A 91,867-nucleotide genomic window follows, 5' to 3' on the forward strand; every position below is an offset into this window, starting at 1 on the left:
TATCACCCGCAAAGGCGGACATAATTGGGCTACCTGGCGTGAACAAATGCCAGAACTTTATCGCTGGTGGCAAGAGATACGCACCAGTGCTACTCCTAAGGCTGCCCAGATTAAAGGCGTGGATTCGACGCTGACTCCAGATGCCGGGCCGGGAATATTTTCCCTCATGGGGTCGGGAACTATTGCGTTTGCAGCTGTGCTGGCGATCTTGGGGTTGGCGGCGTTGATTTACCGGGTACCGAAAGTCATGAAAACTGGCACTCGCTCCGCCTATTTACTCTCCCTCGGGGGATCGATAGCAGCGATGCTTATGGTGATAATCGCAGTGCTACTCCCGATAAACCGCTTGGGGGAGTTCTATACTTCGTTGGCAGAGATCGTGCAGACCCTTACCGGGGTAGGATAACGGGAGTCGCTTCGAGGCAAGCCTAGCGAGGGTGTACTCGGGAACCGCCTATTTTCACGGCCAGATTTCCTGCCGCTTTCGCCCTTCGATAGGGTAGAGACGTGGCTTTAACAATTGGGATTGCAGGATTACCGAACGTAGGTAAATCAACTTTGTTCAATGCGCTCACCCGCGCAACCGTACTCGCCGCGAATTATCCGTTCGCCACTATCGACCCTAACGTGGGGGTAGTGCCGCTGCCGGATCCGCGATTGAAAAAACTGGCGGAAATGTTCCAATCTGCGAAAACTGTGCCCGCCACGGTTTCTTTCGTAGATATTGCGGGAATCGTGAAAGGCGCTTCCCAAGGGGAAGGGCTCGGTAACCAATTCCTAGCCAATATTCGGGAAGCCGACGCGATCTGCCAAGTTACCCGGGTGTTCAGCGACCCCGATGTGGTGCACGTAGATGGCAAGATTGATCCCGCCTCCGATATTGAAACTATCTCTACCGAGCTAATCCTGGCCGACCTGCAGACTCTAGAAAAAGCCGTTCCGCGGCTAGAGAAGGAAATTCGCGGGCGTAAAACCCCGCCGGAAGTGTTAGCGGAAGTAAAGAAAGCGCAGGCAATATTAGAGGACGGCCAGCTGCTATCAGCGCATAAAGAGCTGGATAAAGAGTTGCTAAAAGAATTCCAGTTGATGACCGCGAAACCGTTTATCTATGTGTTCAATATGGATGCCGAGCAGGTGCTGGATCAAGACCAGCGCCGCGAACTCGAAAAGCTGGTAGCGCCGGCGAAAGCCATCTTCTTAGATGCCCAGTTCGAGGCCGATCTAGTGGAACTAGACGAAGAGGACGCCCGGGAAATGCTGGAAGAATCCGGGCAAAGCGAATCCGGCCTCGACCAGTTAGCCCGGGTAGGTTTCGATACTTTAGGGCTGCAAACCTATCTGACTGCCGGGGAAAAAGAATCCCGTGCCTGGACGATTCATAAAGGTTGGACTGCCCCCCAAGCTGCCGGGGTAATCCACAGTGATTTCGAACGCGGATTTATTAAAGCCGAGATTATTGGTTTTGACGAGTTAGTGGAACTCGGGTCGATCCACGCTGCCCGCGAGGCCGGAAAACTGCGTCAAGAAGGCAAAGAATATGTGATGCAAGACGGAGACGTAGTCGAATTCAAATTTAACGTCTAGCGTTAATAACGGAATGCGTTATACTATTTAGATGATTCGATCGTTCGGCGACAAAGAAACGGAGCGGCTGTGGAATCGACAGCCGGTGCGTTCTCTTGACCCGCGAATCCAGCGGACTGCGCTGCGTAAACTACGTCAAGTCGGTGCTGCAGCTTGCCTAGAAGATTTGCGGGTTCCACCGGGAAACCGGCTAGAAGCGCTCAAGGGCGACCGGTCAGGACAATTTAGCATCAGGATTAACGACCAGTGGAGGATATGTTTCGTGTGGACGTCCTCCGGTCCTGAGGAGGTGGAGATTGTTGACTACCACTGAAAAGTTAGCTCCTATTCACCCCGGTGAAGTACTCAGTGAAGACTTTCTTACTGAAATGGGGCTTAGCCAGAATAAACTAGCTGTCTCAATTGGAGTGCCGCCACGGCGCATAAATGAAATTGTGCACGGCAAAAGAGGGATGAGCGCGGACACCGCCCTGCGTCTTTCGCGCTTCTTTGGAACTTCTGCTGAGTTTTGGTTGAATCTACAAACTCGCTACGAACTTGATCTTGCCAGTGACCGCTCAGCGGCTGAACTTGACCAGATAAAACCCCTGCAAGTGGCGTAGAGGGACGGTTAGAGGGCGTACGCTCTGCCCCTGATAAATCCAGGTATTACAGATCAAATGGTGATGCTCATATCCGCTGGTTAACTTTGTTCAAGTCGCGCCAGATTAATTCTTGCTGTCGTACGGTGTTTCGGATAAGCAAATCACCGGGTGAATTAGCGGTTCAATAAGAGCAATCTCTGAAAAGTGCTTAGTAAATTGTCTGAAAAGTGCTCAATGAATTGCTTGAAAAGTGCTAAATTCTTGTTTCCTGTTGCTCTGGAAACGGGAACTGGCTAGGCGATTTCTCCGATGATTACATTCCACTGATGTACTTTGCGATCAGTAATGAAACCGGCCAAGAAGAAGGGATCTTCCGCTAAAGAGCCCAGGGCGTCCTCGGCGGATTCGGCTGCTACCGCGATGAGCGCGCCCGGATGGGGATCATTAACCCAGGAGCCCACCAGTTTCACAATGCCTTGATCGTGCAGGGCGCGCAGATGGGCGCGATGGTCAGGGCGCACCTCATCCATTTTTGCGGCTGCGGCGGGATCATAAAAATATTCAATAGCGAATAAAGCCATAAAAGATCACTCCTAAAAATAAACTGTGCTTCTATTATCACCCTGACGTATCCCGCCGAGGGAAATAACTTTCCTGCAGGTGGCAGTCAGGTAAAAACGCATGCGCCCTCTAAAATAAAAGCATGGATGAAATCGAGCAGGCGAGCAGGGCATATCTAGATCACCTGGCGATTGAACGCGGATTGTCGAACAACACTGTCGGTTCCTACCGGCGCGACCTGGCGCGTTACCACGAATATTTAGCCGGTGCCAGTGTTCATACTTTAACTGAAATCACCCCAGACCTTTTGCGCGCGTTTTTGCAGGCAGCCGCAGCCGGAGAAGACGGTAAAAACCCCTTAGCAGCCTCTTCTATCGCCCGGATGATGGCTTCCCTACGCGGATTCCATGGGTTTACGGTAAACGAGCGCTTAAGCGGCACTGACCCTACCGAAAGCCTAGAAAATCCTCGCTTGGCGCGACCGCTACCCAAAGCACTCACGATTCCACAAACTCGTGCCCTACTCGAAGCCTTCAGTGGGGAAGACCCAGCTTCTTTACGCTCGCGGGCGCTGCTAGAAACCCTGTATGCTTCGGGAGCTAGGGTGAGCGAAGTGTGCTCCCTGGACGTGGATGATTTAGGGGTTTTGCCTGGTAGCGAGGCAGAAGATTTAGGAGAGAATCCGATTACCCTGGTGACTGTAAGCGGCAAAGGCAGTAAGCAGCGCCTGGTGCCGTTAGGAGAATACGCGGTCAAGGCCTTAGACGCCTATCTGGTGCGCTCTCGCCCTGGGCTCGCGCAAAAAGGCCAGGGCAGCTCGGCACTGTTTTTAAATTTGCGGGGAGGGCGGCTATCGCGGCAAAGCGCCTGGAATATTATTCGCGAGGCCGCAGAAAAAGCGGGGATAAAAACCCCGATCTCCCCCCACAGCCTGCGACATTCCTTCGCCACCCACATGTTAGAGGGCGGAGCGGACGTCAGGGTAGTGCAAGAGCTACTCGGTCACGTGAATGTAACTACCACCCAGATATATACCAAGGTCACCGCGACTTTGTTGCGCGAGGTTTACCAAGAGACCCATCCGCGTGCTCGGTAGTGGTTGGTAGCTGTGCCGGGGTTGTGCGTTGCGTGGGGCTCAGATTTTTCCTCCTGCCCAAAGTCTGGAAAATACTGACGTATTTTCCAGACTTTATGCCCACCGCACCTACTCGGATAAAATCTGAGCCCCATTCACTAGAGCCCCGCACCAACTAAGAAAAAATAATTTCCTTATTGTGTGCCGCTGCTCGAATCAGGTCGTAGTGCCACATCTCCAAAAGTTAGTTAGGATACCTGGAAGATTGTGGCTGTATTCAAATCTCTATCTACGTGGTTATTGTCGCTTGTATTTTTTATGCGCGTAGCCAGGTGTACATTTCTCATGCTATTGGGCAGGGGATAAAAGGCTACGAGAATGCCGCTTGGTAACATTTTTTCTCAGGTTGTCATATCGTTATAAGGGTGAGCGATATTCAACCCGGTTTGATACCCCTGCCAACTCCGAAAGACGCGGAGTTCCCCGCGCCCGCGTGCTTACAGTCCCACGGGCCTGCGCGGATCATTGCCATGTGCAACCAAAAAGGTGGGGTCGGAAAGACTACCACCACCATTAACTTGGCTGCTTCTTTGGCAGAGTATGGGCGCAAAGTACTGATCGTTGATTTCGATCCCCAAGGCGCTGCCACCGCTGGGCTGGGGGTAAATGGTAACGATCTAGACGCCACTATCTACAATGTGCTCCTTGACCGCAATGTCTCCCTAGAGCAGGTAATCCACCCTACCGCCATTGAAGGTATGGATCTGGTGCCAGCCAATATCGATCTTTCCGCTGCCGAGATTCAGATGGTTAACGAGGTCGCCCGGGAAATGGCGCTTGCTCGCGCCCTCCATTCGGTAGCCGATAAGTATGATGTAATTTTGATTGACTGTCAGCCCTCCCTGGGGCTGCTGACAGTTAACGCCCTGACTGCGGCGCACGGGGTGATGATCCCCATGGAAACCGAGTTCTTTGCCTTGCGAGGGGTGGCGCTGTTGGTAGAAACCATTGAGAAAGTACGCGACCGCCTAAATCCGAAACTAAAGATAGATGGGATTTTGGCAACTATGGTTGATACCCGCACCCTGCATTCGCGTGAAGTCATGGAACGCCTACAAGAAGCTTTCGGAGATCGGGTCTATCAGACGGTGATTCGCCGTACTGTAAAGTTTCCTGATGCCTCGGTAGCCACTGAACCGATAACTACTTTTGCGCCTTCCCATCCGGGAGCCGCAGCTTATCGCCAGTTGGCGCGTGAGGTTATTGCCCGTGGTGACGCCGCCTAACTCGCCGGCAGTTTCGGATAACCCGCAAGCGGCAGGAGGGGAGGACACTGGGCTGTTTCCTCCCGAGTTAGTCGGAAATGCGGAGCCGGGGAAAGCGCCCCCCTTTGAACTGGAATTAGAAGTATTTTCCGGGCCGCTAGATTTACTGCTCACCTTGATTATCAAGAATAAACTGGATATTACCGAGGTGGCATTAGCGCAGGTAACTGATGATTTTATTGCCTATATGCAGGCGTTTCCGGACTTGTCTCAAGCCTCCCAGTTCCTAGAAATTGCGGCTACTTTGCTAAATATTAAAGCCAGTCAGCTATTGCCTGGAGAAGAAACTGAGGAACTAGATCCAGAATATTTAGAGGCGCGCGACCTGCTGTTTTCTCGACTTTTGCAATACCGTGCTTATAAGGAAGTGGCAGAGTTTTTGCGTGAGCGCATCGGGGAAGGGCAGGCCTACTATCCGCGGGAAGTTCCCCTGCCCGCCAAGTTTGCTCGCCTTTTGCCGCCGCTGCGGGTGGATTTCACCCCCGAAGATTTAGCCCGCGCGGCAGCCGAAGCCTTTACCCGCCGCCCTCCTCAAGTATCTCTTTCCCATCTGCACTTGCCGCAAGCCTCCCTGGCAGAGCAAGCCCAAATCGTGGTTGCCGAGCTAAAACGGCACGGCAAAGCTAGTTTTAGCGAGCTTACCCGTTCCGCCAAAAACCCCACCGAAATAGTCACCCGTTTCTTAGCTTTACTGGAGCTTTATCGGCGCCGTTGCGTGGAATTTACCCAAGAAAACGCGCTGGAAGAACTTTATGTGACCCTAGAAACCAGCGAAATTCCCGACTTTACCAACTTTATTTTTGATGAATATGGAGCCGCAGATGACTAACTCCTCCGATGAACAGCTATTGGCCGCCCTTGAAGCCATCTTGATCGTAGCCAGCGAGCCACTAAGCCCCGAGGAACTCGCGCCGCGCCTACAAAGCACTCCTCAGCAAGTAAAGGTGGCTTTAGAGCAACTGCGCGCCGAATATGCGGGCGAAACTGCTCGTCCTCACGGATTTGTTTTACGTAACGTGGCCGGAGGCTGGCGTCTATATTCCGCCCCCGCCCAAGAAGAAATCGTTGCCAACTTCCTCACCCAAGGGGGAACCTCCCATCTCTCAAATCCCGCTTTAGAAACCCTGGCCGTAATCGCTTATCGACAGCCAGTTTCTCGTTCAGTGATTGCCGGCATTAGGGGAGTGAGCGTAGATGGAGTGGTACGTACCCTGTTGGCACACGATTTAATTCAAGAAGTTGAAAAAGCAGAGTCTGGGGCGATTCTCTACGGCACCACCACCAGTTTCTTAGAACGCATGGGGCTAGCTAGCCTAGATGAACTCCCACCGCTGGCTCCCCATCTACCCGGAAGTGAAGAACTAGACGAGTTAGAAGCCCGGCTCAAAGAATAATTTGTCGCCGCGATAGGATGAGGGCAGTTAAGAAATAAAACCCAATAGGAGAAGCCAAGTTGACTGATCTTAGTTCCTATCAGGAAAGCGATGAGGGAACCGACCGCCAGGGGCGCCGGGCAGATAAGATTCCTCTAGCTCCAATGCCTCCGCGGCGCAAAGACCCCCAGGTTCCCGTGCTAAAACCACAAACCATCACAGAAAGTGGTAAAGAAGAACGGCTGCAAAAAGTCTTGGCAGCCGCTGGGGTGGCATCTCGGCGTGCCTGCGAAAAACTGATCGTTTCCGGGCGGGTAAAAGTCAACGGGAAAGTAGTGCGTGAACTAGGCACCAAAGTTGATCCCGATCAGGTGATGCTGCATGTAGACGGGCAGCTAGTGATGATCGATGATTCTCGAGTCACCATCGCCCTAAATAAACCCACTGGGGTGGAATCTTCTCTTCGCGGTGCCCCTCACGACCTCACCCAATTTTTAACCGACTACCGGGAAAGGCTGTTCCATGTGGGTCGGTTGGATGTGGATACTTCCGGGCTCTTACTGCTAACTAACGATGGGGAACTGGCCAATCGCCTTACCCATCCCTCATGGGAAGTATCAAAAACCTATTTAGCCACCGTGAAAGGTAAGTTTACTGGGAAAACAGCGCAACAATTGCGGTCTGGGATCATGCTTGAGGATGGGTTTGCCCAGGCTGACCGGGTTTCTATCCGAGGTAACCACGGGGGATTAACTCTGGTGGAAATTGAGCTACATCTGGGACGTAACCGGATTGTGCGCCGGATGTTTGCAGAAGTAGGAGCCCCGGTGATGGAACTATCCCGCATTGCGCATGGCACTGTGAAACTGGGGACTCTGCCCCTAGGGGCAACCCGTCGGCTTTCAAAACCGGAGCTAAGCGTATTGATGCAGAGCGTAGATCTTTAGGTTGGAAAACATGGATAACACCAAAACAAATACCGGGAAAACACAGGTAGGAACTACTGGACCAGTGTTGATTATCGGTGCCGGATTGTTGGGGGCATCGTTGGGGATGCGTCTGAGCAAACTGGGAGTGCCAGTATTTTTACGAGATATTTATCCGGTAGTTAGTGCGCTAGCTTGCGATATGGGTGCAGGTCAAAAATGGGAGGAGGGCGGCTCCGACCCTGCACTGGTAATCGTAGCCACTCCGCCAGATGTGGCTGCTGATCAGGTAATTGCCGCGCTAAAAGAGTTTCCCTCCGCCCTCGTTACCGATGTGGCCTCGGTAAAAAGCGTAATTTTAGAGGAAGTTGCGGCGGCGGGTGCTGATCTTTCGCGCTATATCGGTTCACATCCGATGGCGGGGCGGGAACGCTCTGGGACGGCTTTTGCCCGTGAAGACCTGTTTGAATCTCGCCCCTGGGTGGTGGTACCCAACCAGGAAACCGACCCAGGTGCGGTTTTGGCGATGCGCAGTCTCGCTTTAGATGTCGGTTCCCTACCGCTGCAATTAGATGCGCAAACCCATGACCAATCGGTGGCGTTAGTTTCCCATGTTCCCCAATTGGTATCTTCTCTGTTGGCCGCACAGTTAGCGAAGGCGCTACCAGAATCTTTAGGGCTTTCAGGGCAAGGGCTGCGGGATACTACCCGAATTGCGTCCTCCGATCCTGCTCTTTGGGCGGCAATCATCGCCGGTAATGCGGAATATGTGGGAAAAGTATTGCGGGGATTTGCCGATGATATGCAACAAGTTTTGCACGCCCTCGAGCATCCCGGAGTGGATATTCCTTCCCCTAGCTTGGTGGGAGCGGTAACTTTGGCGATGCGGCAAGGTAACCTAGGTGCGGCGCGTATCCCAGGTAAACACGGGGGAGCACCCCGGCGCTACCAGGAAGTAATGGTTAAGGTTCCCGATAAGCCAGGAACTCTAGGCCAGCTTTTCCTTGCTGTCGGGGAAACCGGTACCAATATCGAAGATTTAGAACTGGAACACTCCCCGGGGGCCGCTTTCGGGGTAGCGAGGCTAGCGATTGACCCTAACTCCGCAGCTTCGCTGGCAGAAAAACTTCAGGTAAAAGGCTGGGAAATTGTATCGGTCTAGGAAGAAAACAATAATTAATAGTAGGGAAGCTGTCCAAAATCTTAACAGATAGCATATTATCGACAGGTGTAGGCTGCTTTTAGGCAACCAAAATTAATGCTTTCGGAAGGGTGCAAACGCTATGTCAGGTGACGGTTCACAATATATCGGTCAGCAAATACTAGGAGCTGGCCTGGTAATCGCCATTGATGGCCCCAGCGGGGCAGGCAAATCGACTATTGCCCGCTTATCCGCGGCAGAATTGGGGACTAACTTTTTAGATACCGGTGCTATGTATCGCGCCTTAACCTGGTATGCCCTCCAGCAAGGCACGGATCTTAATGATCCAGCGGCGCTGGCTATGCTCGCCTATTCGATTCCCATGCAGGTAGAAGCAGTAGCGCATGCCCCGCGTATTCTCATCGAGGGACGGGATGTATCCCGTTTGCTTCGCGGGGAAGAAATAAATCGGGCAGTAAGCCAGGTTAGTGCGGTTCCGGGGGTGCGTGAACAGATGATTGCTCGTCAGCGCCAAATTATTCAAGCTGCCAAAGCCTCTGGAAGAGGGATTGTGGCTGAAGGGCGCGATATCACTACCGTGGTTGCTCCGGATGCAGATGTCAAGATTCTCTTGACTGCCTCTCCGCAAGTGCGTGAGCAACGCCGCGCCCAGCAGCAGGGGGCAGGCAGCGATTCGGTGATACAGCGGGATCTGGCAGACTCGCAAGTAAATAACTTCACTACTCCCGCACCCGGAGTTGAGTTACTGGATTCCTCCGATCTTAATCAAGAAGAGACCATGGAAGCCGTAGTTGCGATTGTGGGGCGGGCTTTCCATGCTCGTCAGGGCTAAGGTTTCGCCAAAGCCCCCTGCTCTCACCTAAACTTGAGGGCGTGAGTGAAGATTTAAAGCCCGCAGATTCGGCCAATAGCCTTAACGAAATTCAGCTACAAGACGATGACTACGAATTGTTGGAGGCTGAAAACCCCACCGAACAGCACCCTGATTTAGGTTCTTTACCGGTAGTGGCCGTCATTGGGCGTCCTAATGTTGGTAAGTCAACCCTGGTTAACCGGATTTTGGGGCGGCGTGCGGCGGTAGTGCAAGATCAACCGGGAGTGACCCGTGATCGCGTGCGTTACCCGGCTCAATGGGCGGGAACAGATTTTCAATTACTAGATACCGGCGGTTGGGAACTGGGGGTTAAAGGGCTGGATCAGATGGTAGCTGCCCAAGCCGAAGCCTCAATCCAACTAGCTGATGTGGTGCTATTTGTCGCCGATGCGCAAGTGGGCGCTACCGACACCGATATGCAGATAGCGCGCATACTGCAACGCTGTGATAAACCGGTCGTTTTAGTCGCGAATAAAGTTGATTCCGAGCGCGGAGAGGCGGATGCAACCGCCCTGTGGTCACTAGGTTTAGGGGAACCCTTCCCCCTATCGGCCTTGCATGGCCTCGGTAGCGGCGATTTACTAGACAAACTGGTGGCGCTGTTACCGGAAAAATCCCAGTATTCAAAGGAGCTTATGCCGGGAAGTCCCGGAAGGGTGGCACTGATTGGGCGCCCGAATGTTGGCAAATCTTCCTTGCTTAATGCCTTGGCAGGTTCGCAGCGGGTGGTGGTAAATGATTTGGCGGGTACTACTCGCGATCCGGTAGACGAGGTAATCGAGATCGCCGGGGTGCCCTGGACCTTTGTGGATACCGCCGGGATTCGCCGCCGGATGCTAAAGAGTAGGGGCGCCGACTTTTATGCCTCGCTACGTACTCAGGCAGCGATTGAGGAAGCGGATGTGGCCATGGTCTTGCTAGATGCTTCTCAAGAACTCGCTAGTGCTGATATCAGAATCATCGAGCAAGTAATTTCCGCTGGTAGAGCCTTAGTGTTGGTAAACAATAAATGGGATTTACTGGACGAGGAACGTCGTCATGACTTAGAACGCGAATGGGAAATACAACTTTCCCACTTGGATTGGGCTCCCCGAATTAATCTTTCTGCTAAAACTGCTTGGCATACTAATCGAATTCAAGGGGCTCTAGCGCAAGCGCTTGCTGGTTGGCGAACCCGGATTTCTACCAGTGAACTAAATAGTTTTCTGGGGAGACTGGTGGCTGAGCATCCCCATCCGGTGCGGGGTGGAAAACAGCCGCGGATTATGTTCGCCACCCAGGTCTCGGCGGCTCCACCCCGGTTCGTGTTCTTCACTACCGGATTCTTAGATCCCTCTTATCGCCGCTTTATCGAACATCGTTTGCGGGAACAATATGGTTTTACCGGCAGCCCCATTCAGATTTCAGTACGGGTACGCGAGCGCCGCAAGCGTTCCTAACTTTCAGAAAACAGCCCCTGGAAAACTTTCTGGCGTCCGCTAACGGGTATTCCTAGCTGCTAGAGATAGAGAGGACGTATCCTGGTTCTTCAACCCTTCGTCTGGGAAGGATAAATCCTATTTATAAGCTATTAGTGTGGAGTTTCATAAATAAATTTTCTCGGGAAGTTCCAGGGCGAGAAGCTAATAATACTTGAGATTAGTCCGGGCTTGCGGGGGATTAAAAATAACGGGTAAACCCCTGGTAGCGTGGAGGGATAATCCCTTATCGGTACCTCGAGTGGGACTCGAACCCACATGTCCGGTGAAGGACGGCGGATTTTGAATCCGCTGCGTCTACCAATTCCGCCATCGAGGCTTTCTCGTAACACTGTAAAGCGTGACGGGTTTCAGTCTAATATAGATATGTGGCAACTTCGAAATCTAATGCAAAGAAAGAACAGAGCGCGGCGCGTAAAGTGCTGGTAGCTGAGGATGAAACCCTGATTCGACTGGATATTGTGGAAACCCTCACTGAAGCTGGCTATGAGGTAGTAGCGGAAGCCGGGGACGGGGAAGCTGCCTATCAGGCGGCACTTGAATACCAACCTGACCTGTGTGTTATGGATGTGAAAATGCCGAAGATGGACGGGATTACCGCCGCGGAGAAGATTTTGAAAGAGATCTCTTGTGCAGTAGTGATGCTTACCGCATTTTCGCAAAAAGAGTTGGTGGAGCGGGCGCGCGACGCTGGCGCCATGGCCTATGTGGTCAAGCCTTTCACCCCTGCAGAGCTTTTGCCCGCGGTAGAAATTGCGGTTTCCCGTCACCACGAGATCCAATCTCTGGAAAATGAAGTGGCAGACTTGCAGGATCGGTTTGAAACCCGCAAATTGGTTGACCGTGCTAAAGGGCTGTTGATGGAGAATATGGAAATGAGCGAACCGGAAGCCTTCCGCTGGATTCAAACTACCTCCATGAATCGGCGCTTAAGTATGCGCGAGGTAGCCGAGGCAGTTATCGATCAGGTGGGCTAAGTCTCCCAGCAACGAGTAAATCTCCCTGGTAAGTCAGGGGTGGCTCTATCGCTTAGGATCATTCCGGGGAGGATTAGATGGTCGAAAAGAAAACTCTGCTAGTAATCGACGGGCATTCCGCGGCTTTTCGCGCGTTCTACGCTCTAGAACCCGAAAATTTCCGTACTGAAGAGGGACAATACACCAATGCGGTGTTCGGGTTCTTGCGGATGCTAGTGAAAATGCTACAAGAGGAACGACCAGATTATTTGGCAGTGGCGTTTGATGTTTCCCGTCATTCTTTTCGCACCGATGAATACCCGGAATATAAGGCAGGACGCAAACCGACTCCACCAGAGTTTTTAGGGCAAGTTGAGCTGATTAAAGAAGCTCTGCGTCACCTGGGGGTCACTACTTTAGAACAAGAGAATATCGAGGCCGATGATATCTTAGCCACTCTCGCCACCCGGGGGCAGGCTGCAGGAATGCAAGTACTGGTAGCCAGTGGAGATCGCGATACTTTCCAGCTATCTAGCGATAACGTAACGGTACTATATCCTTCGCGTTCGATCACCGATCTAAAAAGAATGACTCCCCAGGCTGTCCAAGAAAAATACGGAGTGCCTCCATGCCGCTACCCGGAGATTGCCGCCTTGGTGGGGGAAAAAGCAGATAATCTGCCTGGTGTTCCCGGGGTAGGGGAGAAAACTGCGGCTGCCTGGATAAATAAATATGATGGTTTGGCGGGAGTAATTGCCCGTGCCGCTGATATTGGCGGCAAGCGCGGGGAAGATTTGCGTGCCCATCTAGACGATGTTAAACGTAACCGGAGACTGAATGCCCTGCTGACTGACCTGGATTTAGGGGTAGAAGTTAAGGAACTTACCTTTGGGAAAGCCGATGCTGAGCAGTTGGAGAGGCTGCTAGACAAGTTGCAAATTGGGCAAGGAACTCGCGAGGCTCTAGCTAGCATTCCTGCCTTTGAACTGGGGGCAGTGGAAAGCGTGAAACCCCTGGAAGTTAAACTTATTGCCCAAAATAAGGTTGCTAACTGGATAGAGGGTCTTTCCAACTCTGTAGGAATCATAGTCGAGGGGGTCTATACTCCTGGGGCGGGCGAAGCGGAGCAAATTACTTTAGCCAGTGGCGATGAAGCAGCCAGTATTAATTTGATTGATGGTACCGCGGATGAAATATCGGCTTTGGAACGTCTATTAGAAAAACCTGATAAAGCCGTGTTTCACAATTGGAAGAGTGCCTGGCATGCCTTAAAAGGAGCTGGTTTCCAGCTAGGGATGCCCGCCTGGGATACCGAAATTGGGGGATATCTGATTGATCCTTCTGCCCGCTCCTACGATATTGAACTTTTGAGTGGAAAAATGTTGGGACGTCCTCTGGCAGTGGAGGAAACCGCAGTTAGCGGACAGACTACCCTAGATTTTTCTGGTAACTCTCACACAAAAACTGCACAGGTGGCGGTGGCACTACCGGAGATTGCCGGGGCTGAGCAGAATAAATTAGCCGCGGGTAGTGCTGAACACCTCTGGTTAGAGATGGAACGGCCGATTGCCGAGATTCTAGCTCGAATGGAAGACACCGGAATTGCGGTTTCGGATCAGGTGTTAGGGGATTTAGGGAACGATTTAAGACGTCAAACCGAGGACGCTATGCAGGCGGCCAGGAACGAGGTAGATCGACCAGAGTTGAATCTATCTAGCCCGAAACAGCTGCAAGAAGTCTTATTTGAGCAGTTAGGGATGCCCAAGACTAAGAAAACTCGTACCGGTTTCACTACGAACGCGGATGCCTTGGAATGGCTTTTTAGTAAAACCCACCATCCTTTCCTGCAATACTTGTTGGCGCACCGGGATTCCATAAAACTCTTACAAACTGTGGAGGGGCTACAAAAGGCGGTGCAAGCCGATGGCCGGATTCACACCACTTTTAAACAAACTGTAACTGCCACAGGCAGGCTTTCCTCTGCCGATCCCAATCTACAAAATATTCCGGTACGTTCGGATGCTGGGCAACGTATCCGGGAGGCTTTTGTTAGCGGATCCGGTTTTGAGAATTTGATGAGCGTGGACTATTCCCAAATTGAGATGCGGGTGATGGCGCACATGTCGGGCGATAAAGATCTGATTGCCGCCATTAGCACCGGTGAAGATCTGCACCGCACTATGGCTGCCATGATTTTCGGGATTCCATCTGAACAGGTTGATGACCAGATGCGCTCAAAGGTTAAGGCTACTTCCTACGGTTTGGCTTACGGTTTATCGGCCTATGGATTGGCGAATCAGCTGCGTATCCCGCAACCGGAAGCCGAAAAGCTGATGGAAAGTTATTTTCAGCGTTTCGGGAAAGTACGCAGCTATTTGCGCGAAATTGTGGAGCAGGCGCGTGAGCGCGGCTACACCGAAACTATGCAGGGGAGACGGCGACGCCTACCTGATTTGAAGAGCCGAAATCACACCTTGCGACGGATGGCTGAACGCGCTGCCCTTAATGCTCCGATCCAGGGTACGGCTGCCGATTTGATGAAACAAGCAATGATTCGAGTAGATGAGCAGCTAAGAGCACACAAACTTAGTTCTCGGGTACTGTTGCAGATTCATGACGAGTTAATTTTAGAGGTTGCAGCCGGGGAAGAAACCCAGCTGCGCGCGCTAGTCGAGGATGCTATGTGTCATGCTGCAGAGTTAGCAGTTCCCCTGGTGGTCGGTATTGGGGTGGGTGAAAATTGGCGCAGTGCTGCCCACTAGTGGAATACCTGTTGCGGTAAAAGTAAGAGCGTTAGGAAGGTAGCTGCTCGCCCACACGGTCTAAAAACACTGTGTAATCGGATACAATTTGCGTAAATCTGCGCTGCAAGGGCTTTTGAGTTGGAGCTAAAAGGGTTTTTGCTGATAGGCTCAACAAGGCTGCTTAAAACAGTAGCCAAATTGTCCATATTGTCTATTAAGTCCGTTTTGGAGAAATTATCTCTATGACCACCTCTAATGAGCAACTAGAGCAAGTTGCCGTAAATGATATCGGTTCACAAGAAGAACTACTTGCTGCAATCGATAAAACTATTAAGTACTTTGGCGATGGTGACATTGTCACCGGTACTGTCGTGCGGGTCGACCGCGATGAAGTCCTTTTAGATATCGGTTACAAGACCGAGGGCGTCATCCTTTCCCGTGAACTATCCATCAAACATGATGTGAGCCCCGAAGACGTTGTCCAGGTGGGCGACGAAATTGAAGCCCTGGTATTGCAGAAAGAAGATAAAGAAGGTCGCTTACTGCTTTCCAAGAAGCGTGCTCAATACGAGCGCGCCTGGGGCGATGTCCAAAAGGTTAAAGAAGCTGACGGCGTGGTTACCGGTAAGGTGATCGAGGTGGTCAAGGGCGGTCTAATCTTGGATATCGGTCTGCGTGGGTTCTTGCCAGCATCGCTGGTGGAGATGCGTCGCGTGCGTGACCTCGCCCCCTATATTGGGCGGGAACTGGAAGCCAAGATTATTGAACTGGATGAAAACCGCAATAACGTGGTGCTGTCGCGTCGAGCCTGGTTGGAGCAAACTCAGGCAGAAGTACGTACCCAGTTCCTGGATACTCTGCAAAAGGGACAGATCCGTTCCGGCGTGGTTTCTTCGATTGTCAACTTCGGTGCTTTCGTAGATCTGGGCGGGGTAGACGGCCTGGTACACGTATCCGAACTGTCCTGGAAGCATATCGATCACCCCTCCGAAGTGGTGGAAGTTGGTCAGGAAGTCTCGGTAGAGGTTCTGGATGTAGATATGGATCGCGAGCGGGTTTCGCTGTCCTTGAAGGCCACCCAGGAAGATCCTTGGCAGACCTTCGCTCGTACCCACGCCATTGGGCAGGTTGTGCCGGGCAAAGTTACCAAACTGGTTCCCTTCGGCGCCTTCATTCGGGTCGAGGACGGTATCGAAGGCTTGGTGCATATCTCTGAACTGGCACAGCGTCACGTAGAGGTGCCGGAACAGGTCGTTAAAGTTGGCTCTGAAGTATTTGTCAAGGTTATTGACATTGATTTGGATCGCCGCCGGATTTCCCTTTCGCTCAAGCAGGCGAATGAGGGCGTTGACCCCAACACCACCGAGTTTGATCCTTCGCTGTATGGTATGATTGCCGAATACGATGAGGAGGGCAACTACAAGTACCCCGAAGGCTTCGATCCAGAAACCAACGAATGGATGGAAGGCTACGAGGCACAGCGTGAAGCTTGGGAAGAAGAATACGCTCAGGCAGAAGCCCGTTGGAAGGCGCACAAGGAACAGGTAGCGAAGGCTCTAGAAGCCGACAATGAAGCTGCCAATACCCGTCCCGATCCCGCGGAGAATGCTAGCTACTCGACCGAGAGTGAAGATTCCGAAGGTACTTTAGCTTCTGATGAGGCTCTTGCTGCTCTTCGCGAGAAACTAACCGGCGAATAGAGGCTGGTTGCAGCTCTACTTAAGAGTTGTGACGCTTAACTTTTAGGGCGGGCAGAAGCTATATGCTTCTGCCCGCCCTTTTTACTTCTCCGTTAAACTCCTGCAATTTTTCTATCTTCAAATTTTCTGATCAAACCATTGATAGCGTGAAATCATGAATAATTCGCCAGATAAGGATGTCGCGGACAGTAAAAAGAGCTTTGTGCGCCAGAAGACGCAACGTTCAACTCCCTACGGGCCGCCAGGACGGGTACTGCCTAGGGAACAGGTGCCGACGCAAAACCGGTTGCTGCCTTCCCCGCCCCAGTTGGCGGGACAACCTGCCCTCCTACAACCTGCAGCACTGCCACCCACTGCTATATCAGGGGAGGTTTCTCCGTTATCTCCTCAGGTAAATCCGGTTTACTCCGCTAGTTACTACGCAGCTGGTGATAGCCCGACTCTCGCTAGCGAAGAATCTTTCTCGCCCCACAATATCGTGGTTATTTTATTAGTAATCGGAATTGTAATTGCGGGCTCATACTTAGGGTTTCTCCTTTTCATGCTGTTAAAAACCCATTTCATGGCGCTACCATCTTCGCTTTCCTTGCCGCTTTCAATAAACGCGTTAGGGCAGCAGGTGGTAAATGTCAGCCTAGGTTTTTGTTGAATAGGTTTGATGGGAGGTAAATGGTGATGAAAACCAGCCAAGTTTCTGCAGTAGCCACTGCCAGGGGACGTATGTTGATGCGTTTGCTAGCGGTGTTGCTAACCCTTGTGTTGATAGATTTAGCGTTAACGGTCTACGTCTTTGTACTTTCTGGAGAGAACAGTAATCCGCGAGTGGCGATGAATAAGAGGAAAGAGCCCGCGGTTTCTACTGTGGTTAAGGTGCCTGAGCAGTTAAAAGAGGATTCTTTCACCCCTTATATAGCTAATGAATCTAGTCCGGCAGTGATAGCTAAGGGAAACGTGGATATCTGGCTAATTTTCATCACTAGTGAAGGTGCTCGGGCTCAAGCGTTATCTTTAGATGGCAAAGTTAAAGGGGAACCGCTAACCTTACCTGCCTGTGATAACGGTCTGGCGCAACCCTATGAGGTATTCGGCGGGCAGATAGTTTGTAAGGGTGCATTAGGAGAGAAGGACTATTCCTCGGTCTCTGCCGCTAAAAGCGGGAAATGCGCGGGCGAGATAATCTACCGCGACAGTCAAGTTACGGTCTGTGCGTCCCCTAGTGCCAAGCAGAGTAGAACCGTTAGTTACCTGCAGAAAGGCAAGACTATCTGGCAAACTAGTCTACCGGGGAAACCATCCTTGGCCGCCAATAGTAAATTCATTTGGGCCACCCGTACTACCGACAGCAAGGGGAAGATTAGTTATCAAAGGTTTGATATTCCCGGGGTGCCGGATCTGGGGACTCAAAAGCCTGCTGGTTGGGATGCTATCAAAAAAGTAGATTTCCAGAATATTGATATTGCTTCTGCTGAGGGCGAGTCACGCAAGCTTACGGATGGCAGGTTTAAGGCATCTTTAGATCCGAGTCGGGATGTAGGCCTAGCCGTCGGCGTTAGGCAAAACGATAAGGTTTATGCCGATATTAATGGTGACGGTTACTTAGATTTTGCCCAGGTTCTTTACTATCAAGATGTTAGTGGGCAAGTTCCCGAGGGCGATCAGGGTGAATACACCTATCAAGGAACAGTCCAACAGGTACTGGTGTGGATTTGGGATCCACAGAGCAATAAACCTCAGCTAATGGATTCCAAACTGTTATCGCCCAAAGCTAGTCCCCTCTGTGGGAGCGGTTCTATAGCTCAGGTTTTATTTGCCGCAGATCTTTCTGTAGCTCAAGGATACGGACTTAGTGTCAAGTATTTGTACAGTGACACTAGCTGGGATGATGTGGTAGTTGCTGGTGCTAGTCATGATCTTTTAACTCAAGCCACCGAAACCGAGCAGGCGCAATATAGGGTAATCGGAAATAATCTAGTGAGATTTAACGACGGTACCTATTCGGCGGTAATGCCCGCGGAAGCCTGTATAAATCCTACTGATTCCGATTCGAAACTAGAAAATGTTCCCGATCTGCTTCCCTTGCGTGATGTAGATTCTTCACTTTCTTTTTCCCCCAGAGATGTAAAATATCAGGGGTATTACTGGTTTCCCACCTGGAAGGATCCTCAGGGAAACATTCTTTGGTATGGAATTAATTTCGAAACGAATGAAAATGTACTCGGCTGGGGAAAATAGATAAAGTCACTTCCCCAAGAGAAAATGCGCCATTCTGTATACGCGAATCACTCCCGCAGAAGTAAATGTACTTGGGTGGAAGGGGAATCGCTCGGTAGGCTGGCATCGTGAGTGAACTATTGATTTACCATAACCCGGATCGAGGAGCGCGCTGGACGGCGGCTTCGCCGGCGAACGCCCTCTCGGTGGCGGTAACCGGCGGTATCGGTTCGGGTAAATCTACCACTGTACATACCTTAAAGGCGCTAGGAGCCAAAACTTGTAGTGCCGATGAATTAGCAGGACAGGCTTTAGTGGATTTAGCTCCCGATATCGCCCGTGCTTTTGAGCATCCAGAATGGGAAACTGGCGTTGATCGCGCAGCTTTAGCAGCGATTGTGTTTAATAATCCCGATGCCCGTCGCCTCCTTGAATCCATAACCCACCCTTATATCTCGTTTCTATCCGATCGTTTCTTCGCATCCCTAACCCCTGGTGATATCGGCATTTACGACATTCCGCTATTGGTCGAGAATCCGAATGCCCGTGCTTTTGATGTGATCGTGGCGGTAACTGCTCCTATTAAGCAACGTTATCTACGCTTACAGCAACGTTCCGGCTTGGAACCGGAGCAAGTAGATGCCCGAATAGCAGCCCAAGCCAGTGAGGAACAGCGCCGCGCGATTGCCAACTATGAACTGGTCAATGACACTACGCGGGAAGATTTGCGGCGGACTATCGCCTCGGAGCTATGGCCACAGCTACGACGCCTAGCCGATGGCAACAGCTAATAGAATCGGTTCGTGAAAGTAAGCGAGCCTTCTGTTCCATTTACTTAAGCGGGGGCAGAGGTTTTTCCTCCTGCCCAAAAACTCGAAAAAGCCACCGGCATTTTTCGAGTTTTACGCCCGCCTAGCTGACTCGGATAAAACCTCTGCCCGCGCCGAAAAAGTAACGGATCATACCCTGGGGTTAACTGGACGAGCACCCCGGGGAGGCTGCTAGATTAGGCGGGTGACAACTTTAGAAAAATCTGAAAAATATGTTCCCTCTTCGGCTCCCGTCCTCGACCGAGAAAACCCTTCGCTAGCCCGCGGTGCTGCAATCTTTGCCCGCTCCCCACGTGGACTTTTCGATATTTGTGTGATTTTCTTTGTAGCGTTCCTGCTAATCGCTAATATTTGCGCCACTAAAGCGATTCAGTTGGGGCCAGTAGTGTTCGACGGGGGAGCCATCACTTTTCCTCTCACCTACGTCCTCGGGGATGTAATCAGCGAAGTTTGGGGGCTTAGGGCGGCTAAACGCGCTATCTTGATGGGGTTTGTGATTTCTGTAATGGCCTCCCTGACGTTTTGGGTAGTGGGCATGCTCCCTCCCGAAGCCTCCTATGAAAATAACGAAGCATTCCAAAGCGTCCTTGGCTTTGTGCCCCGCATCGTGATCGCTTCCATGGCCGGATATGTGTTTGGTAACTGGCTGAATGCCTATGTACTGGTGAAAATCAAAGAACGGTGGGGTGAGAACAATATGTGGGTGCGCCTTGTTACCTCCACCCTGGCGGGCGAACTGGTCGATTCCATCGTTTTTTGCACGATTGCGTTTGGGGGAATCATGAGTTTCTCTCAGCTGCTCATTTATATTTTCTTGGGCGGATACCTGTATAAATGCGCGGTAGAAATCCTTTGTTTGCCTTTTACTTACCTGGTGATTTCCAGGGTAAAAAAGCATGAAAGGTATGGCCTTGACCTTCACTAAAGTAGCAGGGCTGCCTGGCAAGCGGGGGCGAGCTGGTATTATTCACACTCCGCACGGCGATATTCCCACCCCCGCCTTTATTCCGGTGGGTACCAAGGCGACGGTAAAAACGGTGCTTCCCGAGACTATGAAACAGCTAGGGGCAGCAGCGATCCTATCTAATGCCTATCACCTCTACCTGCAGCCCGGACCGGAAATCATCGACCAGGCAGGAGGGCTCGCCCGCTTTATGAACTGGAATGGCCCCACTTTTACTGACTCCGGGGGATTCCAAGTGCTTTCCCTAGGGTCGGGATACAAGAAAGTGCTCTCTGGGGAGTTCACCGGCTCAGGGCGCGCCGATCATACAGTGGCGGCAAAGAAAGAACGCCACGCCCATGTAGATGACGAGGGGGTGACCTTCCGATCCCACTTGGATGGTTCCCGACACCGGTTCACTCCCGAAGTGTCCATGCAGATTCAGCACCAATTGGGCGCTGATATCATGATGGCTTTTGATGAGCTCACCACTTTGCTGAACTCCCGCGAATACCAGGTGGAATCCCTGGAACGTACCCGGCGCTGGGCGGAGCGCTGTTTAACGGAGCATGACCGCCTTACCCTCGAGCGCGCCGATAAACCCTACCAAATGCTTTACGGAGTCATCCAAGGGGCGCAATACGAAGATTTACGTCGTAAAGCCTCCCAGGATTTGTCTGCGATGGAAATCGCCGGGCGAAAATTTGATGGTTTTGGCATTGGGGGAGCCTTCGAAAAAGAAAACCTGGCCACCATTGTTAATTGGGTTTGCGAAGAACTTCCGGAAGATAAGCCGCGTCATCTACTGGGACTTAGCGAACCGGACGATATTTTCGCCGGGGTAGAGGCCGGGGCAGACACCTTTGACTGTGTAAATCCTTCCCGGATAGGACGCAACGGTGGACTTTACGGGCGCTATGGGCGTTTCAACCTTACCCGCTCCGAATTTAAAGGCGATTTTGAGGCTCCGGTGGCGGGCTGTAACTGTTACACCTGCCAGAACTTTTCCAGTGCCTACCTGCATCACCTGTTTAAAGCTAAGGAAATGTTGGGCTTTACTCTGGCCACCATCCACAACGAGTACTTTACGGTACAGTTGGTACACGGGATTAGAAAAGCCATTATTGAGGGTGACTATCCGGAATATAAGCAGCGCGTCCTCGGCGATTTTTATGGGGGAGAGCCGCTGCGTTCCCACTGGGGATAAGCCAATAAAGGATTAAGTCTATGAGTTAGGTTGCACTTATCCGCCAGGGGGTGTTAAATCCGTTTAGATTTGAGAAAATAAGACTGTAACATAAGGTAACCTACCTGGCGGTAATCCTGCCGGAGGAGCTAAAAAATAATGTCTACTACCGTAGAAACTTCAACAGATAACGCTTGGCGTAGTTTTGTCGAAGGGAAATGGAATAAAGAAATCGATGTTCGCGATTTCATTCAAAAAAACTACACCCCTTACCAGGGTGATGCTGCTTTCTTAAGTGGGCCGACCTCCAAAACCCTCAAACTCTGGCAAGCATTAGAGGATAATTACCTTTCGATAGAACGCCAAAAACGAGTGTTCGACGTCGACACCGACACTCCGGCTGATATTGATGCTTTTGGTCCTGGTTATATTAGCGAAGAAGATGACGTAATCGTCGGTCTGCAAACGGATACCCCCTTAAAGCGGGCAATGATGCCTAACGGTGGGTGGAGAATGGTGGAAACCGCGATTAAAGAAGCCGGAAAAGAAATCAATCCGAAGGTAAAGGAAATTTTCACTCGCTACCGTAAAACCCATAATGACGCGGTATTCGACATTTATACTCCCCGGATTCGTGCGGCTCGTTCTTCTCACATCATTACTGGCCTGCCCGATGCCTATGGGCGCGGCCGGATTATCGGTGACTATCGGCGAGTTGCCCTTTACGGGGTAGACCAGCTAATCGCCTGGAAACAAGCAGACAAAGACAAAGTCGCCGACAAACCTTTTAGTGAACACTGGGCGCGCTACCGGGAAGAACATGCCGAGCAGATTAAGGCACTGAAGAAACTCAAAGCCATGGCTGCCAGCTACGGCTTCGATATTTCTGGTCCAGCGAAGAACGCTAAAGAGGCCGTGCAATGGACCTATTTTGGATACTTGGGAGCAGTTAAAAGCCAGGACGGTGCCGCCATGTCTATTGGGCGCCTTTCGGCTTTCTTCGACTGCTATTTTGAGCGCGATTTCGCAGAAGGCACTTTAGATGAACAGGGTGCCCAAGAAATCATTGATGCCCTAGTGGTTAAACTGCGGATTGTACGGTTCTTGCGTACCGAAGCCTATGACCAAATTTTTTCCGGTGACCCCTACTGGGCTACCTGGTCCGATGCAGGTTTCGGGGAGGACGGACGTACCCTCGTCACCAAGACCTCCTTCCGACTTTTGCAAACGCTAATTAACCTGGGGCCGGCTCCCGAACCTAATATCACCATTTTCTGGTCTCCCCGCTTACCGCAAGGCTACAAAGAATTTTGCGCCAAGATTTCTATTGAAACCTCCTCCATCCAGTATGAGGCGGATGATCAGATTCGTGGCCAATGGGGCGATGACGCAGCGATTGCCTGCTGCGTTTCCCCCATGAGAGTCGGCAAACAGATGCAGTTCTTCGGCGCACGGGTAAACGCAGCTAAATCCCTGCTTTACGCGATTAATGGTGGACGCGATGAAGTTACCGGTAAACAGGTAGTCCCCGGATATGAGGGGATTGTCGGTGACGGTCCCCTGGATTTTGATGACGTGTGGGAACGTTACGAGAAAATGTTGGACTGGGTAGTGGGCACCTACGTGGAAGCTCTCAACATTATTCACTACTGCCATGATCGTTACGCCTACGAGTGCCTAGAGATGGCTCTGCATGACAGCGATATTGTGCGTACCATGGGCTGCGGAATCGCGGGACTGTCGATTGTGGCGGACTCTCTATCGGCTATCAAATACGCCAAGGTCACCCCGGTACGTGACGAAACTGGTTTGGTGGTTGACTACCACACCGAAGGAGACTTCCCCTGCTATGGGAATGACGATGACCGCGTAGATGACATTGCGGCTACTATCGTGCATACGGTAATGGACAAGATCAAAGAGATTAAACTCTATCGGGATGCCATTCCTACCCAGTCAGTGCTTACCATCACCTCCAATGTGGTTTACGGTAAAGCTACCGGGGCTTTCCCCTCGGGACATGAGGCTGGAACCCCCTTTGCTCCCGGCGCTAACCCGGAAAACGGAATGGATTCGCATGGCATGCTGGCCTCGATGCTCTCGGTGGGCAAGTTGGATTACCACGACGCCTTGGACGGCATTTCGCTGACGAACACTATCGTTCCCTCCTCATTGGGGCGGACCAAAGAGGAACAAATCCAGAACTTGGTAGGGATTATGGATGCCGGTTTCATTCCCAAAGGGCATTCTTGCTGAAACCTAGATCTGCTTCGCAGAAGATCTTTGACGCTATTTTCTTAGCGCAGACACTGAACTGAGGGGCAGTCAGGTTTAGGATTAGATTAAGAACTAGAAATATTTACGAAATAAATAAAATAGGAGAAACCATGAGTGTAAAAACTTTTGATGAGCGGCTCGCTTCCATGAAAGCAAATCGCGAAGCTCGCGGGGGAGTACAGGGTCTGTACCACGCGAATATCAACGTGTTAAATCGAGATACTTTAGAAGATGCGATGCAAAATCCGGAAAAATATCCCCAGTTAACGGTACGGGTTTCCGGCTATGCAGTTAACTTTGTGAAACTAACTCGCGAACAACAGCTAGATGTTATTTCCCGTACTTTCCATAACAAGCTCTAGTTTTTAAATCTCAGTGCAGGGCGGGTATCTTCCTTTTAAAAGGGGATATCCGCCCTCACCATTGATAAGATCTGGTAATTGCTGATGGGAACAGACAGGGCGAGGCGGAGTTAATGGAGATAACTGGCGGTACCGAAAAATTTAGTGTCGGTGCTGATGGGATTACCGGGGAGTACGCGCCCGAGCCATTAGAAGACCAGGTTCCTCGTACGCGGCACTCCGGATTAGGGGCGTTGAAAGAAGCTCCGCAGATGAGTCACCTCCAGCATAACCAGGCTGTCCGCGAAGGACAGCTAGCATCGGTACATTCCTGGGAACTGGTAACTGCCGTCGATGGCCCCGGTACCCGGATGACCCTATTCTTATCTGGTTGTCCGTTGCGTTGCCAGTACTGTCACAACCCGGATACTTTCCAAATGCGTTCAGGACATGCCATCACCCTTACCGACGTTTTCAATCTGGTTAAACGCTATCGCACAATTTTTAAGGTCACTGGAGGGGGGCTCACTATTTCTGGGGGCGAAGCGTTGATGCAAGTAAATTTCGTGCGAAATTTGCTGCGTTTGTGTCACCAGGAAGGTATCCACACTTGCCTCGACACTTCGGGATTCTTAGGTGCTAACCTGACTGATGCTGATCTTGAGAATCTAGATTTAGTGCTTCTGGATGTTAAAAGTGGAGATGAATCCACCTATCACCAAGTGACCGGACGTGCCCTTGCCCCTACGATCACTTTTGGAGATCGTCTCGCTGAAGCCAATGTTCCGGTGTGGGTGCGTTTCGTGTTGGTTCCTGGCCTAACTGATAACCCGAGAAATATTGCGAAAGTTGCGCAGATTGCCCGACGCTGGCCGAATCTGGAACGGCTAGAGATTTTACCGTTCCATCAGATGGCTCGGGACAAATGGGAAAATCTAGGGTTGGACTACCGGCTAGAGGATACCCCCGTGCCCACTAAAGAGCAGGTGGAGGCAGCGAAACAGATCATGCGCGAGCAAGGCATCCAGCAGGTTTTCTCTTCCTGAATCATTTCCTTGCTAACGCGGAGGCAGGTAACGCCAATCTTCTCGGCTCATTTTCGATAGGTCAAACTGCTGGCAGAACTCGCTAGCCGTTTCCACCGGGGGAAATCCTAGGGAGCTAGAAAGAAGCCCCAAGATCTCAGCGTTAGTCACCCCGCTTTGGCCAAGTTTAGCCAAAGTAACCACCCCATCGCGTTTAGCCAAGCGCTCACCCCTCTGATTAAGCACTAAAGGAACATGCACCCAAGAGGGCGGGGTAGACCCCAATAGCTGATGCAAGTAGTTTTGCCGGGCAACCGACGATAGAAGGTCCCGGCCGCGGCACACCTGGGTTACCCCTTGATAAGCATCATCAACGACACAAACAAAATTATAAGAAAAAACCCCATCGGAGCGGCGCAGCACAAAATCATCAACCACGCCAGTTTGCGTCCCGTAAACCGCATCTATGAAGGTCAAAGTTTGCTGGTCAGTGCGCAGGCGAAAAGCGGGGCCACGCCCTTTTGCCGCTAATTCTTCCCGCTTTCTCGCGCGCTCAGCCGGAGTGAGATCGCGGCAATAACCCGGATATGCCCCCGGAGGAGTATGCGGAGCCGAAGCGATTTGCGATAGCTCCCGACGCGAACAGTAACATTCATAAACTAGACCCGCCGCTTTAAGCTGGGCGAACGCCTCCTCGTAGCGGCTACGGCAGTTAGACTGCACCAAAGGATCTCCATCCCAATCAATCCCAAGGGCGGTTAAATCTGCCAGCTGCAGGTCGCGGAAAGGCGCACGGGAACGGGCATCTAAATCCTCAAAACGCAGTACGAAACGACCGGCGCTTTGCCGAGCTAGTGTCCACCCAATCAAGGCAGTACGGAGATTTCCCAAATGCAAAGCGCCAGTGGGACTGGGCGCATATCGACCAACGAGCGTAAAACTGCCCTCCGCTAGTAGGGTAAGTAGAAACGGCTTCATTTTAATCGCAATGAGCTCACAGGTAGAATAGCCAGGTAACAACTTAATCCGTAACTAGGAGGATCAAACGTGGCAGCACAGGCAGCAGGGCTAATCAATGTCCAGATTGCAGGAGAAACTAAAGAGGTAGCTGCCACATGCACCGGCCTTGATCTATGGGGCAAAGATCGCACTATCGTGGCGATGAACGTAGATGGGCAGCCTTGGGATTTAGCGCGTACCTTGCCCGAGGGTGCGCAGGTAGAACCGATTACTGCTGATAGCGAAGCCGGGCTAGAGATTATTCGTCACTCCGCCACTCATGTGCTAGCCCAAGCGGTGCAGCAGGTTTACCCCGATGCCAACCTGGGGGTAGGGCCCTATATTACTGACGGTTTTTACTATGATTTCGGCAATATAGATCCGGTTACTCCCGAGCTTTTAAAAGACCTGGAAAAACGGATGAAGAAAATCGTGAAAAGCGGGCAACGTTTTGTGCGGCGAGAAGTAAGTGATGATGAAGCCCGGCGTGAACTCGCCGATCAGCCCTACAAATTGGAACTGATCGAATCCAAAGGTCACGGCCCAGACGAAGCCGAAGGTGCCAGCGTAGAAGTGGGAGCGGGAACCCTAACCATTTATGACAATGTTGAGCGTTCCGGCGAGTGTGCCTGGAAGGATCTGTGCCGCGGCCCGCATGTGCCTAATACTCGCTATATTGGTAACGGTTTCGCCCTGACCAAGTCTTCAGCTGCCTATTGGAAGGGTGATCAAGCTAATGATCACCTCCAACGCATCTACGGTACTGCTTGGGCCAGCAAAGATGATTTAGTTGCCTATCAAACCCGTATGCGTGAGGCTGAGCGGCGCGATCATCGCAAACTAGGTCGCGAACTTGATTTGTTCTCCTTCCCGGACGAGATCGGCTCCGGCCTGCCGGTATTTCACCCCAAAGGGGCAATTATCCGCAACGAAATGGAAGAATACTCCCGCAAGCGGCATATTGAATCCGGATATTCCTTTGTTTACAGTCCACACATCACCAAAGCTGACCTATTCAAAACTTCTGGTCACCTGGATTGGTATGCAGACGGTATGTATCCGCCTATGCACTTGGACGAAGAGCGTGACCAGGCCGGAAATATCACCAAGCAGGGGCAAGACTATTACCTGAAACCCATGAACTGCCCCATGCACAACTTAATTTTTGCTTCCAAAGGACGCTCCTACCGCGAATTGCCACTGCGTCTTTTCGAATTCGGTACCGTGTATCGTTACGAAAAATCCGGAGTAGTACATGGACTCACCCGCGCCCGCGGATTCACTCAAGATGATTCCCACATCTACTGCACCCGGGAACAGATGCGCGATGAGCTGGCCAGTCTGCTAACTTTCGTTCTCGATCTGTTAAAAGATTTCGGGCTCGAGGATTTCTACCTAGAGCTCTCCACCAAGAATCCCGCTAAGTTCGTAGGCGACGATGACACCTGGGAAGAAGCTACCCGTACTCTAGAGGAAGTAGCTACTGCTTCCGGACTAAAACTGGTACCAGATCCGGGCGGAGCCGCCTTCTACGGGCCAAAAATCTCGGTTCAGGCCAAGGATGCGATTGGGCGCACCTGGCAAATGTCTACGATCCAGTTGGACTTTAATCTGCCAGAACGTTTCGACCTTACCTATACGGCTGCCGATGGTTCCCACCAGCGTCCCGTCATGATTCACCGCGCCCTTTTTGGTTCTATTGAGCGTTTCTTCGGGGTGCTGCTGGAACACTACGCAGGAGCTTTCCCTGCGTGGCTGGCACCTGTTCAGGTACGTTGCGTACCGGTAGCCGAAGCCTTTAATGACTACCTGTTCGAGGTTGCCTCCCAACTGCGCAAGCAAGGGGTGCGGGTAGAAGTCGATACCTCCGATGATCGGTTTGGCAAGAAAATCCGTAACGCCTCCAAAGATAAAATTCCCTTTACCCTGATTGCCGGGGGAGAGGACGCCGAGGCGGGGGCAGTCTCGTTCCGTTACCGGGATGGTAGTCAAGAAAACGGGGTGCCGATAAAAGAGGCTATCGCCAAGGTCGTTGCGGCGATCGCAGAACGGAAATAGCTGATGACCTCGCCGGATTCTAACGCGCTACCGACCGAAGATTCTCGCTGCTTCGGGGGAGTTCCCGACGCCTTCCAGCGCCTGTGGACTCCCCACCGTCAGGTCTATATTTCTGGCGAGGCCCGTCCAGCCACCAAGAAAAGCGAAGACTGTCCATTTTGTGCTGCCCCTGCCCGTAGCGACGAGGACGCCCTGATTGTTTATCGGGGAGAAAAAGTTTTCGCCCTCATGAACCTCTTCCCCTATAACTCGGGGCATATGTTGATCTGTCCCTACCGGCACGTATCCGAATACATTGACCTGGACGAGGATGAGCGCGCCGAATTTGGGGAAGTAACCGCGAAGGCAATTAGAACCCTCAAGCAGGTGGCTAGCCCTGCGGGATTCAACCTGGGGATGAACCAAGGCGAAGTTGCCGGAGCAGGTATCGCAGGTCACTTGCACCAACATATTGTTCCCCGTTGGGCAGGGGATGCGAATTTCTTTCCGCTGATCGCCCGCTGTAAAGCGGTGCCGCAACTTTTGGGACAGGCTCGCGAGCAACTAGCAACTGGTTGGCAAGGATAAATAATGCTAGGAAACCATGGACGGGGGTTAGCCCGCGCTGTTTTTACTCTCCCCGCGAAGCTACTGGCTAAAGCGGGGGTAACCCCTAATATGGTCACTGTTGCTGGCACCATTATCAATATGGCACTCGCTATCGGTTTGTTGGCGCGTGGTTACTTGGCTCTTGGCGCGGTTTTGATTGGGGTCACTGCCTTTGCAGATTCTTTAGATGGGGTGCTTGCGCGCTTTACCAATCAAACTAGCGAGTTTGGAGCCTTTTTAGATTCTTCTCTTGATCGCTTGGCTGATGGCGCGATTTTTGGTTCCTTGCTTTATTGGGCAATCACCGGCCTTGTACCGGGAGGGATTCGCACCGCTACCATTATCGCTGCTATTTGCGCTCTAGTGGGAGCGGCAGCGGTTCCCTATGTGCGTGCTCGTGGTGAAGCCTTCGGGGTAGTCGCTAAAGTAGGGATTGGGGAGCGGACCGATCGTCTGGTGGTAGCCCTGGTGGGGGCAGGTATAACCGATCTGGGAGCGCCGCTTATTTGTTTTTCAGTGGCTCTGTCCTGGGTGGCGTTCGCTAGTTTCGTGACTGTGGTGCAAAGAATTATTTATGTCAGAAAGCACCTTAAATAAGTGAATATTGAGTTATTTTCTAGCACTAGTCTGGCACGAACTGGATTAAAATTAGTTTCCTATCTACCGCTGGCCTTGGCTCAAGGCATGGGAAGTCTGCTTGGGGAAGTGCTCTACTGGATAGATACTTCGGGAGCGAAGCAATATCGGAAAAATCTGCGATATTTAGGGATTCCGGAACGCCGTATCGAAAAAACGGTGCGTAGCGGTCTCAAGGGCTATATGCGGTTATTTTCAGAGACTGCCCTTTTGGGGAGATTTTCCAACTCTCAGATTTTGGCTCGAGTGCGGATTAAGGGTGATCGGAATACCTTTATGCAAGATTGCGCGCGTGGGAATGTGTGCTTAGCGCTTACCCATTCGGGAAACTGGGATCTTGCTGGTTACTTTGCCAGTAAAGAAGCCTTACCGGTACTTACCGTGGCGGAAAGAGTTAAACCCGAAGCCTTGTTCCAGGCGTTTAGCCAGGTACGGCAACAAGCAAATATGCGGATAATCGCAGTAGAAAAGGGTGAAAAACCTTTCGCTAACCTGGTAGCAGCTGCAAAGGAAGAACGCTATCTGATTCCGCTACTCGCTGACCGCGATATTACTGGCAGCGGGATAGAAGTTACCCTGGGCAATTCAAAAGCGCTGGTAGCAGCGGGACCAGTTGCTCTCGCCCAGAGAATCAATGCTCCCCTTTATTGTGGGCATATCGCTTTAGAGAAGCTAGGAGATGCTCGGCGGAGGGCGGCGCGCTCTCGCTGGGGGATAGTGATTAACCTTGCTGGCCCGGTAAAGCCCGATAAGGTAGAAACTATGACCAGGGATTGGGCGCAGAAAGTCGGGGAGATAATTTTGGAATCACCTCAATCTTGGTTTATGCTGCAAAAATTATTTCTTGCTGATCTTGATCCAGAGCGCTTAGCGCGGGCACGCCGGCGTAGTCGAAAGGAGGGGCAGCGGTGAGAATTGGGATTGTCTGCCCCTACGCCTACGATGTACCGGGCGGGGTTCAGTTTCACGTACGGGATCAGGCGGAGGAACTGCGGCGGCGCGGCCACGAAGTTTCAGTATTTGCCCCGGTAGAAACGGACTATAGTGAGGAGGGATTTATAAATGCGGGGAAAACTTTCGCCATTCCCTATAACGGTTCTGTTGCCCGCCTGGCGTTTGGGCCTCGGGTAGCAGCCCGCACGCGTCAATGGGTGACCAGCAGTGATTTTGATATTTTGCATGTGCATGAACCAGTCACTCCTTCGGTGTCTCTAATTGCCCTGCAACATGCGCGTTGCCCGGTGGTGGGTACTTTTCACGCGGCTGTCGAAAGGTCTCTGCTCTACACTTTGGGCAAACCGGTGGTGCAGTCGGTAAAAGAAAGACTCAGCGCACAAATCGCAGTCTCTGAGGAAGCGCGGCGTACCTTGCAACGTTACCAGGGAGGGGATGCTACCGTTATCCCTAACGGAGTGGATTATCAGACTTTCGCGCAGGCGACTCCCAGTCCTAAATGGCAACAGAGCGAAGAGTCGCCAGTTTTCTGTTTTTTAGGGCGCCTCGATGAACCCCGCAAAGGATTAGCACTCCTGGTTGAAGCAATTCCTCTGGTTTTATCGGCCTATCCCCAGGCACGGTTTTTAATCGCAGGGCCAGGAAGTGCCAGTCGCGCACGGGCTAACTTAGCATCTTACGGGAAAAACGTAGAGTTTTTAGGCGCTCTCAGTGAAGCAGAGAAAATTGCGTTGTTTAGTTCTGCAACCGCCTATATTGCGCCCCAAACTGGAGGGGAATCCTTTGGGATTGTGCTGGTAGAGGCGATGGCAGCTAACTGTCTGGTAGTCGCGTCCTCTATCCCTGCCTTTTCTGCGGTACTAGAGCAAGGCCGGCTCGGTAAAATTTTTACTTCCGAGGATGTGAACTCACTGGCTGAAAACCTGATTGCAGTTTGTGAGAATCGGGAAGCAGCCGCCCATCTGGCTCGGCAGGGACATCAGGGAGCAAAACGTTATGACTGGCCGGTGATCACTGACCAAGTTTTAGCGGTTTATGAACGTTGCCGGGAACAAAAACAGGAGAACAAGCTATAACGGCAGTTATTTTGTTTTGCTTATGTCAATAAGAAAAAAATTACTTCCCCGGTTAAACTGGAGTCAGCCCAGCAAAGGAGAAATAGGTGAGCCAGATGAATCCGGCATATTCGCCCGCGGAGCTCGCCCAACCTAATCCTGTGCCCAACTTTCAGCAGCTTCCCCAACAACTAGTGCAGGATTACAGTTTTGATGCTCTTAGCTTGCCGGTAGATCCGCTGATCCCGCATCCGGCAATTTCTCAGCGGGTATCTTCGCAGCCACTGCTGGTAGATCCGGGAGCAGAAAAAACTTCGCGCCGTTCCCGGATGAGATCGTTCCCCTGGCTAGAGGTATTGTGTCTGGTAGCAGCGGGGGGCGGTCTTAGCTATTTCGCGCTGTTTATTTCTGCGGAAGAATCAGTTACCACCACGATTGGGGCGGTGATGGCGGCGCTGTTGCCCATGGCGATCGTGGTAATCGTGATGGTTTGGTTAGATCGTTGGGCACCAAAACCGTGGTGGCTGCTGGTAGCGGCCTTTCTTTGGGGAGCGGGGATTGCTTCAGCTTGTGCCTTGGCGTTAAATACTTTTTCTGGGAAAGCACTGCAATCAGTAGATTTTGGCCCCACTCCCTTCCAGTCTTTCGGCGTTTTGGCCACCATAGTGGCTCCTATAGTTGAGGAATCTCTCAAGGGCAGCGGAGTGCTAATCCTGATGTTGGCACGGCGGCGTTCGGTGAAAAGTCCCCTAGACGGGGTGGTGATTGCGGGAATCTTGGCCGCGGGCTTTGCTTTCACGGAAAATGTGCTTTACTTTGCACGTTTTTATGAACAGCTTCCGGTAGTTTTCTTTATGCGGGCGATGCTCGGTCCCTTTGGGCATACCGTCTACACTTCGGTTTTTGGTCTGGCTTTAGGGATGGCGCTTACTCGGGTGGCTTCCCCCAAAATGCGCATCGTGCTTCCAGTTTCCGGACTGATTTCCGCCATTTGCCTACACGCCGCCTGGAACGGACTTGCCACCTATTCTGCCTTGCTTTTCCTGGTATCCTACCTGTTTTTTTGGGGGCCGATGTTCATTACTTGGCTAGCCATTAACCTGGTGGTTTCAGTGCGGCAACGCAATGCGATAGAAAATGGACTCCAAGCTTATATTGCGGCTGGTTGGATTGACGTACGAGAAGCGCAAATGCTGTGTTCTCTTTCCGGGCGGCGACGTGCCCGTAAATCGGCACGCACTATTTCCCCTGCTGCTCGCCGGGCGTTATCAGCTTTCCAACAGGCTTGTACCGTCCTGGCATTGAACTATGTATCCAGTTCTCATCGGGGGTTATCCGCCAGTGTGCAAAAAGAAAACCAGGAGGCGGTTAAGAAGTTACTACAATCCCGAACGGATTTTGCTCGGGCTAGTGCTCCGGTGGGTGCCTATCGAATGGGGCGAGCCTAAATTGAATTCCGGTTTTCAGGTGCCGCGACCGCTCCCGAACCCTTTTCCACCTGCCGGAGAAAATCTACTTGGTTCTGATTGGCTAGTCGATCAAGATGGCTACCCGGGTCGTCACGCTGCCCGCATTATCGCCTTCGATAGATGCCAGCGCATCCTGTTAATCAAAGGTCATGATTTTTCTGATTCCACTCATTGCTGGTGGTTTACTCCCGGAGGAGGTATTAAAGGAGGCGAATCTCCCAAACAGGCGGCTCAGCGTGAGTTTAAAGAGGAAACCGGGATTAGTTTGCCTCTGGAAGAGATGCAGGGGCCGGTGCTTTACCGGGAATCTTTGCTTAAATTTCGTAAACTGTGGGCTATCCAGGCTGAACACTATTTTTTAGTGCGGATGAACGCGGATGCGCCTCGGGTTTTTCCGGCCAAGTGGACGCCCTCGGAAAAGCAGCTTTTAGAGGACATCCGCTGGATTTCCCTTACGGAGCTTGTGAACTTAGCTGAGCGGGAAACTATTTACCCTAACTGCCTGTGGGAATTAGCTCCGCACTGGGCTCAAACTTGGGATGGAAACTGCCGCACCGTCTACGATTAAGGCTATTTAGACGATGAGGGCGCAAAGGCGTTAAAATCGGCTTGTATTTTGAAAACTAATTGCGCGAGCGGAATTAAGGAGAGCGAATGTCGGGTCACTCAAAGTGGGCTACCACCAAACATAAGAAAGCGGCAATCGACGCTAAACGGGGTAAACTTTTTGCCCGTTTGATTAAAAATATAGAGGTAGCAGCCCGTACTGGTGGTGGTGATCCTGCTGGAAATCCCACTCTATTTGACGCGATCCAAAAAGCTAAGAAGAACTCGGTACCGGCCGATAACATTAAGCGGGCGGTTGCACGTGGCTCCGGAGCCGAAGCTGGGGGAGCCGACTGGCAAACCATTTCTTACGAAGGTTACGGTCCTGGCGGGGTCGCAATGCTGGTTGAGTGCCTGACTGATAACAAGAATCGTGCTGCTGCCGATGTGCGGACTGCCTTCAGTAAGAACGGTGGTAACCTTGCTGATCCCGGTTCCGTTTCTTACCTGTTTAACCGGGTGGGAGCGATTGAAGTACCTAAAGCGGAAGGCATAGACGAGGACACCATTTTGATGGCAGTCCTGGACGCAGGGGCCGAGGAAGTAGAAGAGGGCGCAGAGACCTTTACTGTTGTTTGTGACCCCACAAACCTGGTAGAGGTGCGCAAGGCTTTGCAAGAAGCCGGTATTGACTACGATTCGGCTGAGTCTCAGTGGCAGGCTACGACTGCGGCTGAGCTAGATTTAGCTAAGTATCGCCAGGTGATGCGCCTCATTGATGCTCTAGAAGATAGCGATGATGTGCAGGACGTGTTCACTAATCTATCGGTTACCCCCGAGGTGCAACAGCAATACGAGGAAGAAGAATAGGCAAAATTTTTTGCGGATTATAGGAATTGATCCCGGTCTTACCCGCTGCGGAATTGGAGTCGTTGATATGGATTCGCAGCGGCGCGCCCAGCTGGTGCATGTCGAGGTCGCTCGATCTCCGCAAAATATGGCGTCCCATTTTCGCCTCGATAAAATCCGTCGCCGCATTGCAGCCGCTATCGAAGCGCACCAACCAGATGTAATGTCAATCGAGCGGGTGTTCGCTCAAGATAATGTCCAGTCAGTTACCTCCACCATGTGGGTAATGGGAGTGGCAATGACCGAGGCGGCTGCGCATAAACTGCCGCTCGCCATCCATACTCCTTCGGAAGTGAAAGCTGCGGTTACTGGATCCGGGGTAGCTAATAAAGCCCAGGTGCAGCACATGGTGCAACGGATTTTACGGATGGAAAAAGTGGTGCGTCCCGCTGATGCCGCGGATGCATTAGCCATCGCGATTTGTCATGGGTGGCGGCGCGATGGCTTGCAAGGAGCAAGCCGAGATGGAACCGTTAATGTTTCACTTTCGGGCAAGATATCTGCGAGGGGAAATCTTACTAGTGCCCAAAAGGTGTGGGCGCAGGCGCAGGCTACAAGTCGGCGCACCGGAGCGGTAGATCCGCGACTTAGGCGAAATAAGAGCAAGTAGGATAGCCTTTATAACCAGTAGCCAGTTAGCGGAGATTCTATATGATTGCGCATTTATCGGGAACTATCGAGGAAGTAAGACTAGACCGAGCCACTATTGACGTGGCGGGCGTGGGCTATAGTTTTTTCGCTACCCCCGCTACCTTGTCCACCTTGGAAGTCGGCAAAGAAGTCAAGATACTTACTCACCTGGTGGTGCGCGAAGATGCTTGGCTGCTTTTCGGTTTTGCGGGGCGCGATGAACGCGATATTTTCTCCACCCTAATCACCATTTCTGGAATCGGCCCCAAGCTGGCGCTAGCCGCCCTCGCAGTGTTTAGCCCCTATGAGCTACGGGCAGCAGTATCCCAAGGTGACCTGGCGGCGCTTACTCAAATTCCGGGGGTAGGTAAGAAATCGGCGCAACGCATCCTAGTGGAAATCGGGGATAAGCTAGGAGAGCCTGCTGGGGAACAGGCCGAGGCTAGTGGCGGGATCGGCAGCGCCGGACGCGAAGAAGTTTGCCATGCGCTTGAACAGCTAGGGTGGCGAACTCCGCTGGCGCAAAAGGCTGTGAAAGAGGCGGCCGAAGCTAACCCGCAGGCGCAGGTTCCCGAACTTTTGCGTGCAGCCTTACAATTGTTAGGGAAACATCACGCATAGGGGAACGTAGTGGAAGAAACTAACGAGTGGGCGATTAGCTCTCCGGTGGGGCCGGGAGCTGATGAAGTTGAGCGGGCAGCGGAAGCGGCGCTGCGCCCGAAAGACTTAGATTCTTTTGTGGGACAAGAAAAAATTCGCCGCCAACTTAATCTGGTGCTAAAGGCCGCAATCGGGCGAGGTACCACCCCTGACCACGTACTTTTGGCTGGTCCCCCCGGATTGGGTAAAACCACTTTGGCGATGATTATCGCTCATGAAACCGGAACTTCGCTGCGGCTTACCTCTGGCCCGGCGATTCAACATGCTGGGGATTTAGCGGCAATACTTTCTGCCCTGCAAGAGGGGGACGTACTGTTTATTGACGAGATTCACCGTTTAGCTCGCACCGCGGAAGAAATGCTTTACCTGGCGATGGAAGATTTTCGCGTAGACGTGGTGGTAGGAAAAGGCCCGGGTGCAACCTCGATTCCTTTGACCTTGCCCCCATTTACCGTAGTGGGGGCAACCACCCGCTCAGGATTACTACCTGCACCTTTGCGGGATCGCTTTGGCTTTACCGCGCATTTGGATTATTACAGTCCCCAGGAATTGCGCCAAGTCTTAACTCGTTCCGCCCGACTGATGGAAGCGGAATTGGATCCGCAGGCAGCGGCGGAAATGGCGGCGCGCTCACGGGGAACTCCCCGCATTGCTAACCGGTTGCTACGCAGGGTTATCGACTATGCGCAGGTGCACGGGAATGGGAATCTTTCATTAGAAGCTGCCAAAGCCGCTCTTGACCTGTTTGAAGTTGATCCGGCGGGATTGGATCGACTGGATCGCTCAGTTTTACAGGCGCTATGTGAGCGGTTTGCTGGCGGGCCGGTAGGTCTGACCACTTTGGCAGTATCGGTGGGGGAGGAACCAGAAACGGTAGAAACTGTTTCGGAACCTTATCTGGTGCGTCAGGGGTTTATTGCCCGCACTCCTCGAGGGCGAATTGCCACTCCTAATGCTTTCGCGCATTTGGGGTTAAAGCCGCCATTTGCTGACGGTGAAGCCTCCCTGTTTGAGTTAAGCGACGGCGAATCAGGGGCTACTGGTCACAAAAGCGGCCAAATACGGGCGTGAAAGATGCAACAGACGTGCTTTAACGCTTAGAATCATTAAGGTTAAGAATTTTAGATTGGAAGGTTGATAATGGGTAGTGGGTTACTTTTGGCGGTTATCGCTGCGTTTCTAGTGATGATGCTTTTTTCTTCACGCAACGCCAAGAAGCGGCAGGCGGAGCAGCGCGATAAGCTAGCCAAAGAGATGGTGCCCGGAGCTTGGGTAATGACTACCTCTGGTTTTTACGGTCGCTATGTTGAAACCGATGGCGATGTAATCGTGCTAGAGACTTCGGACGGAACCGAGACGCTGTGGACTACTCGAGCAATCGTCAGCGTAGGTAACCCTCCGTTTGCCCCCGATACGGAATCTGCCGGTGACAGCACCACAGATCACGTAGGTGCAAACGGGGAAGATAACCAGCCCACAGAAGATCTAAAAGAAGACGCTAAAGGGGATGAAAATCCTGCTGGGGAAACAGAGGATTCTGCCTCTGAAGACAGCGATTCGGGCGAAAAGAACAACTAAGCGAAGAAAAATCACCGTAGATAACGGAAAGAACAACATTGGCGAAGAAAAAATATCACGCCGGACGTACACTGGCGGTTTTCCTGGTACTTGTACTGGCTCTTGCTGGAACCTTACTGGTAGGGGTGCTCACTAAGAAAGCAAAGCCTACCCCCTCTTTGGCTTTGGATTTGGAAGGCGGTACGCAGCTGATTCTTACTCCGAAAGGTAACGCAGCTTCGGGGGCGAAACGTGCGGTTACTGCGGAAGATATAACGCAGGCAATCGAGGTAATTCGTCAGCGTATCGATGCCTCGGGGGTATCAGAGGCCGAGATTACCTCCCAGGGAAACTCCAATATTCTAGTTGCATTGCCAGGTAACCCCTCGAAAGAAACTTTGGACTTGGTACGTCAGTCAGCCGAGTTGTATTTCCGTTCGGTACTGCGCTCTGCTCCAGGAGTTCCGCAATCGCTGATGGTACAGCAGGCGGAGCAGCAAAAATCGGGGAAGAAAGCATCTCCAAAGACGAATATCGACCCGCAGGCGTTCGCTAAGCAGATGGCTGATTTGAATCATGACGGCAAGATCAGCGATCAGCCGCTCAGCCAACCGCAAGATAACTCGGATGATGCTTGGATAACCGAAAAAGTTCTCGAGGAGTTCTACGCAAAAGATTGTCAGCAAAAGAGCTCCCGGGAAGGTGGCTCCTCGGGTGATGTCAAGAAACCCTTGGTGGCCTGTTCTAATGAAGGGCACGAAAAATACATTCTTTCTCCGGCGGAAGTCTCTGGGGCACGGATTTCTTCCGCAGAATCCGGGATGGGAACCGGCGCATCTGGACAATCCACGGGACAGTGGGTTGTCAACCTGGCTTTTGATAAACAGGGTGCCACTCAGTTTGGAAACACCACTACCCGGCTCTTCAAATTCCGGGATAAACCGGTCGCGGGTGAAAATGGTTTACCTCCGGGGCAGAAGAATGATAAAAACCGCTTCGCGATTGTACTCGATGGGCTGGTGGTATCGGCTCCGGGAGTAAACAATGCAATCACTAATGGTAAGGCCGAAATCTCTGGCTCATTTACTCGTTCTTCCTCTACCGCTTTGGCTAACCAGTTAAAGTTTGGCTCTCTACCGCTTAACTTCGATGTACAATCCGAGCAACAAGTATCGGCAACATTAGGCGCTGACCAGTTACGATATGGCGTTATTGCCGGTATTATCGGGTTGATTTTGGTAGTGTTCTACCTGATTTGGCAATACCGCGGACTAGCAGTCGTGGCAGTGGGCTCCCTGGTGAGTGCCGGGGTAATCCTGTATCTGGTATTGACTTTACTTTCCTGGTCGATGGGTTACCGCCTCTCGCTAGCCGGCATTGCGGGCGTGATTGTCTCTATCGGGACTACCGCAGACTCCTTCATTATCTACTTCGAGAGGATTCGCGATGAGGTTCGTGATGGGAAAGCTCTCGCTAGTGCAGTGAGCGTAGGTTGGGATCGGGCAAAACGCACTATCGTTACCTCGGACTTGGTAAATGTACTGGCTGCCTGTGTTCTTTACTTCCTAGCGGTGGGCGGGGTGCAAGGTTTTGCTTTCACCCTAGGGGTCACCACTTTGATCGACCTGGCATTGATCTTCATCTTCACCCACCCAATGATGGTCTGGCTGCTGCGCTTTAAGTTCTTCGGCGAAGGACATAAGCTTTCCGGTCTAGATCCAGAGCATCTGGGGGCGCAACGTGGAACCTATCGGTATGTAGGTGCTGGTAAGGTGCGGAAAATTCGCTCTGTGTACAAAACTGCTTCCCAGGGAACCGCGGAACAGGCGGGGGATGACCACCTGGAGGCAAAATCAGATTCCAGCGAGGATGATGCTGTTTCAGAAGCGCTGGCGTCAGTATCTGGGACGGATCAGGAGGATGAAAAGTGAGTTTCGCTAGTTGGGGCAATGCCCTTTATTCCGGTCGCAAGTCCTATAAGTTCATTGATAACCGCAAGTACTTATTGATGGCTGGCGCCACGTTAATGTTGATTTCGGTATTAGCCATGTCAGTACTGGGATTAGAACGTTCGATTGACTTCAAGGGCGGAACAGAATTCACGATTTCTTCCGTCACCGGACGCGATCAGGCACCTGCCCGCAAGATCGTAAACACCAATCCTAAACTGAAAGGTTCTTCGGTCAACTCGGTGGGAGCCTCCTCGGTACGCGTACAATCGGTTTCCCTGGATACTAATGCGAAACGTCAGGTAGTCACGCAATTGGCAAAAGCCTATAACTTACCAGAGGCGAAAGTTGCGGCGACCACTATTGGCCCGTCTTGGGGTGCAGATGTGACTTTCAAAGCGCTACAGTCACTGGTGATTTTCTTCATTCTAGTGGCGCTGATGTTGTGGGCATATTTTAAAACCTGGACGATGGCATTTTCGGCATTGTTCGCGCTTTGCCATGACGTGCTAATAACCGGCCTAGTTTTGGCGCTGACTCGGGTAGAGATTTCTCCGGCGACTATTATTGGGGTACTCACTATCTTGGGGTACTCCCTCTATGACACGGTGGTGGTCTTTGACAAGGTGCGCGAACTCTCGGTTGATTTCGAACAACAAACTCGCTCAACCTACGGCGAGATTGTTAACCTGGCGATTAACCAGACCCTGGTGCGCTCAATTAACACCTCGGTAGTGGCTCTTTTGCCGGTTACCTCGATTTTGCTGATTTCCTGGATAACTCTGGGCGGCGGCACCTTGCGAGATATCTCGCTAGCGCTATTCGTGGGTATGATTGCGGGTACTCTATCCTCGATTTTGATTGCGCCCTCAATGCTGATGCTGTTGCGTTCTCGTACCGCAAAGATTTCAAGTCACACCCAAAAAGTTATGGAGCGCCGCGCGGGAGGTAGTGACCAAGTAGCGGGGAAGACCCCGGAGCTGTCCCGGGTTGCACAACCCCTTAAATCTGGACATCACCAGGGACAACAGGCACAACCTAAACGGACTCCTAGGAGCAAGCGATGATAAATCCTAAACTTGCACCGCTCGGGAAAATTATTCGCGATAACCTGCGCGACGTACCGGATTTTCCCCAAAGTGGGGTACTATTCCGGGATATTTCCCCGTTACTGGCTAATGGGAAAGCTTTTTCCCAGTTGGTGAAGGGTTTGGCTGACTTTTATCGGGATCGAGTTGATTTGGTTGCCGGTCTAGAGTCTCGCGGTTTTCTGATTGCAGCTCCGGTAGCGGTTGAACTGGGACTGGGCACCTTGATGATCCGTAAAGCCGGGAAACTTCCCGGTCCGGTAATTGGAATTGACTACGGGCTTGAGTACGGGAAATCCCGGATGGAACTACAGCCGGATTCGATTGCCAAGGGCGCGCGGGTTTTGGTACTGGACGACGTGTTAGCTACCGGGGGTACTGTCAATGCTTCGGCAGCGTTAATTAAACGCGCGGGCGCCATAGTGGAATCAGTGTGTGTCCTTATGGAATTACAAGAACTAGATGGGCGCGCTCATATTGGCGACATCGAGTGTGAAGCTTTGACTGAGATCTAACCTATTTGAGTACCGTTAGTTAGGGCTAATGCTATTTCTAGCTGGAAACTTGGGGAAATGATTGGTGGATCACTAAACTAGAGTCATGAGTTCTATCACTCCCGATGAGGGCACTAATGCGGTTCCGTCCTCCCGGGTGCGTGCGTCCTTAGCCTGGTTAACGGGGCGTTCTAAGAATATTGATCCCCATATTCAGGCTCTGGTACGGGCGCTTAGAGCTAATCACCCTAAAGCGGATATTTCGCTGATTGAGCGTGCATATCAGACTGCCTCGCGCTGCCATGAGGGTCAGTTTCGCAAATCTGGGGAGCCCTATATTACCCACCCGGTAGCGGTGGCCACTATCCTGGCGGAAATTGGGATGACCAGCACTACCTTAGCGGCGGCACTACTCCATGACACGGTGGAAGACACTGACTATACCCTCGAACAGCTGACTGCAGATTTCGGGGAAGAAATCGCGCTACTGGTAGATGGGGTAACTAAACTGGATAAAGTTACCTATGGGCAGGCAGCTCAGTCTGAGACCGTACGCAAAATGATTATCTCCATGTCCCGGGATATTCGGGTGTTGGTAATAAAACTTGGAGACCGCCTTCATAATGCTCGTACCTGGAAATATGTTTCCCCTAAATCGGCGCAAAATAAGGCACGCGAAACCCTGGAAATTTTTGCCCCTCTAGCGCATCGCTTAGGGATGAATACTATTAAGTGGGAACTTGAAGATCTAGCTTTTAAAACTCTTTACCCGGATTTGTATGAGGAAATCGATAACTTAGTGCATGAACGAGCTCCGGAGCGCGAAAAATACCTGCGGGAAGTTATCGATATAATTAAAGAAGATTTACGGGTAAATAAGATTGCCGGAGAAGTTACCGGACGTCCGAAACATCACTACTCGATATACCAAAAGATGATTGTACGAGGGCGCGATTTTGATGATATTTATGACCTGGTTGGGGTGCGGGTACTGGTAGAAAGTGTTCGGGACTGTTATGCGGTTCTGGGAGAAATGCATGCGCGTTGGAATCCGATTCCCGGGCGTTTCAAGGATTATATTGCAATGCCCAAATTCAACCTTTACCAGTCTCTACATACTACGGTGGTTGGGCCGGGTGGTAAACCGGTAGAAATCCAGATTCGTACCCGCGAAATGCACCGCCGTGCCGAGTATGGTATCGCTGCTCACTGGCGCTATAAGGAAGACCCTAATGCGAAATCTGCCGGTGACAATAAAACCGTATTGGCGGATAGTGACGAAATGGGTTGGTTGCGCCAACTGGTGGATTGGCAAAAAGAAACCAAGGATCCCGGCGAATTTTTAGATTCGCTGCGCTATGAGATGTCGGGTTCCCGGGTATATGTGTTTACCCCGGCAGGCGAAGTTAAAGATCTCCCGGCGGGATCCACTCCAGTTGATTTTGCCTATGCGGTTCATACCGAGGTTGGTAACCGTACGGTGGGAGCCAAAGTTGGCGGCAAACTGGTTCCTTTAGATACGCAACTGGAAAATGGGGACAGCGTAGAGGTATTAACTTCCCGCTCCCCTAATTCGGGGCCTTCCCGCGATTGGCTAAAGTTTGTAGCGAGTCCCCGGGCTCGTAACAAGATTAAGGCCTGGTTCTCGAAAGAACGACGCGAAGAAGCGATAGAGGCTGGGCAAGACCTGATTTCTAGCTTTATGCGTAAACAGAACCTACCATTGCAGCGGCTAATGAGCCATGACACCATGACGGCCTTAGCTTCCGGGATGGGTTATACCGATATTTCTGCTCTCTACGCGGCAGTGGGATCTCATCATGTTTCTGCTGCCAATGTCGTAGACAAGCTAATGGAAAGCGCCGGGGGAGAGGACGGAGCTGAAGAAACTCTATCCGAAGCGGTACTTCCTGAGCAGGTTGAATCCCGTCCATTCGGCGGAAGCGAAGGTACCGGTATTCAGGTGGAAGGGATGAAGCAAGGGGAAATCTGGACGAAGATTGCCCGCTGTTGCAACCCCCTCCCCGGAGATAAAATTGTAGGTTTCGTTACTCGTGGACACGGGGTTTCTGTGCATCGCCCGGAGTGTTCTAACGCCCAAAACTTAATGTCGCATCCCGAGCGGGTGGTGCAAGTTTCGTGGGCAGCACATCCCACCGCTAAATTCCAGGTAGAAATCGAGATTCAGGCGCTAGACCGCGAGGGCTTGATTAACGATGTTACCAAGGTGCTTTCTGATTACCGCGCCAATATTTTGGCTGCCTCTATGAACACTTCCTCGGATCGAGTTGCCAGTTCCCGCTACACTTTTGAGGTAGCAGATTCTCGTTATTTACACACCATTTTGAGCGATATACGCAAGGTTCCGGGAGTGTTTTCGGCTAATCGCACCACACGTACTTTACGAAAATAAGCGGTTAGCCAAAGTAAGGAGGTGATTCGGGTTCCAACTTTCACTTCCGGGAAGGTTAGGGTGGTCTTTACAAAAGTGCAGGGTCGCCCAGGGACTAAGCAGCTTAACTTTTCCTATACTTAGGAAGTCCGTCTGGTTAACTCCCTCTGTTTTTTCGTTAGAGGAAATGGCAAGGTGGTTACTTTCCCGCTTGGATCCCAGAGCTTTGATTCCCTGTTCGGTTAACATGCGTCTAGCGGAAATATCGAGGTGAATCCAAAAGCGGGAATCTGCTGCGCGCAGAGGGCGGCGTGCGCTCGCTATATACAGGGTTTCGGGAGGGATTGTCTGCCCTGCCCACACCCAAGCGGCGGAATTCCCGGTTAAGAAACAACCCTTGGGTACGAGGGGAGATAGGAAGAGGGCGCGGCCATAGATTGAGGATAAGGTTACTGGCTCGGCAATTAACTCGGCGTTAGTGTCCCGCCAACAGGTAAAGCGGTTTACGCGAGTGAGGGTGGAACGCGCTGAACCGTGCAAAATTTGGTTTTCTAGGGCGTCGACCAGTATTGTCTCCATTCCCTAAGCCTGCAGCTCACAGGAGACAGAGGAAAAACCAAAAAAATCCCGCAAGGAAAATTGGTAACTGCTTGAACTGTGGAAAACGATTATCCCTGATAGCGTGCTTGGGCTAAGAAGGGGTTATGGGCTTTTTCCAACCCAAATACTGTAGCCGGGCCGTGTCCGGGAAGTAGTAGAGTGTCGGGGTTAATTACATTTTGCAAGGTTCGTAAAGTGTGCAGCATCTGTTGGGAATCGCCACCGGGAAGATCAGTGCGGCCAACCGAGCCCGCGAAGATTACATCTCCCGACAAAGCCAGGTGTTGAACAGTATCTTTTCCTTGTCCAGATTCGATCAGCCACTGATCCCAAATCGTTTGCGCCTCTGCTGCCTGATTTCCGTCGAGCTTTTCTGCTTCAAAAAGAAACAGGGTAGAACCCTCGGTATGTCCTGGAGCGGGTACTGCTCGCATAAAAATTCCGGGCGCGATTTCTAAGCCTTCACTGGTAGCTTTACTCGGTAACTCTTGCAGGTTTTCCGGTTCCTTCCAGGGGGTAAGAGATAGTTCATGTTCCGCACGTTCGCGAGGATCCAGCTTATTAGGGTGAAAACGGTATTCATCAGGGGCAGGAATATAGACTGGAGCCTTTCCTGCTACTGCGTGTGCATCCCAGATATGGTCAGCGTGACCGTGGGTACAAAGCACCGCCGCTACTGTCACTTCTAAGCGTGATAGCTCCTGTTCTATTTGCTCCAATGCTCCGTGGCCGGGATCTACTATCAGCGCCTGGGTACTGCCTTCAGCTAAAAGCAGATAGGGATTTTCCGAATAAAAAGGGGCATAAAACTTTTCAATCCTCATAAATCCATCTTAAAGTATGTGCGCCCTTGGTGCTTTAGGTGCTCTAGTGCATAATATGGTTAGGGAGCAACCAGCTCCGCGCGCAAGCGGCTAAACCTAGCCGCCCTCGACTGATTTAAGGAAAAAATTAGTGACTGAACAGCCTGATATCGCTCCGAAGCCCAAAGCCGTGCCGACCCCGGGGAAGATTCACCTACCTCGGGAAAATAAATCGGTAACGCCGATAAAAACCCCTGACTTTTCCGCAGCGCTGCCCTTCGGGCGTGTTGACGATGAAGGGCGCGTGTGGGTTAAGGACGGAGAAGAAGAACGCCAGATTGGACAGTTCCCCGCAGAGATACCCGCCAATCCGTTAAATATTTATGTGCGGCGTTACCTGGATTTAGCTGCCCAAATATCGTTGTTTGCCGAGCGGCTACCTAAACTTGCTGAGCGTGAAATAGATCAGACTATGAAGTCCTTGCGTGAGCAGGTCAGCCAGCCGGCAGCGGTGGGTGACCTTCCGGCTCTACGCGATAAAGTTGCTCAGCTACAAGAAAAAGCAGATAAACGCAAAGAAGAGGCAGCGACGCAGCGGGCAGAAGCGAAAGAAGAGTCCCGTAAGAACCGTGAAAGAGTAGTAACTAGAGCCGAGGAAATCGCCGGACAAGACTCTGCTCGCACCCAGTGGAAACAATCTGGGCAAGAACTACGAGATTTGTTAGATGAGTGGAAACGGCTGCAACAGGCCGGGCCGCGGATTGAACGCGCAATTGAAGATGAACTGTGGAAGCGTTTCGCGGCGGCTCGTTCAGCTTTTGACAAGAAACGGCGGGTTTTCTTTAACGAACTAGACGCTGCCCAAGCCCAGGCCAAAGCGGTAAAAGAAAAACTCATTACCGAGGCCGAAGCGCTTTCTAGCTCTACTAATTGGGGGGAAACTTCCCGCGCGTACCGCGAATTGATGCAGCGCTGGAAGGACGCTGGCAGGGCTTCGCGCCGCGAGGATGACGCCCTCTGGCAGCGTTTCCATCGCGCGCAGCAAAAATTCTTCGATGCTCGTAACGCTGAAAACGAAGCGGTGAGCGCCCTCGAAACTGAGAATCTGCAGAAAAAAGAAGCCATTTTGGTAAAAGCGGAGGCTCTTAAAGAGCTCACTGATGTGGAAGAACTAAAAGCGAAGTTGCGTCCGCTGCAAGAAAAATGGGACGAGATTGGGCATGTGCCCCGCGCGGATATTGATCGTGTGGAGCGGCGGATGCGAGCGGTAGAGGATCATTTGCGCGGTCTGGAAGAAGAAATTTGGCGTAAATCCAATCCTGAAACTAAGGCACGCGCCGAAGGTATGGCCGGGCAATTGGTAGCGCTGATTGAACAGATCAAGGCAGAGATTACCCAGGCTGAAGCGGATGGGGAAACCCAAAAAGCAGCGGAACTGAAAGAGTCGTTAAAAGCCCGTGAGGCTTGGCTAAAACAAGTAGAGTCCATTTAAAAGCTGTTAACGTTAACCAAAAAGAGGTTTGTGATGAGCGAAACCGGGCTATCCCAGGCAATTAAAAAAATGGAGGATGCCGGGGTTAGCTCGGCGGCTATCTCTGTTTTTTCCCACTATTATCGGGTTCTAGAGGGGGAACACACCGGTTTCATCCCCGAGGAAACGATTTCTCCGTTAACCAGTGTGGATCGCTTGGAAGCTAATCAGGTTAGCCCCCAGCAGGCGCAGGCGGCATTAGCTAAAACCGTCATGATCAAGCTCAATGGGGGTCTGGGAACCTCAATGGGGATGGATAAGGCCAAGTCTTTGTTGCCGGTGCGGCAAGGATTGACTTTCCTAGATATTATTTGCCGACAAGTGATGGCGGCACGCAAAGAATTTGGGGTTAGCTTACCGCTGATTTTTATGAATTCTTTCCGTACCCAAGCAGATACTTTGGCGGCTTTGCAACGTTATCCGGGGATTGCAGTTGCCGGTTTGCCCCTGGACTTTCTCCAAAATCAAGAACCGAAGCTTAGAGCTGATGATTTAACTCCGGTTTCTTGGGAAAAAGATCCTTCTTTGGAATGGTGCCCGCCCGGTCATGGAGATATCTATACCGCCCTATATGGGTCGGGTCTATTAGATAAATTAATCGATGCTGGCTACCGCTATGCGATGACTTCTAATTCCGATAATTTAGGCGCCACTCCGAATTCCCAGATTGCTGGCTGGTTTGCAGCTAGTGGTGCCCCTTATGCGGCTGAGCTTTGCGTGCGTACCATTAACGATCGCAAAGGTGGACATCTAGCGATCCGCAAGGAAGATGGACAATTGATTTTGCGTGATACTGCCCAGACTCCACCGGAACAAATGGATTACTTTACCGATGAGCATCGCCACCCCTTCTTCCATACCAATAACCTCTGGTTTGATCTGGTGAAACTGCGGGATACTTTGGTAGAGCGTAACGCGGTATTGGGATTGCCTCTAATCGCTAACCACAAGACGGTTGACCCCGCAGACTCGCAAAGCCCGGCGGTGATTCAAATGGAAACCGCAATGGGAGCAGCTATTGCCTCATTTAAGGGTGCAACTGCCATTTTGGTACCGCGGAGTCGCTTCTTGCCAGTCAAAACCACTAATGAACTGTCTCTGGTTCGTTCTGATATTTATGATCTGGGAGATGACTATCACCTACGTAAGGTCAACGACCAAGAAGTGGAAGTGGATTTGGATTCCCGTTTCTTTAAAAAGATCGCCGATTTTGAGGCACGTTTCCCACAGGGGGTTCCCTCTTTGCGGGAAGCTAAGTCTTTTAAAGTTACCGGCCCCTTCACCTTCGGTAAAGACGTAAAGGTACAGGGGCGGGTTAGCTTGGAAACTGCGGAAGAAAAACAGGTGGCCGCGGGCAGCTGTATGGCCGGCTAAAATAGGGAATCCCTGGTTTCATGCTTTTGGGAGTTGGCATCGAAACCTGAGGTAATGCTAAAAACTCCCTAGAAGGTTGTGCCTGTTAACTGGCAGGGCTCCGGGAAGGCGATTCTTCTAACCGCGGCGTTTACCCTTAAAGTCGCGTTTTTTGCCGGTCTTTTTGCCCGGACCTTCGTCCTCCCTAATCCGCAAAGTACGTCCCGAAACTCTAGCCTTAGCGATTTTACGAATGGTTTCTGGGGAGAGCGGGCGTGCCAGCTCCACTAGCGAGAAACTCTGCAGAATATCGATATGTCCTACGTCGCCACCTTTGAGGCCGCCTTCTCCGGTGATTGCTCCAACTATAGCGCCCGGTTTAACCCGATCTCGGCGCCCTACCTCAATCCGGTACCGTCGAGCAGAAGGAGAAGAGAAGTGGCGGCGAGCCGCCCCCTTGGCGCGTGTTCCCTTCTTTGAAGTACCCTCGCGCCCCTCCTCGAAACTGGCAGAAATGAAACGTCCAAGTTCATCAACTTTTTCTTCCCGCCGGACTCGGAAATCAAGTTGCCGTTTCTCTGGGCCGAAATCACCGCTTGCTAATGCCAGTAACGAGGCAGCGGCGTCCCCAATATCTATCCCTTCGGAAACCACCAGGTCTTGGATAGCGTCATAATAAACATCCATTTCTCCCTTTTCTAAACGGGATTGGACACGCTTAGCCATCCGACCTGCCCGTGCCTGCGCCACCTGGGCGGGGGAGGGAATGAACACTTCGGTCATTTTCTGGCCAGTGAGCTTTTCGATTACGCCCTTACGAGGACGCTCTCGGGGAGTAAAGAAAGTTAGCGAGGTACCTTCACGTCCGGCTCTGCCGGTGCGCCCAATGCGGTGTACATAGGCTTCGGCTTCCCGTGGGACATCGTAATTTACTACTAACCCAATACGTTCCACATCGAGGCCGCGGGCAGCCACATCGGTAGCTACCAGGACATCCAGACCGCCATCGCGCAGGCGGGCTACGATCCGTTCTCGTTCTGCCTGTGGTACATCGCCGCTGATAGCCGCAGCTAAGAACCCAGCCTTTTGTAATTCCGACCCCAGCTGTTCGGCATCGATACGGGTACGAACAAACACAATCGCGGCCGAAGCTTCGCTAAGCGCCAGCACCCTAACCAAAGCCTCAGATTTAAACTTGAAGGGTACCACTGCATAGGTCTGATTAACGGTCTCAACCGTGGAGGATTGAGGGGCAATCGAGATTTCTACCGGATCACTTAAGTGACGCTCCGCAATTCGTTTAATCGCTGGGGGCATAGTCGCGGAAAAAAGGGCACGAATAGCTTCCGGGTTGGCGCCGCTAGCAATTTGGTCTACGTCCTCGGAAAAACCCATTCGCAGCATCTCGTCTGCTTCGTCTAGAACAAAGAATTTGAGCGCAGATAAATCTAATTCCCCACGTTCCATCAAATCCATAATTCGTCCGGGAGTGCCAACCACGATTTGAGCTCCGTCCCGCAAGGCTGAAATCTGCGGTCCGTATGAAGCTCCCCCGTAAACTGCCACTATTTTTAGTGTCATTCCCTGGGAAAACTCAGTTAACGCGGTAGCGGATTGGGCAGCAAGTTCCCTGGTAGGAGCCAATATTAAGGCTTGTACTTGTCCAGTTTCTTCACACGCGGAAAGAATGGGCAATCCGAAAGCGGCAGTTTTGCCAGTTCCGGTTTGTGCGATTCCCACTACATCGCGCCCAGCCATCAAAGGAGGAATGCCTTGCCGTTGAATCGGGGTGGGTTCAGTAAACCCCATTTCCTCTAGGGTCTGTAAAATAATTTCCGGCAAGCCAAGGTCGGAAAAGAAAGTTGTTTCCTTCTCTAAGGGTTGTTCGTTGGTGGCATCTGTTTCGGCACTCTCGAAGCTGCCTTCCACGAAAAGTTCCTCGGTTTCAAAGGGGGAATTGGTTTCAAAAGAGGACGCACTTGCCCCCGCGGCTATTTCACTCATTAATTTTTTGCCTGTCTGCTTAATAACTATTCGCTCTAACGCTACCGGAGGTAGCAGCAAAGTTAGCAAATAAGAACCAGTGAAACACGACACCAACGCCGGCGGAAAATGCTAGCGATTCTCGGGGACGCTAAACTATTAACAGTTAGATTAGGAAAGGAACAGCATTGCTCAGAACGCATGACGCGGGAACTCTTAACCGCGACCTGGTGGGACAAACAGTAGAACTAGCGGGTTGGCTTGATCGCCGCCGCGATCACGGGGGCGTTTGCTTCATTGATTTGCGGGATGCCTCCGGGGTGGCTCAGGTAGTTATCCATGACGAAAAAATCGCCCATGAACTGCGCAGTGAATATGTTCTGCGCATCAAAGGTAAGGTTCATCCGCGTCCGGAAGGTAACGAGAATCCAGAACTACCTACCGGTGAAATAGAGGTTTACGCCGATGAGGTAGAGGTACTGAACCCGGCGGCTGCACTACCTTTCCAAGTTTCTGTCCATGCCGAAGATTCCGGGAAAGTTGGCGAGGATGCGCGTCTGAAATACCGCTATCTGGATTTGCGTCGCCCCGAGATGCAAAACCGTCTGCGTCTACGCTCGAAGGTATCCAAGGTCACTCGCGATACTTTAGATTCTCTAGGCTTCGTAGAGATTGAAACCCCGACTTTAACCCGGTCAACTCCGGAGGGGGCACGGGACTTCTTGGTGCCGGCTCGCCTGAACCCGGGTTCTTGGTATGCCTTGCCGCAGTCGCCACAGCTTTTCAAGCAGCTGCTGATGGTCGCGGGAATGGAACGCTACTACCAGATTGCCCGCTGCTACCGGGACGAGGACTTCCGTGCTGATCGTCAGCCCGAGTTCACTCAGCTGGACATCGAGATGAGCTTTGTGCGGCAAGAGGATGTTATCGAGGTAGCCGAACAGGTACTGACTAATATTTTCAAGCTGATCGATGTAAATATCGAAACCCCAATTCCCCATATGACCTACGCCGATGCCATGGCGCGTTTTGGTACTGATAAACCAGATTTACGTTTCGGTCTGGAATTAACAGATTTGACTGAATATTTTAAAAACACCCCCTTTAGGGTGTTCGCCAGTGCAGACTATGTGGGAGCAGTGGTGATGCCGGGAGGCGCTTCTCAGCCGCGGCGGACTTTCGATAAGTGGCAAGATTGGGCGCGTTCGCGTGGCGGCAAGGGCTTGGCCTACGTCAAGGTTGAAGATGACGGTAGTCTCTCTGGACCAGTAGCCAAGAATCTCACGGATTCCGAGCGTGAGGGACTAGCCGCGGTGACCGGCGCTAAGCCGGGGGATTGTATTTTCTTTGGTGCCGGCAAGACTGATGAAGCTCGTGCCTTGTTGGGTGCCGCTCGCCTAGAAATCGGTGCCCGTTGTAACCTGCTCGACCCGAACGAATGGAAATTCGTCTGGGTAGTTGACGCGCCGCTGTTTAAGCCCTCGGCGGCTGCCAAGGCGGAAGGGGACGTGGCGCTGGGAGCTTCTGCTTGGACAGCGGTACACCACGCCTTTACTTCTCCTAAACCCGAATGGCTTGACCATTTCGAGGAAGACCCGGGTAATGCACTGGCCTACGCTTACGATATTGTGCTGAACGGTAATGAAATTGGGGGCGGTTCTATCCGTATCCACCGCCGTGACGTACAAGAACGTATTTTCAAGGTGATGGGATTGTCTCCGGAAGAAGCCCAAGAAAAGTTTGGGTTCTTACTGAATGCCTTTAAATATGGTGCTCCGCCACACGGTGGGATCGCTTTCGGTTGGGATCGGATTGTATCTTTGATGACCCACGCGGATTCGATTCGCGACGTTATCGCCTTCCCCAAGTCCGGGGGTGGCTACGATCCATTAACCGATGCTCCGGCTCCGATCACGCCCGAGCAGCGTAAAGAAAGTGGCGTTGACTTCGTTCCAGAGGACGAAGAAGACTAAGCTTGTTCAAAACTTAACTTGCCGCCCCTACCTTGGTAGGGGCGGCTTGGTTTATATCCTCCTCGCCTTGTCGTTTAGGTTAGGCAGGTTTCGTAGCTAGGCGGCGCGCCAATATCGCGCATACCAATAACTGGAATTGGTGAAACACAATCACCGGGATAGTTACGGCCGCTACGGTAGCGGGCGGGAAAATAATGGCCGCCATTGGCAACCCGGTGGCCAGGGATTTCTTGGACCCGCACATCAGCAGCACAATCCGGTCGCGCCGCGCTAGCGATACCCAGCGTCCCAAGTTCCAGGTGAGGGTGAGCATAATGACCAGCACCACCATGCATTGCAGCAGCAGCAATCCCACTTGGTGGGCGGAGATTTGTTGCCAGAGCCCACCGGCAGTGGCACCACAAACTGACGAGGCCACAATCGCCAAGATAGTGCCGTTATCGGTGGCTTTGGTAAGGCTACGGTGCGCATTTAGCCACTTGCCGATAAAACGGTGAACGAGTTGTCCGAGTATAAAGGGAAGGAGTAGTTGCAGCAAGACATTTACCACCCGCGAAGCCTCAACCCCACTGGCTCTGCCCATCACTGCGAACACTAGGGCGGGGGTGAGGATAATCCCCGCGATATTAGAGATACTGGCAGAGCAAACCGCGCCCGCGATATTCCCTCCGGCAATCGAAGTAAAAGTTACCGAGGACTGAACGGTGGAGGGCAGCAGGGTTAGATACAGGGTACCGAGGGCGAAAACCGGTCCCAGCAGCTTCAGGTCTAATGGGTGCATCACTATCCCAAGTAGGGGGAAGAGTATGAAGGTCGAAATCGCGACTGCTCCCTGCAGGCGCCAGTTTTTTATACCTTCCCAGATTTCTTGAGTAGAGAGTCGCGCCCCGTAAAGAAAAAACAACAATATGATTAGGGCATTACCTAGATATCCCAGGGACTTAACCACCTGCGCGGGTACAGGGATTAAGATGCCGAGCACCAAAATTAACAGTATGGAAAGAATAAAGGGATCTAAAAGACTATGTAATCGCTGTTTTCCGCTCACTGAACCAAGATACCTGGATGGGTAGTAACTGGTCTAAACCGGTTCGGAACGGTTCGATATATCGTGAATGGTAATAGCTAGCTGCTTTAGCAGTCGGCGAAAGTACCGACAGCAGGCGACCATTCTTTCACCGTCATTGCCTTAACGATTCCGGCTTTCGCATAGGGATCATCCTTGAGGATTTGTTTGGCTTCCTCGCTGTCGCGAGCCAACATAATTGTCAAGGAGCCCCGCGTATCCCCGGCGGCGGTACGGCCGGTAGATAGTACGATTCCTAGGCTATTTAGACGATGCATGAAGGTACGATGGTCGGCACGAAACTCTTTTTTACGCTCCACCAGTTCGGGATCATAGTCGTAAAGAACTATATAAAGACACATTCCTTGGTTGTCTTCGTGTCCGGGAGTAGCCATCTTTACCTCCTGTTTTGCACTATGCTAGCTGAGACTGACTCTCAAAAAGCTAACCGTTTCTATCCTAACGCAGGTTTTGGCGTAACGCGCGAATATTTTACGATGTCGATAATTCCTGGTCTCGGGCTACTGCCGCGTTAACGGCAGCGCGGGTAGCCACGGAAAACCCAGCATCTTCCATCGCTAACAGACCAGCTACGGTGGTGCCGGCGGGGGAGCAAACCTGATCTACTAACGCTTGAGGGTTTAAACCTTGGGGCAGATTGTGGAGGACGTTAAGTGCGGAACCGGCAACCGCCTGCGCCACTATCTGGGTGGCTTGGGTTTTCGTGAATCCGTGTGCAACGCCTGCCTGAGCGAGAGCATCTATGAAACGATAAATCCATGCTGGAGAGCATCCGGCGAGGGCAGCAAAGGCCGCGAATTTTTCTTCCGGTACCAACGCGGTTTTTCCAATGGCATCAAACATTTCCTGCACTTCGCCTAGTGCTTTTTCGCTAACGTATTGGTTGGCGGCAATCCCAGATATTGACTGGTTAATTTGGGCGTTCACATTCGGCATTACCCGCACTATCGGGGTTTTTGCAGGTAAATGTGCCGCAATGTCTGCTAGGGATTTTCCGGCAGCTACCGAAACTACTATGGGTTTTGCGGCGAGAGCGTCCCCTAAATCATCGAGCAGAGGTGTGAGCATATGGGGTTTTACCCCAAGTAGTAGGTAATTCGCCTCCCTCGCTACGGTAGCGGCATTTGGGGCTACAGAAAGCGGAAACTGTTCCTCGAGGGCGCGCATTCGTGAGCGGGTACGGTTAAAAACTAAAATATCTTCAGTTTGCAGTTGCCCGGAAGAAAGGAGGCCGCGCACAATCGCGCCTCCCATGGAACCCACGCCGATTACCCCGAGCTTGACCATGTTTCCTCCCCAGAAAGTGATTTTTGCCAACTGTGTTTATCTTAGCGCGGACAAAATTTCGAGAAAAAGCGAAACGGGTTATGCTGTTGGGAAGTGGCGTTGATCCGGCTATCACCGAGGAGCCTCTGGAAGAACCCTCTACTAGAGGTAGTAGAACCAGACGGGTAAGCCCGTAACAGCAGTTAATGAGGCCCAAGTTTTGGGTGAAGCGGGGTGGTACCGCGGGGCTGGAAGGCCTTCGTCCCAGCACTGGCAGTAACGGCTCTAAATAGGTGAGGTTAAACGTGGGCTACTATCCGCGGCATAAAGATGGCGATGTTTCCGCCAATCCGTCTTTTCCCGAACTAGAGGAACAGACCCTGAAATATTGGAAGCAGAACGATACTTTCCGCAAGTCGATTGCCCAAAGAGAAGCGGGAGACGCGGGTTCTAACGAGTTCGTGTTTTATGATGGCCCTCCCTTTGCTAATGGTCTGCCCCACTATGGGCATTTGCTGACCGGTTATGTAAAAGACGTGGTGGGGCGCTACCAAACCATGCAAGGTCACCGGGTGGAACGGCGTTTTGGTTGGGATACTCACGGTCTGCCGGCAGAGCTGGAAGCCGAACGTATCTTGGAGATTGATGACAAATCCCAGATTGAAGGTCCGGGTGGTATCGGGATTGAAAAATTCAATCAGACCTGCCGGGAATCGGTGCTGCGCTACACCAAAGAGTGGGAAGAATATGTTACCCGCCAGGCGCGCTGGGTGGATTTTGATAACGATTACAAGACGCTTGACGTTAACTATATGGAGTCGGTTATTTGGGCGTTTAAGCAGCTCTACGATAAGGGATTGGCCTATGAAGGTTTTCGGGTATTGCCCTACTGCTGGAACGACCAGACTCCACTTTCTAATCATGAACTGAAAATGGATGACGATATTTATCAAGATCGTCAAGACAATACCGTAACCGTGGGGCTACGCCTGGAAACCGGGGAACTAGCGTTGGTATGGACCACCACCCCCTGGACGCTGCCTTCTAACCTAGCGATTGCGGTTGGCCCCGAGATTAATTATGTAACCGTTCAGGTAGACCCAGATTTAGAATCTCCAGTAGCGGGGGAGAAGGTTATTATCGCGCGCGACCTTTTGCCTGCCTACGCTAAAGAGTTGGGTGAAGACCCACAGATCTTGGCGGAATACCCGGGTTCAGAGCTGGTAGGACGCTCCTACGAGCCGATTTTTGACTACTATAAAGATCAGCTGGGTGAGGGTGAAACCCCGGGTGCTAAGGCCTACCACGTACTGGCGGCGGACTTCGTAACCACCACTGATGGTACCGGGCTGGTACACCAGGCTCCCTACGGCGAGGACGATATGATCCTGTTAACCGCCAATGGGATTAACGCGGTCACTCCGATAGATGAGGCTGGTCTATTCACGGCGGAGGTTCCTGACTACCAGGGTGTACAGATTTTTGATGCCAATAAGCAGATTATTCGTGACTTCCGGCTAGGTAACGAGGACGACCAAGGTCCCCTGGCACGTACCCCGAAAGAAAAACGGGCAGTGTTGGTGCGTCAGCAGTCTTATGTACACTCTTATCCGCACTGTTGGCGTTGCCGCAAGCCGCTAATTTACAAGCCGGTTTCTTCTTGGTTTGTGAAAGTAACCGAATTCCGTGAGCGTATGGTGGAACTAAACCAGCAAATCAGCTGGGTACCAGACCATATTAAAGATGGACAGTTCGGTAAATGGCTAGAAGGCGCCCGCGACTGGTCTATTTCGCGTAACCGTTTTTGGGGTAGCCCCATACCGGTGTGGAAATCTGATGACCCCAATTATCCGCGGGTAGATGTTTATGGTTCCCTGGCAGAACTGGAAGCAGACTTCGGGGTAGAGGTTAAAGATTTACACCGGCCGTTTATTGACACTTTGGTACGTCCTAACCCGGATGATCCCACCGGTAAATCGATGATGCGACGCATTCCCGATGTATTAGATTGCTGGTTCGATTCTGGTTCTATGCCTTATGCGCAGGTACACTATCCCTTTGAAAATCAGCAATGGTTCGAGGATCACTATCCCGGCGATTTCATCGTGGAATATATCGGGCAAACCCGCGGTTGGTTCTATCTGCTGCACGTGCTGGCCACGGCGCTATTTGATCGTCCCGCTTTTACCTCCTGTGTTTCCCATGGGATTGTGCTCGGCGATGATGGTCGTAAAATGTCCAAGTCGCTGCGTAACTATCCGGACGTTAACGAAGTGTTCGACACCTACGGTTCGGATGCGATGCGTTGGTTCCTGATGTCCTCTCCGGTGGTACGGGGTGGAAACCTGGTGGTTAAAGGCGAGGGGATTCGAGATACGGTTCGCCACGTGATTTTGCCGCTATGGAACATTTATTACTTCTTTGCTCTATACGCTGGTTCTTGCAATAAAGGTACCGGCTACCAGGCGAAATCCTTAGATTTAGCGGATCCAAAGACACTCGAGCAACTGGGAGTTATGGATCGGTATCTGCTTGCCCGTACTCGCAACTTGGCTCTAAAAGTCAAGGAGCTCTTGGATAGCTACGATATTCCCGGGGCTTGCGAGGCAGTGAGTGAACATCTGGACTTGATGACTAACTGGTACGTACGTACTTCTCGGGATCGTTTCTGGGAAGAAGAAGCTACAGCTTACGACACTCTCTACACTTGCCTAGAGGTACTGATGCGAGTCATGGCGCCGTTAGCTCCGCTAGTGACCGAGGAAATTTGGCGGGGCTTGACCGGGGGTGAATCGGTACATCTTTGTGATTACCCGGTGGTTCCGGACACGGTTGATGATCCGGCATTAGTGGCGGCTATGGACATGGTGCGAGAGGTAGTATCGGCTGCCCACTCACTGCGCAAGACCCACAGTTTGCGGGTACGTCAGCCGCTGAAGTCGCTTACCATTGTGCACGACGAAGCCCAAAAACTGGCGGATTTCTCGGAATTGATTGCCGGGGAAGTGAACGTGAAACAGGTGGTATTGCAGGCCTCTAGCGAGTCGGGTCTGCAGTTGCAGCGACAACTGAAGCTGAATCCGAAAGCGTTTGATCCGCAGGTTCGTAAAGCCACCTCGCAACTGTTTAAGGCACAAAAGACCGGTCAGTGGCAGGAAGAGGGTGAAACTGTAGTTTTCCCGGACGTGCTACTTGCCGGACAGCCAGTTACCTTAAGTGGCGAGCAGTTCTCGCTTTCGACAACGGTGGAGGTTGAGGAAGGGCAGGTGGCCACAGTTCTAGGTGATGGAGCGGTAGTAGTCCTTGATACCGAAATTACCCCGGAGCTAGAGGCTGAAGGCTATGCCCGCGACTTGGTGCGTTCCATCCAAGATGAACGAAAAGCTCAAGATCTGCATGTTTCTGACCGTATTGAGTTGGTGCTGGAGGTTCCTAGCGAACGAGTAGTCGGCGTACAGAAACATGCCCAGATGATCGCCCGAGAAGTGCTGGCAACAGCATTTAAAGTTGAATCCGCGAACGCAGATGAGGTGAAAATCAACATCACTGCGGTGCATCCGGTATAGGTAATATGCCGGCCCAAAAGGGGGATTAGTGAATAGTCAAGATGGCCAAGAGCCAGCGGTTAATCCGTACGAACAGATAGCCAAGGGCGCGCGGGGAAATCGGGGGCAAATCGATCCGGAACTGCTGCCTTATCTGGTGGAAGCAGACCGGGAAGAAAAGATCGAGTTACCGATTAGCGATAGTTCGGCTCAGCCTCAAGATTCCCAACGTTTGCGGCAAATTTTGCAGGCTGGCGGGATCGCTCTGCCCGATGAGATTGCTGCTGATGAAGTAAGTTTAGAGGGTGATTCCGAGGAAGCGGATGCGCAGGCGCCTTTACTGGCACCTACTGCGCCAGCTTCCTCCGATGCAGCCTTGCTGGCAGATTTTGAGGTTGCCCAGGTTTATGCGCGCATTGTGCAGCGCCGCCCGGAGCACAATATCTCGCCGACTAAAGCGCGAATTGAGCGTGCCCTCGACTATCTTTCGGATCCGCAACTGTCCTATCCCTGCTTGCATATTGCCGGCACTAATGGAAAAACCTCTACGGCGCGAATTGCGGATAGTTTGCTGAGTGCCCAAGGGATGCGGGTAGGGCGTTTTACCTCCCCGCATCTACTCAGCGTGCGCGAGAGGATCTCTATTGATGGGGAACCGATCAGTGCCCAGGCGTTCTTGCAGGCCAACCAGGATGTGGAGGCGATTATCGCCCTCGCCGATAAAGAGGGCGAAGCAGCTGGTGAAGGTAATCTTTCTTTCTTCGAGTATTTAACTGCTTTAGCTTTCCAGGCTTTCGCAGCTGCTCCTATTGATATGGGAGTAATCGAAGTGGGGATGGGGGGACGCTGGGATTCCACCAATGTGTTGGACTCTCCGGTGCAGGTAATCTGCCCGATTTCTTTTGATCACGAAAAATGGTTGGGGGATACCCTTGCGAAAATCGCTAGCGAAAAAGCAGGGATTATTCGTCCGGGTGCTACCGTTATTTGTGCTCCCCAAGAAGCTGAAGCCTTGGAGGTGATTCGCGAAGTCTGCCGGGAAAAAGATGCGACTTTGCGTCTTTGCGGTGAAGATTTCACGGTTAGTGACCAGAAAATAGCAGTTGGGGGACAGATGTTTACTGTAAATACCCCGGCTGCCAGTTATCAAGATCTCTACTTGCCACTTTTTGGTCGTCATCAAGCGGTGAACGCGGCCTTGGCGATAGCGGCGGTAGAGGCGCTAGGGGCAGGCAAACCACTCTCTGAGGAAGTTCTGGAAATTGGGCTAGATGCGGCGCGCTCTCCGGGACGTCTTGAAGTGCTGGGGGGTTCTCCTACCATTATCGTGGACGCAGCACATAACCCGGGAGGGGCTGCAGCGTTACGTGCGGGGATCGAGGATGCGTTCGGATTCCAAAAGGTTATCGGAGTTTTCTCGGCGATGGGCGATAAAAATGTGGAGGGCATCCTCGCAGAGATGGAGCCGCTGCTAGAGGCAGTGGTGACCTTGCCGATGGAGGGTGAGCGTGCCATGGAACCGGTCGAACTGGCGAAAATTGCCAGGGAGGTATTTGGCGAGGAACAAACATTCGCGGCTCCTAACCTCTTAGATGCGGTAGATCAGGCGGTGGCTCTAACTGAAGAAGGTAATTTACCTGCAGATGCGGTTGGAATCGTGATTTTCGGTTCGGTAGTTTTAGCAGGGCAGGCGCGCCAGTTACTTTCCGAGAGATTAAAACCTGAAAACCCTTCTCAGTGATGTCAAATGCGTAACGAGCGTTAAGCAATCTTGAAATAAATGTGAAAAGATATTTACGTGACTTTAATCCTCGCTGTCGATGCTTATATGCTTGCCGATGCCAACCTGGTGGGTTGGGCTTGGGCAGTCGACCAGGATAATTGGGCGTGCGGATGCGTAGAAGATTCTGCCTCGGTATCGCAGGCTCAATTCAGAGCGATATTTTCATTTGTGCGTCGCTCCCATGAGGTTCGCGAGCCACTGGTTATTTACACTTCTTCCGAATATGTAGCGGCAGTGTTGCAAACTTGGCGTCACCAGTGGCGAAGTAATCAATGGCGCAAACTAGATGGGATGCCAGTCACTGATCTGCAACTAATCCGCAATATCGACCGTTTCCTTGCAGGAAAATCTTTGCAGGTAATATGTGTCGGATCGAAGGAAGAAGACCTGTTGCTGCAGGCGCATATTTATGCTCGAGAAGTGGCCTATGCACACCGGGATGGCCAAGAGCCAAATCTCGGACCAGGTTTTCACCCCGAGCTGCTCAAACAGCGTCGCGGGAAGAAATCTCAGAAGTTAATAATCAGCGAAGTGCCGTTATTGAAGCCTAAGGATTCCGTTCCGGATAACGTAGCGAGGTTTCCCCGCAGTGTCCAGCCTAGGAAATCGGTAACTAATCCGGATAGGCAGCTGTATTCCGGGCCCGTGGACGTAGGTGGGCTGGGCTCTCCTGCACGAGGTGCAGCCGCTAACCTACGCCCGATTACCCAGGTGGTCAGGGATCAGGATCTACGTTTTCAGAAGTATTGTGCTAGTGCGAATCGGGTACAGATTCGCGAAATGATGCATCCGGATTTCATGTCGATTGGGGAACTGGGGGTTCCGATTTCTCGTACGGAAGCGGCGGCACTGCTTGCTGAAGATCCCCCTTCGCCTTCCGAGGTAGAAGTGCGCGAACTGGGGCCGCATACCGCCCAGGTAATCTATTTTGATTCGGGTTTGGTACAGTCTTGGATTTGGACTCGTTACCAAAACAATCAGGCACGCCTAATCTTCCAGCAGATCACTAAGCGTCCTCTGGATGTATTTTAGATCTAGTTTTGTGGCCTGAATACCAGGGTTCTATTGGTATCTATGCTCTCTTCTTAGGGATTAATACCGGTTATTATCCTTTAAAACAGTATAAAAATGTTCTTTGGCTCCGGTTTTTACCGGAGCCAAAGAACATTGATAAGACTATTAAAATCGTATCTAGTTAAAGACTTCTACAGCCCGACTTCGGCAGAGAAGTCCCCTTCTTCCAAGCGCTTCTTTACAGTAGTCAGGTAACGAGCTGCATCCGCACCATCGATTAGACGATGGTCATAGGATAGTGCTAGGTAAACCAAAGAACGCACCGCGATAGTGTCGTTTCCTTCGGAATCTTTCACTACCATCGGACGGCGCACGATCGTACCGAGCCCCAAAATTGCTTCCTCGGGGTAATTAACTACTGGAGTATCGAAGAGGGCGCCACGCGAACCAGTGTTGGTAATCGAGAAGGTACCGCCAGTCATTTCATCGATACTGATAGAACCGTCTCGAACTTTTGCTGCCAACTCGTTGACCTTGCGGGCAATAGCGGCAATCGTCAGATCGCCACAGTTCTTGATTACCGGTACCATCAGCCCCTTCTCGGAGTCCACCGCAATCCCTACGTTCTCGTGATCGAAATAGGTGACCTCGTTAGTTTCGTCATTTACCCGTGAGTTGATCTTCGGGTGTGCCTTAAGGGCTTCCACTGCCGCTTTCACAAAGAAAGGCAAGAAGGACAACTTGGTACCTTCCCGTTGCGCAAAAGAGTCCTTAGCACGCGCCCGCAGGTTGGCAATCCGGGTTACGTCTACCTCTACTACCGTAGTCAACTGGGCGGTGGAGGCTAGCGAGTTCATCATATGCTTGGCAATGGTCTGGCGCATCCGAGAGAGCTTCTCGGTCTTGCCACGTTCCTGCGCCGGCTCAATCGGAGGTAGCGGAGCCGCGGGAGCTTTCGGGGTGACTGCCTGTGATTTTTGTGCAGCCGCGAGTACGTCTTCGCGCCGAATGCGTCCACCTACGCCGCTGCCGGTAAGAGTAGAAATATCTACTCCTTTTTCACGTGCCAATTTGCGTACAATTGGAGTTACGTAGCCGCCACTTACTTGCGCTGCTGCTTGCGGTTTTTCTGCCGGCTTCGGCGCGGGAGGAGCAACTGTGGCTTTAGGTGCAGCCGGAGCCTTGGGCGCTGCGGGCGCCGGAGGGGCTACCGGAGGTTTAGGCGCAGCCGGGGCAGCAGGAACTTTGGGAGCTGGGGGAACCACCGGCGGTTTAGGAGCTGCCGGAGTGTTATCGGAAGGTGGTACTACCTGTCCTTCCACGGTCATAGTTCCCGGATAACCAGTGTGTACCTGTGGGTATGCCCACTGGACTACGTGATGGTCACCCTCACGTTTAATCGAGGAGGGAATACCTGCGCCTGGGAGCTCTGCTAAATCTTCTGGCAAGCTGGGCGCTGGAGGAGCGGCGGGAGCGGATGCAGTATTCGGGGCTACCGGAGTGCTGGTTGCGGTCGGAGTAGCTGCGCCCGCACCGACGCGGCAAAGTACTGTGCCTACGTCCACGGTTTCGTCTTCTTGTACCAGAATTTCGGTGAGGACACCGGAGATAGGGGAAGGCACTTCGGAGTCGACCTTGTCGGTAGAAACTTCCAATAGCGGTTCATCCACCGCCACTTGGTCGCCAACTTTCTTTAACCAGCGAGACACCGTGCCCTCGGTCACCGATTCTCCCAGAGCCGGCATTTCTACGGCCTGTCCACCCCCTGCAGGGGCAGTGCTAGCGGCAGGAGTTACCGGGGTAGCTGGAGCCTCTGGTACCGGAGTTTGTACAGGGGTCGGAGCTGCTGGCGCGGAAGGAGTCGACGAGCCCACTTCGCTAGCCGCACCAACCCGGCAAACTACCGTGCCTACGTCCACGGTTTCGTCCTCTTCCACCAGAATCTCGGTGACTACCCCCGCGACCGGGGAGGGAACTTCAGAATCAACTTTATCCGTGGAAACCTCTAGTAAAGGTTCGTCCACCGCTACTTGATCGCCTACCTTCTTTAGCCAGCGAGAAACCGTACCTTCGGTAACCGATTCGCCCAGAGCGGGCATCTCAATATCTTGTGCCATGTTTCCAATTTACCTTTCTGGACTTTAGGAATGTAAAGGTTTTCCGGCAAGAGCCATCGCGGCCTCGCCAATCGCTTCGTCTTGAGTCGGGTGGGTGTGAACCAGCGCCGCCAAATCTTCGGGGAATGCTTCCCAGTTAACCAGCAACTGACCTTCGCCAACCAGTTCCCCTACCCGTTTTCCGAGGGCATGGAATCCCACAATTGGGCCATCCTTTTGCGCCACCAGCTTAATAATTCCACCGGTACCTAGAATCTGGGATTTACCGTTACCAGCCAGGTTGTATTCGGTGACTTTTACCCCGTCCTTGCCGAATTTTTCTTCCGCTTGCGTCTGAGTTAAACCAACCGAAGCGATCTCGGGTTCACAGAAAGTAACCCGGGGAATATTGGGTTCTACCAGCGGTTGGGGATCGAGACCGCCTAGGTATTCGGCTAGGAAAATACCTTGTGCGAAACCGCGATGCGCCAATTGTAAGCCGGGAACGATATCGCCAACTGCATATACGCCGGGAACACTCGTCATTAGGTGTTCATCTACCGGGATAAAGCCGCGATCAATCTGTACCCCGATTTCTTCGTATCCCATATCTTTAGTGCGCGGGCCGCGCCCTACTGCCACCAGCAGTACGTCAGCATCAAAAACGTCTCCGGACTGCGTTCTAACCTGTACCGAGTTGCCAGTTTGGGTAACCGAATCGAACATAGTGCCGGTCTTAAAAGCAATTCCGCGGCTGCGGAAGGCACGCTCAAGTCCCTTAGAAATGGAGGCGTCCTCGTTATTAGCTAAATGCGGTAGTCCTTCGATAATGGTTACCTCGGTTCCCAGGGACGCCCAAAGGCTGGCGAACTCGATGCCGATAACCCCGCCCCCAAGTACCACTGCTTTACTAGGAATCCAATCAAGCTGTAGAGCCTGGTCAGAAGTAATTACCCGTCCTTCAATGTCGAGGCCGGGCAGCGATTTAGAATAGGAGCCAGTAGCCAAGACCAGATTCTTGCCTCGGTAAGTTTCCGAGCCGACCTGGACAGTGTTTGCGTTGATTACCCGTCCCCAACCTTGGATGTAGTCGATTTTGCGGGATTTGACCAACCCCTGTAGCCCCTTGTGTAAACGGGAAATGGTGTTGTCACGAAAACGTCCGACGGTTTGCATATCTACGCCATTGAAACTGGTGTTAACACCCAGACGAGAGGCTTCTTTAATGGCATCAACCGTTTCCGCTACGTGCAGCATCGCCTTGGTAGGGATGCAACCCCGATGAAGGCAGGTACCGCCAACTTTATCTCCCTCAATGAGGGCTACTTTCATTCCCAGTTGAGAAGCGCGCAAAGCGGTAGCATATCCACCGCTGCCCGCGCCCAAGACTACAACGTCATAGGTGCTCGTCATTGTGATGTTCTCCTTGCAAAAATCGCGGCTATGGTCCGGTTGACGCCTCGGCGAGCGTTGCCTTAAAGAAAAGTTTGCTCGTAGCCACGGCATGCCAGACACCTGCCCACATTCTTTCATCTTTGCCCGCTAAACGCACGGCGATGGCCGAACTCACTTAAGACGGTAAAAAATGTGAATGAGAATACTAAGGGTTTTCTGGCTGTTAGGTTAGAAGCTTGGGTAAAGCTTTCAGGCACAGCGGGTACAATCTAAAAAAGAATACCGCGAAACTTCGGAGAATAAATTGCCAGCATCTGCATCCGAGCAACCTTCCCATAGGGATCCACGCGCACCCTCTTGGGGGGTGGGGCGACTTTTCATGGCGGTCTTAGTAATGTTCTCGGTGGTTGCCCTGTTTCATGAGTTCTCAACCCTGCCGGCATCCGGTTCTGCCGGTTATGGATTCGCAATGTTGTCACTAGCGAATGTGGCGCACTGGATCATGCTTTCAATCGCGGTGATTCACAATGGGCGGCGGATGAGGTTAATCGCCTGGGTGCTTAGCGGGATCGAAACCCTCCTTTTGGTGCTGTTCGCTTTGGTGTTTTCCACTCCTAACCTGGAGCGGGCACAACTGCTTGCTAACTGGGGGCAGGACTACTTCTATTTTCCCGCGATTTTAACAGTGCTTACGCTTATCTGGCTGTTGGTTTCTTCTCCACTGCGCGGCAGTGGTAGTTAAACCAGATTGGGGTAGGCGTTTTGCCTTAGGGCTTCATAAAGGCCGATAGAGGCGGAGATTGTCAGGTTTAAGGAACGCAGGTGCGGCACCATTGGGATTCGTACCAGGTTGGCTACCCGAGGATGCGCCATGACTTCTTCCGGGAGTCCGGTAGGTTCGGGGCCAAATAGCAACCCGTCCTCGCTTCCATAGGAAACCTCTTGAAAGTGCAGTTTGGCGTGACCGGTAAAAGCGTGGATTTTTCCCGGTATCTCTGCCAGGGCGTCCTCTAGATTAGGGTGCACTTTCACATGTGCTAGGTCATGATAGTCCAGTCCGGCACGCTTTAGCTTAGTGTCATCCATGTCGAAGCAAAGCGGTTCCACCAGGTGTAACAAGGTACCGGTGCAGGCGGATAGGCGGATAGCAGCTCCGGTGTTTCCCGGGATGCGTGGCTCGAAATAGATCAAATGCAACACGATCTCAATTCTAAAGCCTTTTAGTAATCGCTAAATAATCGGAATGAGGCTATCGGTTAGTGATTCTTCCGCCTCAGCGAGGTTATTCGCGTAGCCTAGAGGCAAAAGCACCTGCGCTGTATTGGAGGAATCATGGATCTTAACTCCCGTCCGCTCGCGCTCGACCCTTATGAGGCACTGCCAGAACTTCCTACTTTTACTTTGACTTCCACCGATATGACGGCGGGGGAACAGATGCCCACCGCGCAGACAGCAGCAGGGGAGAACCTTTCCCCGCAACTTTCCTGGAGCGGTTTCCCGAAAGAAACGCAATCTTTTCTGCTTACTTGTTTTGATCCTGATGCCCCTACGCCCTCCGGTTTTTGGCATTGGTTGATTACTGATATTCCAGCGGAGATGACTTCCCTACCTACCGGTGCCGGCCGCAGTGACCTGGAGCTTGACGGTGCGGCTTTCCATTTGCGTAATGATGGCGGCGAATGGTCATATATGGGGGCGGCTCCACCTAAGGGGGATCGTCCGCACCGCTATATTTTCGCGGTTCATGCCCTGGATACGGAAACTTTGGAACTAGATGAGGACGCCTCGGCGGCGGCAGCTAACTTCCAGGCATTATTCCATTCCTTGGCGCGCGCCACTTTAGAAGTCACTTACCAAAATAAGTAGGCCGAGGAAGAAGCGGAAAGGCAACTGGTGCTCAGTCAATCGGAGCTTCTTCCAAACTGGTGTAGCCCAGGTAATTTCCGAGGGGATAAGCGAAAATTGGTAATTTAAAACCATGTCTAAGCGCAAAAGCACTATCGCTGATTTTTGGTTTGGGTAGGGATTATCCTGGTTGCGCTTTCGGCTATTTTGGACTTCTTTTTGATATTTACTGCTAACTATCAGCGAAACCTGCTGTTTACCCTTCCGATTTGGACTTTAGGCTTTGCCTGCTTGGTGATAATCGGGAATCGGGAAAAGGACAAAAAACCCGCGGAAAGCAGAAGCGCTAACTAGGTTCTAGTCACTAAACTATTAGTGGATTCTTCACCCGGTTAGGAGCTAAAAATGGGTATTTTTAGTATGTTAAGCAAGCTCTTCAAATCTGCTTCTGAACAGCCAGCTACTCAAAACGGATATGAGATATGTGAACCTGCTTTGCCTACAGAAGTTTCTACCTGGTATATGCCTAAATTTAATGGACGCGATATTTGCGATTGGGTCGATGAAGTAGCTGCGTTAAAGCGTAAAGGAGACTTGGAACAGGCGCTTGGAATTGCTCAGGGCTGCATGGCTGCCATGGTTCAGGCTGCTGAAGATAATTCTGAAAACGTAATGGAATTTTATGTTTCTCAGGTGGTTATTATTCAGCACAAGATGAAGGATTATAGAGGTGAGCTTTCAACCCTAGAAGGTTGGCTGTCAAAGGGGTTGCCAGCCTCTCGTCAGGATCACCGTCTCGACCTTGAAAAGCGCCGAGCGAAGGCACGTGAACTGGTGGCGAAGGGCGAGGGCCGCGATGCTTCAGAATATACAGCTGAGTGGAAACGGTTAGTAGCCTTAGAAAAACAGGCTAAAGCTTCGACTAAGCCCGCTGCACCTTTTACGGGACGTTCAACAATACAACCGGGTCTTTCTTATAATCAGAAATCTAAAAAGGCAACACATAAATCTTCGTGGGTGGCGCCTCCGGAAGTGCTTGCTTGTCCGTCTTATGTGGCTGTTGATTTTGAGACTGCTAATAGACAAGGTGGTGTTTCAGCTTGTCAGATTGCTTTGGTCAAAGTTCATCAAGGACAGGTAGTAGATCGTTTAGCGACTTTGATAAAGCCTCCGTCAGGTTTTGATTCGTTTGAGTTTACCTATTTGCATGGTATTTCTGCCGACGATGTGCGGGAATCTCCCTCCTGGCCTGAAATCGCCTCAGCCGTGTACCGTTTTGTGCAAGGAATGCCTGTTTATGCTCATAACGCGCAGTTTGATAGTAGGGTTTGGCAAGAGCTGGATTCTTTCTTCGGAACTGAAACCAAGCCACCTGAATTTTATTGTTCTTATCGAACCACCCAGTACCTTGTTCCTGGTCTAGAGAACTATAAGTTGCCCACTGTGACTCGTGCGTTAGTTCCTTGGTACGAACTGGACCATCATGAAGCTGGTTCCGATGCTGAAGCCTGCGCCCTGATTATCGCTGCGTTACAAAAATCTTACCGCTACAATAGTGACTCTGCTGCTGAAAAGCACGAAACGATGCGGTTTCCCAAGCGGTAGCTGCGGTGATTGGCTGGTCGAGAATCATTTTCTGTTAGCTGGCGCGCGCCGGAGGTCTTGACACGCGCCAGCCTCGCTAGACTATTAGCGAGTTTATTACCCAGGAGGTTCTAGTGGCGGCATCGGATCAGCGCGCTAATTTACATCGGACGATTTGGCGGGTGGCCAATGATTTGCGCGGCAGCGTAGATGGTTGGGATTTCAAAGCCTACGTGTTGGGAATGTTGTTTTACCGTTTCATTTCGGAACACATCACCAATTGGGTAAATAAGATACAGGCAGAGGGCGGGGAGGCAGATTTTAATTACGCCCAAATCGATGATGAGCAGGCAGAAACCGCCCGGGAATATATGGTGAATACCCTCGGGTTTTTCATTCCTCCCTCAGAATTGTTCCAAAACGTGCGCCGAGCCGCGCCTCGTGACCAAAACTTAAACGAGACTCTAGCGGCGGTGTTTGCCGATATTGAGGCTTCGGCTATCGGCTCTTCCTCCGAAGATGACCTTAAAGGTCTATTCGATGACGTAAATACTAATAGTCCCCGTTTGGGGAACTCGATTGCGGAACGTAACTCGAAACTGGTGAAACTGCTTGACGCTATCGGTGACCTGGAGCTGGGTAATTATCAGGATGCCGATATTGATACTTTCGGTGATGCCTACGAATATTTGATGACTATGTACGCCTCCTCGGCTGGTAAATCTGGGGGTGAGTTCTTTACTCCCCAAGATGTTTCGGAACTGATAGCCCGGTTGACGGTGCTCGGTAAAACCCGGGTAGGCAGGGTTTATGATCCAGCGTGTGGTTCTGGCTCCCTGCTGTTAAAGTTTGCGAAAGTGTTAGGGCGCGAAAACGTGGAGGAAGGTTTCTTCGGGCAAGAAATCAATCTCACCACCTATAACCTGTGCCGGATCAATATGTTCTTGCATGGAGTGAACTTTTCTAAGTTCGATATTGCCCTGGGGGATACGCTTACAGACCCGGCGCATTGGGATGATGAACCTTTCGAGGCGATTGTTTCTAAACGTTGGATGACGCCAGTGATACGAATTGACGGTGTGTGCGACTGTGCGCTCGCTGCGTGAAACGGCGCGGTAACGCGGGCAACGCTGGCCGTTCGGCTTCAGCAGGTCGCGACGTGGGTGTCAGCGTGGCTGCGTGCGCGGGTCGAACGCGGCGCGGCCGCGGCATGCCGACCGGGTTTTGCACCCACCTTGGTGTCTCGGTGTGGAGCCGTCAAAAGGTATCGGGGTCGCGTCAAAAGGTTTGGGCTGACCTCGACCACCTACCAAAACCCGGTCGGCGGAGATAGTAATCCTCCTGTCTAGTCGGGTTTGTCTTCGGATTGTGTGGGAACTTCGAGGTCTTCGGGTAGCTCGTAGCGCAGGATGAACGCTCGTAGCAGTTTCTCGACTTCGCGGTTGACGAGGAATGGTGACATCGATCGGCCTTCTCGATGTTCGAGGTAGCGTTTCGCTTGAGCAAGATCAACGCTTTCTTTGACCGAGGTGAACCTGCCATATTCGTCAAGGTTCGCTTCGGTTACGTGCGCTGTTAGGAGCGCACGCACCTGTGCCGCGTCAACGCCCAGGGCTGTGACGAGCTGATCGATCTGACGTTCTTGGTGTGTCTGCTTGTAGTCGTTGATGTAGTCCTCAACGGTCTTACCTTCGACGAGGCTGGCTTCTCCGGCTGTTACGTCATGGAGCCACAGGTTGGCGAAGATCTGATCCTCGCGTGAGAGTCGGGCGAAACTGCGATGCACTTCTTCGAGCAGGGCTTTAAGCTCGTCTGCCGGCACGCCTTCTTCGCGCGCTCGAATGTACTTAGTGAACTTACTGTTGAGGTAGTCCGCGTCGATCCGGTCAGTGTCGATGTGGGTGATGTGAGTGTCGATGTCGAAAGGAGGATCCCCGCCCTCGTCTCCGCCGCCACCAGTGTCCTCGGTGAGTTCCTTATACCGTTGGAGAAACGTCAGATAGTCGTTCTCAGTGATTTCAACGGCGATGACCCGGCTGGGGTCACTGAAGTGGTATTCGGTCTTGTCCCAACTGAACCCTTGAATCGATGCGGCCTGCAGCTCGTGGTAGAGCGCGCTGAACAGTTTGGCGAACTCACCTTGATCCGCTTCACTCTCGGGAAGCTCGGCGAAGTCGTCGGCAGCGAAGAGCCTACGGATCTTAGAGAAGCAGTCGTTGATCTTCTCCAAGTGCCTATCCAGGTGTTCGACGAACAGACCCATCGGTTTCTGCCCGGAGTATAGTTCTACAGCTTTGTCGATGTTCTCCTTCATCGTGTATGGGCGGCGGTAGTACCGGATAGACCCGAAAGGCTTGTCTGGGCCGAAGATGCGGTTGGTTCGTGAGAACGCCTGGATGATGTTCTCGTAGGCGAGCACTTTGTCCAAGTACAGCGTGTTCAGCCACTTGGAATCGAACCCGGTAAGCATCTGATCGACCACGATTAGTAGGTTGATCTGCTTGTCTGGGGTGAAGTCTCTGCCGTTGTGTGGCTCCTTGTGGGCGAGCCGGGCAGCCACGTCGGTTTTGAACTTGTCGTAAGTACTCATCGAGAAGTTCTGGCCGAACCGGGCGTTGTAGTCGGACAGCACTTCAACCAACCCGTCTTCCTTGAAAAGCTGGGTGTCGCCAGTGTTGTCGATGTTCGGGTCGAACAGTGCCGTCACTGCAAGGCGCGGATAATTCGAGGTGAAGATCCGGTAGTACTCGATGGCTTCAGGGATCGAGCTGGTCGCGAAGAGAGCATGGAATTTGCTGTTCAGGCTGAGCGCCACCCAGTTCTCCATGATGTCTGTGACCACGGCTTCACGGTGTTCTGCGCGCTCATACTGGGAGGTAGGCAGGTAGTCCTCGATTCCGCGAACGGTCTTACCCGCCGAGTTCGTCGCCCGCGCCATAGGGACTTGTTTCTTGTCCATGAACCGGTTGAAGATCTTCGTCTTTTGTGGATCAGAAAAGACTTCAGCTTCGTCGATTGCTCTGGCCTGCTGGAGCGCGACTTGTTTGCGCAGGTCACGCGCTCGGTAGGTTTCCACCATTTCTGGGTCGAATCCGAGAACGTTCTTGTCCCGGATCCCGTCAGCGATTGAATACCTATGTAGCTCGTCACCGAACAAGGTGGCCGTTGTGGAGTGCTTGCGCTGGTTCTCGTCATGGATCGGGGTGCCAGTGAAGCCGAAGAACAGTGCGTCGGGCAGTGTTTTCTTGATCCGCATCAGCATCTCGCCGAACGTTGAGCGGTGTGCCTCGTCGACGACGAACACGATCCGTTTACGCCGCAACGCGGCCACGTCGTCTGCAGCCAGCACCTCGTCCACATCAAGCATGCTCATCTTCTGGATCGAGGTAACGATCAGGACTGACAGATCATCTTTAAGCTTCGTCAGGAGCTGCTGGGTTGACGAGGTTTCGGCAACCTCGATAGCATCCCCACCGTAGCTGCGATAGTTCTTCAACGACTGCGTACCCAACTCGATACGGTCAAGGAGGAAGATCACCTTGTCGGCGTTCTTCGAGTCCGCGATCAACTGGGCAGTCTTGAAACTCGTGACCGTTTTACCGCTGCCTGTGGTGTGCCAAATGTAGCCCCCACGCTGTTCGTTATCGCCCCACACCTTCTGCAGAACCCGGTCTGCGATACGGTTCGCCGCGTTGTATTGGTACGAACGCATCACCATGAGCACGCCGGCAGCTCGGTCGACCACCGTGTAGAAGCCGATCAGCTGGTGCGCCATCGGAATCGCCAGCAGCGAACGAATAACCTGATCCCACTGGTTGATCGGCTCGTTATCAAAGTCAGCCCACTGGAAGTAGAAATCCTGATTGAACACCCCATCTGGGCCAGGATTAGCGAAATAGCGGGTCTGGTCTGGCGTCATCGCCACGAACACCTGAACCAACGAGAACAAGCCGGTGAAGATGTCCTCGTGGGCGTACTTTTCGATCTGGTGATACGCCTGCGAGACTGGCACCCCGGAGCGCTTTAACTCTATGTGGATCACTGGCATGCCGTTAATCAGCAACACCAAGTCACCCCGCCTAGGCGGCAGAATCTTATTGCTGGCCTTATATCGAGGCTGACGGGCGATCTGGTAGCGCGACTGTCCGCCCGCGATCTCAAGGCGGTCATAGATCTTCAGGCTCACCTCCACACCGAAGTTGGCGGCCTCGGGGGCGTCACGCGTGATCGCTACCGTGCGGCCGTTGATGAACTCGTTGAGCCCCAGCGGTGTGCGCAACGCCAAGATCTGCTCAATGATCTGATCCATCTCCGTGCTCGTCAGTGGCACGTCCCCGAGCCGATCCTGCGAGCGATTGTTTTCGAACAGAATCCGAGCCCAGTTATCTAGGAGTTTCTCCTCGGACGGGTAGTCGAGAACCTCCGTCCATCCGTTACGCTGCAGCACCTCAATAACAGCGTCCTCGAACTGTTTCTCGTCGCTAAACGTCTTCGCCATGTTCACGCCAACCACCTCATACAAACATCTTATGCAGGAGGCTCGCCTTAACCTGCCGCAACTTCTCGACATACAACTGCTCGCCAGTAATGAGGTCATCCAGCTGGCCAAACAGCTCACCAATGGCGCGCTGCTCATCAATGGACGGTGGAACCATTACTGACATCTCTTCCACTGCTGAAGGATTGAACGAGGGCAACGCACCGGTTTGTACTAGCGCGGAGAAGTCAAGAGTCTCGAACACCGTTCTGGCAAACTCCACATCCCATTCATCAAGATTGATCGAATACCCGATCATGTTGTTATCAACAAGAAATGGTTCATGAACCATCCGCTTGCGCCCTAAATAGACTGCCGCACCTACTTTGGCGAACACAACTGCCGGAAGATCGAATATAGGTCTCCAGTGTCGTCGCTCAATCTGCTCAGTAGACACATAGTTGTTCGCTTTCACCATCTCACGTTCGTTGCCGGGAAGGTTCATGTCAGACACCTTGTAGAACGGGATTCCAGAACCTCCGCCCTGCTCCATATCTGGAAAGCCAACTCCGGCCCGGGCTTTACCGAGCTGTCCTAGCTCCATGGCTTTCCATGGTTCGGTGAAGACGCCTATGCGGAGTTCGGGCTCAACGGCATCACCTTGCGGGAACATTTGTTGCAGTAGGGATGTCTTGGTCTGCTGGAGCTTGGCGAGCTTCTTCCTGTGTGCGGCAATCGTGTCGTCGAGATTAGAGAAGAAAGAACCAATCTCCTGCTGCTCATCGATTTCAGGGAATGATACTTTGCAGCTGGAGAGTGCGCTGGTTGAAATGGAGCTAACCTTTGTTCCTTGCATTAGGGGAACTAGCTGATCGTGGAACGTGTCAGCATTCAGGGCATGACCGAGATACCCTTCCCCAAATGCCTTGGTTGGTCGAGCAGTAATGGTGTGGAGTCCCGCCACCAATTTCTTGTTAATAGAACCGCGAATCTCAGTACATTTTCCGACTGTAGAGTCTTCGGCTGCATCTGCGAATACCACATCGCCATCCTGAAGGAGATCCCCGAGGTTGCTAGTAGAAGGATCTCGCACGAATGGAATTGTGTCGACGAGAGGATTTAGGACACTCCCGAATTTAATCAAAATATCCCCATAATGGATGTTTTGAACCCCAGTATCGTGATAGGTCAATTGGGCTCTCGACAAGCTGTTATGGCGGAGGAAGGTCACGCCTTTCCCGATATTTTGAGTGGTCCACTCCTGATCGAAGCCCTCAAACCTGATCTCGGGGCTCTTTGCCTTAGTCATGGGTGCCTCCCAAGAGTTCCTGTAGCGCCTTGATTCCTTGTATGTCTGCGTCTGTGCCTGTGAGGCGGCCGAGCATCTCGGTTAGACGGTTTTCGCTACTGCGTATCTGGGTGTCGAGTTCGATGAGGTTGTTGGCGTATTTGGTGCGTATGGCTTCGAGCTGTTGATCGAGTCGGCGTAGCACTGTTTCGGGCATGGTGGCTAGTTCATCGATGAGCGGGGTGACCCACTTGGCGATGAGGAGTTCCTCTGCTGGGGTGTCGGTGAGGTTGTTGATCGCCTGGTGGGTTTCGTCTTCAAGCTTGACTCGTGCCGTCTTGAGCTGCCGGGCGAGTTTCGTTCTGTCGTCAAGTAGTTTCTTGGCGCGAAGTTGCGTCGCTTCGATGGAGTTTTCAGCGTATTGCTCGCCGGTTTTGTTCAAGTCACGTACGGCCTTGTTCAATGCGGTTTTAGCGAAAGCATCTCCGGCGGCATTAAGCACGTCAGCGAGGTCGAGTAGGTCTTCTTCGCTGAACCCTTCGAACATGCCGGCCAGTTCCTCGTCAACGCTCGACAGCTTCGTGGCAAGGTCGTCGGTTTCGGCGAGTAGTTCGGGCAGGAGGTGTTCTTGGGCGAGGCGGAATGGGATGATTCGGCCTTCCCACCCGTCTTGCTCCTCGACGACTTCCTTGCTCTTCTGCTTTTTCTTGATGACCATGACCGGGTCAACGGCGCGTATGGCAGTATCGCCTTCGGTCTGGATCATTTCGAGGTCGTTCGCGATTCCTACCCACTGGTCGTGTAGTACTTGGTAGGCATCGAAGGAGTCCACGAGTGGGGCGTGGGCGAAACGGGTGAAGATGTCGGCGGTCAGCGCCTCTTCGGTAGCCATGATCGGCACTGTTGCCCGATGTTTGACCAGTCGAGTGACGAGATCGTCGTCGAGTCCTTCTAACACGCTGGTGACCTGGCCTCTGAAAGCGCCAACGGCAGGGTGCTGATCGATGATCGTGTGCAGATCGCTGTCGTTGAGTTGTGCGTAGCCTTTGTCGGTCTGCGTGAAGAGTGTTTCGCGCAGACCTGGTATGACATTCCAGAAGGTGGAGAGTTCGTCGATCTCGGTTTCGGGAATCCCGCCGAACACTGTCGCGCGCAGATCGATCGGTTCAGCTGGGGGTGTTGCAGAAACGTAGCGTGGTAGGTTTAGGTTGTAGTCGTTGGCTCTGATTTCTTTACGGCTGACGACGCGGGCGAACCTCTCCACGTCTTGGCGATGCTCTACCGTGTGGGCGATCCGCTGGATGTCGGAGGCCCGGAGCTGGTTGTTCTTTCCGACTTTCACAAAGCCTTGGGACGCATCAATGAACAGCACGTCGTCGCGGTCGCGGCGTTGTTTGAGCACCATGATGATGGTTGGGATGCCGGTGCCGAAGAAGATATTGGCAGGCAGGCCAATGATCGTGTCGATGTGGTTCTGTTCGATCAGGTTCTGTCGGATCGTCTCTTCCAAACCACCACGGAACAGGACGCCGTGAGGCAAGACGATGGTCATCACGCCGTTGGGCTTGAGGTGGAAGAGGTCGTGGAGCAGGAAGGCGTAGTCTGCTTTGCTTGCGGGTGCCAGTCCAAAGCGGGCATATCGGGGGTCGGCTTCCTTGTCGGTGGGATCCCAGTGTTGGGAATAGGGTGGGTTCGACACGACCGCGTCCACGTATAGCGGCTTGTATGTGCCGACTGGATCATCCTCGTCGAACATCGGCCAGTCTTGCTCTAGGGTGTCGGCATTCCTTGCCGCGATGTTGTCGGGCTTGATTCCTCGCATCACGAGGTTCATGCGTGTCAGGTTGTAGGTGTTGGCCTTCAACTCTTGGGCGTAGTACTTGATGCGGTCAGGATCGCCCATGTGCCGGGCGACGGCCTGCCCAATGTTGAGTAGCAGGGAGCCAGAACCCGAGGTTGGGTCATAGATCTGGATCTCGGTGCGCCCCCGCAGTTCGTGGGCGATGATGTGGCTCATCAGCAGCGAAACCTCGTGCGGGGTGTAGAACTCGCCGGCCTTCTTGCCTGCGTTGGCAGCAAATTTCTCGATCAGGTATTCGTAGATGAACCCGAGCACGTCGTATCCGGCGTGCTCGTCCATGGGGATGTCCTTGATGAGTTTGAGTAGCTCACGGATGGCTTTAGTCTGGGAGGTTGCGCTGTCACCGAGTTTTGACAGGCCTGTTTGCAGCGTGTCGAAGATTCCCTTGAACAGTGCTTTGTCGTTCTCGGAGATGAGACGAGTGAAAGCGTTGAGCGCGTCTCGGACATCGCCGACGTTGAAGTCGTTGCCACGCTTCAGCCACGTTGAGTACAGGTTGGTGTAGGCGATGAAATAGCCCACGTTGTCTTGCACGTAGCGCACCGTGTCGAGGTCGTCTTCGACCAGTAGCTCCGGGAATTCTTCGGTTGTCATTCCACTAGCGAGCAAGAATTGTTCCTGTTTTTCGGAGAGAAACTTATAGAAAATGAAGCCGAGAATGTAGTCCTTGTATTCGTTCGCTTCGATTTTGGATCGTATAGCATTCGCGGATTCCCAGATCCTTGACGCCAACTCCTGTTTGTTCATCTTCATCCCTTCATGTTTGTCGTTCGTGGGGTGTGCTGTTCCGGTTGAGACTGTCTGGTCTAGGGACGTTACGTCCGCTCGTGTTCCTCCTGGTTCGCCGACTGGACTTCGCAAATATCGGCGATGTCGCAGTCGAGTGCTTCACAGATGCGGGCAAGAACGTCAGTGGTGACGTTGCCTCCGCGTCCGAGTTTCGCGATGGTTGTTGCACTTAGCCCAGTTAGCTTGGCTAGGTCGGTTTTGTTCATACCTTTATCAATCAGGAGTTTCCATAGCGGGTTGTAAGACATACGTAGGTTATTTGGCATGTGGGGACTCCGTTTCTTCGTTGGCTGGGGTGCTAATGATATCGGTATCTGTAAGGCCAACAAGGAAGCCGTAGCGACCTTCGTTGATCTTCTTAGTGAATCGGATGATATTAGCTTTGTCTTGTATGATCGAAATGTCGGCCATAGTCTTCGGGTTATCGACAATGATGATTTGGCCTTTGCCCGGGTAGAGAGTGAAATACTCGTAGACCGCTTCGGGGATCTTATCGTAGTAGATCTTTAGGTCGGGGTTTTCTTGCGGGTCATCAAAGCCAACTAGAGGCTTGTCGATAACTAGTAGACTCGGATTGTGTTTGCTGTGTATTGAAGCAAAGAAGTCACGAAGTGATAGCAACATTCCCGTGTTGATAAGGGAGCGGTAGCCGTGTCCTTGATCCTTCTTGGTTTTCTTGTTCACTACCGCGTCGAATGTTTCTTTGCTCAAGTAGGCTTCCTTCAGATCTGGGTAGGCGAAAGCTCCCAGCGTATTCAGTAGATAGCCAGAGAAGATTCCCCAGAACTCTTCGGGGAGGATCCGTTCCACGCCAAGGTCTGGTTTGTCGAATTTTATGGCTTCTTTCTGGCGGATTTCATCTTCGATGTCTTTTTTGCGTTCAAGTAGTTGTTCGCGTTCTGTTTTCAATTCGATGGTCGCCTTGTAGTCAGCGATTTGTTGTTTCAGTTCGATGAATCGTGGCTGTAGCTTTTTGGCAATGAAAACAGCGACGCGAGTGGCTTCCTGCCGAAGAGTATCCCGTTTCGCCAGTAAGGGCTGCTCTTCTTTTGCCAGACCTACGAGTGTGTCTTCCAGCCCTGCCAACCGCTGAACAAGCACGCGTTTTTCAGCTTGGGTAGTGGGTGTGAAGTGCTCTTGAGCATCCTCAGGAACAGCCTGCCCACACACAGGGCAGTTCGCTGGTGCGGGGTGTCTATCTGTGAGTTCATGACCAGCTTCGATGAACTCTAGTCGTTCAATCTTTGCGCGATACGAGGTGCCTAGGTCTTCGTATTGGCTGCGCAGCATTTGTATCTCAGCTAGACTAGCGTTGACTGAGCTAATTTCTTGCATAAGTTGTTGGCTGCGCGCGGTGTGCTGGTCAAGTTGTTGACTAACTGCTTGTGCTTCGACGCTGAACTGGTTGATTTTTGCTACGAGCTGTTCCTCACTAGTAGCTGTCAGAATCTTTTCTATGTCTTGGATTCGGGTATCAATCTGAGTCGGTAGGGGACGTAGATATTCGACGATTGTTTTGGTTTTCAGCTTTTTAGCTTTTACGTTCTCTTCTTCTGCGTACTTGGCGTAGTTAACGCCATTGATTAGTGCGGTTAGCGCTGTTTGTGCCGGAAGGGGAGAGTTTTAGTCGGGGTTGAGAAGGATTGATGTTTCGCTTCCGATACGTCCCTCGTTGGCGAATAACAGGTGCCAGAATGTACGCCAGGTTAATCCTTGTGTTTTCAGATCAGCGCTAGCTAGAAGTTTGTACTCTTCTGGGTGGTCAAATCCTATAAGCCATAGCAATACATCAGCCACGGTGGGGGTTGTCTTTGTTCTGCCACGAGCCTTACATCGGCTGACAGGAACACGCGGGTCTGTAGATGAAACTTCCAGCGTATTGTGTCCCGTCCCTATTGGTCGGGTGAGTTCCACTAGACCTCGTGCTGTTTTGATAGTTAGCCGCACATGAGTGTAACCCATTGATTCGGTTATAGGCAGTTTGTCGGGATCCGCGCCAAGAGCGTAGTCCAATGTTTTCAAAATCCACGTCTTGCCGGTGTTAGAAGGACCGTAGATGACATTCAATCCAGGCTTAAACGTTATGGATGAGTCTTTTTCACGCTCGTAAGCGATAACAGTGAGGCTGGAAAGCCAGAAGGATGGTTTCATACGTTTCTCCTCGCCTTGTCATCAATCATGGCGCTCAACCACGCTTCAAGATTCTTCTCGCCTGCTTGTTCTAATATTTCCCGGCAACTAGCGAAATAGTCGGCCGCGTAAGAGCCTGGTAGACGGTTGGCGACTTGCTGACCGCTATCAGTAAGGAAATAAAAGTATCCGTTAGGCCTCAGCACTAGCTGCGTGAGGCCTTTTAGGGTGAGTTGTTTTATGGCTTCTTCTGTCAGGTTCCAGCGGGCATCAAATTCGGTTTTAGCGAATCTGTGATCTCCATTCAAGTTACGGTCATCAAGCCCGTATGCTTTCGCATTGACAGCTACCATATCGATACCGGCAATCTGATAGACCGATGCGGGTTCTCCCAGTGCCGCTAATAGCAGGAGCGCGCGCAAGGATGTTTCGTATGGGGTGTCGAGATTCGAGTGAAGCATGGTCATCTCACCCATTTGAATCGGTTTTGGTTAACGAGCTGGTGGCAAGCCCCTTTGCGAACCCACACGGTTACTAGGTTATGGATCTGGGCTAGAGAAACCCCATCGAGGGGCAGGTTCGTTGCTTGAGTAAGGGTCTTCAAAAGTCGTTCCATCCCGTTCGGATGCGGAAAAAGATAAGTATCCATGACGCCTTGATCCATATGTTCTAGGAAAGCGTCGTAAACGCTGCGTCCGTCGTTGATTTTGTGCCATGTGACGTCTTTAGCCCATTCGGCGCTATAGAAAGCTTTACGTTGCTCTGCGAAATGTCTCGTGTACTCAGACGGTATATCTTTTACGTCCGGTGCCTTAAGCCCCAACGCCTCACAATAGGCAGCGGTAAGAGCCTTCACGTATGTCAGCTCACTGTCAGCTATTTCCTCGGGCACCGGCTGTTTCTCAGGCATGTCCCCTTGCTCTTCAACTAGATGCAGTTTGCCTGTGACTGGGTGAATAAACGGGATCCCTTGTTGCTCCAACTTGATGATGTTCGAAATCTCCGCAGGAAGCACTGCGTCAGCGTGCCCAGCTGCCTGTTTGAAAACGTTATACAACAACACGCCAAGCTGAGAACCAACATTGCCTTTATTGATTGCAGGGGCTATTTGGTGCAGCAGCGCAGCAGTGTCGATGAGAGCCTGTTCTTCATAGGCGTCAACGAAATTCTCTGCAAACCTAACCGGCTCCCACCTGCCTGTTATCTCGCTGGCTGTCGGCTCGGAGACCGCCCTTGACCCGTTTGCGTAGGCCTTCCACGTGGAACTCTTTACGATATCGAGCGCAGTCTGTTCTATTTCTCTGCCGCCGCTAACTTTTTTCTCTGGTCGAAGCCCCATGTCAATTAGTCCGGCTGCGAAAAGCCCTAGCTTTTCTTTGCCTTTCGTCAAGGGGCGCAGTGCGTCAATCACGCACTTAAACGGGGTATCAGAACCCACCGCAATGCCTCCTTGTATCGCCATGTATCGCTACGTATCGCTGACGCGCCGTTACCAAAAACCTCTTTTACCAAGATGAGGGATGTAGGGCGTAGCCAACGCAGAAACCACGATCCGTACTGGAAAGTAATTCTACCTGACTACTGCACATAAGCCGAGTAGTTCTTCGCGAATGCGAAGAAAAACTAGCTTGTGTTTCCTGCACTGTCACTGCCGAAGCTAAGCAGTGGCAAATCCCAGCAAATGGCTGGGAGGGCCCGCGAGTATTCAAACCTGATGCCACGGATTCCTGCCTCACCAGAGGTTAGGAAATCGGGGCTGATGGTTCGTTTCTCGCAGGCCTGCACACATAACTGAATATTTTGCGGGCTCTCCCTCCATCGATTTCGAGGAGAGAGGGCCAGGAATGGCACAAAACGATAAACAAGATAACTACAAGGTTCCTTATCTGACTCCGAAAGGACGGTTAATCCAGCTATATGTCCCCGAGTTTCCTGATGATGATGATCTGCGTCGCCAGCTCGCTGACTTAGATAGCCGCCCGAAATGGGCACAAGCGTATTTGGATGGTGTCTATGCCGAATATCGCGAGCGGGATAATCGGCGCCGCTCTGACATTTCTGCTGATGCGATTGGCGCTGAAGGAGCTGATCATTTTGCGGCCGCTCAACCCGACCATGCCGAAACAGTCGAATCTGGGTTAACGGTCGAGTTGCTGCTGGGGTCGCTCCCTAAACGCAAACGTGAAGTGCTCGAGCTGCATGTGCTGCAGGGATACAGGTTCACTGAAATAGCCAATGATCTGACAGCTTCTGGCAAGAGGATCAGCTCAGATGGGGTGCGTAAGCTTTGCAGGCGTGCTCTTGATGACCTGCGTAAAATAATCGAACAAAATCCAGAACGCTATATCTAGGAGCGGTAGTCATCGTTTCAGAGGGGGAGTAGTACTATCTTCTGTTTAGTTGCTAGCGTCTAGGAATTTGGGTGAGCACCCTTGAATCTGTGGTCGTTTTTCCGGCTTTTACATTCAAGGGTGCTCACTCTAGATATTGGTTGATGCGGGTGCCGTCTTTGAAGAGGAACTCGATTCTCCCGTCTGGGTAGACGATGGCATGGTCGGTGAGGACGTGCCAGATGCGTTCGCTGAACTCTACCACGGGTTTCCCAGATAGCTCGTCAAGTGTTTTGAGGTAGTGCCGCATGGCTGCGAGTTTTCCTTGCCGCCCGCTAATCTCCGTGCTGATCTGGTCGAAGCGCGCTGTCTCCTGCTGGAACTGCTCCTCCAGAAGCATGAAGCGTTTCTGATAGTCGGCTTGGTCTTGGAGGTCATGGGCGTTGGTCTCGATTTCTTTGGTCATCATCGCCTGTAACCCCTCGATTTTGACCGCCAACTCGCTTTGCTCGTCCTCTAGCTTGGCCGTGTCCATGACCTTGTCCAACGCGTTTTCGATACCAGCCACGATCTCGCCATGTCTGCCCAAATATGTGGCGAGAGCCTTCTGGAATGCTTCCTCGATCTCACGGCTGGATGGGTGCGGCATTGGCGAGGGGTGGGTTCGCTTGTATTTGCTATTGCATTGCCAAATGTTGGCTCGGTATTTGTCGTTTGAGTGCCACAGTTTTGACCCGTAGAAGGCTCCGCACACGCTGCACTCTAGTTTCATGGTGAACGGGTAAGAAGTGCGCTGACCTTTGCGTCTGACTAGTTCGTATTGGGTGAGATCCCAGGTTTGCGGGTCGATGATCGCTTCGTGTGAACCACTGACGTAGTATTGGGCGACTTCGCCTTCATTTCTAACCTGTTTTTTGGTGAGAAAGTCGCTGATGTATGTTTTCTGCAGCAAGGCGTCACCCTTGTATTTCTCGTTGCCGAGAATTGATTTAATGGTGGCTGAGTGCCATTTTTTACCGCGCGGATCTGGCACCGGCACACCTTCTTCCGTGAGCGTGGTGGCGATGCGTCCTGGGGTGTAGCCTGATAGGAAAAGCCTGTAGATGCGGCGGACGAGCTTGGCTTCTTCTCGGTTGATTTGGGGTCGCCCGTCGGCACCTTTGTCATAGCCCAGGAAATGCGGGTATGGCATGAAAACTTGCCCGTCTGCGAATCGTTTACGCATACCCCAGCGCACATTTTCACTAATAGAGCGGGATTCTTCTTGTGCAAGACTCGACATGATGGTGATGAGTAGTTCGCCTTTAGAATCAAGAGTCCAGATGTTTTCTTTCTCGAAAAAGATCTCTACCCCGGCTTCCTTGAGCTGTCGCACCGTGGTCAGCGAATCGACAGTGTTACGAGCGAACCTAGAGACGGACTTGGTAACGATTAGGTCAATTTGTCCATCTAGCGCGTCGGCGATCATACGCTTGAAGCCTGCACGGTATTTCGTAGAGGTGCCGGTAATTCCCTCGTCGGTGTAAATGCCTGCCAGCTGCCAGTCCTTGCGGGAATGGATAAGACCTGTATAGTAGTCGACTTGCGCCTGATAAGAGGTGGCTTGTTCTTCGCTTGCTGTCGAGACCCGGGCATAAGCCGCCACCCTACGCGTAGCTGTGGCCTGACGGGTTGCCCCTGAAGTGATAGGCCGGGTTGCCGGTATTGCGGTTACTTTCGGAGTCACTTCTTTGTTACCTCTTTTACGTCGTCCCAGGTAGGCATGGTCGCGGTTTTACCGCGCTTATAGCGCACCAAGAACTCGCGGCCATCGACCAGAATAAATGTGGCTTGTCCGGGCATGACTAGTTCGATGCGCTCAATATAGGAGTCAAAGAGCTCGTTACTAAATTCTGGTTTGTCGGTCAGTAGACAGGTGATGTGTTTGATGCGGTCTTCGCGCAGGGCACCGCCGGCACATTTGTGGGGTTTGCCTTTTGCTTTCGCTGGGCAACACCACCCGTAGATGACCCGTTGACCCTGGGGTCGGTATTGATGGCAGCGGTTAGCTCTCCTTTGGCATGGTCCGCACCATACCCGCCCAGAAAAGACTGTCAACGTCTGATTGTGGACGCATTTCTGATTCTGCTTCGTGCGTTCAGCTAGCGCGATCTGCGCTCGCTCGAATGTTTCCTGGTCGATGATCACCGGGTTGGTGCCTTCAGCGAAAAACATGGGTGCTTGTCCGGTGTTTTTCATGCCGTGATGACCTGGGTACGGGTTAAAAGTCTTTCCGAGCAGCGTGTTTCCGGTGTAGCGCTCCTGAGACAATATCATCTTGATCGCTGCAATTGTGAACCGGCCGCCCCAATAGGCCTGCCAACCATGCGCAGCGCATTCGTCAATGATCTGAGAGTATCTGGCTCCTTGCAAGAACCGCTTATAGATGTAGCGCACGGCTTCAGCTTGGGTTTTGTTGATTATGAACTCTGTACCTGTCCAGATGTAGCCGTAGACGCACATCTGGTTGGTCATGCCTTTCTCGAAATTCTTGCGGATACCCCACTTCACATTCTCCGAGGTTGACCAGGCTTCTTCTTGAGCAAAGGATGCCAAAATTGATAGCATTAATTCCCCATCACCAGAGAGAGTACGAATATTTTCACGTTCAAAAAACACCTCAATACCGGCCTGACGGAGGTCACGAACTATGGAGAGCAGGTCGACGGTATTGCGTGCGAATCGAGAGATCGATTTTGTTAAAATAATATCCACTTCGCCGCGTTTGCATGCCGCCAGCAAACGTTGGAAGCCGGGTCTGCTTGTGGTGGTGCCGCTGATACCAGCATCGGTATACACACCGGCGAACTGCCAGGCGGGGTTCTGCCTGATTTTTTGGTTGTAGTAGGACACCTGCGCAGACAAGGACACTGGCGTATTACCCTTGACTTCCGAGATACGTGCATAGGCGGCCACCCGCGTCCGCTTCGCTGCTGGCACAGGGGTTGGAATCCTGGTGATCTGTTTAGCCATATTCCTCTTCCTTTCACAGGTTTTTGATACGAACCAGGCATGTCTATACACGCTCAAAACTGCGTATTTATCCAGTCGCTTGCTGCATCATCAACCTGTCCCACAACAGGGCGGAACTCCCGATTTAGAAGCTCACGAAATTCCTCAACCTGGTGCGCCTCCAACCAATTCTCACCCAGCCACACAGCGGCCAGTAAGCCGCCGATCTCATAGGTTGTCTCTCGCACCATTCCCTCAGACGTGTAAGGAAACTTGCTCATGGCCGCCCACCCTTCGTGCCGAAACGCGCACGGATATAACAACCATGGCAGCAGTACTTACGGCCTGAGTTTCCGTAGGCCTCAAATCTCACGCCACAACCCGCACAAGTGAAGGTGTAGATCGCCTTACGGTTCAGACACTGCGGGTGAGCGTGCCACCACGCCAAACGGCACTCGCTACAACAAAATCGCCTGCCCAACCCTGGAGCTTCCAATGGTGTCTGACACTGCTCGCAGACAGACGAGTTCTGAACATCGGTTTGTACTTGAATGCCTGCTCTCTGACAGATTGACTTAACCGTGTTACGAGACAAACCAAGCTCTGCCGCAATCCTGCCATAGCTGGCTCCGCGTTGACGGATTACGCAAACACGTTCACGCTGTAAATCACTGATTCTCACCACTATGTCTCCTCTCCTGTACACATGAGGAAGACCCCGACACCTCACTGGCGATAACTCTTTTGGTCCTCCATCTGTCAGGCACGAGCCCAGCTGAAACCGGACAAAGGGGAAGAAAAACGACAAAAGCCCCGCTATCACCTCAAATGTGAGGCGGTAGCGGGGCTAGTTAGTTGAGGATGAATACGTGGGCGAATTGTTAGCAGCCGAGCTTTTGGTTTACTCGGGCTTGTACCTGGTTGTAAAGATTTCCCAGGCGTGCCCGGCGGGTGGCGCCGTTGCCGTAGTCTCCTCGAATCACGGCGTCTGCCAAGGCATCGATATTGGGTGCGGCCGGCGCAGATCTTGCTCCGAGTTTTTCGTTGACTCTGCGTTGCACGGCGTCGTAGAGGCTACCTAGGCGTGCTCGTCGCTGGTCTCCGTTGCCGTATTCGCCACGGATAACTGCGTTGGCTAGTGCTTCAATATCTGGTTTACCGGCAGATGGCGGGTGGGGTTTGTTTGCGCTCATTTGGTCGTACCAGTAGCCGGCTCTGGCCATGTAAGCGGCGTGTTGGGATCCGGCTATGGAGGCGGGGCATTCGGTTGCGGAAAAGTCGCGGTGTCCGAATACGTTTTTGCCCCAGACGGGTCGGCCGAGCTTGTAGTAGTGACACAGGGCGGCGAGAAGGTGCGCCCCGTTTTCTAGGCAGGCATCGGAGATACGGTAGGGGTGGGTGGATGCGTCTGCGTGTTCGATTCCAATCGAGGTGGTGTTGGCTACCCAATTTCCCGCGTGCCAGGCAGTGTCCCGATCCCAGACGAGTTGGCCGATACGGCCACTGGTTTCTACTTGGTAGTGCGCGGAGGCGGGTCGGGTTTGCCATACGTTCCAGCATCCTTGTATGGAAAGGTTTCCATCGTTGTGGTGCAGGATGATTTTGTTGATGGATCGGCCTTGTCTGCCTTTGGTGAAGTGTTTGTTCATCAAAAGGTTCAGGTCAGCTTCTAGAGTGTTCCAGTTCTTCATTTTGGGTTCTCCGTTTCTTTTTGGTTGGTTTAGCCGGTGGCCAAGATAAAAAGTGCGATCAGGTAGATAAGCGGGGTCATTATCCATGAAAGTAATAAGGCGAAAAGGAGCCAGATCCCGGCGGTAAGTAGCGTTAAGACTGCTAGGAGTGCCAAGAATTTAAGGAATGTTTTCATGCATGTTTTCATGGCTTTTCTTTTTCGTCGGGGAGGGCGTGTTGGGGCAGATATTTGCCCGGGCTGGTCTGGCCTGCCTGAGGGGTTGGCGGGGAGTATTTATCTGGACTACTCGCCTTAGCAGGTGGTGTTGAGCTGGTTTTTAAGGCGGGCTGGTTTTGACCGGTTTGCTTGATTGTGTCTAATGCTTGTTTTAGTCCGCCCGGGATCGGCAGACCCAGTAGCCCTGCGTTTTCGAGGATGGAGATGCCCTCGTTGGATAGGTAGAAGAAGATGGTGGCAGTGCGTAGCACTCCGGGGGTGCCAAGAACATGCACGTCCAATAAGTGTGCGAGACCGATGAGGGCGAAGATTAGGACTTTGCGGGCGATACCGCGAAACCCTACCGAGCTGGATAGCTTGTGGGCGTTGATTGCGGCTAATATTCCGGTGGCGTAGTCGATGATGGTGAAGGCTACGATGGCGTAGAGCAGGGAATCGGTTCCACCGAGAAAGGCTCCTAGCCAAGCACCTATAGCGGTGATTACGCCTTGGAATAGCATCCAAATGGTTTTGATAGACAAAATTCTTGCTGTCCTTTCAAAATAGTTAACGGGTTAGCACAAGCGTGCGTGCTTGCGGATATAAGAAATGCCTGCACAATGCAGGCATTGAAACTTCAAACAAGGCGGCGCTATTCGGTTTGTATATATGGGCGCTTTAGGGCTTGCAGCGTGAGGCGGGTGATATCCATAGTGTTTTTTCTAGGTATCACCACTACGGGATTGTCTGTGTTTTTTGTTTTTCCTGGCGGGGCTGGTTTTGGGTCAGAGGGGATCGGGATTATCGCTTGCTCAATCATGAGGTTTCTCCTTTGCTTATGGCTTGTTCTACTGCTTCGCTTAACGCACAGAATGCTTCTGCTTGTTGCCCGGCGAGCTCGCCGTCGTAGGTTTCTATTAGGCTTTTTACTTCTTGGAGATGGTTTTGGTAGGTAGGGCCAGATACTTCGGCCAGGGAATCGAATAGGCTTTGGCGGGCGGTGAAGAATTCTGGGGCTTTTTCTGGGCATGCCAGGGTGAATGTTCCCCCAGCATCGATGCGGGGTTTGCCGTTTTCGTTTAGGGAGGCGTATTGGGTTACCAGTTCGTATTCGTCATCGCTAAAACGCTTGGTGGCCTGTCTTACTAGGTCTAGCAGTTTGGTTCTAGCTCTAGAAGGACCGGGTTTAAGACTCATGGCAGCTAATAGTTCTGTTAGTCCGGTTAGGTGCTTGTTAGCTATCCAAATTTTCATGACGTATTCCTTTCTTTGTATACAGCCTGGTTTAGGCAGTGTTGGTGGACATTGGTTGATACCCGGTGTTATGGAAGTAGGTCCAGGAGATGGTGCCATCCGGTTTGGAGGTTATGGTGCTGATCCAGCCCTGGTTAAGCAGCCCGATGAGCCCGTTTACCCGGATCATAAGGTCTGAGAGCCGGTCGAAAAGTCGGGTCATGTTATAGAACGTGCCGTTGGTGACGATCATGACGTCATAGGTGTGGAATACTACTTTGGCTAGCTTTGTCGGCCCGACCCATCCTGGATGCGTGCCCCTATCGGTTAGTACGCAATCTTCCAAGGTGACCGATCTGTTTTCGGTGGTATAGAACTTGTATCCATTCGTGCGCAGATCAGCCCCAAGGTGGATGCCAGCCGAATCATAAAACCGTCCCTTTGGGTCTAGGGTCAAGCACGTGAAATAGTCCCCGTTTGGAGCGTCTTGGTAGGTCCAGGCAACATAGTCACCCTCGTTGGCTAGCGACGTGGAGATACCCTCTATTTCCTCATGATCCTTTTTATGGCCCCTGCCTAACTGTCCGATATATCGATTCCCGTACCAAAACTGCATCCCGGTACTAGCGATTTTTCCTTCCAGTTCCGAACCGTTATACCAAGAGATCTGGGTCGGGTTGATGCGAATATTGCTTGTCCACCCGGCAAGACCAACCTGGATCGCGTTAGCGGAAAGCTTATCTGCCGTAATGGATGCCGCTCCGATCCGGTTGGCATCAAGCAGACCAGTGGTGATCTTGCTGGCATCTATGTAAGCAATCTTCGCCGAGGTTATAGCAGCGTCGCTAATCATTGCTGTTTGGATGTATCCGTTAGCAATCGTGAGTTTATCGCTAGTGATGCTCCCGGCGGCAATCCGCGCGGACGCTAGGGTACCGGTGGTTATTTTATCTGCTGACAGCTGACCGATTTTAGCGTTAGTGATAGCCGCATCGGCAATCATTGCGGTACCGATTACGGCGTCATCGATTGAGGTTTGCCCACTGATGTGTACTTTTGCTGCATCAATCAGAACGGTTTCATTCGACAGATTGATTTGGGTAATAATCTCGGCTCTTTTAACTCTCAGGTTCACGTTGTCTGAAACCATCGTCAAGGAGGAGTTAATGTTTTTGGTTTCATCTGCTACCTGCACTTTGAACGCTTCTAGAGCATTTTGGATACTGGTTGCATCCTGGAGAGCTTTTTCGGCTTGAGCTTTTGCATTTGCTGTATCGGTACTAGTTTTTACTAGCTCGCCTTGGGTTTGTTTAAGGCTTGCTTGGACTTGCTCAACGCTAGCGTTTGCTTGCGCGATCTGGGTTTTAGCTGCTTGCAGGTTCGCCGCGAGTTGGGCCGCGTTCAAATCGGTGGCAAGACTGACCCATCCGGGCTGACCAGTATCGGTGAGCTTATATATCCAGATTCCTACTTGCTCACCATTGTCTTTAAACCACACATCGCCCAGCCGCGCTGATACCGGTTGGGTGGTGCCGTAGTGGTTGGTGTTTTTCCCATCCGCGCTAGCTAGCGCAATACTTGCTACCTGTTGGGCTTGGCTAGCCTCGGTGCGGGCAGCGGTGATGGTGTGGGTAATGTCGGTAAATTTACCGGCGGTGCTACCTAGCTCAATGCTTATATATTCTTGGTCAAGCGGGTTGTACTCATAGGCCAGGACCCGCGAGGTTAGCTCCATGCCCGAGTCGCTATGGCGTACGGTCACGGTATCACCCAAGGCTAGGGTTTCTAGCTCGCGCAGATCTGCGTATTCTTTAGTGGAGGCAAGGTCAACAAATGAAATCTTGTAGGCACAAGATGGCTGATCAACCAGGCCTAGTGCGTACTCGCTTTTGGCTAGGGCGCGCAGCCGTGAGTGTGCTTGCTCTAGGGGCAGTTCGTCCTCTCGTGGCTTGTCTGGGTCTTTGATTGCCTTGACCTGCCCATAGCGGATGACCTTGATACGCGGGCAGATATAGTCGCTGATGCGAGGGCTGTCCACATACAGTTCAGGAAGGAGCAGACCGTCTTAGCCAACCGGCAAAATCCGGGTAACTACCGTGGTGTAGTCCAGGGTTGATTCGTATCCGGACAGGTTTTTACGATCCCTAATAACCACGCCATGATTAGCGCCTATGCACGGCGCGTGGTGGATGTGCCAGTTATCGAAAGTAAGATCTCCGCCCCAACGGGAGATAAACGAATTGTCGCCATCATCTAACAAGGCCGCGCTGACAGGGGCTCTAACTATGCGGGCAGAGGCTCGACGCGAGTTATCTGAACTGGTAGCGCTAAAACCGTGCGGGCTATTGGCCGCCCCTAGCAGCTGATCTAGGGCTGCTTTTGCGGTTTTATTTACCACATAGGTGTCAGCGATAAGGTTTGCAGAAAGGTCATAGAACAGGTGATGGGCAACTACTTCGAGCGTCCCGTCAAGGCTGGTGGTGACTTCGCTGATACGAAATCCTTGCCTACCGTTTATTCCTGGAACCGGGGCGGCCACGATGTTTTCTATTACCAACAGGTTCGCTGCTGGCCCATCAAGGGGGTAGGAAAACGTTAGGGAAAACTTTCCGTTTAGTTCCTGAGTGACTTTCGGGTCTATAAGGTGGCGATCTAGCACAGCTAACCCACTGGCAGTGAAATCGTTAGCGCTACGATCGTGAATCGTAATCATCTGGTTAGTCCTTTCTACAAGGTACGCCAGTTACCTTGGACTTCGATTCTTGAAATACCTGTGCCCAGCTCGATGTGGTTAGTGCCAGGAGAAAGTTGCGGGAAGGGCCCTGAAATCCCATCGGTTTGGGTTTTACCTGCAACGTGGGTTGTAAGCCGGGCAGTATCGATAGTTAATTGCCCACTAGGAGCAGAAACCAACAAGACGCTATCGTTTATTTTCAGTTCCAACTCCCCGGTACCAAAAACAGTGATTACCGGATCGGAAGCTAAAAGACCAGGATTAATAATCGTGCCCGAAGCGTTTAAAGTTAGCTGTTTAAGCCCAGTTTCCAGGTAGGTAAACGGCTGGCAGCAAAGCTCGGCTTCAAACATTACCCAAGTGGACAGCGAGCCTAACGCTGGTGATATTTTGACGTGTTTAAGATACCTGAACATGCCAGGCTCACCGCTAAAACCAATCGTGTGGGCTTGGGTGAGTAAGTAAGCGGCTTTGCGGAATGCTTCCAGCCCGCCACGCACCGATAGTTTCAAAGTTATTTCACTGTCTTGCCACCCTTTAAGGCGGGTAAGAGTGCCGGCCCGCCCGGACACCTCAATATCGTCTACACCCATGGCGGCAGTAGGGATCTCTACAGGTGCGCAAAAACGGATACCCAGGCTTTTAGAGCTAACCTTATGGTCGAGAACAAACCCGTACATTGTTTTACACCCCCGCAGCTAGCAGATTGGCTCGCCGAGATAGCCGTGATAGTTGCTGATCAATTTTGGGTGCGAGTTTGCCGACCAGCGTCCCATCACTTAAAACAACCTTGATATCCAAACCCTCAAGAATCCGGGCAGCTGTAGCATCTGCTACCCCTTGAACATCAACGCTGTAAGTTTTAGCTTCCTTTTCGGTTTGCGATGTTTGGTTAACTGGGGCAGGGGTCAGATCGGTGCTTGGCAAAGACAAATCCTCGCTGACCTTGATAGGTACGTTAACTCCGTTAGTTAACTCGCCCATAGCGTCCATGGTGTCTTTTGCCATGTTTGCTGCCGCATCGGCGGCCTTATGGCCTCGTGAGGTTATTGCTCCGGCTAGACCAGCAACTAGCATGTCACCAACCCACGCCATTTGCTTAGAAGGAGAATGGATACCGAAAAATCCGAGAATCCCATTCCAGATTGAGGACACCCAGTTAGAGACCCGGTTCCACAACCAACCTGCTAGTGACTGAATGCCTTGCCATAACCCAGAAACCAGGGATGCTCCGGCGTTGATCATCTGCCCGACCCCGCCCAGCACTGCTTGAACAATGCTGTAGATAATCCTCGGGATAGCCGAAACGACAGTGCCGATAATGGTCGGTAAAGCCCGAATTAGACTGGTTAATAGTTGGATGCCAGCTTGTACCAGAAGGGGGATAGCCCCACCAATAGCAGACAATATGGCAGAGATGATTTGAGGTAAAGCCCCCACAATCGCGTTAATAATAGTTGGTAACGCCCCTATAAGAGCCGTCAACAGTTGCACGCCCGCGTTAATCAACTGTGGGATTGCCTGGATGATCGCGCTAAGGATAGCGGTAATAATCAAAGGTAAAGTCCCGGTGATAGCGGTAATAATTTCTGGCAAGGCACCAACCAGCGCGGTTAACAGCTTGATGCCAGCTTCGATGATCTGGGGGACGGCTCCGATTAAGAAAGAAATAATCGCACCAATCAACTCCGGCAAAGCCTCAACAAGCACCGGGATAGCCGCAATCAAACCTTGCGCAAGACCGATAATTAACTGTAGGGCTGCATCCAAAATAAGTGGCAAATTATCGATGAGCCCCTGGATCATGGTCATCAGCATTTCTACCGCCGCCGGGATCAGCTCCGGTAGAGCCTGGCCGATACCAGCAACCAAGGTGGCGATAATCTGAACCGCAGCCTCTAACAGACTCGGAAGTGCCTCAATAATCGCTTCCACCAATGCCACAATCAACGTCACGGCAGTTTCCGCCAAGGAAGGCAGAACAGCGATAATGCCCTCCAACAAAGCAGTCAAGATACTCATCCCGGTATCCACCACTTGCGGAAGCTGGCTAGAAATAAACTCCAGGGCTTCTTTCAAGATCTGTCCCAGGGCGTCGATAAAGGCAGGGGCGCCCCCGGTCTTGAACGCGCCGGTGAGTTCATCGACCCAACCATTAACCATCGGCATCACCGTGCCAGCCAAAGCCGTGGTCAAACCTCCAGCCAATAGACCTTTAAGGTTATCGACCCCGTCTTTTAACGTAGCGAGTTGACCAGAAAAGGTTTTGGACTGGGCATCCATCGCCCCATAAAACCGTCCACCCTCACTTGTGGCACTAGCAAACGCATCCGCAACCATATCCGCACTGATCGCGCCCTTAGCCATTTCTTCTTTGAGCTCACCGATACTTTTACCGGTCTTACGGGAAATCTCCTCTAAAGGGTTGAAGCCTGCGTTAATCATCTGGTTCAAATCCTGACCAGTCAGCTTGCCAGTAGAGCTCATTTGAGCAAACGCCAACGTGAGGGATTCGAACTTTCCAGCATCCCCCTGGCTGATATCACCTAACTGTTTGATCCGTACCTGGGACTCTTCAGCGCTCATGCCGAACCCCATCAACGTTTGGGTGGCCTTGGCTAGATCCTCCATCCCAAACGGAGTACGAGCCGCTTCCAACTTGAGGTTATTAACCAGTTTCTGAGCCTTGGCTTGATCACCCAGCATCGTGGTAAACGAGGTGGTGTATTGCTCCATCCGGGCGTTATAGTCCAAACCATCCTTTAAAGCCCCGACCATGCCCCGCCCAATAGAAGAAATAGCATGCCCAATAGCTTTAACCCCACCAACAACAGCTTCCGCTGCCAGGCTGGCTTTAAGCACATCACCAAAAATGCGGGTCTTCGAACTGGTACCGTCCATCTGCGAACCCAGCTCATCTACAGCATTTTCTAGGTGTCCGGTGTCCTTAGCTGCAGTTTTCGCATCATCACCCGCACCGTCAGCCTCATCAGCAAACTTGGAAAGAGCACAATTATTCTCTTTAAGCTCACCCTCAAGACCATTCAAAGTCGCCTGGGCGTTATTGAGCTGAATCTGCCAATTCTTCGTTCGAGAATCATTTTCCCCAAAACTGGTAGCCGAGTTATCAAGAGCGCTCTTAAGGGTCT

The 91,867-nt window shown here is 52.1% G+C and carries 78 protein-coding genes, 1 tRNA gene and 1 pseudogene (1 of these 80 running past the window's edge); 50 read left to right on the plus strand and 30 right to left on the minus strand.

Features of this window, described 5'->3' with window-relative positions; all coding sequences use genetic code 11:
* From EFB02_RS08180 to EFB02_RS08195, 4 genes are all read left to right on the plus strand, one after another.
* Positions 1–406 carry the 3' portion of an alpha/beta hydrolase gene (locus EFB02_RS08180; protein ID WP_122821098.1) on the plus strand. Its footprint begins 1,064 nt before the window's first position, so only the last 406 of its 1,470 coding nucleotides appear in the window; the start codon falls outside the window, past its left edge; it ends in the stop codon at positions 404–406.
* 101 nt (positions 407–507) lie between these two features.
* Positions 508–1,584 carry a redox-regulated ATPase YchF gene (gene ychF / locus EFB02_RS08185; protein WP_122821099.1) on the plus strand — a complete coding sequence of 359 codons (1,077 nt, stop codon included), beginning with the start codon at positions 508–510 and terminating at the stop codon, positions 1,582–1,584.
* 31 nt (positions 1,585–1,615) lie between these two features.
* Entirely contained in the window at positions 1,616–1,897 is a 282-nt protein-coding gene (locus EFB02_RS08190; protein ID WP_122821100.1) for a type II toxin-antitoxin system RelE/ParE family toxin, read from the plus strand.
* A complete protein-coding gene (locus tag EFB02_RS08195; RefSeq protein WP_122821101.1) occupies positions 1,884–2,186 on the plus strand; it encodes a HigA family addiction module antitoxin in 303 nt (100 codons plus the stop codon). Before EFB02_RS08190 ends, EFB02_RS08195 begins: the two co-directional genes overlap by 14 nt.
* 275 nt (positions 2,187–2,461) lie before the next feature.
* Here the strand turns inward: EFB02_RS08195 and EFB02_RS08200 are convergent, their stop codons facing one another.
* A complete protein-coding gene (locus EFB02_RS08200; protein ID WP_122821102.1) occupies positions 2,462–2,749 on the minus strand; it encodes a YciI family protein in 288 nt (95 codons plus the stop codon).
* Between the two features lie 122 nt (positions 2,750–2,871).
* Here EFB02_RS08200 and xerD point away from each other — a divergent pair, with 122 nt between their 5' ends.
* The 8 genes from xerD (at position 2,872) to der (ending at position 10,903) form a co-directional block, all read left to right on the plus strand.
* A complete protein-coding gene (gene xerD, locus EFB02_RS08205) occupies positions 2,872–3,825 on the plus strand; it encodes a site-specific tyrosine recombinase XerD (RefSeq protein ID WP_122821103.1) in 954 nt (317 codons plus the stop codon).
* A 404-nt stretch (positions 3,826–4,229) separates the two neighbouring features.
* Positions 4,230–5,090 carry a ParA family protein gene (locus tag EFB02_RS08210; RefSeq protein ID WP_122821104.1) on the plus strand — a complete coding sequence of 287 codons (861 nt, stop codon included), beginning with the start codon at positions 4,230–4,232 and terminating at the stop codon, positions 5,088–5,090.
* Complete coding sequence (locus EFB02_RS08215) at positions 5,074–5,958, plus strand: segregation and condensation protein A (protein ID WP_160115406.1); 885 nt, start codon at positions 5,074–5,076, stop codon at positions 5,956–5,958. The genes EFB02_RS08210 and EFB02_RS08215 overlap by 17 nt, the downstream gene beginning before the upstream one ends.
* The gene (scpB, locus tag EFB02_RS08220) at positions 5,951–6,523 is read left to right on the plus strand and encodes an SMC-Scp complex subunit ScpB (protein WP_122821106.1); all 573 of its coding nucleotides are present in this window, start codon (positions 5,951–5,953) and stop codon (positions 6,521–6,523) included. The genes EFB02_RS08215 and scpB overlap by 8 nt, the downstream gene beginning before the upstream one ends.
* A 59-nt stretch (positions 6,524–6,582) precedes the next feature.
* Positions 6,583–7,449: a pseudouridine synthase gene (locus tag EFB02_RS08225; protein WP_234992801.1), complete on the plus strand. Its 867-nt coding sequence runs from the start codon at positions 6,583–6,585 to the stop codon at positions 7,447–7,449.
* Positions 7,450–7,459: 10 nt separating this feature from the next.
* Positions 7,460–8,590, plus strand: coding sequence for a prephenate dehydrogenase (locus EFB02_RS08230; protein ID WP_122821107.1), 1,131 nt, complete (start codon positions 7,460–7,462; stop codon positions 8,588–8,590).
* A 121-nt stretch (positions 8,591–8,711) separates the two neighbouring features.
* A complete protein-coding gene (gene cmk, locus EFB02_RS08235) occupies positions 8,712–9,422 on the plus strand; it encodes a (d)CMP kinase (RefSeq protein WP_122821108.1) in 711 nt (236 codons plus the stop codon).
* Between the two features lie 41 nt (positions 9,423–9,463).
* Positions 9,464–10,903, plus strand: a complete 1,440-nt coding sequence (gene der / locus EFB02_RS08240; RefSeq protein ID WP_234992802.1) for a ribosome biogenesis GTPase Der — start codon at positions 9,464–9,466, stop codon at positions 10,901–10,903.
* 272 nt (positions 10,904–11,175) lie between these two features.
* Here der and EFB02_RS08245 read toward each other — a convergent pair.
* A tRNA-Leu gene (locus EFB02_RS08245) sits at positions 11,176–11,261 on the minus strand.
* A 49-nt stretch (positions 11,262–11,310) separates the two neighbouring features.
* Here EFB02_RS08245 and EFB02_RS08250 point away from each other — a divergent pair.
* From EFB02_RS08250 to pflA, 11 genes are all read left to right on the plus strand, one after another.
* Entirely contained in the window at positions 11,311–11,919 is a 609-nt protein-coding gene (locus EFB02_RS08250; RefSeq protein ID WP_122821110.1) for an ANTAR domain-containing response regulator, read from the plus strand.
* A gap of 77 nt (positions 11,920–11,996) precedes the next feature.
* The gene (gene polA / locus EFB02_RS08255; RefSeq protein ID WP_122821111.1) at positions 11,997–14,660 is read left to right on the plus strand and encodes a DNA polymerase I; all 2,664 of its coding nucleotides are present in this window, start codon (positions 11,997–11,999) and stop codon (positions 14,658–14,660) included.
* A 224-nt stretch (positions 14,661–14,884) separates the two neighbouring features.
* Positions 14,885–16,342 (plus strand): 30S ribosomal protein S1, encoded by a 1,458-nt coding sequence (gene rpsA / locus EFB02_RS08260; protein WP_122821112.1) that lies wholly within the window; start codon positions 14,885–14,887, stop codon positions 16,340–16,342.
* Positions 16,343–16,496: 154 nt separating this feature from the next.
* Positions 16,497–16,991, plus strand: a complete 495-nt coding sequence (locus EFB02_RS08265; RefSeq protein ID WP_147471057.1) for a hypothetical protein — start codon at positions 16,497–16,499, stop codon at positions 16,989–16,991.
* Positions 16,992–17,017: 26 nt separating this feature from the next.
* Positions 17,018–18,574 (plus strand): hypothetical protein, encoded by a 1,557-nt coding sequence (locus tag EFB02_RS08270; RefSeq protein WP_147471058.1) that lies wholly within the window; start codon positions 17,018–17,020, stop codon positions 18,572–18,574.
* Between the two features lie 107 nt (positions 18,575–18,681).
* The gene (gene coaE / locus EFB02_RS08275) at positions 18,682–19,344 is read left to right on the plus strand and encodes a dephospho-CoA kinase (protein WP_160115407.1); all 663 of its coding nucleotides are present in this window, start codon (positions 18,682–18,684) and stop codon (positions 19,342–19,344) included.
* 313 nt (positions 19,345–19,657) lie between these two features.
* The gene (locus tag EFB02_RS08280) at positions 19,658–20,308 is read left to right on the plus strand and encodes a queuosine precursor transporter (protein WP_122821171.1); all 651 of its coding nucleotides are present in this window, start codon (positions 19,658–19,660) and stop codon (positions 20,306–20,308) included.
* A complete protein-coding gene (gene tgt / locus EFB02_RS08285; RefSeq protein WP_122821170.1) occupies positions 20,289–21,533 on the plus strand; it encodes a tRNA guanosine(34) transglycosylase Tgt in 1,245 nt (414 codons plus the stop codon). The genes EFB02_RS08280 and tgt overlap by 20 nt, the downstream gene beginning before the upstream one ends.
* 138 nt (positions 21,534–21,671) lie before the next feature.
* Positions 21,672–23,768, plus strand: a complete 2,097-nt coding sequence (pflB, locus tag EFB02_RS08290) for a formate C-acetyltransferase (protein WP_122821116.1) — start codon at positions 21,672–21,674, stop codon at positions 23,766–23,768.
* A 131-nt stretch (positions 23,769–23,899) separates the two neighbouring features.
* Complete coding sequence (gene grcA2 / locus EFB02_RS08295; RefSeq protein WP_122821117.1) at positions 23,900–24,151, plus strand: autonomous glycyl radical cofactor GrcA2; 252 nt, start codon at positions 23,900–23,902, stop codon at positions 24,149–24,151.
* Between the two features lie 113 nt (positions 24,152–24,264).
* Positions 24,265–25,176, plus strand: a complete 912-nt coding sequence (gene pflA / locus EFB02_RS08300) for a pyruvate formate-lyase-activating protein (protein ID WP_122821118.1) — start codon at positions 24,265–24,267, stop codon at positions 25,174–25,176.
* A 12-nt stretch (positions 25,177–25,188) separates the two neighbouring features.
* On the opposite strand, the gene gluQRS is transcribed toward pflA, so the two are convergent.
* A complete protein-coding gene (gene gluQRS / locus EFB02_RS08305; protein ID WP_122821119.1) occupies positions 25,189–26,133 on the minus strand; it encodes a tRNA glutamyl-Q(34) synthetase GluQRS in 945 nt (314 codons plus the stop codon).
* A gap of 69 nt (positions 26,134–26,202) precedes the next feature.
* Here gluQRS and thrS point away from each other — a divergent pair, with 69 nt between their 5' ends.
* The 16 genes from thrS to EFB02_RS08385 all read left to right on the plus strand — a co-directional run bounded on the left by thrS (position 26,203) and on the right by EFB02_RS08385 (position 43,160).
* Positions 26,203–28,212 carry a threonine--tRNA ligase gene (thrS, locus tag EFB02_RS08310; protein WP_234992804.1) on the plus strand — a complete coding sequence of 670 codons (2,010 nt, stop codon included), beginning with the start codon at positions 26,203–26,205 and terminating at the stop codon, positions 28,210–28,212.
* A 3-nt stretch (positions 28,213–28,215) separates the two neighbouring features.
* Entirely contained in the window at positions 28,216–28,779 is a 564-nt protein-coding gene (locus EFB02_RS08315; RefSeq protein ID WP_122821120.1) for an HIT family protein, read from the plus strand.
* A 3-nt stretch (positions 28,780–28,782) separates the two neighbouring features.
* The gene (pgsA, locus tag EFB02_RS08320; RefSeq protein WP_122821121.1) at positions 28,783–29,397 is read left to right on the plus strand and encodes a phosphatidylinositol phosphate synthase; all 615 of its coding nucleotides are present in this window, start codon (positions 28,783–28,785) and stop codon (positions 29,395–29,397) included.
* The gene (locus EFB02_RS08325) at positions 29,398–30,348 is read left to right on the plus strand and encodes a phosphatidylinositol mannoside acyltransferase (RefSeq protein WP_122821122.1); all 951 of its coding nucleotides are present in this window, start codon (positions 29,398–29,400) and stop codon (positions 30,346–30,348) included.
* Complete coding sequence (locus tag EFB02_RS08330) at positions 30,345–31,466, plus strand: glycosyltransferase family 4 protein (protein WP_122821123.1); 1,122 nt, start codon at positions 30,345–30,347, stop codon at positions 31,464–31,466. The genes EFB02_RS08325 and EFB02_RS08330 overlap by 4 nt, the downstream gene beginning before the upstream one ends.
* 95 nt (positions 31,467–31,561) lie before the next feature.
* The gene (locus tag EFB02_RS08335) at positions 31,562–32,893 is read left to right on the plus strand and encodes a PrsW family intramembrane metalloprotease (RefSeq protein ID WP_234992811.1); all 1,332 of its coding nucleotides are present in this window, start codon (positions 31,562–31,564) and stop codon (positions 32,891–32,893) included.
* 1 nt (position 32,894) lies between these two features.
* Positions 32,895–33,482, plus strand: a complete 588-nt coding sequence (locus EFB02_RS08340; protein WP_160115408.1) for an NUDIX hydrolase — start codon at positions 32,895–32,897, stop codon at positions 33,480–33,482.
* Between the two features lie 86 nt (positions 33,483–33,568).
* Positions 33,569–34,330 (plus strand): YebC/PmpR family DNA-binding transcriptional regulator, encoded by a 762-nt coding sequence (locus EFB02_RS08345; RefSeq protein ID WP_122821125.1) that lies wholly within the window; start codon positions 33,569–33,571, stop codon positions 34,328–34,330.
* A gap of 10 nt (positions 34,331–34,340) precedes the next feature.
* Entirely contained in the window at positions 34,341–34,979 is a 639-nt protein-coding gene (locus tag EFB02_RS08350; RefSeq protein ID WP_122821126.1) for a crossover junction endodeoxyribonuclease RuvC, read from the plus strand.
* Between the two features lie 41 nt (positions 34,980–35,020).
* Complete coding sequence (ruvA, locus tag EFB02_RS08355) at positions 35,021–35,620, plus strand: Holliday junction branch migration protein RuvA (RefSeq protein ID WP_122821127.1); 600 nt, start codon at positions 35,021–35,023, stop codon at positions 35,618–35,620.
* A 9-nt stretch (positions 35,621–35,629) separates the two neighbouring features.
* A complete protein-coding gene (ruvB, locus tag EFB02_RS08360; protein ID WP_122821128.1) occupies positions 35,630–36,730 on the plus strand; it encodes a Holliday junction branch migration DNA helicase RuvB in 1,101 nt (366 codons plus the stop codon).
* 69 nt (positions 36,731–36,799) lie between these two features.
* Positions 36,800–37,237 carry a preprotein translocase subunit YajC gene (locus tag EFB02_RS08365; protein ID WP_122821129.1) on the plus strand — a complete coding sequence of 146 codons (438 nt, stop codon included), beginning with the start codon at positions 36,800–36,802 and terminating at the stop codon, positions 37,235–37,237.
* A gap of 38 nt (positions 37,238–37,275) precedes the next feature.
* Positions 37,276–39,147, plus strand: coding sequence for a protein translocase subunit SecD (gene secD, locus EFB02_RS08370; RefSeq protein ID WP_122821130.1), 1,872 nt, complete (start codon positions 37,276–37,278; stop codon positions 39,145–39,147).
* On the plus strand, positions 39,144–40,232 hold the full coding sequence (gene secF, locus EFB02_RS08375) for a protein translocase subunit SecF (protein ID WP_234992805.1): 1,089 nt from the start codon (positions 39,144–39,146) through the stop codon (positions 40,230–40,232). The genes secD and secF overlap by 4 nt, the downstream gene beginning before the upstream one ends.
* Positions 40,229–40,768 carry an adenine phosphoribosyltransferase gene (locus EFB02_RS08380; protein ID WP_122821131.1) on the plus strand — a complete coding sequence of 180 codons (540 nt, stop codon included), beginning with the start codon at positions 40,229–40,231 and terminating at the stop codon, positions 40,766–40,768. The genes secF and EFB02_RS08380 overlap by 4 nt, the downstream gene beginning before the upstream one ends.
* An 85-nt stretch (positions 40,769–40,853) precedes the next feature.
* Entirely contained in the window at positions 40,854–43,160 is a 2,307-nt protein-coding gene (locus tag EFB02_RS08385) for a RelA/SpoT family protein (RefSeq protein WP_122821132.1), read from the plus strand.
* Here the strand turns inward: EFB02_RS08385 and EFB02_RS08390 are convergent.
* Entirely contained in the window at positions 43,149–43,718 is a 570-nt protein-coding gene (locus tag EFB02_RS08390; RefSeq protein ID WP_122821133.1) for a hypothetical protein, read from the minus strand. The genes EFB02_RS08385 and EFB02_RS08390 overlap by 12 nt on opposite strands.
* 89 nt (positions 43,719–43,807) lie before the next feature.
* Complete coding sequence (locus EFB02_RS08395) at positions 43,808–44,563, minus strand: MBL fold metallo-hydrolase (protein WP_122821134.1); 756 nt, start codon at positions 44,561–44,563, stop codon at positions 43,808–43,810.
* A 130-nt stretch (positions 44,564–44,693) separates the two neighbouring features.
* On the opposite strand from EFB02_RS08395, the gene EFB02_RS08400 reads away from it, so the two are divergent.
* Complete coding sequence (locus EFB02_RS08400) at positions 44,694–46,034, plus strand: DUF349 domain-containing protein (protein WP_122821135.1); 1,341 nt, start codon at positions 44,694–44,696, stop codon at positions 46,032–46,034.
* Positions 46,035–46,067: 33 nt separating this feature from the next.
* Entirely contained in the window at positions 46,068–47,447 is a 1,380-nt protein-coding gene (locus EFB02_RS08405; RefSeq protein WP_122821136.1) for a UTP--glucose-1-phosphate uridylyltransferase, read from the plus strand.
* Between the two features lie 117 nt (positions 47,448–47,564).
* On the opposite strand, the gene EFB02_RS08410 is transcribed toward EFB02_RS08405, so the two are convergent.
* Positions 47,565–49,430, minus strand: coding sequence for a DEAD/DEAH box helicase (locus EFB02_RS08410; protein WP_122821137.1), 1,866 nt, complete (start codon positions 49,428–49,430; stop codon positions 47,565–47,567).
* Positions 49,431–49,597: 167 nt separating this feature from the next.
* Here EFB02_RS08410 and aspS point away from each other — a divergent pair, with 167 nt between their 5' ends.
* The gene (gene aspS, locus EFB02_RS08415) at positions 49,598–51,382 is read left to right on the plus strand and encodes an aspartate--tRNA ligase (protein ID WP_122821138.1); all 1,785 of its coding nucleotides are present in this window, start codon (positions 49,598–49,600) and stop codon (positions 51,380–51,382) included.
* A gap of 79 nt (positions 51,383–51,461) precedes the next feature.
* Here the strand turns inward: aspS and EFB02_RS08420 are convergent, their stop codons facing one another.
* The 3 genes from EFB02_RS08420 to proC all read right to left on the minus strand — a co-directional run bounded on the left by EFB02_RS08420 (position 51,462) and on the right by proC (position 53,756).
* On the minus strand, positions 51,462–52,430 hold the full coding sequence (locus tag EFB02_RS08420; RefSeq protein WP_122821139.1) for a bile acid:sodium symporter family protein: 969 nt from the start codon (positions 52,428–52,430) through the stop codon (positions 51,462–51,464).
* An 86-nt stretch (positions 52,431–52,516) separates the two neighbouring features.
* Entirely contained in the window at positions 52,517–52,843 is a 327-nt protein-coding gene (locus EFB02_RS08425; RefSeq protein ID WP_122821140.1) for a YciI family protein, read from the minus strand.
* A gap of 97 nt (positions 52,844–52,940) precedes the next feature.
* Positions 52,941–53,756 carry a pyrroline-5-carboxylate reductase gene (gene proC / locus EFB02_RS08430; protein WP_122821141.1) on the minus strand — a complete coding sequence of 272 codons (816 nt, stop codon included), beginning with the start codon at positions 53,754–53,756 and terminating at the stop codon, positions 52,941–52,943.
* A 272-nt stretch (positions 53,757–54,028) separates the two neighbouring features.
* Here proC and ileS point away from each other — a divergent pair, with 272 nt between their 5' ends.
* From ileS to EFB02_RS08445, 3 genes are read left to right on the plus strand one after another with little or no spacing between them, the layout of a single operon-like run.
* On the plus strand, positions 54,029–57,301 hold the full coding sequence (ileS, locus tag EFB02_RS08435) for an isoleucine--tRNA ligase (RefSeq protein ID WP_200831591.1): 3,273 nt from the start codon (positions 54,029–54,031) through the stop codon (positions 57,299–57,301).
* A 28-nt stretch (positions 57,302–57,329) separates the two neighbouring features.
* On the plus strand, positions 57,330–59,021 hold the full coding sequence (locus tag EFB02_RS08440) for a bifunctional folylpolyglutamate synthase/dihydrofolate synthase (RefSeq protein ID WP_234992806.1): 1,692 nt from the start codon (positions 57,330–57,332) through the stop codon (positions 59,019–59,021).
* Positions 59,022–59,078: 57 nt separating this feature from the next.
* Positions 59,079–60,095: an RNase H family protein gene (locus tag EFB02_RS08445; RefSeq protein ID WP_122821143.1), complete on the plus strand. Its 1,017-nt coding sequence runs from the start codon at positions 59,079–59,081 to the stop codon at positions 60,093–60,095.
* A gap of 173 nt (positions 60,096–60,268) precedes the next feature.
* On the opposite strand, the gene sucB is transcribed toward EFB02_RS08445, so the two are convergent.
* Together sucB and lpdA are read right to left on the minus strand one after the other, a co-directional pair.
* Positions 60,269–62,194: a 2-oxoglutarate dehydrogenase, E2 component, dihydrolipoamide succinyltransferase gene (sucB, locus tag EFB02_RS08450; protein WP_122821144.1), complete on the minus strand. Its 1,926-nt coding sequence runs from the start codon at positions 62,192–62,194 to the stop codon at positions 60,269–60,271.
* A 24-nt stretch (positions 62,195–62,218) separates the two neighbouring features.
* Positions 62,219–63,586, minus strand: coding sequence for a dihydrolipoyl dehydrogenase (gene lpdA, locus EFB02_RS08455; RefSeq protein ID WP_122821145.1), 1,368 nt, complete (start codon positions 63,584–63,586; stop codon positions 62,219–62,221).
* Positions 63,587–63,947: 361 nt separating this feature from the next.
* On the opposite strand from lpdA, the gene EFB02_RS08460 reads away from it, so the two are divergent.
* Positions 63,948–64,310 (plus strand): hypothetical protein, encoded by a 363-nt coding sequence (locus EFB02_RS08460; RefSeq protein ID WP_122821146.1) that lies wholly within the window; start codon positions 63,948–63,950, stop codon positions 64,308–64,310.
* Here the strand turns inward: EFB02_RS08460 and EFB02_RS08465 are convergent.
* Positions 64,307–64,768, minus strand: coding sequence for a tRNA (cytidine(34)-2'-O)-methyltransferase (locus EFB02_RS08465; RefSeq protein ID WP_122821147.1), 462 nt, complete (start codon positions 64,766–64,768; stop codon positions 64,307–64,309). The two genes, EFB02_RS08460 and EFB02_RS08465, sit on opposite strands and share 4 nt — an antisense overlap.
* Positions 64,769–64,900: 132 nt before the next feature.
* Here EFB02_RS08465 and EFB02_RS08470 point away from each other — a divergent pair, with 132 nt between their 5' ends.
* The 3 genes and pseudogenes from EFB02_RS08470 to EFB02_RS08485 form a co-directional block, all read left to right on the plus strand.
* A complete protein-coding gene (locus tag EFB02_RS08470) occupies positions 64,901–65,434 on the plus strand; it encodes a YbhB/YbcL family Raf kinase inhibitor-like protein (protein ID WP_122821148.1) in 534 nt (177 codons plus the stop codon).
* Positions 65,435–65,818: 384 nt separating this feature from the next.
* Positions 65,819–67,018 carry a 3'-5' exonuclease gene (locus EFB02_RS08480; RefSeq protein ID WP_122821150.1) on the plus strand — a complete coding sequence of 400 codons (1,200 nt, stop codon included), beginning with the start codon at positions 65,819–65,821 and terminating at the stop codon, positions 67,016–67,018.
* A gap of 113 nt (positions 67,019–67,131) precedes the next feature.
* A pseudogene (locus tag EFB02_RS08485) lies at positions 67,132–68,040 on the plus strand (type I restriction-modification system subunit M); the annotation flags it as partial.
* 302 nt (positions 68,041–68,342) lie between these two features.
* Here EFB02_RS08485 and EFB02_RS08490 read toward each other — a convergent pair.
* The 8 genes from EFB02_RS08490 to EFB02_RS08525 form a co-directional block, all read right to left on the minus strand.
* Complete coding sequence (locus EFB02_RS08490) at positions 68,343–71,495, minus strand: type I restriction endonuclease subunit R, EcoR124 family (RefSeq protein WP_122821176.1); 3,153 nt, start codon at positions 71,493–71,495, stop codon at positions 68,343–68,345.
* 16 nt (positions 71,496–71,511) lie between these two features.
* Positions 71,512–72,783, minus strand: a complete 1,272-nt coding sequence (locus EFB02_RS08495) for a restriction endonuclease subunit S (protein WP_122821152.1) — start codon at positions 72,781–72,783, stop codon at positions 71,512–71,514.
* On the minus strand, positions 72,776–75,370 hold the full coding sequence (locus EFB02_RS08500) for a type I restriction-modification system subunit M (RefSeq protein ID WP_122821153.1): 2,595 nt from the start codon (positions 75,368–75,370) through the stop codon (positions 72,776–72,778). The genes EFB02_RS08495 and EFB02_RS08500 overlap by 8 nt, the downstream gene beginning before the upstream one ends.
* 68 nt (positions 75,371–75,438) lie before the next feature.
* Positions 75,439–75,660 carry a helix-turn-helix domain-containing protein gene (locus tag EFB02_RS08505; protein ID WP_234992807.1) on the minus strand — a complete coding sequence of 74 codons (222 nt, stop codon included), beginning with the start codon at positions 75,658–75,660 and terminating at the stop codon, positions 75,439–75,441.
* Positions 75,661–75,667: 7 nt separating this feature from the next.
* Positions 75,668–76,747 carry a hypothetical protein gene (locus EFB02_RS08510; RefSeq protein WP_122821155.1) on the minus strand — a complete coding sequence of 360 codons (1,080 nt, stop codon included), beginning with the start codon at positions 76,745–76,747 and terminating at the stop codon, positions 75,668–75,670.
* Between the two features lie 288 nt (positions 76,748–77,035).
* The gene (locus EFB02_RS08515; protein WP_122821156.1) at positions 77,036–77,563 is read right to left on the minus strand and encodes an ATP-binding protein; all 528 of its coding nucleotides are present in this window, start codon (positions 77,561–77,563) and stop codon (positions 77,036–77,038) included.
* Positions 77,560–78,018, minus strand: coding sequence for an ABC-three component system middle component 2 (locus EFB02_RS08520; RefSeq protein WP_147471059.1), 459 nt, complete (start codon positions 78,016–78,018; stop codon positions 77,560–77,562). Before EFB02_RS08520 ends, EFB02_RS08515 begins: the two co-directional genes overlap by 4 nt.
* Positions 78,006–79,004: an ABC-three component system protein gene (locus EFB02_RS08525; protein WP_122821158.1), complete on the minus strand. Its 999-nt coding sequence runs from the start codon at positions 79,002–79,004 to the stop codon at positions 78,006–78,008. Before EFB02_RS08525 ends, EFB02_RS08520 begins: the two co-directional genes overlap by 13 nt.
* 382 nt (positions 79,005–79,386) lie before the next feature.
* Between EFB02_RS08525 and EFB02_RS08530 the strand changes: the two genes are divergently transcribed.
* A complete protein-coding gene (locus EFB02_RS08530) occupies positions 79,387–79,893 on the plus strand; it encodes an RNA polymerase sigma factor (RefSeq protein WP_122821159.1) in 507 nt (168 codons plus the stop codon).
* Between the two features lie 124 nt (positions 79,894–80,017).
* On the opposite strand, the gene EFB02_RS08535 is transcribed toward EFB02_RS08530, so the two are convergent.
* From EFB02_RS08535 to EFB02_RS08580, 10 genes are all read right to left on the minus strand, one after another.
* Positions 80,018–81,598 carry a recombinase family protein gene (locus EFB02_RS08535; protein ID WP_122821160.1) on the minus strand — a complete coding sequence of 527 codons (1,581 nt, stop codon included), beginning with the start codon at positions 81,596–81,598 and terminating at the stop codon, positions 80,018–80,020.
* Positions 81,595–82,884 (minus strand): recombinase family protein, encoded by a 1,290-nt coding sequence (locus tag EFB02_RS08540; RefSeq protein WP_122821161.1) that lies wholly within the window; start codon positions 82,882–82,884, stop codon positions 81,595–81,597. Before EFB02_RS08540 ends, EFB02_RS08535 begins: the two co-directional genes overlap by 4 nt.
* Positions 82,885–82,937: 53 nt before the next feature.
* Entirely contained in the window at positions 82,938–83,144 is a 207-nt protein-coding gene (locus tag EFB02_RS08545) for a hypothetical protein (protein WP_122821162.1), read from the minus strand.
* Between the two features lie 600 nt (positions 83,145–83,744).
* Positions 83,745–84,554, minus strand: a complete 810-nt coding sequence (locus EFB02_RS08555) for an N-acetylmuramoyl-L-alanine amidase (protein ID WP_122821163.1) — start codon at positions 84,552–84,554, stop codon at positions 83,745–83,747.
* A gap of 184 nt (positions 84,555–84,738) precedes the next feature.
* Positions 84,739–85,293, minus strand: a complete 555-nt coding sequence (locus EFB02_RS08560) for a phage holin family protein (protein ID WP_022865295.1) — start codon at positions 85,291–85,293, stop codon at positions 84,739–84,741.
* A gap of 274 nt (positions 85,294–85,567) precedes the next feature.
* The gene (locus EFB02_RS08565) at positions 85,568–86,005 is read right to left on the minus strand and encodes a DUF1617 family protein (protein ID WP_022865297.1); all 438 of its coding nucleotides are present in this window, start codon (positions 86,003–86,005) and stop codon (positions 85,568–85,570) included.
* 31 nt (positions 86,006–86,036) lie between these two features.
* On the minus strand, positions 86,037–88,022 hold the full coding sequence (locus EFB02_RS08570) for a phage tail spike protein (RefSeq protein ID WP_234992808.1): 1,986 nt from the start codon (positions 88,020–88,022) through the stop codon (positions 86,037–86,039).
* Positions 88,023–88,049: 27 nt separating this feature from the next.
* Positions 88,050–88,697, minus strand: coding sequence for a phage tail spike protein (locus EFB02_RS08950; RefSeq protein WP_234992809.1), 648 nt, complete (start codon positions 88,695–88,697; stop codon positions 88,050–88,052).
* Positions 88,698–88,711: 14 nt separating this feature from the next.
* Positions 88,712–89,398, minus strand: coding sequence for a hypothetical protein (locus EFB02_RS08575; RefSeq protein WP_022865299.1), 687 nt, complete (start codon positions 89,396–89,398; stop codon positions 88,712–88,714).
* 4 nt (positions 89,399–89,402) lie between these two features.
* Positions 89,403–91,867, minus strand: a 2,465-nt coding sequence (locus EFB02_RS08580) for a phage tail protein (RefSeq protein WP_122821164.1), incomplete at its 5' end; no start/stop codon positions are given.

The organism is Varibaculum vaginae, assembly GCF_900604285.1.
In the GTDB taxonomy this organism is placed as follows: Bacteria; Actinomycetota; Actinomycetes; order Actinomycetales; family Actinomycetaceae; genus Varibaculum; species Varibaculum vaginae.

Excerpts from the sequence above, each read along its gene's own strand:
- EFB02_RS08190 (WP_122821100.1), top strand. The coding sequence starts at position 1,616 with ATGATTCGATCGTTCGGCGACAAAGAAACGGAGCGGCTGTGGAATCGA.
- EFB02_RS08200 (WP_122821102.1), bottom strand. The coding sequence starts at position 2,749 with ATGGCTTTATTCGCTATTGAATATTTTTATGATCCCGCCGCAGCCGCA.
- xerD (WP_122821103.1), top strand. The coding sequence starts at position 2,872 with ATGGATGAAATCGAGCAGGCGAGCAGGGCATATCTAGATCACCTGGCG.
- scpB (WP_122821106.1), top strand. The coding sequence starts at position 5,951 with ATGACTAACTCCTCCGATGAACAGCTATTGGCCGCCCTTGAAGCCATC.
- EFB02_RS08230 (WP_122821107.1), top strand. The coding sequence starts at position 7,460 with ATGGATAACACCAAAACAAATACCGGGAAAACACAGGTAGGAACTACT.
- cmk (WP_122821108.1), top strand. The coding sequence starts at position 8,712 with ATGTCAGGTGACGGTTCACAATATATCGGTCAGCAAATACTAGGAGCT.
- polA (WP_122821111.1), top strand. The coding sequence starts at position 11,997 with ATGGTCGAAAAGAAAACTCTGCTAGTAATCGACGGGCATTCCGCGGCT.
- rpsA (WP_122821112.1), top strand. The coding sequence starts at position 14,885 with ATGACCACCTCTAATGAGCAACTAGAGCAAGTTGCCGTAAATGATATC.
- EFB02_RS08265 (WP_147471057.1), top strand. The coding sequence starts at position 16,497 with ATGAATAATTCGCCAGATAAGGATGTCGCGGACAGTAAAAAGAGCTTT.
- EFB02_RS08270 (WP_147471058.1), top strand. The coding sequence starts at position 17,018 with ATGAAAACCAGCCAAGTTTCTGCAGTAGCCACTGCCAGGGGACGTATG.
- tgt (WP_122821170.1), top strand. The coding sequence starts at position 20,289 with ATGGCCTTGACCTTCACTAAAGTAGCAGGGCTGCCTGGCAAGCGGGGG.
- pflB (WP_122821116.1), top strand. The coding sequence starts at position 21,672 with ATGTCTACTACCGTAGAAACTTCAACAGATAACGCTTGGCGTAGTTTT.
- grcA2 (WP_122821117.1), top strand. The coding sequence starts at position 23,900 with ATGAGTGTAAAAACTTTTGATGAGCGGCTCGCTTCCATGAAAGCAAAT.
- pflA (WP_122821118.1), top strand. The coding sequence starts at position 24,265 with ATGGAGATAACTGGCGGTACCGAAAAATTTAGTGTCGGTGCTGATGGG.
- gluQRS (WP_122821119.1), bottom strand. The coding sequence starts at position 26,133 with ATGAAGCCGTTTCTACTTACCCTACTAGCGGAGGGCAGTTTTACGCTC.
- EFB02_RS08315 (WP_122821120.1), top strand. The coding sequence starts at position 28,216 with ATGACCTCGCCGGATTCTAACGCGCTACCGACCGAAGATTCTCGCTGC.
- pgsA (WP_122821121.1), top strand. The coding sequence starts at position 28,783 with ATGCTAGGAAACCATGGACGGGGGTTAGCCCGCGCTGTTTTTACTCTC.
- EFB02_RS08335 (WP_234992811.1), top strand. The coding sequence starts at position 31,562 with ATGAATCCGGCATATTCGCCCGCGGAGCTCGCCCAACCTAATCCTGTG.
- EFB02_RS08345 (WP_122821125.1), top strand. The coding sequence starts at position 33,569 with ATGTCGGGTCACTCAAAGTGGGCTACCACCAAACATAAGAAAGCGGCA.
- ruvA (WP_122821127.1), top strand. The coding sequence starts at position 35,021 with ATGATTGCGCATTTATCGGGAACTATCGAGGAAGTAAGACTAGACCGA.
- EFB02_RS08365 (WP_122821129.1), top strand. The coding sequence starts at position 36,800 with ATGGGTAGTGGGTTACTTTTGGCGGTTATCGCTGCGTTTCTAGTGATG.
- EFB02_RS08380 (WP_122821131.1), top strand. The coding sequence starts at position 40,229 with ATGATAAATCCTAAACTTGCACCGCTCGGGAAAATTATTCGCGATAAC.
- EFB02_RS08385 (WP_122821132.1), top strand. The coding sequence starts at position 40,854 with ATGAGTTCTATCACTCCCGATGAGGGCACTAATGCGGTTCCGTCCTCC.
- EFB02_RS08390 (WP_122821133.1), bottom strand. The coding sequence starts at position 43,718 with ATGGAGACAATACTGGTCGACGCCCTAGAAAACCAAATTTTGCACGGT.
- EFB02_RS08395 (WP_122821134.1), bottom strand. The coding sequence starts at position 44,563 with ATGAGGATTGAAAAGTTTTATGCCCCTTTTTATTCGGAAAATCCCTAT.
- EFB02_RS08405 (WP_122821136.1), top strand. The coding sequence starts at position 46,068 with ATGAGCGAAACCGGGCTATCCCAGGCAATTAAAAAAATGGAGGATGCC.
- EFB02_RS08410 (WP_122821137.1), bottom strand. The coding sequence starts at position 49,430 with ATGAGTGAAATAGCCGCGGGGGCAAGTGCGTCCTCTTTTGAAACCAAT.
- EFB02_RS08425 (WP_122821140.1), bottom strand. The coding sequence starts at position 52,843 with ATGGCTACTCCCGGACACGAAGACAACCAAGGAATGTGTCTTTATATA.
- proC (WP_122821141.1), bottom strand. The coding sequence starts at position 53,756 with ATGGTCAAGCTCGGGGTAATCGGCGTGGGTTCCATGGGAGGCGCGATT.
- sucB (WP_122821144.1), bottom strand. The coding sequence starts at position 62,194 with ATGGCACAAGATATTGAGATGCCCGCTCTGGGCGAATCGGTTACCGAA.
- lpdA (WP_122821145.1), bottom strand. The coding sequence starts at position 63,586 with ATGACGAGCACCTATGACGTTGTAGTCTTGGGCGCGGGCAGCGGTGGA.
- EFB02_RS08460 (WP_122821146.1), top strand. The coding sequence starts at position 63,948 with ATGGCGGTCTTAGTAATGTTCTCGGTGGTTGCCCTGTTTCATGAGTTC.
- EFB02_RS08470 (WP_122821148.1), top strand. The coding sequence starts at position 64,901 with ATGGATCTTAACTCCCGTCCGCTCGCGCTCGACCCTTATGAGGCACTG.
- EFB02_RS08480 (WP_122821150.1), top strand. The coding sequence starts at position 65,819 with ATGGGTATTTTTAGTATGTTAAGCAAGCTCTTCAAATCTGCTTCTGAA.
- EFB02_RS08490 (WP_122821176.1), bottom strand. The coding sequence starts at position 71,495 with ATGGCGAAGACGTTTAGCGACGAGAAACAGTTCGAGGACGCTGTTATT.
- EFB02_RS08495 (WP_122821152.1), bottom strand. The coding sequence starts at position 72,783 with ATGACTAAGGCAAAGAGCCCCGAGATCAGGTTTGAGGGCTTCGATCAG.
- EFB02_RS08500 (WP_122821153.1), bottom strand. The coding sequence starts at position 75,370 with ATGAACAAACAGGAGTTGGCGTCAAGGATCTGGGAATCCGCGAATGCT.
- EFB02_RS08505 (WP_234992807.1), bottom strand. The coding sequence starts at position 75,660 with ATGTCTTACAACCCGCTATGGAAACTCCTGATTGATAAAGGTATGAAC.
- EFB02_RS08510 (WP_122821155.1), bottom strand. The coding sequence starts at position 76,747 with ATGCAAGAAATTAGCTCAGTCAACGCTAGTCTAGCTGAGATACAAATG.
- EFB02_RS08515 (WP_122821156.1), bottom strand. The coding sequence starts at position 77,563 with ATGAAACCATCCTTCTGGCTTTCCAGCCTCACTGTTATCGCTTACGAG.
- EFB02_RS08520 (WP_147471059.1), bottom strand. The coding sequence starts at position 78,018 with ATGGGTGAGATGACCATGCTTCACTCGAATCTCGACACCCCATACGAA.
- EFB02_RS08525 (WP_122821158.1), bottom strand. The coding sequence starts at position 79,004 with ATGGCGATACAAGGAGGCATTGCGGTGGGTTCTGATACCCCGTTTAAG.
- EFB02_RS08530 (WP_122821159.1), top strand. The coding sequence starts at position 79,387 with ATGGCACAAAACGATAAACAAGATAACTACAAGGTTCCTTATCTGACT.
- EFB02_RS08540 (WP_122821161.1), bottom strand. The coding sequence starts at position 82,884 with ATGGCTAAACAGATCACCAGGATTCCAACCCCTGTGCCAGCAGCGAAG.
- EFB02_RS08545 (WP_122821162.1), bottom strand. The coding sequence starts at position 83,144 with ATGAGCAAGTTTCCTTACACGTCTGAGGGAATGGTGCGAGAGACAACC.
- EFB02_RS08555 (WP_122821163.1), bottom strand. The coding sequence starts at position 84,554 with ATGAAGAACTGGAACACTCTAGAAGCTGACCTGAACCTTTTGATGAAC.
- EFB02_RS08565 (WP_022865297.1), bottom strand. The coding sequence starts at position 86,005 with ATGAAAATTTGGATAGCTAACAAGCACCTAACCGGACTAACAGAACTA.
- EFB02_RS08950 (WP_234992809.1), bottom strand. The coding sequence starts at position 88,697 with ATGATTACGATTCACGATCGTAGCGCTAACGATTTCACTGCCAGTGGG.
- EFB02_RS08575 (WP_022865299.1), bottom strand. The coding sequence starts at position 89,398 with ATGTACGGGTTTGTTCTCGACCATAAGGTTAGCTCTAAAAGCCTGGGT.